The 115,343-nt window shown below is 30.3% G+C and carries 134 protein-coding genes (2 of these 134 running past the window's edge); 12 read left to right on the forward strand and 122 right to left on the reverse strand.

Going from position 1 to position 115,343, the window contains the following annotated elements; genetic code table 11:
- The 11 genes from priA to KPL50_RS01185 all read right to left on the reverse strand — a co-directional run.
- Window positions 1–885, reverse strand: the beginning of a protein-coding gene (gene priA, locus KPL50_RS01135) for a primosomal protein N' (RefSeq protein ID WP_216296587.1). 1,317 nt of this gene lie to the left of the window's left edge; only the first 885 of its 2,202 coding nucleotides appear in the window; its start codon is at window positions 883–885; its stop codon lies off the left edge, out of view.
- 47 nt (window positions 886–932) lie between these two features.
- Window positions 933–2,123, reverse strand: a complete 1,191-nt coding sequence (gene coaBC, locus KPL50_RS01140) for a bifunctional phosphopantothenoylcysteine decarboxylase/phosphopantothenate--cysteine ligase CoaBC (RefSeq protein ID WP_216296588.1) — start codon at window positions 2,121–2,123, stop codon at window positions 933–935.
- A 1-nt stretch (window position 2,124) separates the two neighbouring features.
- Complete coding sequence (gene rpoZ / locus KPL50_RS01145; RefSeq protein ID WP_216296589.1) at window positions 2,125–2,343, reverse strand: DNA-directed RNA polymerase subunit omega; 219 nt, start codon at window positions 2,341–2,343, stop codon at window positions 2,125–2,127.
- On the reverse strand, window positions 2,336–2,947 hold the full coding sequence (gene gmk, locus KPL50_RS01150; protein WP_216296590.1) for a guanylate kinase: 612 nt from the start codon (window positions 2,945–2,947) through the stop codon (window positions 2,336–2,338). Before gmk ends, rpoZ begins: the two co-directional genes overlap by 8 nt.
- Window positions 2,947–3,219: an extracellular matrix/biofilm regulator RemA gene (remA, locus tag KPL50_RS01155; RefSeq protein WP_124998964.1), complete on the reverse strand. Its 273-nt coding sequence runs from the start codon at window positions 3,217–3,219 to the stop codon at window positions 2,947–2,949. The genes gmk and remA overlap by 1 nt, the downstream gene beginning before the upstream one ends.
- Before the next feature lie 13 nt (window positions 3,220–3,232).
- Complete coding sequence (locus KPL50_RS01160) at window positions 3,233–4,111, reverse strand: YicC/YloC family endoribonuclease (RefSeq protein WP_216296591.1); 879 nt, start codon at window positions 4,109–4,111, stop codon at window positions 3,233–3,235.
- Window positions 4,112–4,320: 209 nt separating this feature from the next.
- Entirely contained in the window at window positions 4,321–5,475 is a 1,155-nt protein-coding gene (locus KPL50_RS01165) for an aminotransferase class I/II-fold pyridoxal phosphate-dependent enzyme (RefSeq protein ID WP_216296592.1), read from the reverse strand.
- A 182-nt stretch (window positions 5,476–5,657) separates the two neighbouring features.
- Window positions 5,658–7,019 carry an NCS2 family permease gene (locus KPL50_RS01170; protein WP_216296593.1) on the reverse strand — a complete coding sequence of 454 codons (1,362 nt, stop codon included), beginning with the start codon at window positions 7,017–7,019 and terminating at the stop codon, window positions 5,658–5,660.
- 146 nt (window positions 7,020–7,165) lie between these two features.
- The gene (locus KPL50_RS01175) at window positions 7,166–8,161 is read right to left on the reverse strand and encodes an asparaginase (RefSeq protein WP_216296594.1); all 996 of its coding nucleotides are present in this window, start codon (window positions 8,159–8,161) and stop codon (window positions 7,166–7,168) included.
- Window positions 8,162–8,430: 269 nt separating this feature from the next.
- Window positions 8,431–8,631, reverse strand: a complete 201-nt coding sequence (locus tag KPL50_RS01180) for a hypothetical protein (RefSeq protein WP_216296595.1) — start codon at window positions 8,629–8,631, stop codon at window positions 8,431–8,433.
- Between the two features lie 246 nt (window positions 8,632–8,877).
- Window positions 8,878–9,021, reverse strand: coding sequence for a hypothetical protein (locus KPL50_RS01185; protein ID WP_216296596.1), 144 nt, complete (start codon window positions 9,019–9,021; stop codon window positions 8,878–8,880).
- A 384-nt stretch (window positions 9,022–9,405) separates the two neighbouring features.
- Here KPL50_RS01185 and KPL50_RS01190 point away from each other — a divergent pair, with 384 nt between their 5' ends.
- Window positions 9,406–9,591 (forward strand): hypothetical protein, encoded by a 186-nt coding sequence (locus tag KPL50_RS01190; protein ID WP_216296597.1) that lies wholly within the window; start codon window positions 9,406–9,408, stop codon window positions 9,589–9,591.
- A gap of 111 nt (window positions 9,592–9,702) precedes the next feature.
- Here the strand turns inward: KPL50_RS01190 and KPL50_RS01195 are convergent, their stop codons facing one another.
- Window positions 9,703–10,194, reverse strand: coding sequence for a ferritin family protein (locus KPL50_RS01195; RefSeq protein ID WP_216296598.1), 492 nt, complete (start codon window positions 10,192–10,194; stop codon window positions 9,703–9,705).
- Window positions 10,195–10,485: 291 nt separating this feature from the next.
- Here KPL50_RS01195 and KPL50_RS01200 point away from each other — a divergent pair, with 291 nt between their 5' ends.
- Window positions 10,486–11,031 carry a glutathione peroxidase gene (locus KPL50_RS01200; protein ID WP_216296599.1) on the forward strand — a complete coding sequence of 182 codons (546 nt, stop codon included), beginning with the start codon at window positions 10,486–10,488 and terminating at the stop codon, window positions 11,029–11,031.
- 142 nt (window positions 11,032–11,173) lie between these two features.
- A complete protein-coding gene (locus KPL50_RS01205; protein ID WP_216296600.1) occupies window positions 11,174–11,620 on the forward strand; it encodes a MarR family winged helix-turn-helix transcriptional regulator in 447 nt (148 codons plus the stop codon).
- A gap of 76 nt (window positions 11,621–11,696) precedes the next feature.
- Here the strand turns inward: KPL50_RS01205 and KPL50_RS01210 are convergent, their stop codons facing one another.
- Entirely contained in the window at window positions 11,697–12,119 is a 423-nt protein-coding gene (locus KPL50_RS01210; RefSeq protein WP_216296601.1) for a putative ABC transporter permease, read from the reverse strand.
- Window positions 12,120–12,344: 225 nt separating this feature from the next.
- Here KPL50_RS01210 and KPL50_RS01215 point away from each other — a divergent pair, with 225 nt between their 5' ends.
- The gene (locus KPL50_RS01215) at window positions 12,345–13,109 is read left to right on the forward strand and encodes a YkgJ family cysteine cluster protein (RefSeq protein ID WP_216296602.1); all 765 of its coding nucleotides are present in this window, start codon (window positions 12,345–12,347) and stop codon (window positions 13,107–13,109) included.
- 60 nt (window positions 13,110–13,169) lie between these two features.
- Here KPL50_RS01215 and KPL50_RS01220 read toward each other — a convergent pair whose 3' ends face one another.
- The 8 genes from KPL50_RS01220 to KPL50_RS01255 all read right to left on the reverse strand — a co-directional run bounded on the left by KPL50_RS01220 (window position 13,170) and on the right by KPL50_RS01255 (window position 22,066).
- Entirely contained in the window at window positions 13,170–14,018 is an 849-nt protein-coding gene (locus KPL50_RS01220) for an AraC family transcriptional regulator (protein WP_216296603.1), read from the reverse strand.
- A gap of 97 nt (window positions 14,019–14,115) precedes the next feature.
- The gene (locus tag KPL50_RS01225; RefSeq protein WP_216296604.1) at window positions 14,116–15,144 is read right to left on the reverse strand and encodes a Gfo/Idh/MocA family protein; all 1,029 of its coding nucleotides are present in this window, start codon (window positions 15,142–15,144) and stop codon (window positions 14,116–14,118) included.
- Between the two features lie 21 nt (window positions 15,145–15,165).
- Window positions 15,166–16,089, reverse strand: a complete 924-nt coding sequence (locus KPL50_RS01230) for a sugar phosphate isomerase/epimerase (protein WP_216296605.1) — start codon at window positions 16,087–16,089, stop codon at window positions 15,166–15,168.
- A gap of 13 nt (window positions 16,090–16,102) precedes the next feature.
- Window positions 16,103–16,846 carry a sugar phosphate isomerase/epimerase gene (locus KPL50_RS01235; protein ID WP_216296606.1) on the reverse strand — a complete coding sequence of 248 codons (744 nt, stop codon included), beginning with the start codon at window positions 16,844–16,846 and terminating at the stop codon, window positions 16,103–16,105.
- A 22-nt stretch (window positions 16,847–16,868) separates the two neighbouring features.
- Entirely contained in the window at window positions 16,869–17,969 is a 1,101-nt protein-coding gene (locus tag KPL50_RS01240; protein WP_216296607.1) for a Gfo/Idh/MocA family protein, read from the reverse strand.
- 498 nt (window positions 17,970–18,467) lie between these two features.
- Window positions 18,468–19,676 carry a hypothetical protein gene (locus KPL50_RS01245; RefSeq protein ID WP_216296608.1) on the reverse strand — a complete coding sequence of 403 codons (1,209 nt, stop codon included), beginning with the start codon at window positions 19,674–19,676 and terminating at the stop codon, window positions 18,468–18,470.
- A gap of 156 nt (window positions 19,677–19,832) precedes the next feature.
- Entirely contained in the window at window positions 19,833–21,110 is a 1,278-nt protein-coding gene (locus KPL50_RS01250) for an FAD-dependent oxidoreductase (protein WP_216296609.1), read from the reverse strand.
- A complete protein-coding gene (locus KPL50_RS01255) occupies window positions 21,107–22,066 on the reverse strand; it encodes a sulfide/dihydroorotate dehydrogenase-like FAD/NAD-binding protein (protein WP_309245136.1) in 960 nt (319 codons plus the stop codon). The genes KPL50_RS01250 and KPL50_RS01255 overlap by 4 nt, the downstream gene beginning before the upstream one ends.
- A 156-nt stretch (window positions 22,067–22,222) precedes the next feature.
- Here KPL50_RS01255 and KPL50_RS01260 point away from each other — a divergent pair, with 156 nt between their 5' ends.
- Complete coding sequence (locus tag KPL50_RS01260; protein ID WP_253200398.1) at window positions 22,223–22,882, forward strand: phosphatase PAP2 family protein; 660 nt, start codon at window positions 22,223–22,225, stop codon at window positions 22,880–22,882.
- Between the two features lie 87 nt (window positions 22,883–22,969).
- On the opposite strand, the gene KPL50_RS01265 is transcribed toward KPL50_RS01260, so the two are convergent.
- Both KPL50_RS01265 and KPL50_RS01270 read right to left on the reverse strand, forming a co-directional pair.
- A complete protein-coding gene (locus tag KPL50_RS01265; RefSeq protein WP_216296611.1) occupies window positions 22,970–25,339 on the reverse strand; it encodes an ATP-dependent Clp protease ATP-binding subunit in 2,370 nt (789 codons plus the stop codon).
- A 188-nt stretch (window positions 25,340–25,527) separates the two neighbouring features.
- Complete coding sequence (locus KPL50_RS01270) at window positions 25,528–25,677, reverse strand: hypothetical protein (RefSeq protein ID WP_216296612.1); 150 nt, start codon at window positions 25,675–25,677, stop codon at window positions 25,528–25,530.
- 236 nt (window positions 25,678–25,913) lie between these two features.
- Here KPL50_RS01270 and KPL50_RS01275 point away from each other — a divergent pair, with 236 nt between their 5' ends.
- Complete coding sequence (locus KPL50_RS01275) at window positions 25,914–27,515, forward strand: recombinase family protein (protein WP_216296613.1); 1,602 nt, start codon at window positions 25,914–25,916, stop codon at window positions 27,513–27,515.
- Window positions 27,516–27,759: 244 nt separating this feature from the next.
- Here KPL50_RS01275 and KPL50_RS01280 read toward each other — a convergent pair whose 3' ends face one another.
- On the reverse strand, window positions 27,760–28,890 hold the full coding sequence (locus KPL50_RS01280; RefSeq protein ID WP_216296614.1) for a D-alanyl-D-alanine carboxypeptidase family protein: 1,131 nt from the start codon (window positions 28,888–28,890) through the stop codon (window positions 27,760–27,762).
- Between the two features lie 120 nt (window positions 28,891–29,010).
- On the opposite strand from KPL50_RS01280, the gene KPL50_RS01285 reads away from it, so the two are divergent.
- Both KPL50_RS01285 and ytfJ read left to right on the forward strand, forming a co-directional pair.
- Window positions 29,011–29,595, forward strand: a complete 585-nt coding sequence (locus KPL50_RS01285; RefSeq protein WP_216296615.1) for a DUF2953 domain-containing protein — start codon at window positions 29,011–29,013, stop codon at window positions 29,593–29,595.
- On the forward strand, window positions 29,588–30,013 hold the full coding sequence (gene ytfJ / locus KPL50_RS01290; protein WP_216296616.1) for a GerW family sporulation protein: 426 nt from the start codon (window positions 29,588–29,590) through the stop codon (window positions 30,011–30,013). The genes KPL50_RS01285 and ytfJ overlap by 8 nt, the downstream gene beginning before the upstream one ends.
- 101 nt (window positions 30,014–30,114) lie before the next feature.
- On the opposite strand, the gene scpB is transcribed toward ytfJ, so the two are convergent.
- The 71 genes from scpB to KPL50_RS01640 form a co-directional block, all read right to left on the reverse strand.
- Complete coding sequence (scpB, locus tag KPL50_RS01295; protein ID WP_216296617.1) at window positions 30,115–30,714, reverse strand: SMC-Scp complex subunit ScpB; 600 nt, start codon at window positions 30,712–30,714, stop codon at window positions 30,115–30,117.
- A gap of 1 nt (window position 30,715) precedes the next feature.
- On the reverse strand, window positions 30,716–31,456 hold the full coding sequence (locus tag KPL50_RS01300; RefSeq protein WP_216296618.1) for a segregation/condensation protein A: 741 nt from the start codon (window positions 31,454–31,456) through the stop codon (window positions 30,716–30,718).
- A gap of 217 nt (window positions 31,457–31,673) precedes the next feature.
- The gene (locus KPL50_RS01305; RefSeq protein WP_216296619.1) at window positions 31,674–32,855 is read right to left on the reverse strand and encodes a D-alanyl-D-alanine carboxypeptidase family protein; all 1,182 of its coding nucleotides are present in this window, start codon (window positions 32,853–32,855) and stop codon (window positions 31,674–31,676) included.
- Between the two features lie 251 nt (window positions 32,856–33,106).
- The gene (locus KPL50_RS01310) at window positions 33,107–33,334 is read right to left on the reverse strand and encodes an endonuclease III (protein ID WP_216296620.1); all 228 of its coding nucleotides are present in this window, start codon (window positions 33,332–33,334) and stop codon (window positions 33,107–33,109) included.
- On the reverse strand, window positions 33,331–33,981 hold the full coding sequence (gene spoIIM, locus KPL50_RS01315) for a stage II sporulation protein M (protein WP_216296621.1): 651 nt from the start codon (window positions 33,979–33,981) through the stop codon (window positions 33,331–33,333). Before spoIIM ends, KPL50_RS01310 begins: the two co-directional genes overlap by 4 nt.
- 227 nt (window positions 33,982–34,208) lie before the next feature.
- Window positions 34,209–35,024: a sporulation transcription factor Spo0A gene (spo0A, locus tag KPL50_RS01320; protein ID WP_216296622.1), complete on the reverse strand. Its 816-nt coding sequence runs from the start codon at window positions 35,022–35,024 to the stop codon at window positions 34,209–34,211.
- 202 nt (window positions 35,025–35,226) lie between these two features.
- Window positions 35,227–36,450: a SpoIVB peptidase gene (gene spoIVB, locus KPL50_RS01325; protein WP_216296623.1), complete on the reverse strand. Its 1,224-nt coding sequence runs from the start codon at window positions 36,448–36,450 to the stop codon at window positions 35,227–35,229.
- 333 nt (window positions 36,451–36,783) lie between these two features.
- Window positions 36,784–38,472 (reverse strand): DNA repair protein RecN, encoded by a 1,689-nt coding sequence (gene recN / locus KPL50_RS01330; protein ID WP_216296624.1) that lies wholly within the window; start codon window positions 38,470–38,472, stop codon window positions 36,784–36,786.
- 11 nt (window positions 38,473–38,483) lie between these two features.
- Window positions 38,484–38,936: an arginine repressor gene (locus tag KPL50_RS01335; RefSeq protein WP_216296625.1), complete on the reverse strand. Its 453-nt coding sequence runs from the start codon at window positions 38,934–38,936 to the stop codon at window positions 38,484–38,486.
- A complete protein-coding gene (locus KPL50_RS01340; RefSeq protein ID WP_216296626.1) occupies window positions 38,905–39,786 on the reverse strand; it encodes an NAD(+)/NADH kinase in 882 nt (293 codons plus the stop codon). The genes KPL50_RS01335 and KPL50_RS01340 overlap by 32 nt, the downstream gene beginning before the upstream one ends.
- 60 nt (window positions 39,787–39,846) lie before the next feature.
- Window positions 39,847–40,659, reverse strand: coding sequence for a TlyA family RNA methyltransferase (locus KPL50_RS01345; protein WP_216296627.1), 813 nt, complete (start codon window positions 40,657–40,659; stop codon window positions 39,847–39,849).
- A gap of 35 nt (window positions 40,660–40,694) precedes the next feature.
- Window positions 40,695–42,557 (reverse strand): 1-deoxy-D-xylulose-5-phosphate synthase, encoded by a 1,863-nt coding sequence (gene dxs, locus KPL50_RS01350; protein ID WP_216296628.1) that lies wholly within the window; start codon window positions 42,555–42,557, stop codon window positions 40,695–40,697.
- Window positions 42,558–42,812: 255 nt separating this feature from the next.
- Complete coding sequence (locus KPL50_RS01355; RefSeq protein ID WP_216296629.1) at window positions 42,813–43,682, reverse strand: polyprenyl synthetase family protein; 870 nt, start codon at window positions 43,680–43,682, stop codon at window positions 42,813–42,815.
- Window positions 43,683–43,699: 17 nt separating this feature from the next.
- Window positions 43,700–43,933, reverse strand: a complete 234-nt coding sequence (locus tag KPL50_RS01360; RefSeq protein ID WP_216296630.1) for an exodeoxyribonuclease VII small subunit — start codon at window positions 43,931–43,933, stop codon at window positions 43,700–43,702.
- Window positions 43,933–45,138 carry an exodeoxyribonuclease VII large subunit gene (gene xseA / locus KPL50_RS01365; RefSeq protein ID WP_216296631.1) on the reverse strand — a complete coding sequence of 402 codons (1,206 nt, stop codon included), beginning with the start codon at window positions 45,136–45,138 and terminating at the stop codon, window positions 43,933–43,935. The genes KPL50_RS01360 and xseA overlap by 1 nt, the downstream gene beginning before the upstream one ends.
- Entirely contained in the window at window positions 45,128–45,976 is an 849-nt protein-coding gene (locus KPL50_RS01370; RefSeq protein WP_216296632.1) for a bifunctional 5,10-methylenetetrahydrofolate dehydrogenase/5,10-methenyltetrahydrofolate cyclohydrolase, read from the reverse strand. Before KPL50_RS01370 ends, xseA begins: the two co-directional genes overlap by 11 nt.
- 156 nt (window positions 45,977–46,132) lie before the next feature.
- On the reverse strand, window positions 46,133–46,528 hold the full coding sequence (gene nusB / locus KPL50_RS01375; RefSeq protein WP_216296633.1) for a transcription antitermination factor NusB: 396 nt from the start codon (window positions 46,526–46,528) through the stop codon (window positions 46,133–46,135).
- Window positions 46,529–46,685: 157 nt separating this feature from the next.
- Window positions 46,686–47,075, reverse strand: a complete 390-nt coding sequence (locus KPL50_RS01380; RefSeq protein WP_216296634.1) for an Asp23/Gls24 family envelope stress response protein — start codon at window positions 47,073–47,075, stop codon at window positions 46,686–46,688.
- An 81-nt stretch (window positions 47,076–47,156) separates the two neighbouring features.
- On the reverse strand, window positions 47,157–47,657 hold the full coding sequence (locus KPL50_RS01385; protein ID WP_216296635.1) for a SpoIIIAH-like family protein: 501 nt from the start codon (window positions 47,655–47,657) through the stop codon (window positions 47,157–47,159).
- Between the two features lie 38 nt (window positions 47,658–47,695).
- Window positions 47,696–48,361 carry a stage III sporulation protein AG gene (gene spoIIIAG, locus KPL50_RS01390; protein WP_253200399.1) on the reverse strand — a complete coding sequence of 222 codons (666 nt, stop codon included), beginning with the start codon at window positions 48,359–48,361 and terminating at the stop codon, window positions 47,696–47,698.
- Window positions 48,362–48,481: 120 nt separating this feature from the next.
- Complete coding sequence (gene spoIIIAF, locus KPL50_RS01395; protein WP_216296636.1) at window positions 48,482–49,075, reverse strand: stage III sporulation protein AF; 594 nt, start codon at window positions 49,073–49,075, stop codon at window positions 48,482–48,484.
- Between the two features lie 57 nt (window positions 49,076–49,132).
- Window positions 49,133–50,281 (reverse strand): stage III sporulation protein AE, encoded by a 1,149-nt coding sequence (gene spoIIIAE, locus KPL50_RS01400; RefSeq protein WP_216296637.1) that lies wholly within the window; start codon window positions 50,279–50,281, stop codon window positions 49,133–49,135.
- Between the two features lie 9 nt (window positions 50,282–50,290).
- Window positions 50,291–50,674 (reverse strand): stage III sporulation protein AD, encoded by a 384-nt coding sequence (spoIIIAD, locus tag KPL50_RS01405; protein WP_216296638.1) that lies wholly within the window; start codon window positions 50,672–50,674, stop codon window positions 50,291–50,293.
- 15 nt (window positions 50,675–50,689) lie between these two features.
- Complete coding sequence (gene spoIIIAC, locus KPL50_RS01410) at window positions 50,690–50,887, reverse strand: stage III sporulation protein AC (protein WP_216296639.1); 198 nt, start codon at window positions 50,885–50,887, stop codon at window positions 50,690–50,692.
- Window positions 50,888–50,903: 16 nt separating this feature from the next.
- Window positions 50,904–51,422, reverse strand: coding sequence for a stage III sporulation protein SpoIIIAB (gene spoIIIAB, locus KPL50_RS01415; protein WP_216296640.1), 519 nt, complete (start codon window positions 51,420–51,422; stop codon window positions 50,904–50,906).
- Window positions 51,415–52,350, reverse strand: a complete 936-nt coding sequence (gene spoIIIAA / locus KPL50_RS01420; protein WP_216296892.1) for a stage III sporulation protein AA — start codon at window positions 52,348–52,350, stop codon at window positions 51,415–51,417. The genes spoIIIAB and spoIIIAA overlap by 8 nt, the downstream gene beginning before the upstream one ends.
- A gap of 175 nt (window positions 52,351–52,525) precedes the next feature.
- Window positions 52,526–53,083, reverse strand: a complete 558-nt coding sequence (efp, locus tag KPL50_RS01425) for an elongation factor P (RefSeq protein WP_216296641.1) — start codon at window positions 53,081–53,083, stop codon at window positions 52,526–52,528.
- 337 nt (window positions 53,084–53,420) lie between these two features.
- Complete coding sequence (locus KPL50_RS01430) at window positions 53,421–53,822, reverse strand: hypothetical protein (protein ID WP_216296642.1); 402 nt, start codon at window positions 53,820–53,822, stop codon at window positions 53,421–53,423.
- A 5-nt stretch (window positions 53,823–53,827) separates the two neighbouring features.
- Complete coding sequence (locus tag KPL50_RS01435) at window positions 53,828–54,274, reverse strand: hypothetical protein (RefSeq protein WP_216296643.1); 447 nt, start codon at window positions 54,272–54,274, stop codon at window positions 53,828–53,830.
- A 6-nt stretch (window positions 54,275–54,280) separates the two neighbouring features.
- A complete protein-coding gene (locus tag KPL50_RS01440) occupies window positions 54,281–55,057 on the reverse strand; it encodes a hypothetical protein (protein WP_216296644.1) in 777 nt (258 codons plus the stop codon).
- 79 nt (window positions 55,058–55,136) lie between these two features.
- Window positions 55,137–55,556, reverse strand: coding sequence for a hypothetical protein (locus KPL50_RS01445; RefSeq protein ID WP_216296645.1), 420 nt, complete (start codon window positions 55,554–55,556; stop codon window positions 55,137–55,139).
- Window positions 55,546–56,004: a type II secretion system protein gene (locus KPL50_RS01450; protein WP_216296646.1), complete on the reverse strand. Its 459-nt coding sequence runs from the start codon at window positions 56,002–56,004 to the stop codon at window positions 55,546–55,548. The genes KPL50_RS01445 and KPL50_RS01450 overlap by 11 nt, the downstream gene beginning before the upstream one ends.
- Window positions 56,001–56,447 (reverse strand): prepilin-type N-terminal cleavage/methylation domain-containing protein, encoded by a 447-nt coding sequence (locus tag KPL50_RS01455; protein WP_216296647.1) that lies wholly within the window; start codon window positions 56,445–56,447, stop codon window positions 56,001–56,003. Before KPL50_RS01455 ends, KPL50_RS01450 begins: the two co-directional genes overlap by 4 nt.
- Complete coding sequence (locus KPL50_RS01460) at window positions 56,428–56,871, reverse strand: Tfp pilus assembly protein FimT/FimU (RefSeq protein WP_216296648.1); 444 nt, start codon at window positions 56,869–56,871, stop codon at window positions 56,428–56,430. Before KPL50_RS01460 ends, KPL50_RS01455 begins: the two co-directional genes overlap by 20 nt.
- 17 nt (window positions 56,872–56,888) lie before the next feature.
- Window positions 56,889–58,085, reverse strand: coding sequence for a type II secretion system F family protein (locus tag KPL50_RS01465; protein WP_216296649.1), 1,197 nt, complete (start codon window positions 58,083–58,085; stop codon window positions 56,889–56,891).
- 65 nt (window positions 58,086–58,150) lie between these two features.
- On the reverse strand, window positions 58,151–58,552 hold the full coding sequence (locus KPL50_RS01470) for a hypothetical protein (protein WP_216296650.1): 402 nt from the start codon (window positions 58,550–58,552) through the stop codon (window positions 58,151–58,153).
- A gap of 31 nt (window positions 58,553–58,583) precedes the next feature.
- The gene (locus tag KPL50_RS01475; RefSeq protein ID WP_216296651.1) at window positions 58,584–60,146 is read right to left on the reverse strand and encodes a recombinase family protein; all 1,563 of its coding nucleotides are present in this window, start codon (window positions 60,144–60,146) and stop codon (window positions 58,584–58,586) included.
- 96 nt (window positions 60,147–60,242) lie between these two features.
- A complete protein-coding gene (locus tag KPL50_RS27355; protein ID WP_290443183.1) occupies window positions 60,243–60,377 on the reverse strand; it encodes a hypothetical protein in 135 nt (44 codons plus the stop codon).
- Window positions 60,378–61,014: 637 nt separating this feature from the next.
- The gene (locus KPL50_RS01480; protein WP_216296652.1) at window positions 61,015–61,560 is read right to left on the reverse strand and encodes a type II toxin-antitoxin system PemK/MazF family toxin; all 546 of its coding nucleotides are present in this window, start codon (window positions 61,558–61,560) and stop codon (window positions 61,015–61,017) included.
- Window positions 61,561–61,737: 177 nt separating this feature from the next.
- Window positions 61,738–62,226, reverse strand: coding sequence for a hypothetical protein (locus tag KPL50_RS01485; RefSeq protein ID WP_216296653.1), 489 nt, complete (start codon window positions 62,224–62,226; stop codon window positions 61,738–61,740).
- A 14-nt stretch (window positions 62,227–62,240) separates the two neighbouring features.
- On the reverse strand, window positions 62,241–63,374 hold the full coding sequence (locus tag KPL50_RS01490) for a hypothetical protein (protein ID WP_216296654.1): 1,134 nt from the start codon (window positions 63,372–63,374) through the stop codon (window positions 62,241–62,243).
- Between the two features lie 13 nt (window positions 63,375–63,387).
- Complete coding sequence (locus tag KPL50_RS01495) at window positions 63,388–63,729, reverse strand: head-tail connector protein (RefSeq protein ID WP_216296655.1); 342 nt, start codon at window positions 63,727–63,729, stop codon at window positions 63,388–63,390.
- A 1-nt stretch (window position 63,730) separates the two neighbouring features.
- Complete coding sequence (locus KPL50_RS01500; protein WP_216296656.1) at window positions 63,731–63,973, reverse strand: hypothetical protein; 243 nt, start codon at window positions 63,971–63,973, stop codon at window positions 63,731–63,733.
- A gap of 68 nt (window positions 63,974–64,041) precedes the next feature.
- Window positions 64,042–64,887, reverse strand: coding sequence for a hypothetical protein (locus KPL50_RS01505; RefSeq protein WP_216296657.1), 846 nt, complete (start codon window positions 64,885–64,887; stop codon window positions 64,042–64,044).
- Window positions 64,888–64,987: 100 nt separating this feature from the next.
- A complete protein-coding gene (locus KPL50_RS01510; RefSeq protein ID WP_216296658.1) occupies window positions 64,988–65,632 on the reverse strand; it encodes a DUF4355 domain-containing protein in 645 nt (214 codons plus the stop codon).
- A gap of 76 nt (window positions 65,633–65,708) precedes the next feature.
- Entirely contained in the window at window positions 65,709–66,488 is a 780-nt protein-coding gene (locus KPL50_RS01515; protein WP_216296659.1) for a minor capsid protein, read from the reverse strand.
- Window positions 66,481–67,884, reverse strand: coding sequence for a phage portal protein (locus KPL50_RS01520; RefSeq protein ID WP_216296660.1), 1,404 nt, complete (start codon window positions 67,882–67,884; stop codon window positions 66,481–66,483). Before KPL50_RS01520 ends, KPL50_RS01515 begins: the two co-directional genes overlap by 8 nt.
- 16 nt (window positions 67,885–67,900) lie before the next feature.
- A complete protein-coding gene (locus KPL50_RS01525) occupies window positions 67,901–69,634 on the reverse strand; it encodes a hypothetical protein (RefSeq protein WP_216296661.1) in 1,734 nt (577 codons plus the stop codon).
- Window positions 69,624–69,797 carry a hypothetical protein gene (locus tag KPL50_RS01530; protein WP_216296662.1) on the reverse strand — a complete coding sequence of 58 codons (174 nt, stop codon included), beginning with the start codon at window positions 69,795–69,797 and terminating at the stop codon, window positions 69,624–69,626. Before KPL50_RS01530 ends, KPL50_RS01525 begins: the two co-directional genes overlap by 11 nt.
- Window positions 69,798–69,944: 147 nt before the next feature.
- The gene (locus KPL50_RS01535) at window positions 69,945–70,988 is read right to left on the reverse strand and encodes a tetratricopeptide repeat protein (RefSeq protein WP_216296663.1); all 1,044 of its coding nucleotides are present in this window, start codon (window positions 70,986–70,988) and stop codon (window positions 69,945–69,947) included.
- A 309-nt stretch (window positions 70,989–71,297) separates the two neighbouring features.
- On the reverse strand, window positions 71,298–71,870 hold the full coding sequence (locus KPL50_RS01540) for a tyrosine-type recombinase/integrase (protein ID WP_216296664.1): 573 nt from the start codon (window positions 71,868–71,870) through the stop codon (window positions 71,298–71,300).
- Window positions 71,871–72,094: 224 nt separating this feature from the next.
- Entirely contained in the window at window positions 72,095–72,526 is a 432-nt protein-coding gene (locus KPL50_RS01545) for a helix-turn-helix domain-containing protein (RefSeq protein WP_216296665.1), read from the reverse strand.
- Between the two features lie 28 nt (window positions 72,527–72,554).
- Window positions 72,555–72,788, reverse strand: a complete 234-nt coding sequence (locus KPL50_RS01550; RefSeq protein WP_216296666.1) for a hypothetical protein — start codon at window positions 72,786–72,788, stop codon at window positions 72,555–72,557.
- A gap of 73 nt (window positions 72,789–72,861) precedes the next feature.
- Window positions 72,862–73,143 (reverse strand): hypothetical protein, encoded by a 282-nt coding sequence (locus tag KPL50_RS01555; RefSeq protein WP_216296667.1) that lies wholly within the window; start codon window positions 73,141–73,143, stop codon window positions 72,862–72,864.
- Window positions 73,144–73,166: 23 nt separating this feature from the next.
- Entirely contained in the window at window positions 73,167–77,462 is a 4,296-nt protein-coding gene (locus tag KPL50_RS01560; protein WP_216296668.1) for a phage tail tape measure protein, read from the reverse strand.
- Between the two features lie 164 nt (window positions 77,463–77,626).
- Window positions 77,627–78,049: a hypothetical protein gene (locus KPL50_RS01565; RefSeq protein ID WP_216296669.1), complete on the reverse strand. Its 423-nt coding sequence runs from the start codon at window positions 78,047–78,049 to the stop codon at window positions 77,627–77,629.
- Complete coding sequence (locus KPL50_RS01570) at window positions 78,042–78,491, reverse strand: hypothetical protein (RefSeq protein ID WP_216296670.1); 450 nt, start codon at window positions 78,489–78,491, stop codon at window positions 78,042–78,044. The genes KPL50_RS01565 and KPL50_RS01570 overlap by 8 nt, the downstream gene beginning before the upstream one ends.
- Before the next feature lie 30 nt (window positions 78,492–78,521).
- On the reverse strand, window positions 78,522–78,833 hold the full coding sequence (locus KPL50_RS01575; protein ID WP_216296671.1) for a hypothetical protein: 312 nt from the start codon (window positions 78,831–78,833) through the stop codon (window positions 78,522–78,524).
- Window positions 78,834–79,269: 436 nt separating this feature from the next.
- Window positions 79,270–80,034: a hypothetical protein gene (locus KPL50_RS01580; protein ID WP_216296672.1), complete on the reverse strand. Its 765-nt coding sequence runs from the start codon at window positions 80,032–80,034 to the stop codon at window positions 79,270–79,272.
- 508 nt (window positions 80,035–80,542) lie between these two features.
- Window positions 80,543–81,907, reverse strand: a complete 1,365-nt coding sequence (locus tag KPL50_RS01585) for a carboxypeptidase-like regulatory domain-containing protein (RefSeq protein WP_216296673.1) — start codon at window positions 81,905–81,907, stop codon at window positions 80,543–80,545.
- A gap of 348 nt (window positions 81,908–82,255) precedes the next feature.
- Window positions 82,256–82,462 (reverse strand): hypothetical protein, encoded by a 207-nt coding sequence (locus tag KPL50_RS01590; RefSeq protein WP_216296674.1) that lies wholly within the window; start codon window positions 82,460–82,462, stop codon window positions 82,256–82,258.
- Window positions 82,463–82,786: 324 nt separating this feature from the next.
- Entirely contained in the window at window positions 82,787–85,828 is a 3,042-nt protein-coding gene (locus KPL50_RS01595) for a hypothetical protein (RefSeq protein WP_216296675.1), read from the reverse strand.
- Window positions 85,829–86,211: 383 nt separating this feature from the next.
- Window positions 86,212–87,501: a hypothetical protein gene (locus KPL50_RS01600; RefSeq protein ID WP_216296676.1), complete on the reverse strand. Its 1,290-nt coding sequence runs from the start codon at window positions 87,499–87,501 to the stop codon at window positions 86,212–86,214.
- Window positions 87,502–87,689: 188 nt separating this feature from the next.
- Complete coding sequence (locus tag KPL50_RS01605) at window positions 87,690–87,911, reverse strand: hypothetical protein (RefSeq protein ID WP_216296677.1); 222 nt, start codon at window positions 87,909–87,911, stop codon at window positions 87,690–87,692.
- Window positions 87,912–87,943: 32 nt separating this feature from the next.
- The gene (locus tag KPL50_RS01610; RefSeq protein WP_216296678.1) at window positions 87,944–88,363 is read right to left on the reverse strand and encodes a hypothetical protein; all 420 of its coding nucleotides are present in this window, start codon (window positions 88,361–88,363) and stop codon (window positions 87,944–87,946) included.
- 84 nt (window positions 88,364–88,447) lie between these two features.
- The gene (locus tag KPL50_RS01615) at window positions 88,448–88,969 is read right to left on the reverse strand and encodes a hypothetical protein (RefSeq protein ID WP_216296679.1); all 522 of its coding nucleotides are present in this window, start codon (window positions 88,967–88,969) and stop codon (window positions 88,448–88,450) included.
- A 55-nt stretch (window positions 88,970–89,024) separates the two neighbouring features.
- A complete protein-coding gene (locus tag KPL50_RS01620; protein ID WP_216296680.1) occupies window positions 89,025–89,510 on the reverse strand; it encodes a hypothetical protein in 486 nt (161 codons plus the stop codon).
- Window positions 89,510–90,415, reverse strand: a complete 906-nt coding sequence (locus KPL50_RS01625) for a ParM/StbA family protein (protein WP_216296681.1) — start codon at window positions 90,413–90,415, stop codon at window positions 89,510–89,512. The genes KPL50_RS01620 and KPL50_RS01625 overlap by 1 nt, the downstream gene beginning before the upstream one ends.
- Before the next feature lie 85 nt (window positions 90,416–90,500).
- Window positions 90,501–90,653 (reverse strand): hypothetical protein, encoded by a 153-nt coding sequence (locus KPL50_RS01630; protein WP_216296682.1) that lies wholly within the window; start codon window positions 90,651–90,653, stop codon window positions 90,501–90,503.
- A gap of 56 nt (window positions 90,654–90,709) precedes the next feature.
- The gene (locus KPL50_RS01635; protein ID WP_216296683.1) at window positions 90,710–91,648 is read right to left on the reverse strand and encodes a type II toxin-antitoxin system PemK/MazF family toxin; all 939 of its coding nucleotides are present in this window, start codon (window positions 91,646–91,648) and stop codon (window positions 90,710–90,712) included.
- An 85-nt stretch (window positions 91,649–91,733) separates the two neighbouring features.
- The gene (locus KPL50_RS01640; protein ID WP_216296684.1) at window positions 91,734–91,919 is read right to left on the reverse strand and encodes a hypothetical protein; all 186 of its coding nucleotides are present in this window, start codon (window positions 91,917–91,919) and stop codon (window positions 91,734–91,736) included.
- Window positions 91,920–92,362: 443 nt separating this feature from the next.
- Here KPL50_RS01640 and KPL50_RS01645 point away from each other — a divergent pair, with 443 nt between their 5' ends.
- Window positions 92,363–93,169 (forward strand): helix-turn-helix transcriptional regulator, encoded by an 807-nt coding sequence (locus KPL50_RS01645; RefSeq protein WP_216296685.1) that lies wholly within the window; start codon window positions 92,363–92,365, stop codon window positions 93,167–93,169.
- Between the two features lie 87 nt (window positions 93,170–93,256).
- Here the strand turns inward: KPL50_RS01645 and KPL50_RS01650 are convergent, their stop codons facing one another.
- The 7 genes from KPL50_RS01650 to KPL50_RS01680 all read right to left on the reverse strand — a co-directional run bounded on the left by KPL50_RS01650 (window position 93,257) and on the right by KPL50_RS01680 (window position 95,058).
- Complete coding sequence (locus tag KPL50_RS01650; RefSeq protein ID WP_216296686.1) at window positions 93,257–93,400, reverse strand: hypothetical protein; 144 nt, start codon at window positions 93,398–93,400, stop codon at window positions 93,257–93,259.
- Between the two features lie 95 nt (window positions 93,401–93,495).
- Window positions 93,496–93,705: a hypothetical protein gene (locus KPL50_RS01655; RefSeq protein ID WP_216296687.1), complete on the reverse strand. Its 210-nt coding sequence runs from the start codon at window positions 93,703–93,705 to the stop codon at window positions 93,496–93,498.
- A gap of 23 nt (window positions 93,706–93,728) precedes the next feature.
- Window positions 93,729–94,010: a hypothetical protein gene (locus tag KPL50_RS01660; RefSeq protein WP_216296688.1), complete on the reverse strand. Its 282-nt coding sequence runs from the start codon at window positions 94,008–94,010 to the stop codon at window positions 93,729–93,731.
- Window positions 94,011–94,037: 27 nt separating this feature from the next.
- On the reverse strand, window positions 94,038–94,184 hold the full coding sequence (locus KPL50_RS01665) for a hypothetical protein (protein ID WP_216296689.1): 147 nt from the start codon (window positions 94,182–94,184) through the stop codon (window positions 94,038–94,040).
- A gap of 30 nt (window positions 94,185–94,214) precedes the next feature.
- Window positions 94,215–94,457, reverse strand: coding sequence for a hypothetical protein (locus KPL50_RS01670; RefSeq protein ID WP_216296690.1), 243 nt, complete (start codon window positions 94,455–94,457; stop codon window positions 94,215–94,217).
- Window positions 94,450–94,737, reverse strand: a complete 288-nt coding sequence (locus KPL50_RS01675) for a hypothetical protein (RefSeq protein WP_216296691.1) — start codon at window positions 94,735–94,737, stop codon at window positions 94,450–94,452. The genes KPL50_RS01670 and KPL50_RS01675 overlap by 8 nt, the downstream gene beginning before the upstream one ends.
- A gap of 54 nt (window positions 94,738–94,791) precedes the next feature.
- Entirely contained in the window at window positions 94,792–95,058 is a 267-nt protein-coding gene (locus KPL50_RS01680) for a hypothetical protein (RefSeq protein WP_216296692.1), read from the reverse strand.
- A 341-nt stretch (window positions 95,059–95,399) separates the two neighbouring features.
- Between KPL50_RS01680 and KPL50_RS01685 the strand changes: the two genes are divergently transcribed.
- A complete protein-coding gene (locus KPL50_RS01685; RefSeq protein ID WP_216296693.1) occupies window positions 95,400–95,723 on the forward strand; it encodes a YjcQ family protein in 324 nt (107 codons plus the stop codon).
- Window positions 95,724–95,761: 38 nt separating this feature from the next.
- The gene (locus tag KPL50_RS01690) at window positions 95,762–96,172 is read left to right on the forward strand and encodes a hypothetical protein (RefSeq protein WP_216296694.1); all 411 of its coding nucleotides are present in this window, start codon (window positions 95,762–95,764) and stop codon (window positions 96,170–96,172) included.
- Between the two features lie 273 nt (window positions 96,173–96,445).
- Here KPL50_RS01690 and KPL50_RS01695 read toward each other — a convergent pair whose 3' ends face one another.
- The 3 genes from KPL50_RS01695 to dapF form a co-directional block, all read right to left on the reverse strand.
- Window positions 96,446–97,609 (reverse strand): ComEC/Rec2 family competence protein, encoded by a 1,164-nt coding sequence (locus tag KPL50_RS01695; RefSeq protein WP_253200400.1) that lies wholly within the window; start codon window positions 97,607–97,609, stop codon window positions 96,446–96,448.
- A gap of 332 nt (window positions 97,610–97,941) precedes the next feature.
- Window positions 97,942–99,186, reverse strand: coding sequence for a GspE/PulE family protein (locus KPL50_RS01700; RefSeq protein WP_216296696.1), 1,245 nt, complete (start codon window positions 99,184–99,186; stop codon window positions 97,942–97,944).
- A gap of 183 nt (window positions 99,187–99,369) precedes the next feature.
- The gene (dapF, locus tag KPL50_RS01705) at window positions 99,370–100,191 is read right to left on the reverse strand and encodes a diaminopimelate epimerase (protein ID WP_216296893.1); all 822 of its coding nucleotides are present in this window, start codon (window positions 100,189–100,191) and stop codon (window positions 99,370–99,372) included.
- A gap of 214 nt (window positions 100,192–100,405) precedes the next feature.
- On the opposite strand from dapF, the gene KPL50_RS01710 reads away from it, so the two are divergent.
- Window positions 100,406–102,145, forward strand: coding sequence for an NFACT family protein (locus tag KPL50_RS01710; protein ID WP_216296697.1), 1,740 nt, complete (start codon window positions 100,406–100,408; stop codon window positions 102,143–102,145).
- Between the two features lie 264 nt (window positions 102,146–102,409).
- Here KPL50_RS01710 and KPL50_RS01715 read toward each other — a convergent pair whose 3' ends face one another.
- The 17 genes from KPL50_RS01715 to KPL50_RS01795 all read right to left on the reverse strand — a co-directional run.
- Window positions 102,410–103,264, reverse strand: a complete 855-nt coding sequence (locus tag KPL50_RS01715) for a GNAT family N-acetyltransferase (protein WP_216296698.1) — start codon at window positions 103,262–103,264, stop codon at window positions 102,410–102,412.
- 292 nt (window positions 103,265–103,556) lie between these two features.
- Window positions 103,557–104,696, reverse strand: a complete 1,140-nt coding sequence (locus KPL50_RS01720) for a class I SAM-dependent RNA methyltransferase (RefSeq protein ID WP_216296699.1) — start codon at window positions 104,694–104,696, stop codon at window positions 103,557–103,559.
- A gap of 220 nt (window positions 104,697–104,916) precedes the next feature.
- On the reverse strand, window positions 104,917–106,200 hold the full coding sequence (gene uraA / locus KPL50_RS01725; protein ID WP_216296700.1) for a uracil permease: 1,284 nt from the start codon (window positions 106,198–106,200) through the stop codon (window positions 104,917–104,919).
- 151 nt (window positions 106,201–106,351) lie between these two features.
- Window positions 106,352–106,888: a bifunctional pyr operon transcriptional regulator/uracil phosphoribosyltransferase PyrR gene (gene pyrR / locus KPL50_RS01730; protein WP_216296701.1), complete on the reverse strand. Its 537-nt coding sequence runs from the start codon at window positions 106,886–106,888 to the stop codon at window positions 106,352–106,354.
- A 174-nt stretch (window positions 106,889–107,062) separates the two neighbouring features.
- The gene (locus KPL50_RS01735) at window positions 107,063–107,980 is read right to left on the reverse strand and encodes an RluA family pseudouridine synthase (RefSeq protein ID WP_216296702.1); all 918 of its coding nucleotides are present in this window, start codon (window positions 107,978–107,980) and stop codon (window positions 107,063–107,065) included.
- Window positions 107,981–108,427, reverse strand: coding sequence for a signal peptidase II (lspA, locus tag KPL50_RS01740; RefSeq protein WP_216296703.1), 447 nt, complete (start codon window positions 108,425–108,427; stop codon window positions 107,981–107,983). It abuts the gene before it with no gap.
- Window positions 108,428–108,568: 141 nt separating this feature from the next.
- A complete protein-coding gene (locus tag KPL50_RS01745; protein WP_216296704.1) occupies window positions 108,569–109,174 on the reverse strand; it encodes a TraR/DksA C4-type zinc finger protein in 606 nt (201 codons plus the stop codon).
- A gap of 110 nt (window positions 109,175–109,284) precedes the next feature.
- Entirely contained in the window at window positions 109,285–110,106 is an 822-nt protein-coding gene (gene aroF, locus KPL50_RS01750) for a 3-deoxy-7-phosphoheptulonate synthase (RefSeq protein ID WP_216296705.1), read from the reverse strand.
- Window positions 110,107–110,116: 10 nt separating this feature from the next.
- Window positions 110,117–110,809, reverse strand: a complete 693-nt coding sequence (locus tag KPL50_RS01755) for a 5'-methylthioadenosine/adenosylhomocysteine nucleosidase (RefSeq protein WP_216296706.1) — start codon at window positions 110,807–110,809, stop codon at window positions 110,117–110,119.
- A 123-nt stretch (window positions 110,810–110,932) separates the two neighbouring features.
- Window positions 110,933–111,544, reverse strand: coding sequence for a DivIVA domain-containing protein (locus KPL50_RS01760; RefSeq protein ID WP_216296707.1), 612 nt, complete (start codon window positions 111,542–111,544; stop codon window positions 110,933–110,935).
- A gap of 16 nt (window positions 111,545–111,560) precedes the next feature.
- A complete protein-coding gene (locus tag KPL50_RS01765) occupies window positions 111,561–112,334 on the reverse strand; it encodes an RNA-binding protein (protein ID WP_216296708.1) in 774 nt (257 codons plus the stop codon).
- Window positions 112,335–112,370: 36 nt separating this feature from the next.
- Window positions 112,371–112,625: a YggT family protein gene (locus KPL50_RS01770; protein WP_253200401.1), complete on the reverse strand. Its 255-nt coding sequence runs from the start codon at window positions 112,623–112,625 to the stop codon at window positions 112,371–112,373.
- 27 nt (window positions 112,626–112,652) lie between these two features.
- Window positions 112,653–113,096 (reverse strand): cell division protein SepF, encoded by a 444-nt coding sequence (locus KPL50_RS01775; RefSeq protein WP_216296709.1) that lies wholly within the window; start codon window positions 113,094–113,096, stop codon window positions 112,653–112,655.
- Between the two features lie 2 nt (window positions 113,097–113,098).
- Window positions 113,099–113,770 (reverse strand): YggS family pyridoxal phosphate-dependent enzyme, encoded by a 672-nt coding sequence (locus tag KPL50_RS01780; protein WP_253200402.1) that lies wholly within the window; start codon window positions 113,768–113,770, stop codon window positions 113,099–113,101.
- 144 nt (window positions 113,771–113,914) lie between these two features.
- Window positions 113,915–114,628, reverse strand: a complete 714-nt coding sequence (locus KPL50_RS01785; protein ID WP_216296711.1) for a DUF881 domain-containing protein — start codon at window positions 114,626–114,628, stop codon at window positions 113,915–113,917.
- A 9-nt stretch (window positions 114,629–114,637) separates the two neighbouring features.
- On the reverse strand, window positions 114,638–114,979 hold the full coding sequence (locus KPL50_RS01790; RefSeq protein ID WP_216296712.1) for a small basic family protein: 342 nt from the start codon (window positions 114,977–114,979) through the stop codon (window positions 114,638–114,640).
- Between the two features lie 10 nt (window positions 114,980–114,989).
- Window positions 114,990–115,343, reverse strand: partial view of a DUF881 domain-containing protein gene (locus KPL50_RS01795; RefSeq protein WP_216296713.1) — the 3' portion only. The gene runs 366 nt beyond the window's last position; 354 of the gene's 720 nt are visible here — the last part of the coding sequence; its start codon lies off the right edge, out of view; its stop codon occupies window positions 114,990–114,992.

Genomic DNA, 115,343 nt, shown 5'->3' on the forward strand with positions numbered 1-115,343 from the left:
TACATTCCCAAGCTTTACTCTCATCCATTCATCAAAACGTTCTCCATCTGATAATCTACTATGGAAAACTGCTATATCACGTCCAAAACGACCTTTGAACCGCTCTACCATTTGAGGCGTTAGTGATATTTCTGGTATCAAAATTATAGATTGTTTGTTTTCTTTTAGCATATAACTAACCAAATTCATATATATTTCAGTCTTTCCACTACCTGTAACTCCATGCATTAAAAACTTTTTCTTATCAGAATTTATAATAAGATCCACGGATTTTTGCTGTTTGTCATTTAATATTTTTTCTTCGTATCTAGAATATTTTTTTTCATTATACCTATTAATTATAATCTCCTGTGTGGCTAAGAATCCATATTTAATCATGGTATTTATTGAGGACAGTGATTGATTGAAATTTTTGCTGAATTCATTCTTATTATATTTCATATTATTCAATTCTATTAATTCATAAATGTCTTTATAAGGTTCCTTCAAAAATTTTCCTTCTAGCTCCTTGCATACAGTTAACACTTGCGCGGTCTTGTTTTTTATACCTTTTGTTATGCCTCTTGGAATAATGACTTTTATGCACTCTAAATATGTACACAGATACTTCCTTTTCATAATCTTTACAAGTTTAATATCAGTTATTTTAAGAAGAGGCATTTCATCACAAATACTAGCTATGTCCTTAATTTTATTCACATTATCGCATTGTTCATAGAGTTCTAATACAAAAGCATCTAATGTCTTGTTTCCTCTGCCAAAGGGCACTTTAATTCTATACCCTAAAAGATCTTTACCTATTAAGCTAATAGGTATCTTATATGTGAAGACCTTATCCACTTGAACAGAATCGTTATTCACCACAACTCCAGCATACTGATACACACAATCACCCTTTTAATTTATAATTTTCTATAATATAAAAAAGCGCATTAGCGCTTTTTATTTATTAAACTAAACAATTCCCTAGCGACTTGTTTTTTTGTCATTTTGTCTAATGCTATGGGGCTATCATCTTTACTTAAAATAACTACTTTATTATCATCAGTTCCAAAACCAACATCTGATGCTGATATATCATTGGCAACTATGTAATCTAAGTTTTTCTTCAAAAGTTTTGCTTTTGCATTTTGGAGTAAATCATTACTTTCAGCTGCAAAACCTATTAATATTTGCTTTTTCTTATGTAATCCTAACTCTTCTAAGATATCATTATCACGTACAAATTCTAGGTTTAATCCATTTTCACTTTTCTTTATTTTGCTACTACTATAAACTTTAGGCTTATAGTCAGCTACAGCTGCTGCGCTAATAACTATTTCACTATCTTCATAATTATTTAAACAAGCAACCCGCATCTCTTCATTAGTATTTATACTTATGAAAGTAACTCCAAAGGGAATTCTTTCATGGCATGGACCTGATATTAAAGTTACAATTGCTCCCCTATCTATAGCTTCTCTAGCAATTGCATACCCCATTTTGCCTGTTGATCTATTTGTTATAAATCTTACAGGGTCAATAGGTGCAATTGTAGGCCCAGCTGTAACTAAAACTCTAGTGCCCAGCATATCTTTTATTGGATACAAATTACTCATAATTATTTCAAAAATATCTTCAGTTTGTGCTAATTTTCCTTGTCCTATGTCACCACAAGCCAGTCTTCCTGAGGTTGGCATTATAAAATCATACCCAAAAGTCACAAGTTTTTGAATATTACTTTGTACTACTTTATTATTATACATATTTACATTCATTGCAGGAGCAAAAATCACTGGTGCCACAGTTGCCATAATAGTAGTGGTAAGCATATCGTCTGCAATTCCATTTGCAACTTTACCAATTATATTGGCAGTTGCTGGAACTACAACCAGCAAATCAGCTTTTTTAGCGAGAGATATATGTTGTATCTCCCATGCTTTAGGCTCTTCGAACATATCATGAATCACAATGTTTTGGCTTAGCGCTTGAAAACTTATGGGATTTACAAATTCTATAGCTGCTTTAGTCATGATAACATGTATCTCAACATTTTCTTTTCTTAATCTACTAATGACATCCAAAGCCTTATATGCGGCTATCCCTCCTGTTACACCTATAACTACTGTCTTTTTATTTTCCATACTATTTTATTCCTTCTTTAGTTGTAATAGCCACAATAGCTCCTTCATAGATTTCATGTATAGCTATAGTAACAGGCTTAGTTGAATCCACATGCACAAGTGGACTTTGACCCTCTATTATTTGTCTCGCTCTTTTTGATGTTGCCACAACTAGTGAATACCTGTTGTCAACTTTTTCTAATAAACTTAATATTGATGGGTTAATCATTGAATTATTCATTAATAATTTCCTCCTTTAGAAAATCTCCATTCATTCTATCTACTCTACATCTTTCTGCAATTATAATGCTCTGAATTTTCTCACAAGCACAATCTACAGTGTCATTTACAACTGCATAATCATATTTTGATACAAAACTAATTTCTTTATGAGCTGATGTAAATCTTGTGATTAATGACTCTGGAGTTTCACTACCTCTATTTGTAATTCTATTTTTTAATTCCTCCATTGATGGAGGAAGAATAAAAATAAATAAACCATTTGGATAAGCTGTTTTCACCTTAAGAGCACCTTGAATATCTATTTCAAGTATTACATCTCGGCCGCTATCTAATACTTTTAAAACCTCAGATTTAGGTGTTCCATAATAATTCCCATATACTTCTGCATATTCAAGAAAATCCTCTGACTCAATTCTTTCTAAAAACTTCTCTTTACTTATGAAATAATAGCTTACTCCGTCTATTTCATCATTTCTTGGGCTTCTTGTTGTAGCAGATACTGATATCCAAAAATTATTTTTTTCTATAATGGACTTGCATACAGTTCCTTTACCAGCACCAGAAGGTCCTGAAATAACAATGAGTTGCCCTTTACTCATCATTATTCCTCAACCTCATCTATATGTTCCTCATCTTTAACAGATAACCGATGTGCAACAGTCTCAGGTTGCACCGCTGACAAGATAACATGATCGCTATCAGTTATAATAACCGCTCTGGTTCTTCTTCCATAAGTAGCATCAATTAGCATACCTCTATCTCTTGCTTCTTGAATTATTCTTTTAATTGGTGCTGATTCAGGGCTGACTATAGCTACTAATCTATTAGCTGAGACAATGTTCCCAAAACCTATGTTTATCAATTTTATACTCATCGCGTGCCTCCTGTTATTCTATGTTTTGTATTTGTTCTCTAATCTTTTCTATTTCGCTTTTCATATTAATTACTGTATTTAAAATTTCTAAATCATTTGCTTTTGATGCTATAGTATTAGTTTCTCTGTTCATTTCTTGAATAATAAAATCAAGTTTTCTTCCTATGGGTTCGTCTATTACTAGAGTTTCTCTCATTTGTTGTATATGACTATTAAGTCTTACAATTTCTTCATCAATTCCAGCTTTATCTGCAAAAATTGCGACTTCCATGGCAACTCTATTCTCATCAAATTCAACTTCCTTATGCAGAGCATTTAGCCTTTGAGTAAGCTTGCCTTTATACTCTTCAAAAACAAAGGGTGATCTTTCCTTAACCTTTTGAACTAAGCCACTTATAAAATCACATTTAATTATAACATCCTCTAGTAATTTTTCGCCTTCCCTTTCTCTCATAAAAAGAAGAGCTTCAAGGGCTTCATTTAGTGATTCCTCAATCTGCTCAAAGGTTTCTGAGATATCTTCTTCCTTTTGTTTAAGAGTTATTACCTCAGGTAATCTAGCTATTTGAGAGACTGATATATCGCCTTCTAGATTATATTTATCTTTTAAAACTTGGAAGCACTTTATATAACTTTCAGCTAATTTTTCATTCAAATTAGCATAAGCATCTTCCTTATCATAATTACCTTGAGTTACAAATACATCAAGTTTGCCTCTTTTTACTTTTTCGCCAATTATTTTCCGGATTTTATCCTCAAAAGATATTAATACTCTAGGCATTCTTATATTAGTTTCGAAATATCTATGATTAACACTTTTAATCTCAATGGTAAAACTTTTACCATCTTTTTCGCAGTTTCCTCTCCCAAAACCAGTCATACTCCTAATCATAACAACGCATCCTTCCAATGTTCATTGTGAACCCTTATAATTATACATAAACTATCACTATAATTTCAAGCTAAAATTATAAGTTGTCACTTTTACCAGGATTTTTACTTAAAAAAACACTGTGGCACTGTAATTTAATGTATTTTAAAAATAGTTCTCACTTATACTAAAATATTTCCTATATAACTTATATTATACCAATAATAATATTAATCACCACATTTATTTAGAGATTTTAAAGCTTCTTCAATAATAACCACATCTTTTGTAAGTGCTATACGGAAATAATCATATCCAAGTTTTCCAAATGCATTTCCTGGCGTAACCACAATCCCATTATTAGTAAGCAGTTTTTCACAAAACTCATTAGTTGTATAGTTCTCGGGTGTTTTGCACCACAAATAAAAAGCCCCTTCTGCATCAAAAAAAACAATGTTTTTTTGTAATAGAATACTTTTAGCAGCTTCTCGCCTTTCATCATATATTTTACGTGTATTGTAAATATAATCCCGTTCTAGGTTAAGAGCAGCAACGGCAGCCTTTTGCACTGGAATAAATTGCCCAGAATCACAATTGCTTTTCACTTTTAAAAGAGCATTTATTACTTTAGCATTACCTACAGCATATCCTATTCTATATCCTGTCATATTGTATGTTTTAGATAGTGTTCCAAACTCCACACATTGCCTCTTTATATCAAATTGCATAAGACTAATAGCTTTCTTATCTGCCTTAATTATCTCATTATATGCCGAATCATTGCATAAAACAATATTATTATCATAAGAAAACTTTATAATACGCTTATAGAACTCTGAGCTCGCTACAGCACCAGTTGGATTATTTGGATAATTTATAAAAATAAGTTTACTTTTAGAAATTATCTCTTCGGGAATAGTAGTAAAGTCCAACATATATCCATTGATTTGATTTAAAGGTACCGTATAAGGTATACAGCCCCATAGTTTCGAACAAATACTATAAACAGGGTATGCAGGCTCTGGTACTATTACAACATCTCCTACATCACATACTGCGGGAATGATGTTGCTTATACCTTCCTTTGAGCCTATAAGAATTATTACTTCATCCAAATCTAGACTTACAGAATAAACCTGTTTATAGTATTTAATAACAGCTTTTTTAAGTTCTATTAAGCCATCATAAGGAGGGTAATTATTATACCTATAATCTTTTAATCCATCTATTAGGGCATCAGTAATTTTTGAATGGACCTCTAAATCTGGATCTCCAATACTCAAGTCAATAATTTTTTTCCCAGTGAGAAGTGCCTTATTTTTCATATCTTCAATTTTTTTAAAATGATATTCATTAATATTGGATAGTCTATTATTTATTTTCATAATATCACCCTTTATACAATTTTGTATTATGTTATTCGGGTGCTACTAACTTTGTTACATCACTTTATTTATAATAGAAAAAAGAGAAGTACATATTAATACAAATATGCTTCCCTTTGCTAAGTAATTCTAAAACTAATTTTTTTCGACTGTGGCCTGTATATATAGTGACATCACTATTATTACTTTATTCCAGTGAAATACAATTTAGCAATAAATAATACTGCCAAAATATAAATTACAATTGAAACCTTCTTCCTCTTAGTAGCATCTTTAGTAAATATATTGTTTATTAAGTTTATCACTGCATAAGAAAGAATTCCAATTGTTAATCCGTCTCCGATACTATAAGTCAAAGGCATTAATGCAATCGTTAAGAAAGCAGGAACTCCCTCTGTAAAATCGCTAAAATCTATTTTAACTATATTCTCCATCATAAAATATCCTACGACTATAAGCGCAGGTGCAGTTGCACAGGCTGGTATTGCAACAAATAGTGGTGAAAAGAACATTGCTATTAAGAATAATATCCCTGTTATAACAGAAGCAAGTCCAGTCCTAGCACCTTCTGCAAATCCCGCTGAACTCTCTACAAAAGTTGTTATAGTTGAAGTTCCAAGGAAAGCTCCTGCTGTAGTACCAATTGCATCTACCAGTAGAGCTCGTCCAGCATTTTTCACGTTACCATTTTTGTCAACTAGTCCAACCTTAGATGCAACTCCTACTAAAGTTCCTACAGTATCGAAAAAGTCAACAAATAAAAATGTTAATACAATTATAGAAAATTCTAATATTTTAGTTGAATCAGTTAAGTATGAAAAATCTAGTTTACCAGCTATTGGTGCTATTGATTCAAATTTAAATATACCTTGTGGTGTACCTATTCTATGGGCTGCTGCAGCTTCAGGTGATACTATTGCAAATATCCAAGCCAGTAGAGTACTTGCAGCTATTCCCCATAATATAGATCCTTTAACATTTTTCTTTGATAACACTACAATTATAATTACTCCTATTACAGTTATTAATACTGTTGGACTTGTAAAGTTGCCAAGGGCTACCTTTGTTGCATCGTTGCTAACTACAATACCCGCATCTACGAATCCTATAAATGCAATAAAAAGTCCAATTCCTGCGGTAACCGCCAATTTTAATGTTGTGGGTATAGCATTAACAACTGCTTCACGAACACTAGTTAATGATAATATGATAAAAATAACACCTTCTACAAACACAGCTGCCAGAGCTACTTGCCAAGGAACTTTCATCCCTATTACTACTGTATACGCAAAAAATGCATTTAATCCCATTCCAGGTGCTAGTGCAAAAGGAAGATTAGCATATAACCCCATCAAAATCGTCGTAAGTCCAGCTGTTAAACAAGTTACTGTTACTATAGCTGCAGCTGGCATTCCTACACCAGGGTCCCCTAATATATTTGCATTAACTGCAATAATATATGCCATGGTTAAAAATGTAGTTATCCCTCCAATAATTTCCTTTCTGACGTCGCTACCATTTTCTTCTAACTTAAAAAATTCCATTTAGTTACCTCCATATGTTTGCAATACAAAATAAAACCACTAAGGCTTCTTAAAAACCATAGTGGATATTTTCTTTTCACAAACATAATATCAAAAATAGACATGTACGTCAATATCATCACGAATATTAAAATTTAATTTTCTCATTATATTCGGCTTTTATATCGTCCACTTTCAAACATACCTTCAATTTCTTCTAAATTTTTGGTGCTAGCAAGTGCAAGCATAAGTTTAATTCTAGCCTTTTGTCCTGGAAGGCTATCTCCAAAAATCACACCAGCGTTTCTAAGCTCTTTTCCACCACCAGGATACCCATAAGAATCTAATACTCTTCCCTTGAAGCATCTAGATACCATAACTACTGCCACGCCTTTTTTTATAGCTTTTTTTACTCCGTCTGCCATTTCAGGTGGAATATTTCCTCTTCCCATAGCTTCAATAACAAGCCCTTTTGCACCTTCCTTAACACAAAAATCAATTAATTTTGAATCCATTCCAGCACAAGCTTTTATTAAGTCTACTCTAGTTTCTATTTTTTCTGTTAATATATGTTCTTTTTTCAAACTATCTCTATAGAATATTACTTCATTATTGTCTATAATTCCTATAGGGCCAAATTCAGGGCTTTGAAAAGTGTTTAGATGCATTGAATGTGATTTGGTAACTTCGCCAGCGCAATTAAGTTCGTCATTTAAGCATACTAATACTCCCCTATTACGTGCTTCCTCCGAAATAGCAGTGCAAATAGACGCTGATAAATTTGCTGGTCCATCATACCCAAGTTCTGAACTATTCCTCATTGAACCTGTAACAATTACTGGCTTTGGATTATCTATAGTTAGGTGTAATAGATACGCTGTTTCCTCAAGTGAATCTGTACCATGTGTCACTACAACCCCACATATATCCTCTCGAAGTAAGAAACTTTGTATATATTTAGATAATTCCATCATGAGTTCTGGTGTCACATGAGGTCCTGGCAAGCTTGAAAAAGTATATGATTCTATTTGTGCATAATTTTCAATTCCCGTAACCATAGCCATTATTTCTTCACCACTTAAACTTGGAATTGCAGCCTTTATTCTTGGATCAACCGTCATAGCTATTGTACCGCCATTAAATATAACCGCAACTTTTTTCATTTGAAATCCCTCCTAATATTTAGTCTTAAAGTTAAATAATATATTCTGTTTGTTCATCTGTAACAAACAAATTCTATTTTACAATATATTTATAACAATTACATCTCTTATTTTTAAATTTTGTATGTGGTAATTAAATAAAATAAGATATACTCCTTGTTGCAAGTATACCTTATTTATATCTTTGCCCTTATAATTATTAATTACTACTAATATACTATATTTTAATATATCGTTTATTCAAAAGTATGACTGCTTAGTTATTTAAACTATTTGTTTTTTAAATATTCAAATAAATTTCTTTCTATTTCATCTGCACCATTATCATCTGTAGTTATATATTCCCTATGGCCATCTAACGCCTTAAGTTCAATCTTTCCAATCTCCTCACCATTAATATTATCAATATCTCGTTGGAACTTCATTATCTTATATCCTTCATTTATAAAACTTTCTATTTTTTTTACCATGAAATCACTCTCCTTTTATGCAGATGTTTAATTTATAGTTTAAATAAAATTTACCATCATCCAAAAAATTTTTTTAACTTCTTCTTTCCTTTTTCTGCTCCTTTTGCTTATCACTAGAATCTGTTCTTTTAGTCCCAATATTAACTTCTTGACTATTTAACTGGTTTTTTTTGCCCTTTTGCATATCATTTCACTTCCTTTTAATGCATTGTTTAAACCTAAGATATTAAGCGCGTACTTTAATATCTACTCAAGGGTTTCTCCTTTGAAATTCTCATAAAGTGGTGGTGATTTTTTATCTCCTTTACTCTTCTTAGGTTTACTAATATCATCACGTTTAACATTAATATTACTATTTTTGCTACCTCCAATATGTTGATGGTCAGGCATAGTTAAAACTCCTCTCAAATTAAATTGTGTTCTTTTTTATTTTCTCTCTTTGTAATAATTATTATACCTAGCAACTCTACTTATAATTTGTTTTTATATAAGTCCATAATAAAGTATTAATTTATTTTGTAAATACTGTAAAATGCAGTAACCTTTTTATATTATTTCCATAATATATATTAAAGTAACTTTAGTTATAAAATTTTTCATATTAATAATTACTTACTTATTTATTTGTTTGTTTCTATCCCCCCCATAAAAAAGCCACCACTCTATTAATAGATTGGTGGTTTTATCATTATTGTCGAAATATTTCTTTATATTTGGAATATTAATTTACTTCTAGATAATATATATAAGTAAGTAATATATGAGGTGTATTAAATGGACAATGATTTAAAAGAAATAATACCTGCAAAAATCAATGAACCCATTAATAACATTGTTGATGTTATCACTACAAACCCAAAAAAAAAGGATTACAAACTGATGACCCTTTGGGTTATAGTAGGTATTCTAGCTGTATTATTACTATACTATGCTTATAAGATGATATACCTTTACTTTTAGTGGATTTTTGCTATAAAAAAAATAAGGTATCTATAATTAATAATTATAGATACCTTATTTTCATAACTAGAACACATAGTTGTAATTAGTTAATATTCATATAAGACTTATTTAGAAAGGTGCATAACCTTGCTTTGACCACCATTCTTCTTTTAGCTCCTCATACTGAGATGCAAATTTGTCTAGATGGATTTTTTCCCATTTAACTAAGATATTAAATAGTTCCTTTGCTTCTTTAATTTCCGTCTCTTTAGCAGCCTTTTCATAGTACTCTATTGATGCTTTTTCCATCTGTATACCAATGCCAAATGCTGATACTGCAATACCAGCATCCTTTCTATCAATATTCTCCCATTTGAAAATTGCCGGAGAAGTTGGTTCTGGGATTAGTGCCAATTGAAAGTCTAAAATATTATCATCTTTAACCTTATTAAATAAGTCCTTTAGCCAAACTACATGTCGCATTTCTTCCTCTGCAAGTTCTAAAAAAGCATTTTTAACCTCTGTGGAATTAGAATTACTAGAAGCCATATTATAAAATTCATAACCTTCAATTTCGTTAATAATTGCTTGTTTTATAATCATCAGTTCTTGATTCTTCACTATTATCTCCTCCTCAATATACTATTACAAATTTGATTTCTAACTTATATTGGTTATTCACTAATAATAAATATCTTTTTTTGTAGTTTATCATATTTAGAAAAATAATACAACAATTATGTCTTATTACTTTTATATAAATCAAAAATAAGTTCTTGACAATTTATTATTAAGATGCTATATTTAAATTATAAATCAATTGCATGCAATTTAGTTTTATATATTTTAATTGAACTAAATTAACATATTGTTATATAAGAAAAAATTTATATAGAGGAGGAATATTAAATCATGAATATTTATGACTTTAAATTTAAAACTATCGATGGAGAGGACAAATCATTAGAGGAATTCAAAGGCAAGGTAGTATTAATTGTGAATACTGCAAGTAAATGTGGCTTTACACCTCAATATAAAGATTTACAAAAACTATATGAGAAGTATAATTCTAAAGGTTTTGAAATACTTGGTTTCCCATCTAATCAGTTTGCAGACCAAGAACCTGCAAATAATGATGAGGTAAAAAGCTTTTGTGAGCTTAATTTTGGAGTGACTTTTCCACTTTCTGAAAAAGTTGAAGTTAGAGGTAAAGACGCAGACCCACTATTTAAATATTTAACTGACCAATCAGCCTTTAAAGGCTTTGATGTAAGCAACCCAAGTGGTAAAATGTTACATTCGTTTTTGCAAGAAAAGTTTCCTGACTATTTGTTAGGTGATTCAATTAAATGGAATTTCACTAAATTTTTAGTAAATAGACAAGGAAACGTTATAGACAGATTTGAATCACCTATAGAGCCAATGGATATTGAAGATATCATTAAAAACCTACTATAAAACTACATTAAAGTTAACCCATTGTGCTAATTTTAATAGTGTGGACACAAAACATATTTTTCAGGTTATAATATATGTTTTATGTTCATACTTTTTTTATTTTGTATGTCTGAAATGAAAAACCATAAAGGAAGTGATATAAGTGAAATATGAAGCTCTTAAATTAGATAACCAATTATGCTTTGCTCTATATGCTTGTTCCCGTGAAATAACAAAATTGTATAAGCCAGTTTTAGATAAACTCGGTATAACTTATACTCAATATATTTCTCTTTTAGTATTGTGGGAAAAAGATAATATAACAGTAAAAGACATGGGAAGGAAATTACATCTTGATTCTGGTACATTGACTCCACTACTTAAAAAATTAGAGTGTATGGAGCTAGTAACAAGAACGCGAGATACTGTAGATGAACGAAAAGTATATGTTAACTTAACTGACAAGGGTATTGAATTAAAAAAAACGGCTATGGAAATACCAAATAAAATTCTTTGCTCCACAGGGCTTACTCTTCAAAATGCAGAACTTTTAAAGGAAAACATTACTTCTCTACTCCTGAGCTTAACTCCTGGCTATAATAGCAAATAAAAGAATATACAGTGGGGTTAATGTAATAAATACATTAACCCCACTGCATATTTTTTTACATTCCTAAAAATTTTGCTTATTTAGCCTTATAATTGATACTGTTTTCAATGCGTATTATAACATCCTGGGTTTTTTCAAAGAAAATTCCAAGCACAAACCATACTGGTGCATATTCCAATGTAATAATTCCGCTTATTGATAATGTTTTATTTACATAGTTCCAAGGGCACATACCTAAAACCGACCTAAGCAGTAGTCCGCAAACTAATTCTACTGCAAATATAAGAAACATATATATACCTCCCCGAGCTATAAGCGGAAGATGTTTTATCCTATAATGCACCGGTTCAAGAAATACAGCAAGCCCATATATAGGGAACATCCAAATACAGGTAGTACCTCTAAGTAAAACATCACCCATAAGCATTGCGCCAAAACCATTCCACAAAACCTCTGCGCAGAGGCCTAAAAGTCCATATATAATAAATCTTTTCCACATAAATGTATTGTTTGTATTCCCTTGCATAATATACTTCTAACTTTATTAATTAGTGAAAAAAACAAAAATACTCTTACACTTCAAAAGGAGATATTGTGATAAATTTACTTTTGCTTGTACATTCAACATATTTATTGTAATATAATATAAATAATATAATGAGTAAGTACAAATTATACACAGGATTTTATTTGACTGTACCTATCACAAGGGGGAAAGATTAAAATGCAAATCAATGCTGGCGTAGCTGTAATACCCAAAAATCAATTATGCATATGTGGAAGTGGCAAAGAGTTTTCTGACTGTTGTATGAAAAAAAATCACCTTTATGAAGTAATAGTGTTACCTGAAACTGGGAAGCAAATTGTTTACGATCAAACTGAAATTATTGTAGCCGTCCAAAATTTAAATAGTTTTATTGAATCTAGAATTGATTCAATAAATTCAGGATTATCTCAGGAGGAGGCAACGCGTAAACTCAGGCGCCTTTACGAAAAACTTAATAATACGCTAAAACCAATAGAGAAAGTAACTTCTTGCAAGCAGGGCTGTACCCATTGCTGCTTCTTACCAATACTATCGAGTAAACTTGAAAATGAATTAATAAAAGTTTATATGAGTGAGCATTATTCTACTGATAAACTGGCTGAGTTTAATGATAAAATCAAGCAAAACAAAGATATTCTATCACAACTTGTACATATTAACGGTAGATTTTTAAATGAAAACTATAAATTATACGCCACTGCTAATATTCCTTGTGCTTTTTTAGATAAAAATAACAATTGCAGTATTTATTCAGTAAGACCTTTTATATGCAGAAAATATTTAGTTTTTAATGAGCCAAAAATTTGTGAAAACACTTTAAATAAAACTGATCAGTATTATTCCCCTTACTTAACTAAGGTAAAAGACTCAATAGTAAAACTTAATAAACTAACCTATGGTGAAGATTTTCAGTACAAACATATATTATCTTGGTTTGTTTAGAATTAACATAAATTAAGGTACTAATTTTCATAAAATAGCGTTGATATTAACATATCAACGCTATTTTATATTTTTTTTGTACTCCATAGGCGCCGAGCCCTTTAAATTTTTAAAGACTCTATTAAAAGTTTTGACACTATTAAATCCAGATTTATATGCGACTTCTGTAATAGAATTTGTATCATACATAAGATACCACTCTGCTTTTGTTATTTTAAAATTGTTTAAATACTCTAAGAATGTCATGCCAGTATTTTCTTTGAAAAACCTAGTGAAATGGTATTTGCTAAATCCTGCAACCTTTGAAATCTCATCTAACCCTATATGATTTTGGTAATTTTTCTCTACATGTGCAAATACCTTGTCAAGCTTCTTAAGCTTCTCCATTTGTCTGCTCTCATCCTCTGATGAATAAACTGTTTTAGGCATATACCTAAGTAGTATAACTGCCAAATCATAGAGTCTTGCTTTTAAAATAAGTTTATATCCTTCCTTGGTTTTACTGTACTCCTCAATAACCTCCTGTATCTGTTTTTCCATTAAAGCGTGTACTTCACTTCCATAAGTCAGTAGACTCGAGTGAATAAACATTGGTTTAATAGTTCTATTATCATTTGTTCCCGAAAGAAAGTTATCGTATATTGACATTCTAAATTGTATCACTGCTCTTTTGCTAAATTCCTTCTGCTTGAAAAAACAATGAATTTCTCCTGATCCTATAATAAGTATGTCCCCAACTATCAAGTTATAGGTATTCTTATTTACTACTACCTTAAGATTTCCTTCCACAAGATATATGATTTCAATATCTTCATGAAAATGATGAGGTGTACTGTTATTACCATCATTAAAAAACAATCTAAAGGGAAAATCTTGTTCCAATATTGTTTTTTCTAAGCTAACTTGCATAATATCCTCCGAAAGTTTCAATAATTCAGACAACGCTTGTATATTAAAATAGGCATACAAATTATTAACCTTGTATGCCTATTTATTATTCTGCCTGTTACAGCTTTATTTTAACTCTTTTTTTACCAGATTCATAGATGCTACATATAATTCTTTGTGTTTTTATTGCTTGTTCCCCATTAATATCAGGCTGGATGCCTAAACTTAAAGCATGGTAATAGTTCTTTATTTGTTTTGAATGGCTTATTCCCCAATATCCCTTTGCTCCATTTCCATAGTCGAAAGTTTCATGCGGGTTATTATCTGCGATTAATTCCCTGCCATCATTAAACGCAACATGAGCTCTATCCCCTACCATAGTTACAATCCCGTTTTCACAGTGAAGTTCTATTTCTACCGGAGCATCATAAGAATAATAATTAATAGCGTGAAAAGCTGTAACTACTCCATTCTTATACTTTATAATTCCTTCAGCGCAGTCCTCTACCTGTATTATTTCATGAGCCCTATTACTAATGCTCGCATCTATATAATCTATATCACTGTTTACAAACCAATTCATTAGATCCATAGTATGAATGGCTTGATCTATAATAACTCCTCCACCTTCCTTTTCCCAGGTGCCTTTCCAATCACTATGACTGTAATATTCATCCGAACGGTTCCAAGTAACCTCAAGCTTACCTGATAGTATTTTACCAAGTTCACCGGAATCAAGGGTGTTTTTTATAAGCTTTGAACCAGGATTATATCTATTTTGAAATATAACTCCCAAAGTAACCTTATTATCCTTTGCAGCTACAATCATATCTTCTGCATCTGTGAGCTTTATCGACATAGGCTTTTCAGTAAGCACATGTTTTCCATGTTTTGCAGCGTATATAGCAACCTCTGCATGAAGATAGTGTGGAAGACATATATGAACTACATCTATCTCTTCTTTTAAAATCATCTCTTTGTAGTCTGTATAGTAGGCACAATCATGTTGCTCTGCTTTTGCTTTTGCCCTATCTTCCTTTATGTCACATACTGAAACTACCTTTGCATTCTCTAGTGCATTTATAGATTGAGCGTGCATGGGAAATATGTTACCACATCCAATAATCCCTACTTTAAATTTCTTCATTTCTACATCTCCTAAATAGTTCTATATTAATTTTTGAAGATAATCTATTCCAATTTGCAATCCTTCCTTTACCTTTTCTGCGCTACCTTCATAAAGGGGATCTTCATGTTCAATACTAACTACTCCTGCATAGCCTACTTCCGTTAACTCCACTAAAAGACCTCTCCAGTCCACCTGTCCAAGTCCGGGCATTCTATACCTCCAATATCCAAAGTCCTCGGGGCTTATATTTAGTTGCTTATTAAACACGCCATATGTCTTTAAATTTTCCTTAAATACCTCTGTATCCTTTGCATGTACATGGAATATTCTATCCTTAAATTCCTTCACCGGAGTAATATAATCCATGAGTAGTGCATGCATATGAGAAGGATCATAATTTAACCCAAAGTTTTTATTAGGAACTCTTTTGAACATCTCTCTCCAAAGCTCCGGAGTATACGAAATAGTTCCTGGCATTCCCGCTATCTGCCAACCAATCATTGGGCAGTTTTCGATAATAACTTTAATACCTTTATCTTCTGCATACTTCACTAAATCTCCAAAAACCACCTCAAACTCTTCAAAGTTCTCCTCCAGGGACTTATCTATATTTCTCCCTACAAAAGTTCCTACTGAGGTAACCCCTAGAAGTACTGCAGCATCAACACATTTTTTGAAGTGATTGTTTATATTTGACCTCGTAGTAAGGTCTCTATCTAAATTATTATCATAATAAGCAATTGAAGATATAGTAAGTCCATACGCATTAAAATATGCCTTGATTTCCTCCGCTTCACCTGCTGTAAAGTTAGCTACATCTATTTCACTTCCTGAATAATCGCGACTATTAGTTCTTGGCCAACAAGCAAGCTCTAAAGACTTAAACCCATGCTCGCTCGCCCACTTTGCTTTTTCTTTAAGTGGAATACCACCAAGACATCCTGTTAAAAATCCTATATACATAATAACACCCTTTCTAAACTAATTTTTTCAAGTTTTCATAACATATCTTTACGCTTTCGAGAGTCGGCCTGTTGAAATGTTCTTGCTCAACTATAAGCCATTTTGCTCCTTGTTTTTCTGCTTCATATATTATGGGTTTAAAATCCATGATTCCATTACCCACCTCTGTCGACTGTTTTTCTTCACCTATTACTTTCATATCTTTTATATGAATAAGATCACAACGACCTGCATGCTTTTTTATATAGTCTGCAGGATCGAGTCCTGCATACTGGAGCCAATAAGTATCTATTTCCGCTTTTACGAGATTCTTATCTGTTTTTTTGTATAAAGAATCTAATCCGTATTCTCCATCAAATTTTTGTAATTCATTACTGTGATTATGATATCCAAATAATAAACCATTCGCTTTGATTCTTTTTCCAATATCATTTAGCTTAAGTGCCATATCTTCAAAATCCTGTCTGCTACTATATGTGGCATAGGGACATATTATATATTTATTCCCAATCTCTAGATTATAATCAATTACCCCCTGAATATTTTCAGTAAGCTCTTGTAAACTAACATGACTCCCACAAACTACAAGTCCCAATTCATCTAATAATGACTTAATTTCTGAACTTTCCAAACCACCATACCCTGCAAATTCCACTCCACTATAACCTATTTTCGCAACCTCTTTTAAGGCAGCTTTAAAATTCTTCTCTGTTTCATCTTTAATACTATACAATTGAAGTCCAATAGGTAAGCTCATGATACCACCCTTCCTTATTCTATTAATTATTTAAATAGACAGGTTTTCCTGTTTTAGAAGACTCATATATTGCTTCAAGTATTTCAGTAACTACTAAGGCTTGTTCTGGTTTTACTACAGGCTCACTATCATTCAATATACAGTCAATCCACGCTCTTGCCTCCATATCTGCTGGGTCCTCTGATTCTCCTTCATAAAAAGCAACACCACCAGAATTAAAGTCTACTTTAGTTTCATACAATCTACTTAAATCTTCTCCATTTATCCGAAGTCCATCCTTCATATCTGCTCCGCCTTCTGTTCCACAAAGAGTAGTTTGTGCTTCACCTACATCAAGGCTATTTAATGCCCAGCTTGACTCTAAAATAATAGTTGCTCCATTTTCCATTGTAATAAATCCAAAGGCTGAATCCTCCACAGTGAATTTTTTGGGGTCCCATGGTCCCCAAGCATTAGCTGCATTTTCTTTACCGCTAAGCTTATGATATACATTTCCAACTACATATTTAGGTTTATAATTATTTAACATCCATAAGGTTAAGTCAAGTGCATGCGTCCCTATGTCTATTAGTGGTCCTCCACCTTGCTCAAATTCATTGAGAAAAACCCCCCAGGTAGGAACTGCACGTCTTCTTATCGCATGTGCTTTTGCAAAATATATTTCTCCCAAATTACCACCTTCACAAATTTCATGAAGATACCTTGAGTCACCTCTAAAGCGATTTTGATAACCTATTGTAAGCTTTTTGCCTGTACGTTCGCAGGCCGCAAGCATTCTTCTTGCCTCCACAGAGGTTTTAGCCATTGGCTTTTCACACATTACATGCTTGCCAGCCTCTAGTGCGTCCACAGTAATGGTGCTATGTGATCTATTAGGTGTACATACATGAATAACATCAATATTTTTATCTTTCAAAAGTTCCTTGTAATCTTCATAAACCACTGCACCTTCAGTTCCAAATTTAATTGCAGCATCTTCAGCTTTCTCCTTTGAAATATCGCAAAATGCTACCATTTCCACCTGTGATATTTTAGCTAAACTTGGCATATGTTTATTATTTGCAATGCCACCACAACCTATTATTCCAACTTTCAACTTCTTCTCATTGCATGTATTCTCCATAATATTTACTGATTTTCAAATTACAACATAGTTATAATTTGGAAATCAGGTTTTTCACTTCCTTTCTTAATATAATTATTGAAAATCTGCTTGCCTACAGATCTTTGTTACAGAAAAGCAGTTTCTCTAAGTAATTCCTATTTTACAATAGAATAAATTTTATTACTCGCCATGAATTGCGGAGTTGTTCTCAAATATTGCTTTTTACATAAAAATAGCCTTTCATCCCACACTTGAAATAGTGGGGGTGAGAGGCTAAAATTATTAATTATATTATTTTCACATGAAGTTTGCTTTATGGTTTCCTCTCTTTTTTTATTGGAAATTTCAATAGTATCATTTAATAGTTCCATAATATACCTCATAGAACTTTTACTTATATATGCCTTTAGGATATTTATTAGTTTGCAGGTGCGACCCCATTGTAAAATATGGAAGTGTATCCGGACAAGTTTTACTTGCTCCCTGTCCTACATCAATGGATAATTTGATAAATACTTACTGATTATCAATAAATGAAGCTGGGTCTTTCATAAACCTATCAAAACCTTCAGCTGTTTCCTTGAAGGTTTTCTTAATATCATTTAGCCTGTTCTCAACTTCAATATAATGTTTATCCAAATTTTGAAGTTGTTTATTATGTTGCTTTGTTAAATTTTCTACTGGATTAGATTTGTCCATATTTTGATTCATTGCTGCATTTAACAAATATAATTTATACATTTCATGTTGAAGTTTTGCCATTTCCTTGACATAATCTTCAATCATCTTTTCACGTTGTTTTTTTAACTCCTCTAACCGCAGTTCATTCTCTGATCTATCTTTTAAAAGGCTTTCAAGTTGTTTTTCATAGGAAACTCTTATTTCAACATAAGTTTCCATCCTTTTATTTGAGTTATTATTTTGCTCTACAGCTTTGTTAAATGCATTTGTTATTATAGAAGAAGCTCCATCTTTCTTTAGACTTTCTAGGGCATTATTCATTACTTCCCATTGTCTTTTAGTGCGTCCGGAAAATGACACATCAGCTGGTATCTCTTTATGATCATTAACAATAACTATTGCTTTTTGCAAGGATTTAAAATCATTATAGCTTAACATTTCAATACTTTCAGTCTTAGAGAATTTATCTTGTAGAAATCTCTCAAACTGATCTTCTGTTCCATTTAAATTGTTTTTATAAAAAATTTTTGCACTTAAAAGCATATTTGTAACGTTTTTTGCAGCAGCCTCTTCATTAAATAGCTTATCGCCTTTCATTCCCATATTAGTGCCCTGCTTATCATATATTTCTTTTATGTTGTATGCCTTATTAAAGAAATTTGATATGTTACCACCAAGTTCCTTAACTTTTTTTTCTGTGAAATTGTCAAAAGAACTATCTAAGGCTTTCGTTAACTGAAGTTTTGTATTATCATCAAATTTAGAATTAGTTTTTATGCTTTTTAGTATTTTTCCATATTCGTCAGTACAATCTACAATTGATACATTGCTAGACATATAGTCAGTACTATCAAAAGATTTTTTAATATTACCTAAAATAGTTGAAGCTTCATCATTAGTATAATCTATACTAAAATCAATATAGTCATTGGTTTTTAGTAACTCTATGGAATGCATTTCATCTGTTTTAACTTGAGGTGGATTATTAGGTACACTATAATTTGATATTATTGTACCTATAGAATTTATAGAATTTAAAGTCATACTTATTCCTCCTAGATTATAATCAGGTATATTAATGTAAATATAAAGCTATATTTGTAATATCGTATTAAAAGACTTATACTTTACGAAGAATATTGTTATTACGAAAAATGGAAAGGCCCGCTCCACTTTAAGCTGACCTTTCCAAATCTTTCTCTATATAAGTTTTTCATCAAATATATGGGTTAGATTTAATTTTTCCACTTTTCCTGCAACTTTATCTATATCCAAAGTATAAAGTCCGAGTTCCTGCATTCTATTAAAATACTCTGCTCCTGCGAAGGTATATCTATTTGTTCTTCCTTCTTTAGAATTAATTTTTTCATTTGCATAGGCAATTATGTCTCCAACCGCCAGAGATCTTGGTAATATAAGTAGCGGCATACCTAAATAGTTTCTTATTGCATTGTGCCCTGCTAAAGCACCCGTTATTATAGCCTCTGTGTGACCTACAAATAATCCAGCCTTCTCACCTGCACAAAACAAGTTATCTAGGCCTATAACCTTCATACTGTTTGTTCTTGGCGCTACAGATAGGTATCGTATTGAGTTCCCCTTCCCCCCTGCATATGGATCTATATATTTTGCATACTCTAGCCCTTTAATTTTTCTTAATTTATCTAATGGGTAATATGAAGTCATAAGCTTTGCATGACCTGTATCTAAAAGAATTATATTTTCTGCAAACTCTTTAAGAGCATACTGCTGACATACCTTGAATTTAAGTTTTTCTAAATTAACATCCTCTTCTGGAACCTTTAAAATAACTAATCCTGTTTCATCCAGTTGTTTTATAACATCATCCGCTAAGGAATCCTTAGCTAGTTTGCAAGAACCACTAATAGCTCCATATACATCTTCTTCTCTTTCACCCTTTAAGTCTTCAATGCCTGCTCTATAGCTTATGCTTACTCTTGGCCCAAAAGCTGGACATCGAAGCACACACATTGAACATCCATTCCCATATTTTAAACAGTTACCCATTGGCCCTGTTGAGCCTGTAGTTTCTATAAATACATCAGCCTGAACATATTCACCATCTGATAAGTATATTCCCTTTATTCTATTGTCTTCTTTTTCAATATCTACTACTCTTGTTACCATGTTTATCTCTATATCCATAGCTTTTAAATATTTTAGAACTGTTGGCTCAATCTTGTTTACATCATAAAGCCAGGCATGTTTATGTCCTGGAAAATCAATATTTTTATGTCTACTATTTTCATCAGTTAAATGTATTAAATCTCCTGCTCCTAGTGCTATCATTTCTTCTGAGGCAGTGTATCTCCCATTATTTCTCATTATACCACCTACATTGCCAAGTCCTAAAAGCATATCTGTTTTTTCATAAAGTACAACATTAGCTCCAGCTTTCTTTGCTGTGATTGCCGCACTACAACCAGACCAACCACCACCAATTACGATAACCTTCAAAATATTCTCCTCCCCTCTAATACATATTTAGGTTCTGTCTGCATTTTGCAGAGCCTTCTTAGTTTACGGTCATTATTTTTTCTTGTGCAGCAGCCGCAAATGCCTTCTCCACAGCACATCTTTGCATTATTGCAACAGGAATATTTAATATTTTTATCTATATTTTCTACTGCCTTCATCAATTCGTAATTTAAAACATCTGCAGCATCACAATGCACTAATTTAATTTCATTATTATGGAGTAAATCCTTCAATATATTATTAAATTCATCTGTGATTCTGCCACGGACTATAGTATTTACCGAGATAACTTTTGAAGCGTATTTATCTAGATACCCACTCACAAAGCTATTTTTATAGGGAGAATTGTCTAGCACAACTGTAATTTCATTATTATTAGCATGCAAATGCTTAAGTGGCGGTATCATAGGTGCCTGCCCTATACCTCTTGCTACAATTAAGCATTTACTATTCACAATTGTATTTATGTTTTTCAGTCCCAAGATGCCATTCCAAAATGGTGCTTTTATAAGCATATCTTCCCCTTGCTTTAATAAATCTAATGCTTTGGTTTTAGATCCTTTTAATTCTATAGCAATAGTTATCGTATTATTTCTCGTATCAGTATCCATTATTGATATTGGCGTATCAAACCTGGTATCTGTATCTGGACGTCTAACAAATACATAACTTCCCGCCTGAACCAACTCACTTACCAATTTATCACTTGCTTCTAATGTGAATACGATAATATTATCCTCAAATTTATTTTTCTCTACTATTTTACAATAATAATATTTCCTACTTTCTTTAGCTTTGTAGTTGTTTGAAGCATAGTCTTGATATATGCATACTCCATTCCAATTACTACAGTCGCAGAAATTTTTACCTGCTAGCTGCGAACATAATATACAGTCTCCTGTTTCTGCCAGATGGCAAGGACATACTCGAGACACCAAACAGCGATGATTCCTTAAGAAATTTCACTCTCCGGTCATACAAATGTTTAATTTTTATACTAATGACACAATATTCATAAAGAATTTTCGCGAAAATCATTGAAACTATTTTGATTTTCCGTTAAAATAGTCTTTGAAGAGAGGACTGATTACTTGAAAAAACTTTTTAAAAATTTATTACCACTAATGCTTATTGGTTCTATCCCTTTTTCTAATTTGTTTTATTGGTCACTAAATAATACTCAAAGAGGAGTTTATGACCTAACTACTGATTTAGATAGATTTTTACCACTTATAAAAATCTTCATAATACCTTATATGACTTTATGGTTTTTCTTAGCCTTTTGTTTTGTTTATTTGTGCTTTAAAAACAGAAAAGTTTATTATAAGATTATGCTTACACTAGTCCTATGTTATGTTATTGCTTTTATAACCTTTTACTTTTTTCAAACCACTGTAGCAAGGCCTATTGTCACGGGGGATGATTTATTCTCCAAAATGATTTTATTTACCTATAAGTCTGATGAACCCTTTAATTGTTTTCCAAGCATACATGTAATTACTGCATACCTGGCTATGAAAGGAATCAATCTCACAGATGCTAGAAAACGGATTAAACTTCCAGTTAATGTGGTAGGTATTCTAATTATTATATCCACTCAATTCGTTAAACAACACGTTATAATGGATATATTTTTCGCAATCTTTTTATGTGACATGTTTTTCAATTTGATTACTTATACCGAAGAAGAATACAAATTATACAATTCAAAAAGAGCTTATGATTTACTAGAAAAAGATCTTGAACAATAAAATATAAAAGCTGCTGAATAATCTTCAGCAGCTTTTATACTTGATTGTATACATTAAAATAATTAGGCTATCCTACAGGGCTTTTATTTATTGAAGCCTAATGGCAATTTTACCTTCTTTTAATTCTATGGCTATTTTTGACCCTTCTCTAAATTCATTTTGGAGATACTGCTCTGCAATCTCATCCTCAATATATTTTTGAATAGTCCGTCTAAGTGGCCTTGCTCCATACTTTTCATCGTATCCTTTTTCTAATACAAAGTCCTTTACCTCTTCTGTTATGTCGACTGTAATTTTCTTTTCGCGTACCTCATCCACAACTTCCATAATCATTAAATCTACTATTTTGCGAAGTTCTTCCTTGTTTAGAGGAGTAAATACAATAGTTTCATCTACTCTATTTAAAAATTCTGGTCTAAAGGTTTCTTTTAAGGCATCCTTTACACGAGCTTCTAAAATATCATAATTGTCTTGAACAAAACCAATACTACTCCCTTTAAATTTAGTACCTGCATTAGATGTCATTATTATTACAGTGTTGTCAAAAAAAACAGTTCTGCCTTGGCTATCTGTTAATCTTCCGTCTTCAAGAATTTGTAATAGCATGTTAAATACATCTGGATGAGCTTTCTCAATTTCGTCTAAAAGAATAACGCAGTAAGGCTTTCTTCTGACTTTTTCAGTTAATTGACCAGCTTGATCATAACCTACATAACCTGGTGGTGCACCAATCAACTTTGAAACCGTGTGTTTTTCCATGTATTCAGACATATCTATACGAATTAATGCTTCCTCGCTTCCAAAGAGTTCACAGGCCAATGCTTTAACTAATTCTGTTTTCCCAACCCCAGTTGGTCCAACAAAAATAAAAGAGGACGGCCTTTTCCTTTTTCTAAACCCCGAACGGTTCCGCCTAATGGCTCTAGATAAACTTGTAATAGCCTGATTTTGGCCTATAACTCGTTTATGTAGTCTGTTTTCTAAGTCCAATAGTTTTTTCGCTTCTTTTTCTGTAATCTTTTGAATTGGAATTTTAGTCCATGACTCAATAACAAAAGCAATATCCTCTACAGTAATTTGCACCTCACTGCATTCTTTCTCAATTTCAACAATAGTTTCTTTTATTTTGCATAGACCCATTCTATATTCTGCAGCTTTTTCAAAATTTCCAGTTTCTTCTGCATCATCCTTTAAGCTTTGTACTTTTTCTAATTGTTCTTTTAATCCTGCAAGTTCCACAAGTCCACGGTTCTTTAAATTAGCTCTAGAACCCGCTTCATCAATAACATCTATAGCTTTATCTGGAAGAAATCTATCAGTTATATATCTTTCAGATAAGCTTACAACTTCTTCAATTATTTCATCAGATATTTTAACCTTGTGATATTCTTCATAATAGCCTCGTATTCCTTTTAAAATTTCTATTGTCTCAGCTATGCTTGGTTCTTCAACTAAGACTGGTTGGAATCTTCTCTCAAGTGCTGCATCTTTCTCAATATATTTTCTATATTCCTCAAGGGTTGTCACTCCAACAACTTGTATTTCGCCTTTAGATAGTGCTGGTTTTAGAATATTTGCTGCATTCATTGACCCACCTTGAACTTCACCAGCGCCCATAATATTGTGCACCTCGTCAATAACCAATATTATATTTCCACTTTCCTTAGCTTCTTCAATAATAGACTTCATCCGACTTTCAAATTGTCCTCTAAATTGTGTACCTGCGACAACAGCAGTAAGGTCAAGCAGATAAACTTCCGCATTAAATAATTTCTCTGGAACTTGTTTTTCTGCAATTCTCACAGCTAAGCCCTCTGCAATAGCCGTCTTACCAACGCCCGCTTCACCAATTAATATGGGATTATTTTTAGTTCGTCTATTTAAAATCTGAACCACGCGATCAATTTCTTTATTCCTCCCAACAACCCTGTCTACAGCCTTTTGATTTGCTTTATTTGTTAGGTTTATTCCATATGTGTCTAAGTGCTTTCTCTTCTTTTTAAACCAGTTCTTTTTTGATTTATCTTCAGGTGCATCCTTAACCTTTGAGGAAGTTTCAATTTCCTCTTCTATAAAATCTTTATTTTCGTCTTTATGTGAAAATAAGCCATTAAAAATATTACCGATAAGTTTTTTCCCATCACCATTCTCATTGCTCATATCTTCTAAATTCATATTTTCTAAATTCATATCCTCTAAATTCATATCCTCTAAATTCATGTCCTCTAAATTCATGTCTTTTAAATTCATATCTTTAAAAATATTACCCATTTGCTGATTTAAATTTTCAATATCCTCTGAAGATACCCCAGCTTGTTGCATCAATTGATCCATAACTGGAACGCCTTTCTTTTTAGCACATTCTATACATAAAGCTACAGTTTCAGTTTTTCCACTTTCAATTTTTGATGTTAATATCATTGCTATATTTTTTTTACATACATCGCATAACTTCATATAAATTCATCTCCATATTTTCATGTTGTATTAATATTATAATAGTATATCATTATTTAATAGACTTTGTTTAGTAAATTCAGTATTGTTTGTTTTTTATTAATAAATTCTACTGATCACTACTTTTAAAGCTCTCCCTTTTCTATTTATTCTACGCTTGTAACCATATTCCTCTTTAGAGACTAGCGTTACTTTTCGCTAAGCTTCTCTATTAATTCATTTATTTCGTTTAATGAAAGCTCTGGCGCTAATATTTTCAAAGCAGCTCTTGTATATAGTTCATTTAAAAGTTCTGTTTCACTCTTATTTAATTCTATAATGGTAGAGTTAACCTTCATTTATGCTCCCCCAAATACACTATTATATTATAGTATGCTCCTTTAATAACAATGTTACAAAGATGTATATATCAAAATATATTTAGTTATATACGGCACTTGTGCATATTATATATTAAAATACATATCTTTATTTTGTAAAGCTATTATAGTCCATATATGTAATGCAATTACACTTTTTATATTCATTTTAACCTTCTAGTAAACTTTAAATCAATTAATAAGGAGTAAGTGAATTGAAAATTGCCGCTATCTACTCAAGAAAATCACTAATTACAACAAAAGGCGAATCAATGCTTAACCAAATTGAACTATGTAAGCATGAAGGCAATCATTTAGGCATTGATAAATTTATAATATACGAAGATGAAGGTTTTTCAGGAAAAGATATTAAAAGACCTCAGTTTCAGAAAATGCTATGTGCTGCAAAGGAAAAAGAATTTAATGTACTTATTTGTTATAGACTAGATAGAATTAGTAGAAATATATCCGATTTTTCTACTCTTATAAATGAATTAGATAGTCTGCATATTAGCTTTATAAGTGTTAATGAGCAATTTGATACTTCCACTCCCATGGGACGTGCCATGATGTATATTGCCTCTGTTTTTGCACAGCTGGAACGTGAAACTATTGGTGAGCGTGTAAGAGACAATATGCTGGAGCTAGCTAAAAGTGGAAGATGGCTAGGTGGCCAAACACCTTTAGGCTATGAAAGCAAAAAAATGACCTATTTAGATTCTCAGTTCAAAGAAAAAACTATGTACACCCTATCCCCTATAAAAGAAGAGTTAGCTGTTGTAAATTTTATATACGACAAATATTTACAGTATAAATCTATTAACCAAGTTTTTATCTGCGTTTTCCAACAAAATATCAAGACAAAAAATGGAGCTGACTTTAACAAGAAAAGAATTCAGCTTATATTAAGAAATCCCCTCTATGTTAGAGCAAATGAAGCTGTTATGAAACATCTTGAATTTATTGGAATAAATGTTATGGGAAAAGCTGATGATAACCATGGCATTTTAACTTATAACAAAAGTAAAGGTACTAGAATTAAAAGGGATATACGGGAATGGATAGCTGCTATTTCTACACATGAAGGGATTATTGATGCCCCTATTTGGCTTATGATTCAAGAAATATTAGATGGAAATAAAAACAAAGCCCCACGCCTTGGAACCTCCGCAGCTGCTTTGCTTACTGGAATTTTAAAGTGTTCTAAATGCGGTAAAAGTATGATCGTTAAGCATGGACATATTAGTGCACAAACCAATAAGAAAATTCAATACTATGTTTGTAGTACTAAAGATTATTCAAGAGGCCTACGATGTAACAATCCCAATATCCGCGTAGATGAACTTGAATCACTAGTTATTGATAATTTAAAAAATGTGGCAATGGACAAAAATGTTCTATTAGAAGAGTTAAATAAAATTAAATCTGCTATGTCAAATAATAATTTTATGCAATGTGAAATGGATAATCTACCAGCACAAATAAAAATAAAGCAATCTCAAATAGATATTCTAATTAGCCAGTTATCTTTTGATAATGAAATATCAAAATATATAAGGCCACAAATTTTGAAATTGGGAGATGAATTAGAAAACCTCAAAGATAAATATGAAAACTTAAAAGCTACTTCCTATAAATATAAAGACTGTAAATGGGACGCAAATAAATTTCTATATTCCTTAAGTAACTTTTCTTCCCTGGTAACTGTGTTGGATTTCAATAATAAACGCCTATTAATCAATAGTGTTATTGATTCAATATATTGGGATGGTAATAAAGGTGTCATTAAAATAAATCCATTATCTTTAAAACCATAAGTTAATTGTCGCAGTTTAGTGTGTCAAGGACAAAATTCACTTCCTACATCAATACAATCGTAGGGTTCATAACTCATAAATATAACCTCCTAAGCACTATACTATTAAAATATTTATAACTCTAAAAATTGTTACAAGTAAATAATAATAGTTAACGATATTAGAAGAGTATCTAGTCACTTTCTAAATAATTACTTTTAAATTTCTTAATAATTAAATAAATAAAAGAGTCTTTTGGGCTCTTTTATTTATTAGGGATAATAAAATTCACAATTTTATCAAATTTTTGTCTAAAGATATTTTTCTTTGCCACAGAGTTTTTAGTTATTAGAGCTTCTGTAAATAGGAGTTTACTATTTGAATATACATCTACCCTACCAATTTTTTCGCCCAACTTTACTGGAGCCATTATCTCATATAGGGGCTTTTTAATTTTAATCTCAATTTTTCCATCCTTCTTTACTGGAATTATAATATCTCTTTTACTTACTAATTGGATCTTAGATGCTCCATTCTTTATATTAATAGAATCCAAAATATCATCTTTACTAATTAGTTTCTTATATTCATAATTTTTTTCTACATATTTACTTATTCTTTCAGTTTCTTTCCATCTAGGGGTACAATTTAAAGTAATTATAATAACTTCTCTATTTTGAATTTTAACAGAAGTAACTAAACATTTACCTGCCTTTCCAGTAAAACCTGTTTTTACTCCTGTAGCATTTGGTAAAAGATATAGAATTTTATTTATATTATGGTAACTTCTATTAAACCCATATTCTTTAGCATCAATATCTTTCGAACTTACTATATCATTAAATAGTTTTATTTCTTTAGCCTTTGCAGTAATTAGAGCTAAATCATAGGCCGTAGAGTAATGATTAGTACTATCTAATCCATGAGGAGATTCAAAATTGCTATTTAATAATCCAATTTCTAATGCGTACTCATTCATAAGCTTTAAAAACTCATCAACGCTCCCACTTATTCCCTCTGCGATGGTGATTGCTGCATCATTTCCTGACCTTAACATAAGTCCATATAATAATTCTTTTAATGTTACTTCTTCTCCACTTTTTAACCCTATTTCTGAACCACGTATAGATGCTGCCTTTTCTGAGACAATCATCTTTTTCTCTAAATTCCCACATTTAATTGCAACAAGCGCAGTTATTATCTTTGTAGTGCTTGCAATTTCAATGGGAGTGTATGCATTTTTTTCATATAAAACAATTTTTGTATCAGCGTCTATCGCTATAGCACTTATAGCGTTAACATATATATCCTCACCATACACATTTTGAATTAATGATGTGAATATAAGAACTAAACATAAAGTAAATGATAAAAATATTTTAAATTTCTTCTTCATAATTTCACCTCTTTCTATATTAGTAGATAATTTTCAGCACCTATAAATAATAATGAATAACTGATTTTTTTATAGATTTCTGGGCATAATACCAATTAATAGGCATACTGGGAGGTTAACATGTTTAAATGTATAATATTGTTTCTTTTAACCTTAACAATTATATTATTTCCAATCCCTTTGAAAATAACTCTTAAATATAGGAACAAAGTTTTGGAAATTTATATATATAATAAAAAAATAAAGGCGAAAAGCCCTTCGAAAGATAAAGTAAATTCTAAAATAAAAACTATCGAAAAAGGAATCGCAAAGATCGATTTTTTTAAATCATTAACTTATAACGATATAAAATTAATTATTTACAAAATTGTGAATTTAAAATTCAAGCCAACAATGATTTTAAATACTCATTTAGAATATGGATCTGATGATGCCGCATTTGTAGCTATTTTATACGGCCTAATTCATACTTCCTATAGTTTTATGTATTTGCTATTGCAAAATTTTGTTAAAGTAAAAAAAATAGATCTTAAAGCTACCCCTCATTTCGAAGAAAGTGATTTTAATTTAGAAATTTCGAGTATAATTTATACCAATTTAGGAAAAATTATTTATATGTCATTTATAATGATAAGTTGCCTTATAAATATTAAGCATAAAAAAGCAAATTTGATAAAATATAAAGGAGGGAATGTACATGGATAATCATCCAATTGAAAATTTAATGAGAACCACTATGGAAAGTATAAAAGATATGATAGATGTGAACACCATTGTAGGAGATCCTGTAGAATCTATAGATGGTACTACAATTATCCCTATTTCAAGAGTATGTGTTGGTTTTGCATCTGGAGGTAGTGAATTTAACAATAATATTAAACCTAGTGTTTCAAGCGATAAATACCCTTTCGGCGGTGGTTCTGGGGCCGGAGTTACAGTTAGGCCTGTTGCCTTTTTAGTTGTTAAAAACGATTCAGTAAGACTGCTATCTGTAGATCAACAAAATACATATGATAGAATCGTTGATACTGTACCACAAGTTATTGATATTATTAAAAGTATGTTTAAAGATAAAGTTGATAAGCATGCAGAAAATGAAGACAGTGAAAAGTGCGATGAATAACTTACTATAAAAATCTCTAAAACCCCACCATAATAAGGTTTATATTAAATGCTTTATTATGGTGGGGTTTAATTTTACATTTGTATACCTTTTAAAAATAGTTATTCTGCTTCATTACTTTCATTATTTGTTTGTAAATTCTCACTGCTAAAATCCTCTAAAGATGGCATTTCAGACAGACTATAAAAACTAAAATGTTTAAGAAACTCATCTGTAGTTACATAAATAATTGGCCTTCCAGGAACATTTTTTCTTCCACTTTCTTCAATTAGCTTTTTTTCAGATAAGGTATAGATCGCTCTATCACTCTTAACACCCCTTATATCCTCGATTTCCACTCTGGTTATAGGTTGTTTATATGCAATTATTGCTAGAGTTTCAAGTGAAGCCTGAGATAATGATTGTCTAATATTCGTCTTTAATAGTTTTTGAACGTATGCACTATTACAAGGTTTTGTAACAAATTGATATTGATCATTAGTTATTATAATTTTAATTCCTCTGTCCTCTTCTTCATATTTTACTATCAATTCATTTATTAGTTCTCTTGTAAAATCATTGCTGCATTCTAATATATTTGCTATTTCCGTTAGTTTCAATGAATCTCCAGCAACAAACAACAAGGATTCGATAATAGAAAAATATATTTTTTTAGTAGAAACCTCTTCAATGTCTAATTGTTTAATATTAAATTCCTTCATGTTAATTTATCCTTTCTAAATATATATCTTTAAATGTACTTTCTTGAATTACTCTAACGCTTCTAATTTTTATTAGTTCAAGCAATGCTAAAAATGTAACAATAACTTCTATTTTTGATGAATATCCAATTATTAGCTTTGAAAAGTAGACTTTTCCAAATAAATCAAGTGCTTCTTTCAATTCTTCCATTTTATCTTCTATTTTGTATTCATCCACTAATATTTTTTTATTTATAATATTATCAACGTTCATTTTATTTATATATTGTTGCATTAAATTGTTGTACAAATTATATAAATCAAGCATTGTAACATTTTTCAGAAAATCTATTTCTTTAATATTTTTATTATCTTCTTCGATTATTTCAGGTTTCTTACTAAACATTATACCTGCTCCCTGCTCTAGTCTCTTTAGATTTTCAGCTATCCCTTTGTATTTCCTATATTCTATTAGCTTACTTAGCAATTCCGCTTCTACATCAATTTCTTCTTCTTTACTATTTTCCTCTTTATTTTTCGGTAGCAATCGTTTGGATTTAATTTGGATTAAAGTTGCAGCTATAACAACGAACTCTGAAGTTACCTCTAAATCCATTTCACTCATAGTTTTAAGATATTCCAGATACTGATTTGTGATTTCATAAATATTAATATCATATATATTCATCTCATTTTTCTTAATAAGATGCAATAGCAAGTCAAAAGGACCCTCAAAATTAGTTACTTTTATACTTAATGGCATGTACACTCGCTCCTAAATAAAATTTAATTATAAAGAAATATGGCCTTTTTAAAATTTCTTTATATCAAGTTATTTTAAGTATAGTGCATCTTTTAAAAAATAACTAGTAAGTATAAAATTTATTAGCGAAAATCTTTTGTTTTATAAAAAAATAGCTTTTATGCAAAGAAATTTTTGCATAGAAGCTATAGTTTTATATATTACTAAATGTACTAACTTAAATTGCTCTATCGAAAAGGTCAGTAAAATTGTTTTTAATATTATTCCATACTCTAGATTTTTTAATATCTCTATCACTATAGATAACAATCTTACCGCATAATTCTTTATCAACATATATTTCACAAAATCCAATTGCTACATCTTTTTTATACTCTTTTAGACCTTCCTCTATAACAATTTTTTTGGTGATTTCATTTTTCTTACCTCTCTCAAGAGTTATAAGAAAATTTTCTTGTGCTTTAGCTATTAGAAACTTATCACCTTTTTTATTTAGTGGTATTTTTTCTAACTCTTCATCTTTTGATATCACTTTTTTAGTTTCAAATTTAGAGAATCCATAGTTCATTAACATGCTGGCATCACTATTTCTTATTTTATAAGTTGGAGCTCCCATTATTATTGCTAGCATTCTTACATTGTTTCTTACTGCGGTGGCAGATATACAGTATTTTGCCTCGCTTGTGAACCCGGTTTTAAGTCCATCGCAGCCATCAAAAAATCTAACAAGCTTATTGTGATTAACAAGACCTATGGGAGACTTTCTACCCTCAGTAATAGTTTCCATATAAGTTCCTGAATATTTCAATATTTTAGGATGTTTTAATAGTTCTCTAGACATAATTGAAATATCATAGGCAGAGGTAAAATGTCCATCTGCACTGAGTCCTGTACAGTTTTTAAAAGCCGTATCTTTCATATTAAGACTTTTCGCTTTTTCATTCATCATAGTTACAAATGCACCTTCACTGCCCCCTAAATACTCAGCCATTGCCACTGCTGCATCATTTCCAGACGCAATAGCAATCCCTTTTAATATTTCTTCCACAGTTCTAATTTCACCAGTATCAAGTATCATACTACTTCCACCCATTTTTTTTGAATTTTCACTTATCGTTATTTTATCTTGTAATTTAATCTTACCTGCCTCTATAGCCTCCATAGCGAGTAACATTGTCATTATTTTTGTTACCGAGGCCGGAGCAAATTTTTCATGAGAATTTTTTTCATATATTATCTTTCCACTAGACGGCTCCATTAGTAGTGCTGACTTTGCTTCTACTAGAATTCCACTTTCAATCTTTTTATCTCCTTCTGCTTTTGCTGATATTGTAAAAACCTGTGATGTGAAAATTAAGGATAACATTAAACATAATAAATTTTTAATACTTCTTTTCATATGGATCCTCCTTATGTTTCTTTACGCTAGACAACAATTAGTACGTGCTGTCTACCTTGCTTAAAATTTATATCATTATTTTTACCAAGTTACCACAATATTATCACTATTTATTTAAATAAATTTTAAAAAATTATTATACTCATAAAACAAAAAAAACCTTCCTTCATATTTGAAAGTAGGTTTTTATTTTACTAATTTCTATTTGTTTTATTTCCATTATAATCTAGGTTGAGTCAATGAATCACATTTTATCCTTTAAAAAACAGATAAAATGTAAGAATATAGTTATAAACTAATTTATAATTTTTATCAACTAATTTGTAAACAAATATAGAATTTTTGTAAATTTTTGTATTGTTAATTAAACATTGAAGTAAGTAATCAACAGCTTTTGGCAAGAAAATCCCAATTACCATTAAAACAACAAAACATTTTATTGTTAGCATTACAAAACGCAATAACTCCTTATCCTTCATTTACTCACGCTTCCCAAATTATTAATAAGATTCTTTATAAAATATGGTGCAATATACGATTCTATAATTATCCCTATAAACAAGAACATTATTATTATAATAAATATTACGCTGTAATATATTATTCTGCTAGATATACTACTTGTCCATTGTTTATTAAACTTATCTTTAAGTAACATTATAGAAAATTCCATCGATACTACAGATGCAAAAATAATGCATGGAATATATATTAAATTTTGAGGCAGAACCCCTAGTACTGCAATTCCAATTCCGTTTTTCCCAAGTCCACTAATCATAAAACTAAATGTAAATCCAACTGTAAATCCTTTTAATAAATCAATTATTATAATTATTGGTATTCCCACAATGGTTAAACCTAAAAACCAAAGAAAAATAATCACAGGAAGATTATTTTTAAGTGATTGGAAAAATATTAATTTATAACTAATCCCATTTGTACTCGAAGGATCAATAAAATTCATCAAGTAATTTACTAAATCATTCTGTTCAATTTCCCCCATGTATTTCACGCTATAGATTCCTAAAATTATACCTGTAAATACACAAAGAATACTTATAATATATAACCAAAAATTTTCTTGTATATGTTTATTTATGTTACTTATTAATGTATTAGATGACATAAATTTCTCCCCCTTTGTTAATCATTTTTCATATTTAATGTGCTCATAATATATTGTAAAATTTGATGTAAATAACTATAAAATGAATATTATAACTTATTTCATATTTATGATTACAAAGAGGATTATATGCATATTTAGTTTAATTTTTTAAGTATGAGATTGCTGCTGAAATATTTCTAAAAAAATACAACCTATATGTATAGTTCACATAGGTTGTATTTTTATTAACTTACTCTATTTTGTAATCTTAATTTATCGGCTACCATAGCTATAAACTCACTATTTGTTGGTTTACCTTTAGCATTGTGTATAGTGTATCCAAATATCTTATTTATAGTTTCAACTTGACCACGACCCCATGCTACTTCTATAGCATGTCTTATTGCTCTCTCTACTCTACTAGCAGTTGTATTGAATTTTTTAGCAATAGATGGATATAACTCTTTTGTTACCGCAGATAAGAGTTCAATGTCATTCACTACCATAGTGATCGCTTCTCTTAGATACATATATCCTTTAATATGAGCTGGAACACCAATTTCATGAATTATACCCGTGATTTCAGCTTCTAAGTCCATTGGCTCATTACGATTAGTTTTTCGAGGTTCAGTTGTGTCAATGAAAGAAATTGATTTCTTACTATTATCACTAGAAATTGTATTATTAAACATTTGTCTTATTCTCTTTGTAAAAACGTCCATGTCGAAAGGTTTCACTACATAGTAATCTGCTCCCAAAGTAATTGCTCTTTGTGTTATTTTATCTTGACCTACCGCTGATAAAACTATTATTTTAGGTATTGGATCAAGATCCATGCTGCCTAGTCTCTCTAATACACCTAGACCATCTAAATGAGGCATTATTATGTCTAGTACTACTAAATCAGGTTTTCTCTCTTTTATTAACTTAAGAGCCTCTATCCCATCTTTTGCTATGCCCGTAACCACAATATCCCTTTGGCTTAACAAATAATCATTTAATATATTACAGAATTCTTTATTATCATCTGCAATAAGCACACTAATTCTAGTTTCTTCCATATTATAACTCCCCCTTACAAATAAATTCCTATTTCCATAACTTAACAAATTATAAATTCGACAAAAGAATTTTAATTCCTTCTAATATTGAAAAAAATTACAAATAAATAAATATTTATTATTATTTATAAAATAAAAGATAGCTTCTGCTATCCTTTACCTGTTAATTTCTATTTTACCTCTTTTTTTTTAAAATTACTAGCTATTTTGATAATATGCCCGCATCTTTAAGCATCCACTCTATATATATCCCATATCCCATATCAGGTTTATTAATTAAAACATGAGTAACTGCTCCAATAATTTTATTGTTCTGGATTATTGGACTACCACTCATACCTTGAACTATACCCCCAGTTTTTTCCAGAAGCTTAGGATCTGTTATTTTAATAATCATACTTTTAGATCCAGATGTATTTTGAGGTAATAGTTTCTGAATTTCTATTTGGAACAATTCAGGTTCACTACCGTTTATTGTAGTTAGAATTTCGGCTTTGCCCTCTTTAATTTCATCTCTTAGACCAATTTTCATAGGCTTATTAAACTTACTATTTATAAGGCTTTGAGTTCCATTTCCAAATATTCCACATTCTGTATTTTTTATTATTTGCCCTTTTATTTTATTTTCATCTATAAAAAGCCCCCTTAGTTCTCCTGGATTTCCTCTTGTTCCCTTTTTTATAGATACAATATTAGATGATACTATTATACCATTACTAACACTTAATATTGTTCCAGTATCCGCATCCGTGATAGGGTGACCCAGCGCAGCAAATTTTTTAGTTTTATCATCATACAAAGTTAATGTTCCTACGCCAGCTGTTGAATCTCTTACCCATAATCCGATTTTCCGTTTTCCATCTTTAGAATCCACTACGGGTTTAACCTTTATATCAAAGGTATCTAAATTATTTTTTCTTTGTATTTTAAGAGTAATATCAGAATTATTTTCTCTGTTAACAAATCTCGCTACATCCTCCGCTTGACTTATTTCAACATCATTTATTTTTAATATACTATCTCCAATCTGCACTCCTGAAGTTGCCGCCGGACTTGCTATTTTCCCTTGAGTGCTATCAATATCAGATAAAGCTACTACTAACACACCTTTAATATTCAATTTGACACCAATCGGTTGCCCTCCTGGGTAAACCATGATCTCTGTATTGCCTCTTGCAAAAGAGGATTTTACTTCTATACTCTCTGCGGGATTTACAGATATAATTTTATTTATTTGGGTTACATTTGAACTAGTAATGATTTCTTCTTTACTTTGATTTGCTTTTGAAGTTTGGCTATAAAATAAGCCTTCCGTTAGGCCATCAAATATAGCAACAGCGTTATTTTGAGTTTTAATGTATACACTTAAAGCAATAATTACTAGAGGTGTCATAATCCAAAATACTAAATTTAATCTTTTCTTCATGTGCTTTACCTCCTTTTCTGATATACTTATAACTTTAAGTTACCCTCGAATTCTTTACATTATGCTATGACATTAATTCAATAATAGTCAAAGACATAGATTGAAAACTAATTTATCATAAATTAAAAAAATTATTCTTCACTTGAATTATTTTCTCATTTTATTATAAATTTCATAGTTGCAATTTTTTTATTATCTATACCAACAAGATCTCTATACTAACTATATTTATATATATTGTTTTTGAACTAATAAAAAAAAATAAAGCCTTTAATGACTTTATTTTTTCCTATAAAACATATTTTTATTACTATATTCTTTTAAAAATAAAAACTAAATGGGTTTTTTATTTCTGGCCATATTTATCATTTCTTTAGAATTTTCTAAAGTTAATTTTGTAACCTCAGTTCCACCAATCATTCTGGCTATTTCCTGTTGTTTTTCATCATCGTTCATTTTTATAATACTTGTGTAAGTTTTATCATTTATAACATTTTTAGATATTAAATAATTTGTATCCGCCATACTAGCTATTTGTGGCAAATGAGTCACACAAAATATTTGATGATTTTTAGATATTAAATACATTTTTTCTGCAACACATTGTGCAATTCTTCCACTAATACCTGTATCTATTTCATCAAATATAACCGTAGGTATTTCATCCTTATCAACGAATACAGTTTTCAGTGCAAGCATTATACGTGATAATTCTCCTCCAGACACAATATCTTCTAGTGGGCTCAGTGGCTCTCCAGGGTTTGTAGATATACAAAATTGAACCTTATCACAGCCATTTTCAAAAAAATCATTTTCTAATTTTACTTCTATGTAGAATTTACTTTTTTCAAGTCCAATATAATTTAATTCATCTTTTATTTTAGCTTGGAGATCTTTTGAAATATCACATCTAATTTCATGTATTTCTTCCCCTATAATTCTCATTTCACGTTCTAAAACTATTTTTTCACTTTTAAGGCTGGCAATTATTTCACTACTATTAGTTAATTCTTCATACTCAGTTTCAATTTTTTCTTTATATTCATAAATTTCTTCAATGGTAGATCCATATTTCCTTTTACAAATGTTAATTTGGTTTATTCTGCTATTCAAATATTCCAATTCACTTTCATCATAGTAGATTGTTTCTTTTAAGTCTCTAAGTTCCGTAATACTTTCTTCTATATTATAGTAGCTTTCTTCTATAGAGTCGGTAATTGTTTTTATTTTTTCCATGTGTTTTTCTATGGTTCGGAGTTCCTTAATAGCAATAGCTAAATTATAGAAAACAGAAGTATTCTCCTCATCGCTGATATATAACAATCCATAACCTTTTGCTAGGTGTTTCTCCAATTTTTCTGCATTACTGATAATTGCATACTTTTCTAAAAGTTCTTCATCTTCACCCGTTTTGATATTAACATTTTTTATTTCTTCTATCTGGTAGTTTAAAAAATCAATTCGCTTCGCGCGTTCTCCTTCATTTCCTTCAAGTTTGTGAATCTTATTTTTAATCTCAGTAAGTCTTGCATATTTCTCATTATACCCAGCAAGAACCACATTAATTTTATTAAGGCCAAAGGAATCGACATAAAATATATGATTACCACTATCTAATAAATTATGATTATCATGTTGACCGTGAATATCTAGTAAGGTCTTACTAATATATTTAATCTTTGAAAGCAGCAATGATTTACCATTAACTTTAGCAATACTTTTTCCAGATTGAAAAGTTTCGCGACTTATAATTACCATATCTTCATAATCAATATCCATGTCATCTAATGCATTTTTGCTATTTTTATTATCGATGGTAAATATGGCTTCAACATAAGTTTTGTCTTCCCCTGTCCTTATCGTGTTTTTATTGAATTTCCCACCTAACACATAATTTATAGCATCAATCAAAATTGATTTTCCTGCTCCTGTTTCACCTGAGAACACGTTAAATCCTCCATCAAAATTAATACTTAAATTTTCAATTAAAGCAAAGTTTATTATATTCAATTGTAGGAGCATACTGATTCCTCCTATCCATTAATCATTTTTTTAATTTTTTGAACTATTTCTTTTGTATCTTCTTCTTGTCTTGCTAAAATAAAAACAGTATTATCCCCAGCTATAGTTCCTACAATACCATTGAATTTCAAGGAATCTAAAGCCTCAGCAGCAGCAGGTGCAGCTCCTGCGATAGTTTTCAACACTATAAATTTATCTACATGGTCAACATATAGCACGGTTTGACAAAAAATATTAACCAATTTATTTGATAAGAAAGTATCCTCTGGAGATATAGTAGCATATTTGTGAGTCCCATGTGAATTCATAACCTTAATTAATTTTAATTCTTTTATGTCTCTAGATACGGTTGCTTGAGTAATATCAAAACCTTTACTTTTCAATTCTGTTGCTAACTGCTCTTGAGTTTCAACTTCTTTAGATTGAATGATTTCAATTATTTTCGCATGACGTGCAATCTTCATTTTTTTCTCCTTCGCAATCTGTGGTTCTTGATATTATTTTTTTCCTTAAGATCTCAAAATAATTATAGTCATTAAATTTAACCAATCTACATTTTTTCTCTGAAACACTTACTAATATTTTTTCATAGTTATTTAGTTTTATTGCCCGTTGTCCATCCAGCGTCAAAAATATGCTTTCATGTTCACTTTTTATGCTTATAGATATTTCACTTTTACCATCCAGCACTATAGTTCTCATAGATAATGATAATGGGCAAATAGGCGTTACAGCTATAACATCTAGATTAGGATAAATTATAGGACCACCTGCAGATAGTGAATATGCTGTAGATCCTGTTGGGGTAGCTATTATAAGTCCATCCCCCGTAAAATCGATATAGAACTTATTATCTATGTGAAGTTCATATTTAACAACTCTCGCTAGAGTTCCCTTGGATACAACTATATCGTTTAGGGCAGTATAGTCTTCAGAATCAGTTCTATGTGGTAATGTACACTTAAGAATCATTCTATCTTCTACATAATAATCATCTTCAATAAATCTTTTCATAGCATTTTCAAATCCTCTTAGCTCCACACTAGAAAGAAAACCTAAATTACCAATATTCACTCCGAGTATTGGGATACTCGCGTTATATAGATTTCGTGACGTTAATAAAATAGTTCCATCTCCACCTAATGCAATTATAATATCTAAATCCTTATATTTTATATCTTCAAGACCAATTGAATCTTTAAACATAAATATATTAGTATCATCAATATATTTGCTAATAATATTTTTTACATATTTAATTATCTTGCCATCTTTGTCCTTTGTGGTATTTATATTAATGCCGATGCTTTTCATAGTTCCTCCTTGCCCTTCTCTATAGCAAATATCAACTATTAATTTTTGTCCTTCTTTGCCCTAACCTAAATTTTCATGGGCCTGACTAACTAATAGCTCTATATTTTCCACCTTATAATTTACAAAGTTATCTTTAGATTTTGTAAAATAAATTAGATATTCAATATTACCATTGGGTCCTTTTATTGATGAGTAGTCAATATTGATAACATTTACATTGAGACATTCCAAAAGTTTTAAAACTCTAATTATTACCTCTATATGACGGCTTTCTTTTTTAACCACGCCTTTTTTATTAACGACACCTACGCCTACTTCAAATTGTGGCTTTAATAATGCTACAATACTAGCATTATCTTTTAATAGTTTCAGTAAATTTGGGATAACTTTTTCCAGTGAAATAAAGGACACATCAATACTTGCAAAGTCTGCAAGTTCACCTATCCTATCTAAGGTTAGATATCTAATGTTTGTATTTTCTAATGAAACAACTCTCACATCGTCTCTCAGACTACTATCTAACTGATTTGTTCCAACATCTATAGAATATACTCTGCATGCTCCGTGCTGAAGCATGCAATCTGTAAAACCACCTGTAGATGCTCCTATGTCCAAGCATACTTTTTCTTTAAGTTCGATACCAAAACGATTTATAGCCTTTTGGAGCTTTAATCCACCGCGGCTTACATAAGGAATATCTTCTCCAATAAATTCAATATTTGATGATATATCTATTTTTTTTCCATATTTGCAAGTCATAACGCCATCCACAAATATATTACCAGCAATAATATTTTCCTTTGCTCTTTCTCTAGAAAATAGAATTCCCCTTTGGACTACAAGAACATCTAATCTTTCTTTATTTTCTACCATGAAAAACTCCTTATAAGTCCACTAAGCTGGGATATTTAGACTAATTTTATAATGCTTTGAAAAATTCCATCTACATCTAACTTATATAATTTATATAATATATCAGCTGTTCCATGAGGAATAAATTCATCTTTAAATCCTAAATTAATGACCTTTGTTTTCTCCGCACATGTGTTTACATATTCTAGTACTGAGGAACCTAATCCTCCATGTATAAGATTATCTTCAATAGTTACTATTGAATATTTTTTATGGACTAGCTCTGAAATTAGTGCTTCATCAATGGGCTTAATAAAGCAAGCACTAATTACTGTAGCTTCTACTCCCATGTCTTTCAATTTTTCTCTAACTAAAACAGCATTTTGAACCATTTTACCTGTAGCTATTAATGCTATTTTACCACCTTGAAAAAGAATCTCCCATTTCCCCCTCTTAAAATCTTGAATAGCAGACATGCTGATATTGGGATTATCTCCGCCTCTAGGATATCTTATCGCAATTGGGTAATTTTGTTTAACCGCAAAAGTTAACATAGCTTTCAATTCACTTATACATTTAGGAGCCATAATTGTCATGTTAGGAATATGAGATAAGTAGGATAAATCAAATATGCCTTGGTGTGTTTCTCCATCTTGACCAACTATTCCAGCTCTATCAATGGCAAAAATAACAGGTAGTTTCTGAATACATACATCATGTACAATTTGGTCATAAGCCCTCTGAAGAAACGTAGAGTAAACTGCAAAAATAGGTTTCAACCCTTGTGATGCCATGCCTGCCGCCATAGTAACTGCATGTTGCTCTGCAATTCCCACATCAAAAAATCTACTAGGAAACTCTTTTAAGAACACTTCTAGCCCAGTACCCTCAGGCATGGCTGCTGTTATTGCTACTATATTTTTGTTCTCCTTTGCAAGGCTCACAATCTGCTCCCCGAATGCATCAGAATAGCTCTCCTTAGAACTACCACATGAATCTCCAGTTAAGGGGTTAAATGTACCTACTGAATGGTATTTACGGGGCTGATTTTCAGCAAATTTATAGCCCTTTCCCTTTTTAGTTATAACATGAATAATTACTGGCCCATCAATATTTTTAGCAAGCTTTAGAACCTTACTTACTGCTTTAATATCATGTCCATCTATAGGTCCTAAATATTTTATACCCATATGTTCAAATAACATTCCTGGGACTATAACCTGCTTAATTCCAGCCTTAATTTTATGAATCGAATTAACCATACCATTGCCTACACTAGGAATTTTTCTGAGGGTAGAATTTATTTCTTTTTTTATTCTATTATAAGTTGGATCAATTCTAAACTCGCTTAGGTACTTTGACATTCCTCCAACATTTTTAGAAATAGACATTTGATTATCATTGAGCACAATAATCATTTTTGTTTTCCTGAATCCTATATCATTTAAAGCTTCAAAAGCCATTCCGCCCGTAAGTGCACCATCACCTATTACTGAAATAATATCATAATCTCCGCCTTGTAAATCTCTAGCTCTTGCCATTCCTATCCCAGCGGAAATAGAAGTACTGCTGTGTCCTGATTCAAAGCTATCATATTTACTCTCTTCTCTTTTAGGAAACCCACTGAGTCCTCCAAAATTTCTAAGCGTATCAAATTTATCTTTTCTTCCTGTAAGAATTTTATGCACGTAGGATTGATGGCCTACATCCCATATTATTTTATCACTATCTAAATCAAAGACATTGAATAAACTTAGGGTTAATTCTACTATACCTAGGTTAGAAGCTAAATGCCCTCCAGTTTTAGAAACTTTTTCAACGAGAAAATTTCTAATTTCCACCGCAAAAATATTCAATTCTTCTATAGACATTTTTTTCACTGCATTTATATCATTAAAATCATTTAAAATTCTGCTCATATTTCTCTACCTTCTTTATTAATTATAATATTTTAATATCCCCAAAAATAATATCACACAATCTTTTTATAAAAAACTTATAAAAATCTATTAACAGCAATATATCAAAACTACTAAGGCATTAATTTTATTTCGCCCACATTTATGGGGACATTATATCATATAATAAAATTTAATTCAAAATCTATTTCCACTTAAATCAACATTAGTGTGGTTTTAGACTGTTATAATTAATTGAAATATATTAGTGTATTTTTAAAATTCTCTTTTCAATAAAAATTCTGTTATTTCTTCTAAATATTTTGTATTTACCTGGAGCTTTTTTAATATTTGAAAACATTCCAAGGTTAAATCATTACACTTTGACCTGCATTTTTCTAAGCCATACATGGTTATAAAAGTTGTTTTATTATTATATTCATCACTCTTTACATTTTTACCTAGAATATCAACATCACCAGTTACATCTAATATATCATCTTTTATTTGAAAGGCGAGGCCTAATTTTTCACCATACTCACTTAAATCCTCTAAATCTTTGGCTTTGGCATTTGCAAGGATTGCGCCACTCACTATTGCCACTTTAATTAATTGCCCTGTCTTATTTCTATGCATATAAAGAAGTTCTTCCTCAGATATGGTTTTACCTTCACTTAAAATATCACAAATTTGACCAGCTATCATTCCTTGAGAACCAGAAGCACTTGCAATGGCACTACTTGCTTTAATCTTGTCTAAATTTCCATCTAAACATTGATTTAGCATTATTATCATGGCCTCATTTAATAATCCATCTCCTGCAAGGATAGCTATTGCTTCACCATAAATCTTATGGTTTGTAGGTTTTCCTCTACGCAAATCGTCATTGTCCATACTTGGCAGATCATCATGGATAAGGGAATATGTATGAATCATCTCAAGAGCCGCTGCAAAAGGCATTATATCTCTATACTCACTCTTATACATAGCATATGTAAGGAGCATCAAAATTGGTCTGACTCTTTTCCCCCCAACTTTTATACTATAAATCATTGCTTCGAAATTCCTATTATCAATTTCAGGCTTATCATCAAAATAATCACTTATCCATTGTTCTAATGCATCTTTCATAGGTTTTATATTCATTTTATCCCTTCTTTTCTTTATGAATTCTTAACTTCAGGTATTGCCACAAAATCTTTTTCACCTTCAGCCGTTAGTATTTTTATTTTACCTTCTGTATCATTTAAAATTTTATATAAACTGTTGCAGATTTTTATACCCTCTTCATAAATAGTCATGGTTTGTTCTAGTGTAACTTCATTTCCATCCATGACATCTACAATTTCTTCAAGTCTTCCCATCATGTTTTCATAAGACTCTTTTTTCTTTGCCATTAAAATTCCTCCAAATTGCTTATTTTAAATTCAGCACTACCATCTTTTAATGTAATTTTCACCTGTTTTATATTTTTCATCTTGCTAATTTCACTAATAACGACCTTTTCATTATCTTGCAATAATGCATATCCCTTATTTAATACGTTCAAAGGGTTATGTGCCTGCAAAAGAGCATTGAACTTGGAAAGTTTCTGCTTTTCTAATGTAAGTACAAAATTAACTTTATTGCTTAGACTTTCTTTTAAATTATCTATATGAATATATTGATTAACTATATAATTTAGTGGATTATTTATTTTTAGAGATTTATTTAGTAAATTAACCTTATTATATTCCTTTGTTACCTTAAATTCCACAGATCTTAGTAGTAGTTCTCTAAGTGATTTAATTTCATTGTTTAGCTCTTTTAAATTTTTCACAGCGATTTCCGCTGCAGCTGAGGGAGTTGGGGCTCTATAATCACTTGCGAAATCTGCTATAGTGAAGTCTGTTTCATGACCTATTCCAGTAATTATAGGTATTTTTGAATTGTATATTTCAATAGCTAAATTCTCTTCATTGAATGCCCATAATTCTTCTATAGAACCTCCGCCTCTTGCAATAATAATTAAATCAACATCTTTTGTACTATTAAAATATTTTATACCGCGGGAAATTTCTGCGCTTGCATTTACCCCTTGAACTAGAGCTGGGTATATTAACATGTTAATTTTTGCGTTGCGCCTTGTGGCCACATTAATAATATCCTTAATTGCAGCTCCTGTTTCCGAAGTAATCACCCCAATTTTAGAAGGAAATGAGGGTATATTTTTCTTGTGCGCGCTATCAAATAATCCTTGTTTTTCTAATTTTTCTTTAAGATTTTGGAAAGCTAAATATAGCTGACCTTCTCCATCTGATTCTATAGAGTCACAATAAATCTGATATGCTCCATCCCGCTCATAAACAGAAACCTTGCCACGAACAATAACATTCATGCCATCTCGAGGAGTAATTTTTAGTTTATGAGTTTGGGACTTAAACATTACACAATTTATCTTACCATATGCGTCTTTTAATGAAAAATATATGTGCCCACTAGAATGTATTTTTACATTAGATAGTTCACCTTTAACACTCGCATTGTTTAATATAAAGTCACTATCTACTATTTTTTTAATATATCCATTAAGGGCAGTTACTGTTATTACTTTAATAAACATTATTCCTCCATGCTTCGCAAGCATTTTTAATAAGCATTGTTGTAGTCATTAGTCCCGTTCCACCTGGTACAGGTGTAACATAGCTTGCATGATCAATAACATCGTAAAAATTTACATCCCCAGTAATTTTATTATCTACCATAGTAGTCCCAACATCTATAACAACTGCTCCTTCTTTAATAAACTCACCTGTAACAAACCCAGGCTTACCTATTGCCGCAACTATTATATCCGCTGTTTTACAAATCTCTTTCAAATTTAGTGTTTTAGAGTGACATATAGTTACTGTTGCATCTTCATTAAGAAGTAATTGAGCTGCTGGCTTTCCTACAATATTGCTTCTGCCTATAACAACAGCATGTTTACCTTTAATAACACATCCAGTATTTTTAATCATCTCAACGACCCCTAAAGCGGTACAAGGCATAAAACACTTCTCTCCCTTATAAAATCTGCCCATATTCTTATCTGTTAATCCATCAATATCCTTTTTATATGATATTTTAGAAGTAATTTCTTTCTCATTAAATTTTTTAGGTAACGGCAACTGAAGGATTATACCATCTACACTATTATCTTCATTGAATTTTTCTATAAGATCAGTAATATCCTCTTCATCAACGTCTTTATCTAAATGAATACAACTATATGAAACTCCTAATTTATCACAGAGATTATTCTGACTTTTTACATATGACAGTGAACCTCCATCCTCACCTACTAAAATAGTTTTAATTGAAGGCACCCTGAGGCCCCTCGTAACTCCTTCGTTTATAACTGCCTTAATTTCATTTCTGTAGTTTTCAACTATTATTTTGCCATTAACCTTAATCCCCATATTATCCTCTCCCTTTTTTTAAAATATTAATTATATATTAGAATTCAAACATAATCCTAAAATTCCTCTTTTATAGTAATAAAATAGACTAGCATATTTACTAGTCTATTTTAAATATGCCTTCAATATATATATATATTGAAAGGCTCTAACATTTTAGATCATTTTTGCTAAGATACCATTTATAAAAGCTGGTGAATTATCTTCACCATATTTTTTAGCAAGTTCAATTCCCTCGTTTACAGAAACTACCCCCGGTATATCTTCCTCAAATAGTATTTCATATGTACAAATTCTTAAAATAGCTAAATTCATTTTTGATAGTCTATCCAATTTCCACTTAATTAGATACTTTTCAATGTTTTTATCAATTCCAACCCCATTTTCAAGAATTCCCGCCAGGACCTTTGTAATATATGCCATATCAATATCATTTAAATCAACATCTGTATACTCTTTGAAGTTTTCAATTATATCCTCATAGCTCTCTTTATTTATTGACATTTCAAAAAGTAATTTCATTGCTACTTCTCTTGACTTTCTTCTGTTCATTAGTAATCCTCCTAGTTTTTCTATCTTATATCATAATAACCACCATAAAAATATAGAATTTAGTTTAATTAAATTATTATGGAGTTAATTTTAATTATGTCCAAATCCACATATTTTTAACGTGGAAACACCCTCTGATTAGAGAGGGTGTTTATTACTATGATTCTATTTCCTCTAGCTTTTCTGTTTTAGGTAGTACAACATTTTGTACATACACATTTACTGCTGATACTGCAAGTCCAGTCATGAGCTCTACAGATCTTTTTACATTTATTTGTGCTTTCTCAGTTACTTCTGGAATTTTAACTCCATATTCAACTACAACGTGTAAATCAATTACTGCACTATTTTCTCCTACATTGACTTTAACGCCTTTAGATAAATTTTTCTTACCACTTAATATTTGAGTTATTCCACCAACGAGACTAGCACTCATTCCAACAATTCCCTGTATTTCAGCAACAGCGAGTCCCGCTATAACACTAACTACATCCTCAGATATTTTAACAATGCCCATTTCCGTTTCATTTAAAATTTTATCTTCCATATTAGTACCCCCTTGTTTAGCTTAGGTAAAACATGATAATGCTACATTTATTATAGCAGATAAATATTTGATTTACAATTATTATTCTTTGATCTTAACATCGATATTTTCTAATTTTGTTTTACTCATAACAACATCTTGAATACCGCGAAGTTCTTCCTTTGAAAGTTCTTTCTTTACGCTTTTAATAAATATTTCCACTTTGTCATCCACTATACTACAAAGTGCTTCCTCAAAGCCTTTAGCTTTTAGTGCAAGTTCCACGTCTGATTCATACTTAGTAGCCATTGATACAGCTAAGTATTCTTCAGCAGCAGTTTGCTTTTGCTCTTTTGGAGTATTAGCGTCATCCATTAACGTTTTAATGTTTTGAAGAGTTTTTGCACTTTCTTGATCTCTTGATAATTTTGCTTCTACAAAGAAGGTTGAAGAACTTTTGTTTTCTTTTAAAGATATTGCGGTCTTCTCGCCAAAATCAGCATCATTTACATATAATGGACCATTCACCCTTGTTGCAAGATACCCTGCAAAAACTATAAGTACTACCAAAGTCACAATTATACCTGATTGTTTTTTATTCATAATATTTCCCCCCATCTACCTTTCTAAGAAATTATATGCTAATTATTCATAGGATATACATTAACTTTATTTTCAGGTAAATTAAATAAATTAATTACTGCCTGTCTAATCCTAAGTTCAGTGATTTTTTCATTTGAACCTTCCGCCACTACGCAAACTCCAGTAATAATAGGCTTGTATTTTTTTACAATTAGCGGTTCATTTGTATTCCCATTATTAGACATAACAACAGTTCTTCCGTCATTTTTTTGAGTGATGTTTCTTTTTCCTCCTCCAGTATCATTTTCTACTGTAAGACTTTCAGAATCATTTATATTTACTGCAGGAACGCTCTCTTCCCCACTCTCAAAATATATCATCAGCTGTACCTTTCCAACACCGTTAATTTGTTCAAGTGTTGATTTAAGTTTGTTTTCTAATTGTGACTCATAATCTGTTAATCCTGAAATGTTTGTTTCTGCTACAACTTTATCCTTTTCAGTTTCTGCTAAGGCAGCTGAAGTTGAATTGCTATTTTTAAAAAAACTACTGCCGAGTACTATTACAACTGCTACCAAGACCATTAATACCAAGTTTCCTAATAGCTTGTCAGATTTTTTACCATTACCAACTTTCTTTTTGTCATCACCACCATTTAATTTTGTTTTAATATACTCAGTAAATTTACTAAGTATATCATCATTCTTCATAGACCCATTGTTCATAAAAATCCCCCTCTTTTCTTATTTTTAATCTTATGCACATTTAAATAAATAAATAAATAATCAGTACACTATTCTAAATTAATAAACCATATGGAATATACTAATTATTAATCCTATGTTTTATGAATTTAACTTATAAACAGTAATAATTTTGCCAGATATTTTAAATTTACTGCTTAAGAGTCTCTTTATTTTATCTCCTTGTTCACCCTTCAAAATATCTCCATTAGATGCATTCACACTTTTAGTATTAATTTCTATTTTCTTAATACTTTTAACCCCTTTGTCTACAATTCCAATTTCAATTCTATTAATATTGAATATTGCTTTCTTATCGTCATAAGTAATATCTATATCAGCATTATACTGATTTTCTGGATAAGCCTCTTCTAGATTTGTAATACATTGTTTTTCTAAATTCACTTTAAAGTTTTCAGTTGTATTTAGTATGTTAATATCTTTATACTTTTTCATATCTGTGACTACAGTACTTGACTCCATATAACTTGTTGCTTTATTTGAATAAGAATAAAAATCAAATTCCTTATTAAAAATCTTTATTATAGGGCTTATAACTACTACAATTAATATCAGCCCTAATACAAACTTTGCATATTTTTTCATATTATTATCTGGTAAAATCATCTCCACTGCAGTAATAAAAAATATAGCAATAGTGATGTTGATTACCCAGACTTTTAATCCCTCAATCAAATTTGCACCACCCCCTTTATAATAGTTTTACAATGGGCAATCAAGCTTTAGTTTACTTTAACCCATTATTATTCCTTTCCCAGTAGCAGCTACTATTGCCACCATTATAAAAAACATTACGCTTACAGATATTACACAGGACACTAAAAGAATAATAGAATCCCCTACTGAACTTATAACATCTACTGTTCGACTATCACTTATTGGTTCAATTAGTGCAGCGGTGGCTTTATATAAAAAAGCCATAATTAACAGTTTTATAATTGGCAATAAAACAATTATTAAAATAATAATTAGTCCTAACCCACTTATAGCATTTTTTAGAAGAAGTGAGTATCCGGCTACTGTAGAAATTGCATCAGATAAACATTTCCCAACTACAGGTATGAAATTATCTACTGCAAATTTTGCTGTTTTTATAGTAACTTGATCTATAGTTTTTGCTGCTATACTTCTTAACGTAATTACCCCAATAAAGACAGTCATTACTATTCCCTGTACCCAAATAGCAACTTGTTTTAAAAGCTTTGTTAAATTATTTATCTTAAAATCACTAGATATATTGTTAACAAATTGTAGTACGAAGCTCATGAAAATTATAGGGATGAGAACATCTACATAAACTCTAGAACTCACCGTAGCAAAACCCATTATTACAGGGTCGAGTAGTGTGGCTTCCGTAAATCCTCCTACACTGGCCAGCAGCATCATTAATACTGGCATAAGTGCTGCCATAAAATCTGTCATATTAAGAATAGTATTTTTAGCAAGCTCTACTGATATATAAAAACTTTTAGTTATTAGAATGATCATTACACCATAACAGGCAAAATAAGCAATATTGGATAAACTTTCACTATTAAAAGCACTTTGGAGATTATTAAGCAGTGCGCAAATAATAGCAATAATCAAAAGACTCCCAATTAACGCCATAGATGCATAAATTTCTTTAAATGTGTATTTAATAAGGTAATTAGATACTTTTTTAAAACTAAACCCATTTTCACCAGTTTTCAAAAATTGCTCTACAAAAGCTTTTGGCTCCATGTCGTTAAATATCTCATACTTTGTCTTTATGTCAGTAATATAATCATATAAATTGCTTATTTCCGCTTGCTGTTTTTCTCCGATTTTACCTATTTCGGTAGCATGTACACTAATTGGTAAACATATTAAAAGCAATAAAATCATTATTATTTTTTTCATATTATACCTCTACATTATTTTTAGAATAGATTGCATTACTGCCATTAAGATAGGTATCGCCAAAACTAATATTAATATTTTACCAGCAAATTCAACTTTGCCTGCAATGCTACTCTCACCAGCATCCCTACAAATTTCGCTGCAAAAGGATGCTAAATATGCAATGCCCAGTATCTTAAAAACTGTGTTTAAGTATACAACATCAATGTTGGCCTTGTTTGCTAGGGTTTGCAAAAAACTCATTATTATTGTAAGTTTGTTTATCATAAATAAAAAAATCAATATTCCTGCTGCAATACTAACTTGAATAGCTAAATCATCCCTTCTGTCTTTAAATATAAGCACTATAAATAGAGCCATGAAAGCAAATGCAACAACTTTAATTATTTCCATAATGCCCCTCCTGTGCTAAAACTGAAACAAAGTTTTTACTGAAGTAAATAGTTTGCTTACTAGATTTATCACCATCATAAGAATTAATATTACTCCGGCTAAATTTGCAACTACTGCAATATCTTCCTTTCCCCCGCTTTTCAAAACCTTGTCAATTATAATTATAAGAATACCCGTTGCCCCTATTTTGAACAGCAAACTAACATCTAACACTAAAAAAACCTCCTCCCTATATTAATGCTATTACAATCATTGCACCAAAAGAAAAACCTAAATATCTGTACATTCTTATATTTTTATTCATATAATCTTCTGATATTTTAATTTGTTTTTTTAAATTTGTAAGGGTTAGTGAAAATATATTGACTTGCCCTTCAATATCAGACTCTCCTAAGGTTTTAGATAAATCCAAAATAACATTTATATCATCAGCGTTTAGATATATTCTGTTTTTTATTAAATTCATGGCACTATTCATTGCCTCATAGACATTTTCATAGCTATTGCCTGATAGTAATTCACTAGTTCTATTAAAAAGCTCCCGTATAGGCTCTTCGCTCTTTTGAGCTACGCTTTTAAAAGCATCCGGAAGTAGAGCATGTACATAAGTTATTTCATTCTGCAGTTGATATATTGCTCTTTGAACTTCATTTAGCTGAAAAACTCTATACTTTAACCGTTCACTATATATAAAACCAGCTAGAGTTGACGCACCTAAAATCACAGCACATGCAATTATTTTAATCATTTAATGACCTCCATATATCTGCACCTTTAGTAAAATCATAAATAGATTCTATTGTTCCAATGCCCCTTTTGTTAGAAAGCACTATGCCTCTTGAAAATACGTAATTTTCCATAATATCTTTAAAAACTAATCTTTTATACAGATCTTCAATTCCAAAGCCATGAATAGTTGTAATTAAACTAATACCAGAATTTAATGCCATTAAAATACTTTCCATATCATTCTGGGTGCCGATTTCATCACATACAATGACGTCAGGTGACATGCTTCTAATAGCCATCATAATCCCTTGGCTCTTGGGGCAATTATCTAGTACATCTGTTCGAATGCCTACCTCCATTTGTGGTATGCCTTTAAACGAACCTGCTATTTCGGACCTTTCATCAATTATAGAAACATTTTTACCATTAAAATTTTTATTTTTATCCCCCTGGGATATAATTCGCGAAATATCTCTTAGTAGAGTTGTTTTTCCACATTTAGGAGGAGATATAATAATTGTATTATGGACTGAATTATTGAGAGTAATATAAGGCATTACTTTATCAGCGCAACCAATAATCTCTTTGCATGCTCGTATGTTTATAGATGATATATCTTTAATAGTTTTTATGCTATTGTTCTCAATAACACAAATCCCGCATAGTCCAACCCTATGTCCACCTTTTATAGTTATATACCCTTGTCTAATTTCGTCTTCAAAAGCATATATTGAGTAATTGCTTATTCTCTGCATTATATATTTAATATCTTCTGTCGTCGCAATATAATCCCAAATCTCTTCTTTATTACCAATGTGAATAAATATAGGCTTGTTTACTTTTATTCTAAGTTCTTCAAGTTCTTGTATTCGATTAACCTGTTCCAATTTACTTCTAATAGTCTTTGGTAATATTTCAAATAAATCATTTGTAACTAAAATTTTTATCACCCTCTCATATATAATTTCTATTATGGGTTACTGTAAAATATTCCATATAATTCTAAATATTATTAGCTTAAATGGATTCATTTTACATAATATATGTTATAACGCTCCAAAAAAGAATAAAAAAAAAGAACCAAATTGGCTCTTTTTAAATATATAATCTATAACTTATTGTTTATACTCTTAGCATGTAGTCGCCATTTCGGGTATCTATCCTTATAGTTTCGCCTTCATTAACGAACATTGGAACTTGAATTATTGCTCCTGTTTCTACAGTAGCTGGTTTTGTTACACTTGAAGACGTATTACCGCGAACACCTGGTTCAGTAGCTGTTATAACGAGTTCTACAAAATTTGGAGCTTCCACTGAAAAAGCCTCATTCTTATAAAATTTTATTACAGCAAACATATTTTCTTTTAAGTATTTTATAGCATCTTCAACTTTTTCGTAGTTAAGTGGTATTTGTTCATATGTTTCTTGATCCATGAAGTAGTATAATCCATCTGCTGCATATAAGTACTGCATTTCTTTTCTTTCTATAACTGCTTCTTGTAATTTTGTTGTTGGATTAAAGGTTTTTTCTGTAACCCCTTGGTTAATAACATTTCTTAATTTAGTTCTAACAAAAGCAGCCCCCTTACCAGGTTTTACATGTAAAAATTCTATTACTGTGTAAACTTGTCCACCTTCATCAAAAGTAGTTCCTTTTCTTATATCTCCTGCTGAAATCATTAAGTATCCCTCCAAAATTCATTGTTAATTCAATTAACCCATTATATTATAACCTTATTAGATATATTAATACCAATTTCTACAGTTATATTGTAGAAATCTTTTATCCCAGTAAATTTAAATTTGACCCGTTTATAATTGAAATTTTCCTATGTAGTGATTGCTTTAAAATTTTTCTTATAATCACAGTAAATGTAAACATTACAGTGGAACAATGTTATTTTATCAAAACTGAATGATATTTGCAAATATAATTATGCAATATTTAAATAATCTTTATGTTTTTCATAAATATACTACTTAAAATACCTATATCTTCATTACATAGTGAATATATTTACTTGTTTTTTTTAAAATCAATATTTATAGTTGTAGTTTTAGCCTCTTTATTAATATTAATACCGTTTATTTTTAAGAGACTTTTGCTTTCATTTAAAGAGTTTAAAGCAGTATACAATAATTTTATATCTCCGGTATAATCTACGATCATATTACATTTCTCTTGTTCTATCATATTAATAGTTTTCACTTCAAAATCACTGGTTAGAATATCCATAATATCACTGTATCCATATTTTTCTACCTTCTGGAGATTTTTATCCACTGTAATATTAGTTGCACCTTTGTTTTTAATTCTATTGCTTTTATCCACTACAAAAATAAGTTTAAAAGACAAAATTCCCATTATCATTAGTAAAATTGTTAGCATCCTTTTTAATTTTCTATTTTTATGCATCATTACACCTATAATATAACTTTGAAGTTAAAATTCCCTTCATTTTTAATGTATGGAGTTAATTTTTTAATTGAATAGTGCTCTTCTATTCGTCTTATCACTTTAATATATTCCTCATAGTTATTAACTTCAATATCTATTTCCAAATTATCTTTAGTTATGTTAATATTCCTGTAGCTGAAATTATTATCCTCAAAAAACTTGCTCAGTTCTTTATATTTTTCAATAATTATTGCATCTTCATCTTTATTAACGGTTTCTATAACATTAATAGTTTTGTTTTCTTCATCTATCTCTCCCTCTACACTACCTATCTCATTAGAAATATTTAATACGAGGATTATCAAAATAATGTTTACTATTAAAGCTATTTTAATATACACTTTAACTTTTTTATTACCTATCTCACTTTTTCTATCTTCGTACCAATTTGGAATGAATGTTTTTTTCACCATAGATATCTACCCTTTTATTATTATATATTTTATCAATTCTGGACCTTTTAAGTTTTCTAATATTACCACAGGCAATGTAAGATATTTGAATTCTTCTATATATAACCCTTCTACATTTGCATAATAATTTTTTTTGCACTGTTTAGCATAGTTATTGTACTTATCTAAAAATTCATTCATTGCATAAGGGAATTTAAATAAAAGCAAATCCACAACCTTTACGTTTGTATTAGCTACAATTTCATCATTATGGCATATTAAAAAATATAAAATACAATTGTAATAAAAAACCAATATATAGTCTTTTTCATTTATTTTATTACAATAATAATTTTTAAAACAAAACTGAATTAAGTTTACTTTTTTTAAATTAATATTATTATCAATGCAGTTCTCTAATATGTCCAAGTTATTTCCACTAAGACAAAAAACTAATATTTCCATTTTAAATTCATCCTTATTAATCAACTTATAGGTAAAGGAAATATGATCTATGTCATTATAATAATATCTTAGTTCATTTTTAATCAGATCACTAATTAGATGTTTTTTAACCAGGGGAAGTGTGACCATTTTAATATAAATCGTCTCACCTTCAACAAGAACATATAAGTTTTTGTTCTTTATATCCATTACAAAATCTTTTATATTGGGGGTGTCCTTGTGATATATATTTCCGTAAGATATATTGTAAACTTTATTTAATATTATATTTTTAGAAAATTCTATACTTGAAATTCTTTCTGCACAAAATTCTAAAAGCATATTTCTTCTAATTTTCATCTTTCATCACCGCCATTTACTAATATAATCAGTCGTTTTAAATATTTTTGCCACTTGCCACTTGCCACGTGGATGGCACTTATTTGTAATCTGTTTTTATAAATACCATCTCAAAGCTTTCACCAATAGCTTCTAATTCAAAATAATCATTTCTATTTACTCCAGACTTGTAAGGTGTTGTAAAAATGAATTCATTACTTTTATTAGAATAACTCACATTAGATTTTTCATACTTTACTATGTAGCTTTTAGAAAAAAAGAACTCATTTATTCCTACTTTTTTTATTGCTTCACTATTTTCATTAACATAAGTAAAAAATAAAGTCATTAGATACTCCCTGTATCTTTGATAATCATCCTCTTTAAGTAGATATTCTTTAGTGCTTGTAGAATACTTTACTTCTGCTATTTGAATATCAAATATATACATCATTATAATTAAGCAAATAAATCCTGCTAAAATGGTATAAACCATTATAAATCCCTTTTTAGTTTGCATTTTTTATTGCTAAACACCTCTCTATTGTTTGACCATTGCACCAAATCACTTTAATATAAAGTGTTCTTCCGGTTCTTGTAGCCACAAATTCTTTCACCTCATCTATAATTACACTTTTATTGGAACTATCTACAGGTATACTATATTTTGTACCATACAAGATATAAAGATTGCCTTTGATACATTTTATGTGATTTATGGTGGTTCCATTGGAATAATTTATTTTAATAATATTTTCCTCAGTTTTTACTATATTAGCATCCTCATTCACTTCTTTTTCTATTATTGCTATAGCTTCATTTAAATAATTAAACCCCTTATTTTCTAATACATTATTTTTATAATTTTTCAAATAAGAGATAAGCATACTATCTACCACCCCCACCATCAAAGATACCAGCGCCATAACTATTACTATTTCTATAAGTGTAACTCCACTTTTTTTCATTTATGGTCACCTTTATAGAATTTACACTGTAATTCAGTAATATCCTCTGTGGTGCCAGGATGTATTGATAATCTTAGTGTGTATACCTTAAATTCACATTTTAAAAAGCTTAATTCTATAAATGAGTCCGTTATGATTGCCTCCTCTGAAAACACATCCATTACGCCTATTTGGATTTTATTCAAAGTCATATTTTCCTTGTTTACGAAAACTCTGTTATTTTTTTGCAACTGTTCTAATTCCTCAAAGGTCATAGAATATATAATATTGTTTTTCAGGCACTCCATAATGGCTACATTTTTATTTATAGTTTTTATATCCTTTTTTATATTAAGAGAAGTTACGCCAAAGGACATCATACAAAGGAAAATGGTGGAAAATATTCCTAAACTACATAACACCTCCAGCATTGTAAATCCTTTTTTATTTATTAATTTTGACATATGACGTACCTACTCTCATTGTAATTTCGTGGTCTATTGAATTATTATCCCTTAATATTATAGTGCATGCATCATTACTAAACCCATACCTATCAATTTCAATGGCTTTGTTTATTCTCCTACCTTGGACTTTATATAAGGTTATCTTTTTTGAGAATGCTAGTGTATTTACCGTATTAAGGCCCTTTTCTAAATTTATTTCATTTCTCTCTATATCAAAAGTTATTGTAGCGCTACAAGAATTTCCTCTACAATACATCTTTGAATTATTAATAAAACCTACTGTTGCATTACAATAATAATCTGCATCCACTTTATTTTTTACTGATTTATAGAACCTCACAGAAATAACGCTACAACCCAGCATTATGCTCATAATAGCTATAACCACTATCATTTCAATTAGTGTAAATCCCCTACGCATAAAGTTTCCTTCCTATATTAAATTTTGCCCACAGAGTCCATAACGTTGAGCATTGGTAGCATAACCGCTAATATAATTATGCCTATCATAATTCCTAAAAATATTATTAGAATTGGCTCTATTAGCGCAGTGGCTTTTTCCACATTTTCCTCTGCATCTTCATAGAATATATCTGCAGCTATTAAAAACATCCCATCTAAATTACCTGTTTCTTCTCCTATTTTTATCATAGCCACAAAAAATTGTGGAAATAGATTCATTGAATTTAAGGAGCTTGATAAATCCCCCCCTTTTTTAATATCATTAAAAACTGTTTTTAGCTTTAGCTTAAAATATCTGTTGCCAATAACATCATGAATTATTTCAAAAGAACTTACAAGTCCCACCCCACTAGTTAGTAATATATTAAGACCTCTTGTAAATCTTGTGTAAATAAGACGTTTATATACTGGACCTAATATTGGGCAAATAAATTTAAATTTGTCAAAAGCCATCTTTCCACTTTCTGTTTTAAAATATTCTACAAAAATAAAAATCAAAGTTAAATTTATCATTAAAATCCATAAAAAATTTGTTCCAAAAAAGTTACTCATCCCTAAAACAAGTCTGGTTATCAATGGAATTGACCCATGGAAAGAATTTAAATTTGTAATAAATACTGGAATTACTTTTATAAACAAAAAAAATGATACTATTGTTAATGTAACAAATACTGTGCAAGGATAAATCATTGAATTAGTAAATTTTTTTAAAAGCTTATGTTCTTTTTCATAATAACCTGCCAATTCATCTAGAATTATATCTAGCTTCCCGCTCTCCTCACCTAAATAAATCATATTTATCATAAACTCTGGGTATACATTTATAGTGTTTTTCATACTTGAATGCAGTGAATTACCCTTTTGTACATTTTCTCTAATGCTGTGGAGACTATTTTTTACAGATTTATGTAGCATTTGCTGACAAAGCAAATTAAGAGTGTCACAAATGGGAATTCCTGATTTAATACATATTGAGAATTGTCTGCAAAATATAGATATAGTTTTCAAATTAGGTTTCGTAGAAATTTCAGTTATTTTTTTTATAATCCTACACTTTATTAAAAATAATTCTTGTGCGCGAAGTCCTAATGCTAATTCTTCTATACTATCACTTTCAGTAATACCTTTTATTGTTATTCCATTGAATGTTTTAGCCATGTATTTAAATCTCATTTTATATTTCACCTATCACTAATCATCTAAAAAATGCTAGTAATTATACCATTTTTTTAGATGCCCTATTTAAAATTATAGCTATAAGTAGCATTTACAAATTCTTCTATTGATGTAACTCCATTGTGCACTGAGGCGCTACAACTCTCCATAAATGAATCTGATTTCACTTCATTACAATATTTCCAAAGCTCATCACTTATGCCACTTCTTGCTATAATGGATTTATGAACACTATCTAGTTTTAGTAATTCATATACAACAGTTCTACCCTTATATCCAGTTTCATTACATTTATTACAGCCTGCTCCTTTATATATTTTCTCCCCACTATTAAATCCTAAATGCTGATATTCTTCATTTACAATCTCGTATTCCATTTTACAAAAGGAGCATAATTTTCTTATTAATCTCTGAGCGAGTATTACAACTAATGAATCAGCAACTAGATAAGATGGAATACCCATATCTATTAGCCTAGATATGGACGTAGCAGCATCATTTGTATGAAGCGTTGTCTACTAACACCGAAAAATTATCTTTATTAATATTTACAATATATTTAACATCTGTATTTAAATATATATCAACTTGATTATTATTTTTTACAACAATTTTATTTAATAAGTATTTTATTATATCGTCACTTATAATTTTATTATCATCTTTCTTCGCATTTAATATTTTATTTAAATTATCAAGTCTTTCTTGTTTGCTTGTTATATTATTATATTCAAAAGAACTCTCATCTAATTCCTCATCTATTTTTTGCATTATATTTTCATATTCTAATTTTTTATTTATATATTCATCCTTACTAATTAACTCTTCTGAAAGTAAATCTATTAAACTATTTTTCATATTATTGTATTTATCTTTTTTATTCGTTAAGTCTTTTATTTTTGCGTCTATGCCATTATTGTTCATGGATAGTTCCAGTGCTCTAATAACATTCTTTATAGCCTCATCTTTGTTCTTCCAAAAATCATTAATCACATATCTCATGAGATTATCTAAAACGTCACATCTCAGGCTAACTTCATTTTTACAAGGTTGTCTTTTAGTCCTATAATTGTGACATTGCCAAATATCACTTTTACATTTCTTTCTTAACTCATGCCAGTATACTGCACCGCATTCACCACAAATTATTTTACCAGTATATATATAGGTGTTTGTTTTATGTCCAGCAATTTTCTTCATATTATTTGCATCTATATATGGCTGCCTTCTTGTCTCAAGTACCTTATTAGCTTTTTCCCATTTTTCTTTATCTATAATTTGTGGAATTACATCTTCTTTTATAATCCAGTTTTCTGGTGGTACATCATATATTTTTTTAGTTTCAAAATCGTAGTGTTTTTTATTACTAACTAGCAAACCCTTGTATTTTTCGTTTACTATTATTCTTTTTAAAGAAGTAGCATCATATTTATTTCCTTTAGCATTTTTTATGCCCAATTCATCTAGTTTCTTTGCTATTGTAGGAAATCCTATGTCTTCGATGTACAAATCATAAATCATTTTAACTATTTCAGATTGCTCTGCATTAATAATTAATCCTCCATTAAACAAATCATATCCTAGTATAGTGCTATTAGTACATACCTTACCATTTTTTTGTCTATGTTTATGAGCATTGTTTATTTTATTTGACAGATCTTTAGAGTATTGCTCAGCCATTAATGCCTTTATTCCTATTAAAAATTTATCTTCTGCTTTATAGTATTTATTCTCCATATAGAAGAATAATTTTTTATCATTTCTTATTAAAATATCAATAAATTTATACCATTCAAATACATTCCTATTTAATCTAGTTTCATCTTTTATAACTATCGTATCAAATTTATCTTCTTCTATATCCTGAATTAACCTATTATATTCTTTTCTATATTTAGTGGTAGTACCACTCTTACCCTCATCAACATATTGATCCACTAATCTCCAACTTTCATGTTCCTCAATAAATCCTATCATCTCTTTTATTTGATCTTGTAAAGCATTTAATTGTTGTTCCTCCACTGTTGATACTCTAGCATAATATACAACTCTATCCAAATACATCCATCACCTTTCGTTTTTAGTTGTTAGCTATCGTTAGTAATATATATTTAACATTATAAACTCTTTTAATATATATACAATAAAAATATTTTAAGCAATTTTTTTATTGTATATTTTATTATGTAATACTTCTATAGCTTTCTTTAATTCTGTTTTTGTAATTAATCCTTCTCTCTCTAGATCTCTTAAAATTATTTCTTCTAAGATATTAAACCCCTCCTCCAAAAAATAAAAAAGCAGTCAATTAAATCAACTACTTTTTAAAATTTCCTACATTATATATAACACTTAATTTACGACAAAATAATACGGACACATGTACTCATATTCTCACTCATTCTCAATTGATAATGTTAATCGGTGGATATAAAGAATCGTGCTGGTGTAAACCATGCCCTACTCTTTTAATACATGCTAACACTAATCCAAACGTAAATATACCGGCCTTCTTATATCAGCTTAACGAAAAAAGGGGACTAAACGAAATTAATCGCTCAGTCCCTTTTAAAAAATAATAATGAATAAGTGCTATAAATCTTATTTTTAGTCATAATAAAAACCCCCGAAATTAATCAGAGGTCTAAGTACGATAAAATGTGAAAAGCTCTGAATTATATATCAGAGCTTTCTAAGTTAAATATCGCAGAGAACTATTTAATTCACAAATGTGTTAAATAATTTTAATCTCTACGTGAACATGTAATATAATTACATGATTAAGTTGTATTTAATTAGTATTTACTTATAATAATATATTATTCTTTATGACTATATTTATTCTTTACGTTAATATATTATTCTTTATGTTATAAATTATTCTTTATGCTTATATATTATGCCGTAAAGTTGAATTTGTCAACACTTATTTTAGACCCAAAGAAATTTTTAACTTTTCATCAACTTCATTCATCTTTTCCTCACCGATGAAACAAATTTGTTCTTTAAGTCTATTTTTACTTATATTATTTATATGTTCAGTCTTAATTATTGATTTCTTTTTTAATTGTGAATTATCAATTTCAACATGGGTTCCAAACGTCCTTTTAGGTTTACCATTTTTATCCAAAGCATCCGTTAATGGAATGATAGTGACTGTATTACTAGTGCTGTTTCCCTGGCTACTTTGGACAATCAAAACTGGTCTAAAACCATTTTGCTCACTACCTATATTTTTTCCTAATTTTGCGTAATATACCCATCCTTTCTTTACATATCTTGGTTTATTTGAAGCTCCCTTTGTTACTTTGCATTGCTCAATTCTGATACTCTCTTCATGATTTAATTCAATTTTATCTAAAGTCCACTGTAAGATAGGCAACGCTACTCTAGCATTATTTTTGCTTATACACTTTTTAATATCATCTATCGCTTTGTCAATTTGTTTTTCTAAAGATAAATATGCGCTCATGCTTCAATTCCCCCTATAAGTTCCTTGCCCTATTGTACCATAAAATGTATTAATAAGAAAGATTTTGGAGAAAGTGAAGAGAGAGTGAAATTATAAATAAGTGAATGTATTTCAAATAACTCCAAACCTATTATTATCAAGGATTCACATACTTTAAAATTAATCCTCTATACCCTTTTATGTATTACTAAAAGTGCTATAAGTTAAAGTATAGCCATTATAATCCTTACTTGCCCAGGTATGTTGAGCTCCTTCATCTCTAAGTCCTTTCATCTTAACCGTGCTATTTTTATTATGTACGAAATTAAACATATCATCTAATTCGCTCATTATACCTACAACCCTTAAATCACCTTCATTTAACACATATAAAGAGGAATGTACTAATATTGTAAAAACGATGTTATAACCTCTTATATAAGGATTTATACCATCGTTTGAAATGTTTGTCATAACAATACTTAATATACTTATAGCTTCATCATCAGGTACCGAATTACAAAAGAGTATTTTCTTATTAATCAATCTCTCAGCTGCATCTTCTAAATCTGGCATAGCTAAAGCATCTGGAGTATCATAATGTAATAATTTACAGATTGTCTGATTAGCACATATCATCTTAGAAATTTCTTTGATAAATGTATTCATCTCTTTATATTTACTCATTCAATGTTTCTCCTTTACTTGTCCATTATTCCTTTTATTCTTAATAATTTCTTTATGATTATATCCCCACAAGTTGCAACTAGATAAAAATATCCCTTAACCTTTGTATTAACTGTTAAACGACAACTTGTATTTGTAATATTATCTATCAACGTTATTAATACGCTAGTATCCACATCATTCTTTTCAATAGCTTTTTCTAATGTAAATACAAATACTTTTGTAGGCTCCGCATTCGTGTTATTGTCTATAACCTTAAAAGTACGTTTTGCCTCAAGATTTATTGTTTCAATTGATGGAGCTTCTCCAGCTGCAATAATAGAATAAGGTGTTAAAACTGCTGGTGGAGTTTCTTCTGGGATGTCTGTATTATAAGTTTTATTAAATGCTATTTCTAAAGCCTTGTTATCCTCTGTGACGAACTGCCCTTTCTTGCAATATAAATGGATTAACCCTTGAACTTCTCTTGTATACCCCTCAATTTCCCAAGAAATACCCATAAGGATTAAACGATTATTATAAGTAATCTTTCTATGGGCCGCAATGTCCCTTATAAATAATTCTATTTTCCCATCTATAGTTGATATAATTTTACCTTCATTAATAGATTGGCTTGAAATTTCTACTATGGTAGGAGTCTCAAAGATTTTCTCACCTTTTACATAAAATTTTAAGATATGATGTGCTTTCCTAACTGCAGCTTTGTATATAGTATTAGTTTTAGATACTTCACCAATAACTAACCAGTTAGCTCCTTGATATTGAATTAGATCCCCGGTGTTAATAACAAAGTTTGATATGATAGTTTTATAATCAATTACTTTATCTGCATCCTCTTGAATTAAAGCTTTTTTATCTATATCATTAACTTTTATATCTTTTAAATCCATAAAATACAAATACACTTCCATGTGGTCTGAACATTTATCCACCTTAATTATTTTATAAATTACATTATCAATATTAAGATAAAAATTCTCATACATGAGTGGCTCTATATAATCTACAAATAACAATTTTGTGCATTTATAGTCGTAGTCTTCTTTATTTATGGTGCTTATGTGATCTTGAAAATCACATTCAATAGACTTAATAAGTGTATTTGTATAGGAGCTACCTAGTATTTTTACAATTGTATCATCAAACATTTTTGCACCCTCCTTAAAACATTACTATGCTTGGATATGGCAACATTGCTTTTATTTCTCCTGGGATTGTATCAATAGTATCTCTATAGGTTACACTTCTTTTACTCTCTGTATATTGCTTAACCCCTACGGCTTTCTGGTTATTATAATCATATTTTGCTAGGGCTACTATTGCATTAAAGTATTTGAGTTCAAATTCTCTATTAGCTTCAACATTTGTAAAGTCTATTTTTAGCCTTAAGTAATTATCAATTTTAACTTTAGCATTTTGAAGCATATAATTTAGAATTGCATCCTTTGACACATCTGTTAACTCTATGTTTAATAAAGTTTTTAGCATCTCTAAAGCAGTCAATTTATTCACCCTCTTTTAGGGATTCTAGTAAATCTTCTTTCTTTATCCCAGTATGTTTCAATCCTTTTTCTTTTGCAATTGCTTGAAGTTCTTTATATTCTAAAGTATCTAAATTCAAATTTGAATTCTGCTCATCTGGGATAGCTTGAACTACTTCATAATCCGAATCATTTTTAAGTCTATTTTGATGCTCCTCATTATTAATTTCCCATTTTACACCTGTGTTCTTATTTAAAAACAACATGTTTTTTACAACTCCTTTTCATAAAAAAATAGGGCACTTGAATTAACAAGCACCCTTGATGATATATCCTATTTATAAGCTATTTCAAATAATACTGCATACTTAGCCATAACAAGTTTAGCACCTGATATTACTTGTCCCATAGCTATAGATTTAAAGCCACTAGTGATTACAGAACTGTCGACAACTTTGTCTTCGTTAAATCCATTAACATGAGCAAAAGTTTTACCTGCAACAAATGCTAAACATTCAAAAGAATCTTTAACAGATGCTACTTCCTTTATAGCTACGTTGTTAGACTTCACGATTGTTAAGTTACCAACTTTTGTTACATAACCTAAAGGCATGTCCTGCTCTTTAGCTGTTCTTATAATAACATCCTTAGCAAGTAGTCCTGCAATTCTTGGAGGAAGCACAACGATTCTTCCTACCTGTGGTATTTCTAATTCGTCCATTTTAACATCAAGATCAATTAGATAATCATATATGTTAGTTTTATCAACTGAAGTTTTTGGGATTATGTTAGCTGCTAAAACTTCTGTATATTTAGATAATACTAATTTGTCAGCCTCTAAAGCAATCTGCAACCCCATGTCTGTTAGTGTCTCTGCAAACATACCTGTAGGCATACCCTCAGCTATATCTTTATGATTAATTTCAAATTTATAGTTCTTGTCTTGTTCTAGTTTAACCATTACAAAACTAGTGTCCAGTCCGTCTGCATCTCTTGATACTGGATTAGTTGCTGTGTCTTTTAGAGTAGCAGGGATAAGTATATTGACCTTAACGCTAGTACCCTTTCCTTGGATGTCTCCCTCATATTGTGTTGCGCAAAATTGTCTTATTACACTTGCATTCCTTTGTGCTACTAAAATCTCTCTTGATACTGTTTCTTGTACAAAATTATTTGCCATAATGTATTGTTCCTCCTCTTTAAGTCCAGTGGACTATTGTGGTGTAATTTTATTCTTTAAAGTCTGTAAAACCCTAAAAAAGACATAATAAAAGGACTAATTATTTAATTAATCTTTGCTTAGCTGATTCTCGTATTCGTTCTCTGTTTTTTTCATACCAATCCATGTCATTTTTATTTTTATCCCATTCACCTTGAGATATTAATGTAGGTGGTGTGTTAGATGCATTTGCAGGTATATGCACATTGTTACCAAACTTAGCCTTGATAGCTTCCTCAATATATGATTTCATGCTATCCTCAAATAAACTAATATTTGCATTTGTAACTGTTTCATCATCATTAATTAAGAAGTCCACCATATTACTAGGTATTTTCTTTTGCTGAAGAACGTCTTTATATTTAGACATTTGCTCAGCTTTTGTTTTCGACTTCTCCATATCAGCAAATTTTTGTTTTAAGTTTTGCATTTCTAATTGGTCAGGAGTTAATGAGGGATTCTTTTTTAACATTTCAGCATCGATTAACTTTTGTAAGTTGTTAGTTTTAAAAGTTTCTATACCCTTAGTAACTTTAGAATCTGAATAAGAGCTCAAATATCCTTTGCCTTCATCGTTAGTCTCTAAAAAGGACTTTACTCCTGTTAAATCCATCTTATTCAATCCACCAACGTAACTTTTAACCTCATCATTCTCCTTGTTTGTGTTCATGTATTCTATTACCTCATTAAAATTTTCAATTGCCATTTATTATCATCCTTTCGTGTACTCTATAGTCTCTAGTCCTAAAGAGTCATTATTTTTTTATTTAAATTTATTATTCTTATTGATCTGCTGGCACTAAGATACAATGGCAATTTACATGTGTAGAAATTATTGGTATAGGTGCATCTTCTATGTCAAATATTTCTCCATCTAATTCACCACATTGCCCGCATGTATTTCCTTCAAGTTGTGAGACCCATTGTACTTTTTTAACTCCCTTTTGATTGTATAATACCTCTGCTGTAGCATTATAAACCCTTGCTATTTCATTATTAGTAAGTCTCATAGCAACTTTCATTTCACTTTCAAATCTACTTTCTATATTGTCTTTCAAGTCTTCTATAGGCTTAGATTCTTTTAGTGATTTTTTTATATCATTCTTTAACTTACCATTGAAGATAGTTTTATCATCTTTAATCCTCTGTAAGTTTGTTTTCCCATTAATTTTAAATCCTGTTGTGATCATGTCTATTTCTTCCTTACTAATATTTTTTAAGTCCTTAGAGTCCTTAAATAAAATATTATAAGTCTTACCATAAACCTTATTAAAAACAAGATATAGAATTATAGGAAGTGCGGTTTTTTCTTTTTCATACAGTCCTTTACTTATTTTAAGTATCAAAGGTTTTATATTACCTAATTCCCTATTCATATCATTTTGATTGATACGTAATTGACCATTCTTTGTATATTTCTTATATATTTTATTGATCTCATTAAGCAGCTCATTTTTATATACCTTATACTTGACTAATGAAGTAGCAAATTTACTATTATATTTCATAACAAAAACAAAAAGAGCTAGTAGTTGTTCTTCTAACTCCTTTTGATTATCCATTGTTCTTATCTATGGGAATATTATCGTCAAGATTTATATTCGCATCCAATATCCCTCCAGAATCAAGGTTATTTAACATTCTTCTTTCCTCAAGATACTTTTCCCATTCTAGTTGAGGGTTATCTATGAAAGGACATAAGCTATATAGAGTCTTATAACTCATAGATTCTTTATTCTTAGATATAAAGTCACCCAGAACCGCAATATCTACTGGTACGTTTATAGTAGTTTTGCTAATAACATCTAAATTACTGTAACTAGTTCCATTAGCTAAACTATCAAAATTATATATAAGTCTTATTTCGTTCATGATTGAGTCAGTTAGTGCATTCGATACTTCCGCACAACGTTGCTCTAAACCCACCATACGACCTCTTAAATTGGAACCGCTTGTATTAGAGGTATTCTTTTCATTATTATTGAGATGGTTAGATTGTTGGTATATTTGATCTATACAAGTCTCAATTAATGTGATAGCAAATTCTGAATTAATATCTCTACTAATCCATTTAACATCACCGTCAGACGGAACATATATAACTCCACTTTCATTGATACTCTTTTTATCCTCTTCCTTAATCTCTGCTCCCTTAATTGCCATATATGAAGTTCTAAAATCATTTGATATATTAATATTATTTGATAGAGATATATTAAGATTATCATTCAATCTTTTAATCTTATCGAATATAGTTTTACCTATATTACATATACTTACTGGCACTTCTTTAAATAGGTTTTCCTTAGTTTCTACTAATTCAAAATCTTTTAAATTATATTCAACCGGATTAATAGTTTTTGTATCTTTCTCAAGAACTTTATATGTTGAAATAGATTCCTTGGTATATACATCTACATATTTACTATCATCAAAAAAGGTTTTAGTATATACATAGAAAAAATACTCTATTTCGTCAAAATCATTTTTAATAATAAATGAATTCATGGGATTATATATTTTAGATTTTAATGTAAAGCCTCCAGTAAAGACATCTGGAACATAATAAAGTAGTTTATAAGCTTGTCCATAAATACCTACTTGTTTTAGTAAGTCAAGGTAACAATTTTTACTGAACCCTTTTATGTACCTATATAAAGTATCTATATGTGAAGTTTCTTTCGTAGTTGAGGTAAAACATATAGGATTGGATGCGACATAAGATGCTTCCTCGTCAACAAATTTTCCAATATAATTACTTACTATTATTTCATTAGAACGTGCTGAGCCTTTTAAAACATTATAATCTGTTAATATATCATGCTTGCCATTATAATATTTTTGCTTTTTAGAATACTCAAAGTCTGGTGCATTTTGAAGCTTGTTAAATGTATCAAACATTTTGTTTAACATTATACTATCTAATGGTATAGTATTTGTTATTATAGTTTCTGCCATTTCGTATTACTCCTTTCTATAAGAAAAATTTTGTATCAAATTTTATATATTGAGTTGTTTTAATTTCATCTATCATCTTGCATGCCTGGGCTACACTATCAACAAAATCATCATGAATTGTATATCTAGTTCCTGCAAATTCTCTTAGTTGCTCAATTGCTTCTGAATCTTCTTCATTGAATACAACTTGTCCTAAGTTTACTGCTGGAACTATGGTATTTATTCGATCATCTTTTGACTTATTATCTCCGTGCATTTCAAACTTAATATTTCTGTGGTTTAAGTCAACATCTTCTTTAATTAGTTCTTGTAATCTTAAAATATCTGCTCCACCATAAGTTAGTTTCTCTGCACTCACAAAATTAACGTCTTTAAATAATCTCAATAAACCTAAAGTATGTTTTAAATAATCCTCAAATTCTAAGTCTTTTCTAAATTTATGAATCTCACCTTTACGGATATATTTTATTTTATTATCTCCTAAACTACATATTGCAAACGCAAAATAATCTTTCTTATTTCCACTTGTTTTAGTTCTAGTTTTAGCAGGATCAATAACTAATATACTTTTCAAAAACTTATGCAGTTCAATCTCTTTAGGCGACTCAGTAACGGTTGTTTTAAATCTCTTCTCGCCAATATTATTCACGTCGTTTTGATACTCTTGTTTAAATGATACTGGGGACTCAAAATATTTAATTGCAATATCAAGACAATTCCAGAACTCATTCCATAACATAGGATATTGCATTTCAGGCTCATGTAAATAGTAAAAATCTTTAGCATTAAGTAAACTGTTTTCATCTTTACTGTTTACATATATTTTATAGAATTCTTCCCATAAACCAGTGTTAAAATATTCATCTATATCATCAAGTAATATACATTTTTTTAACGTACTTTTCCATGACCTAGTATTTAGTATTCTTGAATAAAAACATTCCTTATGTTGGATTGTACCGACTGAGAGCATAATAGACGTGTTGGCCTGAGTGGCATTTTTCAAACTATCATTATATAGTTTCCATTTCTTTTCTCGTGATTCATCTGTTGATACTTCATCATCCTTTTGGAAATCATCCATTATTAATAAATCTATTCTAGTAAAGTTATCATTTTTACCTCTTGATGCTGAGGACGCTGAAACGGATTCTATTTTTACTGTATTAGTTAATTCTATAACACTACTATTAAAAGTAAGTTTCTTTTTATCTGTTAGTTTTCCAAAGGCCTTTTCTATTAATTTATTATTAGTTAATGCATTTCCTATATTTTTTAAGAACGATGCAGCGGTATCTTCTACAGCTGAAGCTATAACTATGTAATCTTTAAATTTATAGCAAGCGCACCAAATGGCTAAAGGTGTTGATATACATGAGGTCTTACCAAACGACCTTGGGCATATGTAATTTCTCTGATTATAGTCTTTTTTAATAACCATATCTTCAAGTTCATGCCATATTTCTATATGTATTTTGCTTAATTTCGCCTTGCTTTTTTTTATAATTTCTTCTTCTGTTGGAACATATATATTAGATAGAAAATATAAGCAGAAATATTCTAAGTCCTGTGAAGCAACGAGCCATGCAAGTCCTTTAAATCCAAAAATATTTTGTTCTGAGTCTATTGTTTTCTGTGCTATTTTCAAGGCCTCTTTATGTGATAATCCCTCTTTCTCATACATTTTAGTGAGGTGTTTTTCTAGTAGTTGTAGGTCTTTTAATTGTTGTGATAATTGACTATCTGCCATACATGACACCATCTTTTGCAGAAATTATTGAGTATTTAGCAGATAGGTCTTCTAGTTCTATTAAAAATCTATTGAGTGCTGCATGATTTATATTTTTGTTGTCTAATTTTATAGTTATTAGTGTTGAGGTACTTGGATCGTTATTTATTATTGTGTTGTCCATTATATATTTTTATCCTTTCTTTTTATATTTAGTTGTTTTTAAAAGACGACGCAAAAATACCGTAAAATCCATTTCTGAATAATACGGTATTCTAAGAAATCATATATACTCATAAATTAATATTCTTCTTTAATTTATGAAAATAAATCAATACATTTTGGAACTTAATAAGCCTGGATCATTATATACATATTTCTTTTTAATTTCATCAATTTCGATTTTATACTTTTTCACTACATTTTCAATTTTAATTTCATTAATTAGATTAAAAAACGCCTCTGCCTCTTCTCCTGCATCTTTACCTCTTAAATTCTTTAATAGTGAAAAAGCCCTATCAATATCTCCTTCCCTATTACACCTATCAAATGCTTCTATTAGAAGTTTTTGATTGGAAATATTAACTTCATTTATGTCAATTGATTTTTCTAATAATTCAATTGCTTTTTTATAACATTTACTATTTAGCTTAATTAAACCTAAATTACCATATGAATAAGCTTTAAAAGTGTCATCCTTATCACAATATTTTATTGCTTTATTATAGTATTCCTCTGCTTCTACTATATCTTCCCGCGTAACTAGCATAGCATAATTATGATAAAGTTTTGACTTTCTTTTTTCTTCAATTATTCCAGGCTCTTTATCAATAATATAAAATATTTCTTTATATGCTTTCATAGCATCACTATCATTCCACCAGGTTTTTTTAGTCTTTTCTGATTCTGCTTTCATCTCCAACAAATCTATCCTATTTAAGTTTGAAATATTTAATGCTTCCTTTTTTACTTTTTCTAAAATCAAGTTCATTTCTTTGATTTTTTCTCCAACTTCATTATCAAGGCTTGTCTTATCTTTTTCTATCATATTTTTCAATGCGACAATATCTTGTTGTAAGTCTTTTTTTATACTTTCAATCTCTTTTGACTTAATATACTGAAATAAGGAGAATGTAGTTATAATAACTGTGATATATACAGTGGTAATAACAATAATATTATATATTTTATTCATAGCATTATCAGTAGCATTCATAACACTTGTTATTGCATCTATTGTAATATTCTTGCTATTCACACCTATAATATTATTAACATCACTCTTAAAGTTCAACAATAAAAATATTACTACTGTTACAAACACAAACAAAATAACTATAAAAAAGTTTTCCGATTTCCATTTAAAAGGTTTCATATCTTTGCCCCCTGAAATTAATATTATTGTCATAATTACACCCACATTTATATCTAAATTATAGCATGTTTTGTTCAATGAAATGGTATTATATTCATATTATTCATTAATACCATTCTTCTTTTATTCAAAGTCTTATTTTTCGATAAAAAATTCTGTGGAGGTTACTGAACTAAAATTTCTGTTTTATCAATTAGAAGTACCCCTACCCTGTCTATATATGTCGAACGTTATAATCAAATATCTAAATAAACCCCTTGTATTTACACACATATTTAACTAGAATAAAAAAAGAAGATAGTTTATTTACTACCTTCTAAAATTCTTTAGTGCATCTTCATATTCATCATCAACTATGTGAGTATATATCATTGTAGTGGACAAATCACTGTGGCCTAGTGCCTTCTGTACTAATCTAATGTTCTTTGTGTCCCTTAATAAATCTGTGGCAAAACTATGTCTTAGTGTGTGTGGACTTATCTTCTTTGTAATACCGGCTTTACTAGCATAGTTCACAACCATTTCCCTTATGTCTCTATCTTTTAGCTGTGCTTTATCTCTATTAGTGAATACATGTTGACACTTACCCAGTTTGTCGGTCTGTTTTTCTTTCCATACTCTTAATTCTTCTAACATTGCATCACTAAGCCATAACATCCTATCCTTAGAGCCTTTACCTTGTACTACCTTCAATTGACCACTCATTAGGTTTATACTACTCCATTTCAGGTCTATCATCTCAGCTAGTCTTAGGCCTGTTGATAGGAATAGTTTAATCATCATCTTGTTTCTATGTGAATTAAAGTATCTTACATTAAATACATTTAATAATAACTGCTGCTCTTCTGTTGTTAGAAACTCTGGGATCTTCTTATTACTCATAATATTAACCACCTTTATAATAATTGTAACTTTCCACCCATTCTACATATTATCGGTGGTTATTCACTACAACTATTATTGTACACTTATATTTTATACAAGTCAAGTGTAATAGGTGGCTATTCACATAGAACTCCATTGTCTTAATACAATACGCATAAAGTACACCCCTAACCGGGGTACTCTATTAAGATAGTAGACAACCTAATATCTCCATCTTAATGCTATTCTTCTATATCCTCTGTAGTATCTGATCCTGTGGTACGATACTTCTTCAATAAGTCCTTAGCATTATCAATGTTATCAGTAGTTTCACTAACAGTAACATCAACGTTTGCAGTAGGAGAACCTATAAGATAGGCAAGTAATACCTCGTTTGCCTTAAGTTTACTACGAATATCAGTGCTTTTATTAGCTATATCTTTGAGATTATTGACGTAATTTGTCGCATCACGCATCAACATAGCCCTAGTCTGGGTTTTCATATATGTTGCTTCATCCTGCAATCGCTTCACTACATCCACACGTTTCAAATTATTATATACTGTCCTAATAGGAATCCCTGTTTGCTTACTTATTTCAGTAACTCCCACACCTTGTATATATAACACTAATATATCTTCTATTTCTTCCTGAGATGTTGGCACACCTTTCATCTTATCACTCCCTTTCTGTATTTACTTTCTAAATTGTTTTATATCCCGTATTTTTCTTTTTACTGGCTATACGTTTAAATTTACTTATAGCCAATCTAGTACATTCATTTGAGGATATGAATTCAGTTTTTACTTTCCCATTTTGTTTGCATTCCTTTTTCCAGTGTTCTATTATCTCTTCAAAAGTTCCTACAAATTGTTTCGGCTTACTCCAAACCCAAGGATTACTATGTCCATTATATTTATATCTATCTATATACACTATTAATAAAACCTCCCAATAATATAAGGAGTACAGTTTCCCATACTCCTTATTTTTTAATCTCTCTCTTATTTTAATAAGGTCTTAAACACTTAATATATTTAAATGAAAAATCATTATTTACAACCTCAATTAAAACAACGTCACCAACAAAATATTGAGATGTTGGCATGCTTGTACCATTGATACTACTATTAAATCCATTTATCTTTACTGTATATTGATTATCTCCAAGTACTTCCGTTATAAAACCTTCTCTTGTATAATTATACTTAACATTTTTAATCTTTCTATCAAAAAAACAAACAAGAGATCTGTACATTGCATCTTGTATATCTACATATGTTCTACTCATATTAATTCTCTCCCTTCAATATTTTATGAGGATTTTTGCCAAATGGCACTTTGTAAGTTTGTAAGAGCACTAATTATATCCTCAGTGGAATTAGCATTTGGAAAATTAACATCTTTTATATTATAATTATGATGTACCTCTCCTTGCTTCGTATTATTATTAACACTACTAAGATTTATCTTGTCCATAACATCACTCATATTCATTAGTCCTTTTGGTATATAAGTCATAAGTTGTCCATAATCAGGCATTACATCTCTTGCACTGAGCTTAGGTGCCTCTATTCTTTCCATAGAACCTAAAGTCCTTGGTAGCTCCTGAACTAACTGATTAAAACCTGTTGTCTGAGTAGAGGACAATACTCGTTCCTTTGTATCCACCATAGCAAGTTTACTGCTACTCCCACTCCATGAACCAACTTCTCCACCACTAGCAAATCTAGGTACAACTCCTTGGCTGGATAATATTTTCTCATTTAAAGCATATGTTGCATCCCTATTAATCCCTGTAGCCCCGTCTCCGCTAGACACTATGATATTAACTCCACTACCATACTTTGCCTGTAACATTGCCTTATCTACCTCTGTATTTACGGTAATTGAAGCCGAATTACCAACTCCTGTAGTACCTTTTACAGTAGAGCCTAATGTACCACTTGCTTGAGATAACGCTAAAGAATTTTGTAGGGCTTGTGCAGTAGCTACATCTAAAGTGAGTTGTTTTATTATCTCAACCCAATTATTTCCATATGTCTTTCTTAATATTTTTAATTTCTCGTCTGCAAGAAGATTCATGTCGTTATAATGAAGAGTCATTAGATTAGTTTCTATAGTTTGATGGGCTTCAAGAATGGATAATTGTTCATTATAATCCTTATCCTTTGCAGTTTTTTGGTCTGCTAGTGATTGCTTTAATTTATTTAATGTTTCCGTTTGATGCTTTAATGCTGTAGATTTTTCCCAGTCATTATTGCTTTTAATTTGGTCATTTACTGATTTCTGAGCACTTTCCACTGCTTGAGCATCTGCCACATAACCAAATTGAAAACTTCCATCAGCTTGTTTTGTAAGAGTTTGAACGTTTTTATTATTCTGTGCATTTTGTAAAGCAGTTTGTTTTTCTGTCAAGTCATTCTGATTCTTTAGACGAGTTTCAATTTCCTCTTGGATGTCATTTACTTCATTTAAACTATCTATTTGTTTTTGAATTGCATCTTGTTGTCTTAGATTTTCTTCATCATATGCTTTTATATTTTGGTCAGAGGTTCCTGATCCACCGTAGATGCTAGATGATAATTTATTTATTTCATTCTGTTGTTGTTGTTTTAATTCAATTTCTGCGCTTACCTTTTGCTTTTCAAGAAGTGAGTTAATTTGTTCTAAAGTTGATTCTTTAATAGCTTTTGTAACCTTAGAAATTTCAATAGCTAAGTCTTGGTATCCTGCTTTGGTTTTAGGAATTTCTGTGTTCTGTAATGTAAAAAATCTTGTCAACGATGTGTTAAAGTTATCATATTCTTTTTTTAGGCTATTATATAATGTTTTATCCTTATCATTCCTGTGTGCATTTACGGCATTTAACTTTTGTTGTAACACAGCGTCGGAATTTGTTGGATCTAATCCATTAAATTTAATTCCTTTAGAAGATAGAATTTTTGTAATTTCGGAGCGTTCTTTTGCTTGCTCGCTTTCTATATTCTTTTGTGCTATTTGTTTTTTCTTGAGTAATTCTATTTCTTCCTTTTGGAGGGATATTGCCTCTTTAATATTGTCATTTGCTTGTGCGTTAGATTGCAGGGATGCATTTATGTCGAGAAGGTTTTGAGTTTTTAGAAGTTCTTGGTTTAGGGAGTAGTAACGATCTTTAAGTAGGAGAGCTTCGTTTACCGATTTTTCTGCTGAGTTTGAACCTGTATCCTTTTTTGCTTTCTTTGGTTCCTCTTGGGGTTTATATCCACTCCCACCAGTGCTTGCAGAAACCGTAGGTAATTTCATATTAAATATACTTTTAAGACTTTCAATTCTATTTACACTATCTTGTAATCCTTTTTCACCTATTTTATTAGCCGATATAATTGTATCAAAGTAACCGTTTTTCCCCGTAGATGTATTGCTTAAAGCACTGTTTAAACTCTGGTAACTTAAAATTTTTGATTTCATATCATCCAATGATTGCATTGTACCTGCATGAATTGCGGATGCACTATTTATTGCCATCGAAATTTCTGTATTTCCTGTCAGTACACTTTGTTGTTTGACTAAATCGAGAGCAGTAATCTGATTATTTAAGTATCCAATATTAGATACAACTGCATTGCCGTGAGAATCAGTACTTACAACAAGACCGTCCACACGACCTACTAATTCCGTAGTTAAGTTGCTTAATATTTTTTTCTTATCGGCTGATAGATTTTCCTCTTTGCTTAAACTCATATAAGAACCTATTAAACCCTGTGTTTCGGTAGCTTCTTCAATAGTAGCGTTAGTTTTATTTTGTATAGCTTTAATGGAATCTGAGGTAGCAATGTTGCTCTCTGCTGCACCTAATTCAATTATCTTATTCTTTGTCTTATCTACGGAGAAACCTGCCTCTTCTAAGGTTTTGATAAACTTATTTAATTTTTCTTTGTCTCCATTTGTTGCATACCCTAATCCCAAATCAACGTCATAAGATTCTGATGCTTTTTTAGCCAACTCGTCTAATACCTTTTGTTGTTCTTTCAATTTATCTGTGTTGCTTTTAATTTCATCACCATTCATTTCAGATATGGACTTATTTAACAATTCATAAGAAGATTTCAACTCTTTAACTTGTTTAGAGTGCTGATACTGGCTATATGTAACGGTGGCAACAACTGCAGCTAAAGCAGCGAACCCTAGAACAATTGGGTTAAATGATAATAATGTAAGTGCTTCCAGCCCAAATGCATGGAGGTATTTAAATGCTGTTACGCATCCCATTATCCCAACTTCTATAAGCTTAAAATTCTTAACGGCTATTAACATTCCTATCCAAACTTTCGTTAAGTCCTTCCCATCTGTTACAAGAAACTCCACAACATGAACTATTTTTGTCAAATCATTTAGTACACTTTTAAGTACATCTCCATTAACCAATTGCGTGTATAAGTGTTCTAAAGTCGCCTTGAGTTCCCCTAAAGAACCTTTAGCGGAAATGAGGTGTTCTTCATATGCCTTATCAACGCTTCCGCCTGCTAGTTTAATGTTATTTAAATTTCTTAACGTTTCTGCTTGATTTTGCATAAGAATATTAAAAGTATTAATATTTTCCTTTTGTGCTAGGGAAGCTCCTAATTCTGCTTGTTGTACTTCAGTAAGTGTTGACCACTTCTCAGCTAAATCATCTAAAACCTGATTAGCACTTTTAAATGTATCTTTTGTTGAACGCATAGTTATATTTATTTTATTGAGTTGATCTTCGGCTTTATTTAATCCTATTTGGTCTTCTCCGTTGGTCATTTTTGTCATATTTAAAAAAATATTTCGGAAATTCTTACCCACGGACTCTGCCGTTTGCTTTGACTTACTTTGTACTGTTGTTAGCCCTGCAACTAAATAATCTATGGGAACTTTTGCTTGTTTAGCGGTAGAACTTGTGACCAATAAACTTCTCAATAATCTATCAGTACCGGTAGCACTTGTATTATCCATTTTAACAACACTATCTAAAACATTTTTTAAACCATCTCCAGTTAAACCATAGGCATTCTTTAGTGCAATAGCTTGACTTGTAGTGTCCTTTATTTTACTTCCTGCAATTTCACTTGTCTTTATGGTCATTTTTGATAGTTCAGTTATTTCAGACAAGGTTGCTCCGGATCTCAACCACTCTTCATTGCTTTCGGAAACTATACTTGTTGATTGCTTTAATTCTAAAGCTAAAGCATTCCAATCCTTAGTATATCCTTGAACCTCTGAACGTGACTCTCCTGAAATCATACTTACATTTCTAACGCGCTCATCTTGTTCAAAAGCAAAACTTACGGCTTTACGTGTCTCCATTAACGCTAAATTAACTAATGAACTAACACTCAACCATCTCATATAAAATCCTGTTAAACTCCCCAAGCTTGATCCTAAATTTTTAAAACTGCTTGAAGTATTATTAGCAGAACTCCCTAAAGTGTTCATGCTGTTGTTAATACTATTAATTTGGCTTGTAGTATTACTAATTTGAATTTTAATTACTGATTTGTTTGCTTGATTCTGTAAATCACTCAGTAATTTTGCAAACTCTTGCTTGGTTTTATTAACACTGGATATATCAAGCCCCGTTTTTACTCCTATAATTTTAACCATCTCCTTATTATTTAATATTAATTACAATTCTCAATAAAAAATAATATAAGAGTATATTTTTAATTTCCACTTTATTACTTTTTACTAAGAACAAACCTTATAAATTTTTACAATTATTCTTACTAAAAAATAATAAAATAAGGTATGGTTAAATTAGCCACACCCTACTTATTATTTAGTATTTCACACACAATTCCACCGTATCTTAAATTAATCTCATTAACAGTATCCTCAAGGAAATGTCTAGCTGGGTAATCATGGTACATTCCATTACCTCCATCACTATGGCCATTATTAAGCCAATCGCCAACAAATGGACTAACATCTCTACTTGAATCTACTGCACTAAAATAATTAAGCTTAGAAGGATCTAAAAACACAACACCATCATGAAAATTTACAATAGAATCTATACTTGAAATAAGTGAATTTGTGCGCTCATATTGAACTGGACTATAACTATTATATACATTTTGTTGGATATACTTAGCTAAAGTCCGTTTAATATCTAATACAATTATCAATAATTCCTTCTGAAATTCTATTTCAATTTCTCTTTCAAGTTCTTGTAATTCATCACTAGTCAACTTTCTCAGCTTCTACCGCGTCTATTTCTTTAGCTTTCTGAATCAATTCTTGAATATTTACCTCTTTCCCTAGTTCCTTCTTAATGAATGCTTCTGATTTATTACTCATTTCTATCATTTTCTTTGCATTTAAAAACGTATTTTTATAATGTTCTAATAACTGCTCTACATATAAACTAAATTGTAAGCTTGGGCACAGACACATTTGCTTGAATTCTTCACTTGTAACGTCTGTTTCCACATTTGAGATTACACCAGCTAAACTATAAAGGAACCCATAATCATCACCATTCTTGCCCTGAATTTTATTGATACTTTCTAAGTCTACATTATAAAATTCTAACTCCTTACCTTGAAGCTTGTCCTCAACTTTACTAAATAAATTATCTACAAACTTAAACTTACTAACACCTTTAAACCAGCTTATTTTTATATTTTCCATTTTAATATTCCTCCTAATTTCTATTATTTACTATTCCTCAATTAAATTTAATCGTTTTGTTATTTCCAACATTTTTTGAATTGTTTTCTCACTTTGATTATTAATTAATTCTGCATATAGCCCTTTAAGTAAACCTTCATCAACTTCCGGCATATTAAATATACCCTTCAAGAAGACTAATAAATTTCTTTCACCATCACTATACCCAAGTATATTTAATAATCCATGTTCCTTTAATCTCAGATATGCATTATACCAGCCTATTTTTAGATATTTCATTCTCACTGATTTGATTTCATAGTTTTTTCCACCAATCATAATTTCATTTATATTTGTTTCCATTTTAATATCTACCCCTTCTCTTTTATATTTTTAAATTTTATTTTGAAATAACAGTTAGTTATTGTCCAACTGTAAAAAGACTATGCAAATTCGGTATCCCTATGTTGCATCATAGGCAATAAGGGCTGTACCCCGTACCTAAGTTTTCTTTACAAGTTTTGGAGGAGACGAGGAACTACCTCGTTATAAGAAAACCTTAAAGAACTTATCAGCTATGAACTAGATTATAAAGAAGTCAAGGAATCCAAGCTAAGAATCCTTGGAAAAACATCCTATATAATAGATGCTTAACAAAGATTCTAAATCTAGAATAATCTATATTTTTTATACTCTTCTTCAATATCTGATTCATATAGCTTCTTGTTCATTTTTTTATGTCCTCCTATTTTTCTATTTCTTTTAGGGCAAATTTAAAAGACACCCATACGAGTGTCTTCTAAATATCCTTACTTAAATATTTATTTACTTGTTCTTCTTTCCATCTTTCCGTCGCTGACATAACTTTGCCTTCAGATACCTTTTTTATAATAATATCCATAACTTCTACAATTAAAAGATTCATTATGCCTACAGTTCCGTAATAATGGCAGAATGTTTCGGCTATAAATTCGTCTATGTTTGTTTGCCCATATTCTGATGTAAGTAATTCTATTCTTTCCTTATCTGAATTAAATATTAAATTTATATCAGCATCTTCATTTAAACCATATTGAGATGCTACCGCATGTCCAAATTCGTGACAAACAAGGTCATTAGCTATATATAGACTCTCATGGTTAACCCTTCTATGATTAAAACTTATACATTTATTAGATGAACTATATTTTGCGGAGGCGGTCATATTATCATACTTTTCATCGTCAACATTTACCTCGTTGCGTTCCATATCTTTAACAAGCTTTCTGAAGTATTCTTCAAATTCCTTTAATTTTTCTGGTTCATTTATATAAACTTCATGCTTTGCATATGAATGTGTTTCGTAAATTTCTTTGTTAAATATTATATCATTCTCCCTACTTACTTTGTCGAATGAATAATAATCACCTATCTCTTCAATTACTACATCTGGATATATTTTATGTAATTGATCAAATGTATTTGTGATTTCATTTAGTTCTTCTATTGTTAAAGAATCTAAATCCCAACATGGTTTAATACCTAATTCTATATAGTATTCATTAATTTCATCAATATTTAACAATTCCTCACCATCCTTCTTTATATTTATTCTATAAAAAGATGTAGTAATCCTTTATTTGTAAAACATTTTTAATACTTCTCTTGACATTTCAATATTTTAGCCTTATGATATTATTGAAATAATTATAATTTCTTGACAATAAAAAATAAAAGAGTAGCAATCAACTACCCTATTATTATTTGTTTTATGTCGCTGGCATATTGCAGAAGACCCCTATAGCCAAATATATTTTTTTAAAGGTTACGACGTAATTACTCCGCCCCACCTTCTATGTTCATTTATAACAGTATTGTTTAATTGTTATTCCCTCATAAACTCCAAATTATCTTGAAAATTCCTTATGTTCTGTTTATCTGTATTAAGTAAATTTATATATGGTAAAAGTCTGATTTTTAGGTTTTAGAAAATATTCAACATTTTTTGTTCCATATTACTTATTAGCAAAAACCTAAACTATAAGAAATTAATAGGTTTTTGCTAACAATTATTAATTTAAATATCTAGATTACTAATAAGGTGCAACATAAAAGCTTGCTGGTTGAGCTGATTTAATATCAAATCCCCATAACTTGTAGTCTATATAGAATATAAACGCTCCTGAAACATTTTCGTCAAGTGTTCCATTCCAAACATATGCTGTAATATTATGTGATCCTGCTCCTAAAAATTGCCCTGGGCAATCTGGAAAATTATAATATCCATTAGCATCTGTATATCTATTATCAATATATCTAGTGCCTTCCATCATAAAAACATTTTTTCCGCTCACTGGATTTCCTGCTGCGTCTGTTACATACCCCCTTAATGCAACTTCTCCATTTACCGTAATTCTGCTGCTTGAAGGAGTTATAGTAACCGAAGATGGTGGGAGGATTACTTTTGCTATATTTAATTTATATGAATTATCAGTATCAAATCCAGATATGGAAATCGTTCTTATATAGTATACTCCCTTTGTAATTGAAAACCTTGTAGCATTATTTGCTCCTTGCTGTAAAGTTGCTAATACATTAAGATTTCCATCTACTATTTGTGTTGCATAAGTCCCTATAGTTGAAGGATTTTCAAGTGAAAATAAATAAGTAGCATTTGTATTTATTTGAAGCCTAGCCCAATCCTCATCAAAATAATTGTCTATGGTATCTATCATAGAAAGTGAGTCAGTATACGGTTTTGCTTGAAAAATACTATCATCCGGTTCATTAGCACCATATTTAGCAGAATAATTTACTATAAGTTTAAAACTATTTATATTATCAAATCCCATAGCAGAATTTACAGCTATAAAATATATAGCATTACTACTACCTATGGTGCTTAGTTGTTCATTTATACCAGGGTTATATGTTGATGAAACGACTGGATCTAACCCGTTGGTTTGCTCATTATATTTAAATAAATAAAGATCATAGTCTATATTTACATTAGCCAGTGCTTGCATATATGCTGTTAATTTACCACTTGATGTATTCTCGAAAGCATACCATCTCTGGTCTCCTTCTTTTTGCATAACCCCTTCATAAACAGTACCTATAGCTATTGGTAGCGCTTGTTCCGGAGTATCGTTAATAATTATACCTGGCCCTGTTGTTGTAGTTATGGTTGTAGTTGCAGCTAATGGAGTAGATTTAGCTTGGACACTTTTAAACGTTTCTTGTATGTCTTTTTTGCTCATCTTTAACTTAAATTCATTTAGTTTTAATTTACTCTTTAAAAAATCAGTATTTAAGTTTGTAGAAGTTAGAATATCAGACTTGTTCTCTAATTTAACATGTTCTAAAGGTTTAATTGTTGTAAAATCCTTTGCAAAAACGGGACTAAATGTAATTAACATACTAATTCCAATAATAGTTGATAAAAGCACTTTTTTCATAAAAACATCCCCTTTGTATTAATTTGTATATAATAGAATTTCCCTACTACAATTCTATTATATACAAATTGTTATTATTATCAAGTATAAATTTAAAATTAAATTAAATTAAATTAAACTTATTCTTAATTTTTTGATGTTAACCTTCACGTTCCATACCACAATTAGAATATAGTGGCGCAAGTTCTTTATTTGTAGCATCTTATAAACTCAAGGTGATCTCCAATATCTCTATAGTCGCTAAGAAGGAGCTACTTTGATACTTTCACAAAAAATTTTGATAATGTCAAAGCTCACATTAAACCCGTGATTTTATAACAGTATTGTTTAATTGTTATGTAAAAAATATTATATCTCCATCCCTATGACTGTTCGAATAAGTTCTACTTTTGCCCTGTTTCCTATTGGTCGTGTTCCAGATAAAAACAAACAAATACTTGGTGTGCTTATATCAGTCTGCTGACTAATTTTTTTTTGCATAATACCTTTATCATTTAGGTAATTCTGTAATCCAATTCTTGTTATTTCTTCGTACGGACTGAAACCCTCTTTCATTTTCCCTCATCTCCTTCAATTTTTTATGTAACCTCAATTTAAATTTCTAAAAAATAAATATATTTTGTTAAGCTCTATTGTCTTTTATATTTGTGTATGATATAATTATGAGTTTAACACCAATATCGTAAAAATAGATATAGACACTCTACATAAGAGAATGTCTATATCTTTTTCAACCAATTCTCGTATTTAAACTCAAATCAATCTAGGATAGTGTTATTGCAAATGCCACCCATGTTAGAAAGAGAAATTTCCATTCTCTTCCCTTGGGCACGGTACGGGATTAGCCTATATCAACTCCTACAGAGGTTTTTCTACAATTTAAATTGCGTTTTTTAACTTAGTTGTCTGCTTGTCCACACTTTTTATAATTAAATCAGATATATTTGTTATTTTGGCATTAGTGTTTAATACATTTAGTTCTCTATTGCTGCTAATTACAAAGTGCTTAATGCCATATAATTCAATAATATCAGTGTCTTTATATTCTAATTCTTCTACGTCTTTTACTGTGTCTAACCTTACAAGATACTTTATATCCTCTATTTCTGTTGTGGTTTTAAATATTCCTTTAAACTTGCTTTTATGAGTTAGAAATAACATGTTAATTAGTTTCCTTTTTACAGAATCATATTCTGTTGTGTGGCCTTCTTCTAATATTATTGCTTCTATAGTTTTTTCATTTAAGCAATTCATGTGTTGTTTAATAAATTCTTCATTTAGCGCATTCATCTTTTCATACTTTTCATCTTGGGTAATTTTTGTAAAATCTTCATTTTCTCTCTTAGTTTGCTTTTTAAATATCTTCTTGCAAGCTTCACTTAATTCTTTTAAGTCTGATACAAATTTATCTTTTTTAACTTTGTCCAGTCTGCCTTCTATATTACTAGTATCTAGCAATTGATAGAGTTGAGACATTTTACCATTACCTTTTCCTCTAACACTATCTTTTATGATATTAGAAATATTGTCCATGGTGCTGTTATATTTCCTCCACCTCCTGGAGTCCACTTTGTCAGTCTTTATCCATCTGAAAAAATTAGGGATGTAAGAAGACTTTTTACTAATTGTTTCTTCATCTTTTGTAATTTCATAATCAAATTTATCTGACCAGTTCTTTCTAATTTTAATTAATTCTTTTATTAAATCAACTGAAAATGTTTTTTTGGAACCATCTATGGCTAACCCTGACATTATAGCTAGGCTACATATTTGTTTATAAAGAGGTTCTTGAGACTTTATGCTCTTACCTTCATTAATATTGTGAAACATAAGAGAATTTAAGTTAGCACTAAGGTTCACTATTTGACCAATCAACTTTTGAGAATTACTAGCTATAGAATCCATTGTAGCCATGTCCTTTAAACAATAAGTATATTTGCTTTTCTCACCCTCTATTTCTGTACAAGGTACTAAAAACGAACCTTTGTTTCTTTCTATTGATGATAAAATTTCTTTCGATGTTGTAGTTAAGCAAGTATCGGAATCCCAATCACAACCATTTAATATTTGTTGAATATTATTGTCGATTGATGATACCAAAACTATATTAGGACTTAAATTCATGTATTCAGTTATTAATTTATTTTCTACCACTTTAGAAGTTAACAGATTCCCCGAACAAATATGAGGTGATCTTACCATAGCAACTTCATCACCTATATTAAAATTAGTACACACTACATCTCCAGGGTTTATTACATCTGGCATACCTTCTTTCCATTCTCCTATAGCGTATTTAAGCATAAGGATCGGACAGCTTACCATTGTTGCATATGTGCCTTTAACCATCACACGTCCTGTTTTTGCTTCTGTTTTAAGATTCCCAATAACTTCTATTTTAAAATCCTTAAATATCTCCGTTTCGGTAAATTTATTTGACTTAGCTAACATATTTAGAATCATTTCATCATTGGAAGTGATCTCTTCCTCTTCAATATTGTTTCCAATTCTCATTTTTAAATGATTCCTAAACGCTATGTTATTATCATTTTTTAATTCCTTAATGTAGTCTACTGTAGGCTTTAAAAAACTTTCAAGTTCTTCAGTATTCATATTAACCGTTTGGCATAATTGGTATGAAGTTTTTACATAATCACCATTCCAAAATTTCGTAGGCTTTTCATATTTCACGATATAAAATTTGTTATCTAATTTCTTTAAATACTTTTTAGTATCCATAATCAATGGGAACTTGGCCATTTTAAAACTAGATCTTGTGGTTATCATTTTAATCTGATTAATCTCTTTTGCTAGAGTAACCATACTAGGACACAACTTTCTTAGCTGCTCTATTGTATATATTTTATTCTCTTCAAACCATGCTTGTATTCGAGTGTTAAAACATGCACTCTTACACCAATCGTTACGAACTAGCAAAAATCCTTTAGTTTTATACTTTTCACCAAACACAGATTCATCCAGCAACGACATTCCATCCCACAAATTGTTCTTTACCTCGAATTGCTTATTTATATCTGTGTGCAGCTCACTAACATCTTTACCCTCAGAATCCTTTACAATATTCCCATTAATAAACGTAGGAATTATTTTCGTTTCCATTACTTCCCTAGTAAATATAGAATACTGGTCATCTACCACCATTATTGAATTATTAGGAATCTGAATCGAATCTATTGCACTAGACATAGGTAGCGAAATATAACTCTCATACCCTGGGAGGTCAAACGGAATTTTTCTTTCTGCATATACCTTAGTTACTTTATTAATATCGACTCCCATATTTGTAGCTAACATAGCTTTATCATATAGATCTTCCCATATAAAAATACAAGCTCCTTGCCTTGCTGAACCGGTACTTCTCTTATACTTTTTATATTTTCTAGTAACTCCATTTATTTCAGCTGTAAAACCTTTTATATAAAGATCCTCTCTCAACTCTTTAATCTTTAAATCTGTAACCAGAATTTCTTCTCCGTATTCATCTATTATCTCCTCGCCAGTTACACTTAATTTCTTCTTAGTGCTTGTGGTACTGAAATTTAAATTTATAATTAAACCTGTTCTCTTATTCCCTTTAGCATCAGGGTAAAACATAGACTTTTCTTCACCACTCTTAAGTTTGCTATATATTTTATTTAATGTCTGCATTTCTTTGGAGTTATCAAAGCTGCCTTCATACTTTTTAGTTTTCTTAATAATAATATTATTATTACCATTCTCTTTGTGTATTGTAGACGCTTCAAGATTTAAAATGTTGCAATTTGCATAATTAAATTTTGCTTTCTTTTTTTTCTCCAATTCCTTTTTGGTTAGCTTAACAACCTTAACCGGATTACCTTCACCTTTGATTAATTTCCCATCTATATTTAATATAACTATTTTTTCTTTGTTATCCACCATTCAATAATTCCTCCCTCATAATTGTTATTGCATAGTCTTAAATTAGGAGGTATAATCAGTATGTTAATTAAAAATTATTGATTATACCTTATATCTCAAAGGGACTATCTTCTGTAAAAGATGGAACCCTTCATTTAAGTTTTGATTGTTTAATCAAAGCTTATTTGTTATTCTATTAAACAATACATCTATCATAGTGTTTTTGCCCTCCTATAACGTCCTGTGAGACACTGTAGCCTCATGGACATATATTTTCTTTGCATATAGTTGTAAATGCCTGTAATCCTTCCATAAATACTCATATAGTGCTCCGTTTGTGTAGCGCAGCGGAACTAACGGTATGACAACCTGTTCTTTAGGTTGGCATTTGCCCCTGTCGGAGACTACCTATCGGATGAAGCTTCTTCCATCTTAGTTAAAAAGTCTTGAAAATCAACAACATTACTAGTTTTTTCACTTACTGAGGAAATAGGATCTTTGTCTAAAAAGTCATAATCTTCAGCTGCTATTGGTTCATTGTTATCTTGTTGATTTTCTGTAGGAATAGGTATTGTTTCTATATGCTTTGTTGCAGTAATGAAATTCATTTCATAGCTTTCATTTATTTCATTAGCCATATTCTCATTCGCCTCATTTTCTTTGTCAATTTTATCCACAACCCTTAACATAAAGGTATTAAACTTGTGAAGCGTCTCCTTAGAATCATCACTTAGTATTTTTTCCATGTAGGTTTCTTCCTCCAGGACACTATCGTAAATATCTCTATAAGAATATTTAGCTTTTAATTTACCCAACTTACCTATGATCTGCTTATCTATTCCTTCAAAATTACTAGTTAATTCTTCTAATAGTTCATCATAGGAATCACCCTTAGATACGGTAGCAATCTTTTCTATATTCTCAGGACTTACCTCTTTCGGCTTAGTTTTGCCGACAAAGACTTTACTTCTGAATGATTTATCTTCCATTTCTATTTTAATAAGCTTGTCTATATCTGCTTTACTGGAATTTTGCAATTTTTCTAATACAGCTTTATCATCCAAGAAATGATATTGATTATTCCTCTTTATACATTTCTCTTTTTCTTTATTTCTAATCCATCCAGGCCTTTCAATTTTGTATATTTTGAGACATTCCATCTTATCAATAATTTTCATTAAGGTAGCAGAAGAGTATCCGGTTTTTGTAATAAGTCCATCATAAGATATAATACTGTAACCATATTCTGAGAAGTAGAATCTATTGATTAAACAATATACATAGACTCCTTTAAATCCAAAATGCTTATATATAACATCAAACCAATCATATGGAATAAGCTTAAAATGTTTTTTTGGTTTATATGGCATTGTTATTTCCAGTATGTCTTTAAAGTTAATTAGTGAATTCTTTTTTAGTGTATCTAAGTATTCATATAATAATTTTCTGTTCTCTTGTTGTAACCTCATATTCATTATTTTAAGCATACAATTTTCAGTTTCAAAAGTAAGTACACTACTTTTTAATTTGTCTTTTTCCCTAACCAGAAAACAGTATAGATAAAACTCTTTTTCATTTAAATCTATTATAGGGAGATTATCTTTTTTACTTACCTTCAGACTAAATATATTGTCTGGTATGAGTAATTCCGTAAATACTGTATTCTGCTTTACCTTTTTATTTTCTATAATCACATTTAACAATTCCTTTCTGCCATATTTACTATAATCAAATTAACAAGGGGAGGAGGCTTTTATTTCTCTCTTCTTTTAATTGATTTATCTCTTCTCTTTAACCTTTCAATTTATGTACGATTTAATACAAAAACTAAAATCAACTCGATTTCAATTTATGTACGATTTAATACAAAAACTAAAATCAATTATGTGCATAAATTGAAATCAACTTTATTGTAATATTTTGTATTTTGTTGTAATTTACTCCATTGAGTTAATGCAATATCTAACTCTTTAGTTTTAATAAATATCCATGCTGTTCTTCCTGTGTTTGGATTATCAGCCTTACTTATTGGATATACAAAATTAGCCTTGATAAATCTCAACATATTAATGGAATAACAATTATAATATTGAACCTTATTCATTTGATAACAACCCTCCTCAAATTTTATATATGTTAAAGTAATATTTTCAAAACATTATCATAGTTATCTACTAAAATAACCTTCTTCCCTGTTTTTGTATTCTCTATTGCCTCAACCATTTCCAACGGTATAATATCTTCTGATAACCACCAGGACTTAAAAACATTATCAACCTCTAAAGCTTTTGCCCACTGTTGTTTTTCTGATTTATTGCTACCCTTGGTATACTTTTTCTTATAATCGCACCATTTTAGTGCCTTAATATCTTTTAAAATAAACCTTATCTCGGACTTATCAACACAACTACCCTCTTGCCATGCTTGTACCGGAACTTTTGAGGTAGTTAGCCATACTGCTGCATCATCTAAAATCCCTTGAGACACATTTAGATAACCACTTTTTAATATTTTTAGTAAATGGAATGTTGATGTATAGTGACTTAAATCCTTCATTAATATTTCCTCCTCTTAATCTTTTATAATTGTTGTTGCCATAGCCTCAAATATAATATCTTTTGAGGCTATGTGTAGAATCATTTAGTTTACATATGCTGGTTTTAAATTACTTGAAGTAGTATTATCTATTTTCCCAATTGCTTCTGCTGCAATTTTCATGGCCTTATTTGTGCTTGTTTGTTGTTCTTTAAATAAAGTTTGGCTAGTTAATAAAGCTTCTTTCTGTAAGGTAATCAGTTCTTGCTGAGCTGGTACTAGTGGTTCTATATAAGTCAATCTTTCTATAGGATCAAAGAAATAAAATATATCAAACAATGCTTGGGATTTTTCAAATGCTTCATTTATTCTCTGTGCTTGTCCATCCGTTAAACTTCCCAATTTAGTAATCAATAATTGTATTGCTGCTTTTTCTTGAAGGTTAACTTCGTTACTCAAGCCATCCTCTTCCTCATCTAAAAATGATTCTAAATCACCTATCAAACTACATCTGCTTCCATAACCCAATCTACCCATAAAAGTGTATACTTTTTCTAATACTGCGAACTCTTCCATACTCATGTTAAATGATTTTTTCTTATCTAAAAAAACTTCCATAGCTACCATAATAATTTATCTCCTTTGCAACCTTAATCCCCTTTCGGTGGATGGTCATTTATATTTACATAAACTTACTTAATTCTTGAAGCTCATTTCGCTTTATTTGTTCTAATTCTGCACCGTTACTGCTAGGTTTAGCTTCCACTAGTTCATCCTTAAAATTACTTAAATTGAGTTCAAAATCTTCACTACCACTATTAGTAATTACTTTTGAGGTATTACCATTATCTTTGACAATCTTTAAATCACTGTCACTATTAGTGAGTAACTTATTATCACTTTTACTATCTTTAACTACCTTTGCTTTACTTCTAGTAGTTCTAAGTGACTTTGGTTCTACGTTATTACCTTTGATTGATTTCTTCTCACTTTTAGTTTCATTTACTCTCTTTACTCCACTTTGATTAACTATATATTCATATAGAATTCTTTTAATTTCCTGTGTTTCATTGAAAGAATTGGCAAGGTAATCCAAGACTACCCTCTCCTTCTCTTTGTCTTCATTGAACGTAAGTTGTATCCTCTTACTATTATTGCTTATAGACATTAAGCCACTTCCCACGCTAACTTACTTGCTTCTAATGCACCATTAACATTACTATTTAATGCATCCTCATGTATTTTAAATGATGGCAACGGCAACTTACTTATATATTCTTGAAGCATTAAAGAAGTTCCACCAGTAAATATACATTTATAAGTTTTTAAATTAACATAACTTTTTATAGAATTTAATATTTCATTTAAGAATTCAGCATATTGCTTTTGATATATTTTTATAACACTTTCATCTATTAACCTCTGGATATCTTCCTCTATAAAATCTTCACCCTTTGCATTCTCTATGTTTTTAATTTTGCTATAAAAATCATAACTTCCCAGTTTTACGGTATTAAGTTTTTCCACTTTTCCATTGTGCAAAACTGCTAAATTTACAGTCCTTGATCCGATATCTATTATAGCTATTGAACCCGTTCTATCTTCATCAGATAAACTAAAATATGAAATATACCCCTCTGGGAGTATCATTACATCCAGGATTTTTACGACCCTATCCTTGCCATTATATTTGAAGCTAAATTCTTTATTTTTTAGTTTTTCAATTAGCTTTGGTTTATTTTGCATCTGTATTGTTGGAAGTAATAGGCTCAAGTTAGTTTCTATTATTTCTTCTTTGTTGTTGCCTCTGCATATTGAATATAAAAGCTGAGGTATAAAATCTTTTTCACATTTGTTATATTCCTTTTGCAGTTCTCCTATCTCAAAATAACTAATTCTTCCATCAATTTCTATTCTCTGAAATCCTTCCTCATAGGCCTGATAATCATTTGAAATTCTACTACTGAAACTTCCTCTCGAATCCGTTCCTATATATTTTACTGCCATGTTTCCCCAGTCAACTACCGTTAATCTTGTGCCTGTTGCTGCTAATACATTTTCATTGTTCTCCATAATACATTACCCCTTCCGTTTTATATTTTTTAGAGGTGCCAGGGTGAGTGTTAATCACCCCAAGACTTCTATTTGCTGCTAATGATTACTTTGACACTGTTGGTTGTTTAATTGACCATACAATAGGTGAATCTGTAGCTAGTACAGTTACCGTGGGCACCACCATTGTTAATGTCAGTGCCATTGCTCCTCCTGCAATTACTTTTTTTAAGTTCCTTTTTGCTTTCTTGTTCATCATATCTGATAAACCTCCTAAAATTTTATATTTAAAATATCTGTTATTATACAGACATCTTATTGCATTTTTAATAAATCTTTCCTCATGTCTTCTAGTAAAGTTTCTTTTGTTTTGTTGGTATCTCTTTCATTGAATTCCATTGTTTGCACTAGTTTTATTAAGTATTTCATTTTTGGTATATTATTTTTTAATCTAGCGACGTTAAACAACATTTCAATTCGCATTGATGCTTTACCGACCCTTTTATAGTAAATACTTAGATTTTTATATGTTCGAATTGCTCCATCTATATCACCTATATTTTCATCACAATTCGATATTCTCCACATACTGTAACTATATCGGTTGTTTAAAACATTTCTAAGACTCCCAATATATTTTAAACTCTCTCTTGCGTCCTCTAGGGCGATTTCATTATTTCCAAGTTTACTAAACATTAGTGAACGATGATAAGTGCTGTGCCATAAAAAATCATTTCTATTTTCAAGATTAGAAACTGAAGCTGTTTGTATTGATTCGTTACACAAAATTATAGCTTCCTCATACCTATTTTCTACTGCTAAGTTGCATATATTATTTCGTAAATTTACTAAAATACTGTTATCACTCATTTGTAGAACTCCTTCCTCAAGAAAATTCTCTATTTGTAAAATGTCTGTATTTATAAAATCATTACTAAGTTGGAGTTGAATTTCTAAGCATTTTTCTATTTCCAATTGAGTAAAAATATCTTTTATGTCTGTTAATTTATATAGTAATTCTGTTTTGTTTAATGTAAGAATAGTTTCACAAGCTATTTGTGACGGTTTAAGTAGATTTATGTTAACCCTACTTTTAAGATTATTTAATTGGGAAGTTATCAAGCAACAATGGATACTTTTACTTTTATGGTTCATTTTAAAATTACCTACTATAACCACAAAATGATTTTCCATCTTGTATTTTGAACAATCTGCCATGTAAATCTCCCACCGATAATAGCTTGTTTTACTCATTCTTAACATTCTCCTCTTAGTATCTAGCGTTGCTAGGTTAATAATTTCTTGATATTAAACTACTGCGTTGCAGATAGCTTTTGTTTTAAACCACTATTTTTAGATTTTCTAACTCTATTTTTAACTCTATAAGTCTTCTTTTATGGAATTCTCTTTTCTTTATGTCCTGTTCTCTCTTTATTGCCTCTTTGTGATAGACAAGGTTCCCCAAGATGTTCATTCCCTTAAAATCCTTAACCGCTGGTGCTCTTTTTAATCCTTTTATACTCATTTTGTTATCCCCCTATTTTTTTATTATTTTTTCAAAGTGTCTTTGATGCCTTTTAAGGCTTGTACTACCATGTTTCTTACTAGATATAATAATCTGTGAGCAACTATATCCTTTAAGTAGACATAATTATAGTCTGAAATTTAAATCGCTTGTAAGAGGTTTTAGATAAGCTAGTTTATTACCTCCAGAATTTAGATTTATATAGTTTTAGGCCTGTTGGTGTCGGATTTATATTGTCTAATTTACAGTAAAAAATATAGTCCTGTAAAATGTATATGGACATTTGTTTACCTCCTCGTTATCCATTTTGTATAATGTACTCCCGATACAATGAATTATATATTATCCATAATGGATAGTCAAGAGTTTTTTTAAATAATTTTATATTTTTTTATTGTTTTACTATTCATTATGATTTATAATTTAAATAGAGGTGATTCATAATGAATTGGAAACTGTTTTCAAGTGAGTTAAAACAACAAATGAACAGTGTAGGTATTTCTGGAAGGACTTTATCAGAAAAGATTAACAAAAGCCCTAGTTATATTAATCAAATTTTAAATGGAAGAGTTAGAAAGGTGGAGTGGGAGACCTCAAGGAAAATTTATGAGCAATTAAATTTGATAGATATTAAACTACTTGATTATTATTTATACCTCATGGGCGTTGAATTGCCGGATGATATAAATAATAATGTAATAAACTCCAACATGATTAAAAATGTCTTTACTCTTGAACAATGCTACAAGGCCGCTTGGGTGACTCAGACAAAAGAAGATTCTAATAATGCTGACATTCCAAGTGCATCAGATTTTTATACTGAAGAGGAATTAGAAGAAAATGAAGTCTTAAGAAGCTTTGTTTCAAATAAAGAAATGGATTATAATTCAGATTACTCTTTTAATAAGAAAAAAGAAATGGAGGATACTATTAATCAGATAAGCGAAAAACTTACTTCTCTTTTGGAGGAATCTTTTGATACTGAGGATTATAGTAAAAACCATTCAGCTGAGGAGGTATTAACGACTCTTAGAGGTCTATTCAATATAGATAATAATAACCCTACTATATATAGGTTCTTTTTAAGGCTACTATCCATACCGCTCCATACTGTTACTAATGTGAATTTACAAAAGGAAATAATATATTCTCTTGAAAAATTATGTCAATCTAAATATGAGTTCAATAAGCTTTCAGATATTGATAATGATCCAGTTAACACTAATTATTTAAGTGTAGAACCAAAATAATATAAAAACCACCCTGGATAATCTAAATAATTATCTTAGGGTGGATTTTATTATGTGCCTGCTATTTTTACCATTTCTTTAAATATTTCAGACCTGATTTTCGTGGTCAGTGTATAATATTTCATATAATTTTTCAAGCAAATTTTCATTAGCTCGTTTTTTTTGCTCAGGTGTTAAATCAGGGTAATTGTTAGTAATAGTAAAACCATGTCTATAATCAACTGTTTGCATAGCATCCTCCTTTATAGTTTTACACCTTTATTAAGAATAAGCTGATTTTTTAATGTTTCCTTTATCGTCTGAATACCGCAATATCCTTTCAAATACTATAATTTATATTTTTCAATGTCATCTTTGTACTTTCGCATTCTAGTCCTGGTCATTCTAACAGGATTAAACTGTTGTGCCTTGTCGCTCATGTATTGTCTAATTTCCATATCTCCCCAGCCCGGCATACTGTCAAGTTTGTTGAGCATAGTTAATTTTAGATTATCGCATAGTTTTTCGATAAATTCTTTTTGCTGCTCTTTGTTCATAGTAATATTATACCTCCCAATTGTTATTTATCCACCCCATTAAGGTTTGCTAATTCTAGTATCTCTTTAAAACAATCTACGAATGGCCTATCTCCATACCTAGCTACTATCTTATGTGTCTTATTCTTTCTCTCTTTTAATAAATCAATGCTCATATCCTTATCATTATAAATAGTCTTGTATTCTCTTACTGCCATATTCTTAATTATGTCTTCAAGTTCTGCTTGCGTTATGTCTATTAAATCAGTAATTTTCTGGCCTTTCTTATACTCTGCCACATTAAGACTCCTAAATAAATTTTCCATACTCGTTTACCCTCTTTCAACAAACATTCACTCCTGTTTAGTATCCCTTTTGGAAAACAGTTTATATAAATCTGATAATATTTTCTCATGTGCTTTTATAGCTTCCTCTGGAGAATAATCATTATATCTATTAATTATTTTGCAACCATCTTCATATTCAACTACTACTGCCATTAATATCACCCTTTCGTATTATTTATAAAATTAATTTGGATATGCTATTTTAACCATTTCTTTAAAAATTTCAGTAAATGGTTTATCTCCGTACCAAAATACTATTCTATGAATTTTATTACGTCTTTCTTTTAATATACAAATTCGTATATCCTCATCACTATATATAGTTTTGATTTCTCCTATTGATATGTTAGCTTCTATTACACTAAGTTCTTCTTGAGTTATATCAATTAAGTCAGTAATCTTTTGATTTTGTTTATACTCAATCATGCTGATTCTCCTCCAGCACCCTTGCATTTGCTTTTATTAATTTTTGTATGGCATCATCTAATATCTTATCAATAAAAATTCGTGGATCTTCTTTGCCAGATTCGAATATAGTTACTCTATACTTTTTTAACAGATAAGTATCAAAAATACTTTTTATTTCACTATCTGTTTTCACATTTTTAACAGTGTCTGTTCTTACGTCTAAATCAATCTGTTTAGTGCCATGATTTATAATAAACCGTAAGACACTAGAATTTTTTACTTTTACAACCTCTTCCATAAGCCTACCCTCCAATATTTAAAGTGATTAATCACCAAAAAGTAAAATGCAAAACTAAACTCTTGCATTAGCTTTTATTAATTTTTGTATACCGTCTTCTAGTATTTTGTCAAATAATATTCGGGGATCTTCTGTTCCAGATTCGAATATAATTATTTTATACTTTTTCAATAGGTATTTATCAAAAATATTCATTATTTCGGTATCTGCTTTTACATTTTTAGAGGTATTCGTTTTTACAATTAATCGAAGTTTTTTAATATCATGGTGTATAATAAATCGTAACACGTTAGGATTATTTACAGTTATAATTTCTTCCATTAACACTAACCTCCAATATAAAAATTATATAGTTAGTATTAGTTAAATATATCAAAATATGTACATTATTGTTTAATTGTCAATATTTATTTTATGGTAATTTTGTGCTTTGTAACCATAAGAGTATTACGTTATTACAGCACCCTTTTACCTTGTCTGTGGGCTCCTAGGAGTGTTCTTATGTGTCTTATAATATAATTGTATACCTTTGAAATTATATGCTTATATGGATATGATTTCATTGACTTTCATCATCGTGAAGTATGAAATTTACGAGATAAAAAAAGAAAAGGAAAACATGGTATAATATAACTATAATATCTTAATAGGAGGATTTAAAAATGGATAACTTTAAAACAATTTATAAAATTCTAAAGAAACTAGAAGATGCTATGGATGAAGAGAGTTTTGATTTTGATACTATCAATCACGAATCAATGGGGATATCTGAGATGCGATTGAGTCGTATTATAAAAATGATGGTAGATAACGGGTTAATTGATGGAGTGGAATTTTTCCAATGTATTGGACAATCATTTCCAGAGTTTAAACCATGCGATCCTCATATTACTCTCGAAGGACTGCATTACCTAGAAGAAAATTCAGCTATGACCAAAATTGCAAAAGCACTTAAAGGAGTTAAAGAAATAATACCAATGATGTAATAACGGTAGTTTTTATGGAAAAGGAGTAGTGAAAAAATATGTTTTGGTATAGTGTAAGTCAAATTATATATAGACAAGCTAAAAAAGATTTAAAAATATCATTATCTAAGAATAAAAAGTTATCTGATATAAAAATCAATGTTGTAAAAGAGTTAAGAAAAATGTCCAAAAATGATTTAATTAATGAAAAATATGAATTAGAAATGGCTATTCTTCATATAGAACTACATAGTATAGATAATTTTGTTTCAATAAGATTTCCATATTATACTTTGGTTCTGGCTATTGTAGTATTAATAAAAGGAATAGATATTAATCAATATATGAGAGAAATATTAGCGGGACTGACATTAATGTTAATATCTTTTAGGTTTACTTCTGATACTCAAAAAGACCGGATAATGTACTACAAATTTAAATTAAGCTGCATAGAAAAAATATTAGGTTAGATTATTATTTCTATGCAGTTAATATAAAAATTTTGTTTGTTGAAAAGGAAGATATATATTTATGCTTAAAATAAAAGATGATAAAGGGAATGTATTTATGGTCTATGGTTAAACATTATATATACATATTGTTTTTGCTTGTCTACCACCTGTTTATAGCCACTTTAGCCTACACTTTATATAATTATATACCCTCTAATTACAATGGCTTAAATCAACTCAAAAAAGGCTCAGTATATTTCTATACTAAGCCTTTTATTCTATGGAGCTATATTATTGAGGTGGATGACATTTACTACATGGCGTAAATCCCTTTGCTTTGGCATCTTTAAGACTGATTGAAATTTTACTTTTACTTAAACTACTACAATTTCCTAAATGATATTTTTTACCTGATTTAGTTACAAATACTGATTGACTAGTTGTTTTTGTAGTAGGTGTAACTTTCTTAATAATTGGTTTCTTAACAACTGGTGCAACTTTCTTAGGTATAGTTTTCTTAGGTATAATAATTGGTTTCTTAATTGGAGTAATTACTTTTAACCCAGTAGGTTTCTTTATTATAGAGCCTATATTATAACTGCCTACCTTTTTATCAAATGTAATTGTTTTTCCGTCTGAAGTGGCTACAATAGTCCCTGCTTCATCAGTTCTATAGACCGGTATATTTTTAGATTTTAATAAACTCATAGTAGATTGTTGAGGATGACCATATGAGTTCCCTTTTCCACATGAAATAACTGCATATTTAGGATTAACTTCTTCTAAGAATTTTTGGCCTGTTGAAGTTTTGCTTCCATGATGTCCTATTTTTATTACATCTGCTGAAATATCTAATTGCTTTTGAAGTATTTGTCCCTCGCTTATTTCTTCAGCATCACCCATGAATATGAAACTTGTATTACCATACTTCAACTTAGTAACAATTGAGTAATTATTAGAATTATCATAAGCTTCTGCATTTGGTGCTAAAATTGTACATTCTGAAGTTCCTATTTTGAATGTTTCTCCTACCTTTGGCACAGATACTTTCATATTTTTAGACTTAATTGCTAATACAACATCTTTAAACGTATCTGTCGTTTTAGTAACTTTTGGCATATAAATTTTACCTATGTTAAATGTCTTTATAACTGTGTCAAGTCCTCCTATATGGTCTTCATCTAAATGAGTACCTATCAGCACATCAATCTTTTTAACACCTTGTTTTTTCAGATAATCTACTACTAATTTATCATCTGCGTTGTTTCCTGCATCTATTAACATATTTTCATTACCTTGCTGAATCAAGATTGAATCAGCTTGACCAACATCTATATAGTGTACTTTTAGATTGGTATTTGCTGCTTGGACTGGAATACTAAATTGTATTGTAGTTGTTAGAAATAAAAGTAATACAAATAATGATAATAGTTTATTGTTTTTTAGTTTTTTCAATTTCATCATCTCCCTATATTTTATAGTATAAGGTAAATGTTGTAATTACACAATAATTGTTATATATGTTTTTGCCTTCCTGCTAACCGTAGAGGGACTCAATGAGGACAAAGGTATATTTTGCTTACTAGAAATTTAGTTAGCTTAAATCAATACTTTTAAACATAAAAAAAGATACAAGTTATTTTGTTCTTATATCTTTATATCCTTTTTCATATTTAAATTTTTACATTGTTTCTAATAATATTAAAATACTAAATATACATTAGCTGTATAATTATAATAATGTTTGGCATGGTTTGCCGATGGCATATTGAATGGTATCTTAGCGGTTAGTATTCTATTGTATGAAGCGTTGTTAATACTAAGTGTCCTGTTATTGATGCCCTCACGGCAATCTGTGCCGTTTCTTCATCTCTTATTTCTCCAAGCATTATTACATCTGGATCTTGCCGCAATATGCTTCGGAGTCCAGTTGAAAAGGTAAGACCTGCTTTATTATTTACATTTACTTGATTAATTCTAGGCATATTATATTCTATTGGATCTTCTATTGTTATGATATTTTTACATTTACTATTAATTTCATTTAGTAATGCATATAGTGTTGTTGATTTTCCACTTCCCGTGGGTCCTGCGACCACAATCATTCCATGAGAAAGTTTTAATATATCCTTTAGAATCATAACTTTATCGCAGCTAAAGCCTAATGAGTCTAAATTAATAAATCTCTCTAACTTGTATAAAACCCTTATAACTAGCTTTTCTCCATACATCGTCGGCAGAGAGGATACCCTAAAATCGTAGTCTATTCCATCTATATTTTCAGTCATTTTTCCATCTTGTGGAATTAATTTAGTGGCTATATCCATGTTTGCCATTATTTTTATTCTCGTGCATAGGGATTTATATACATTACTTGGAATTTGGTTTATTTCGTTTAGAATGCCATCTACTCTCATACGAAGTATGGCAAATTCCTTAAAAGGTTCTAGATGAATGTCACTAGCCTCTGTATTTACAGCCTGCTTTAATAAGGAATTTGTTATTCTTATAACTGGGGCATTTTCAGTGGAATGCGCCTCTTCATTTTTTTCTTTAACCTCTAGCATATATTCCTTTCTCATTTCCTCTACTGCCACATCCACAATTTGTTTTCCATAGCAGTTTCCAATAGCCTCTGAGATATTACTAGCTAGTGCAAAGAATATCTTGATTTTTTTGTTTGTTATAAATTTCAGTTCATCAATAACTTTTATTTCAAAGGGATTTGAAAAAGCCACATGTACTTCGTTACTATTATCATAAAAAGGTATTAAACCATATTTATTAGCTACCTCTTTTGAGATTAGTTTAAATGCTTGATTCTTTTTACTATTAGATTCCAGCTCTGTATAGGATATGTTAAAATCATTTTCCAATATTAAAATAAGCTGATTTAAATCTATTTTTAAGTCCTTTAGAATTATTTGTTCTTCACTACAATAACTTTTAAATGAGTTCTCTTTTATCTGTATATATTCTTCTTGTGTAATTAGATTTCTGTCTAATAATAATTGGAGTAAATTTTTTTTCATGCTCTTCTACCTTTTCTAATATTTAATTTTCCTAGGATATCCTTTTGTAATTTTTGTCCCTTTTTAGAATTTTATTCACATTTTATGGAAGAAATTTTCGACAAATTAAAAATTATATGGAAGAAAATTTCGACAAAATAAAAAACAACTATACTATTGTTAAATAGTATAGTTGCTTTAAATTTAATTTAGAAAAAAACGTCCATCAAAGGTTATTTCTGCTGGCCCTTCCATTAGGACCTCATCATTAACAATCTCTATAGTAAGTACTCCACCAGGAACCTGTACCTCCACCTTTTCATCAATATACCCAAGTCTGTTTGCCGCTACTACAGCAGCACAACTACCAGTACCACAGGCTAAAGTTGGTCCTGCACCTCTTTCCCAAGTTTTGACCCTTATCTTGTCTCTTTCTATTATTTCACAAAAATTCACATTTGTTTTTTCAGGAAATAGACTGTGTCGTTCAATAAATTTTCCTTCCTCAACCTGATAATCTTCCTGTTTACCAAAAACAATAGTATGTGGCACTCCCATAAACATTGAGGTAATGCAATACTCTTTATGGTTAGCCTCTATATTTTTATTTATTATTTCTGAGCTAGCTAAAGCCGGAATACTATCAGGATTAAAATTATATTTACCCATATTTATAGTTACGCTTTCAGCTTTTCCAGCTTTAATGCTTATATTGGCCAGCTTCACGCCATCACCGGTTTCTATTTTTATATTTTCCCCTTGCACATATTTTTTTTCAAAAACATATTTAGCAAAGCACCTAATGCCATTCCCGCACATGGATGCATAGGAACCATCAGCATTAATAATTATCATCTGAATATCTGATATATTACTTTTTGTAACTATTAAAATCCCATCTGCACCTATTCCAAAATGCCTATCACAAAGTTTTATAGCCAGTCCCTCTAAATTAGCATATTTACCCTCGAAATCTTCAATAACAATAAAATCATTTCCAGTTCCCTGCATTTTCGTAAAACTTATAATTTCCAAATAGTTCCTCCTCCTTGCAACCCATCTTGTATGACTTTTCAATAATTTTCTTTAATGGTATAATATAAATGTAGCTTAACTTATTAATATTATATTATATAATGTATTATTTACAAAGCATAAGTGTGTAAATTTATAAAGTTGTTACTAATGTAGCACCGCAGGTGATAATTTAACGATATTTCAGAAGGAAAGGGTGGTATGTATGGCATTAGATGGAATTTATTTATCTAGCCTTATTGAGGAAATAAAAGATATTATTATAGATTGCAGAGTTGATAAAGTAACCCAACCAGAAAAAGATGAAATCATATTAAGTTTTAAAAAAAATAGAAAAATATATAAGTTATTAATAAGTTCAAGTTCCAATTATCCTAGAATTCATTTTACAGAATTTAATAAGGATAATCCAGCGCAAGCACCTATATTTTGTATGGTTTTAAGAAAATATTTAAATACTGCCACAGTTTTAGATGTAAGACAACTAAGCTCAGATAGATTGCTAGTTATTGACTTTAAAAGTAGCGATGAATTAGGCTTTGATAGTGTATACTCACTTATAATTGAAATAATGGGTAGGCACAGTAATATTAGCTTAGTCCGTACCCGTGATAATTTAGTTATGGATAGCATCAAGCATGTTACAGCAGACATCAATACTTTTAGAGTCTTATTTACCGGTGTAGAATATGCATACCCTCCTATTTCTACAAAACTAGATCCTTTTAATTTTACTTATGAGGACTTTTGTGAGTATATAACCACCAAAGAAATACAGTTCTCCGAAAAATTTTTTACAGGTACTTTCACAGGAATAAGTTCTAAACTTTCCTCTGAGCTCCTCTATAGGTATTCTTTGGAAAATAGTAATTTTGATTTAGAACATGCTAAGCACATTTATGATTTTACTGAAAATATTTTTAAATCACTGCATCAAAATACTTTTTTAGCTTCCTATACTATGAATGGTAAATTAGAAGATTTTCATTGTGTTAAGCTTACCTCTTTAAAAGATTGTGAATACGCCCAATATGATTCACCCTCTAAATTAATAGAGAATTTTTACTTTCAAAAGGATAACCACGATAGATTAAATTCTAAAAGTTCAGGCCTTCAAAAGATAGTTAATAATAATATTAATCGTTGTGATAAAAAAATAAAAATACTTAAAGAAACCTTAAAAGAATGTGATACCAAGGGCTCTTATAAATTAAATGGTGAACTTTTAACTGCAAATATATACTCCCTTAAAAAGGGTGACAAGTTTGCCAGTGTTGTTAATTATTATAGTGAAAATGGGGAGTACGTTAAAATCAAACTTGATGAAAATAAAACGCCCTCACAAAATGTTCAATACTACTTCAAGAAATATAATAAATTTAAGATAGCAGAAGAAATGGCTATAATACAAATGGACCTTACTGAAAATGAATTGAAATATCTTCACTCTGTACTCACTAACATAATAAATGTAGAAAACTATAATGGAATTGAAGATATTAAAAATGAATTAATAGAAACTGACTATATTACATTTAAGAAACATAATAAAGGTAAAAACAAAAAGGCAAAGCCAACCAAACCTATGCATTTTGTTTCCAGTGATGGTATTGATATATATGTAGGTAGAAATAATATTCAAAATGACTTTTTAACCTTAAAGCTTGCCAATAAAAATGATATGTGGCTTCACACAAAGGAAATACCTGGTTCTCACGTTATTATTAAAAATTTTGGTGATATACCTGAAACCACACTACTAGAAGCTGGAAACTTATCAGCATTTTATAGTAAATCTAAGAGTTCTTCTAGTGTGCCAGTTGATTATACTCAGGTGAAAAATGTAAAGAAGCCTTCAGGTGCAAAACCTGGAATGGTTATTTACTCTACAAATAAAACTATGTATATAACGCCTAGTGAAAGTACTTTAGAAAGAGTTGAATAAAAAATTGGAACGTGACCTACGGAAGGTCACTCCCGGAGAAATCCCATACTAATGATGTATCTACATCATCCAAGGAAAAGTTCTTGCGCTTCGGTGAAACGATATCAACAGGTTTATTTTGGGTTGCAAAAAGTAAAATAACGTATTAATTATCATATAATTAATACGTTATTTTTCGTTGTTAAAACTATATATAATAATGAATTCAGTATACCTAATCACATATAACATTTTATAGATTATGAGTACATTTTTATAAAGAATTTATAATTTTAAAACCATTTCATATTGACCAACAACATATTCAAATCCTAATACCATTAAGAAATCTTTCGTGGATTTAGATTGATCGTCTACATTAAGAACACCAACCTTATATGATTCTGTATTTTTTAGCAGATCCGTAACGATGCTTCTTGCAATCCCTTTACGCCTATAATTCTTATTTACTGCTATTTGTGGAATATCTCCTGTTTTCTTATCAATAATTCCATATCCAACAATGATATCGTCAAAACGTACAATAGAATATATGAATGTATCTGGTGCAGCATTGATTGAATCAATAGAATTCTGCCAGGATGGTTTGAAATCCCAAAATTCCATAAATTGTTTCCAATTAGTTGAATCAATTTTACCAACATGTTCAACTTTGCAGGTTGTCATAGGGTTGTATTCATTTTTATCTAACTGAAAGCATGCTAAATTTCTTATAATCTGAAAACCTTGTTTTTTGTAAAGTTGAACTGCTGATGTATTGGTTTGAATTACTTCAAGTAAATATTGCGCTGCTTCTTTTTCTTTAAGCACCTCTCTGATATTTAAAAGCATATTACTTGTTATACCTTGTTTCCTATACTCTCCTAGAACACCTGTCCCTGTGTCATACACAGTTAGTTTCCCATTCCAGTTTCGAAATCCATTTAAAACAAATCCCACTAACACCTGATTTTTAAATGCACCTATGGAAATTTCTGAAACATAGCCTCTTCTTTGAAGCATTTGTTGAAACTTCCAAAAGGGCAAGTCCATTTTAACTTGATAATCAGAAAATGCACTTAAGAATGCTTCATGTAGTATTTCAATATTTGTATCTTCAAGTGTTTTATAATTAAACATATTTATCTCCCCCTATGTCATTTACATTGAAATATTTTACGATTATTACGTTGCATAAAAATTAAACTTATTCATTTACTAAAAAACGTTGAACATTTTTTCATAAATATTGGAGATTTGATTTTTTTAAAATATCTAATTAGCTTTCTAATTCATTCAGCGAAAGATAAGACAAAGAATATATGTGTAATATATCCCTTGTCTTATCTTCATTTAGAAATTCTCATAACCCTCCCAACGTCGGACATCGGTGTAGCGAATTCCTCTTCCCCATCACTTGACCTATACACTCTTACTCTTCTTTTTTCTTCCTAGGAATTTCTTTTATATATTGGTAATAGTAACATAAAAGTCTTCCATTATATAATTTTCTGTTTTTATCTGCTTTCTTTCCAAAGTCCTTCTGAAAGTCACCATTGGCGGTTATTACAAAGCAAGACCATTCATTTAAGTTTGAATACATCTCTCCAAGATCGATATGAAGTTTTTTTACTCCTGCTGCCTCTCCTAATCTTTCCCCATAAGGTGGATTCGTTATAATAACTCCATATTTCTGCCTTGAGGTAAAACTTTGCATTGGTATTTTTTGAAATTTTATAAACTCCTTAACTCCTGCTTTTTCAGCATTAGCTATGGCTGTTCTAAGTAGATCTCCATCAATATCTGAGGCAAGGATTTCAATTTCATCATTATTCACAGTTTTTCTTGCACCGTCTCTCACTTGCTCCCACATTTCAGCCTCCATTGATGGCCAAGTTTCGCTTGCAAATTTTCTGTTTATGCCTGGTGCAATATTTTTCGCTATAAGAGCTGCTTCTATGGCTATAGTCCCAGAACCACAAAGTGGGTCAGCTAAAACTCTTGAGCTATCCCATTTACTTATTAGCACAAGGGCTGCAGCTAATGTTTCTTTAAGTGGTGCCTCGCCAGCGTATTCTCTATATCCTCTCTTATGTAGTCCCACTCCTGAAGTATCTACTGATAATGTTACGATATCTCTTAAAATTGCAACCTCTATCTTATACTCAGGACCTTGTTCTGAAAACCACTCGCTATTATATTTTTTCTTCATAGACTCTACTACTGCTTTTTTTACTATACTTTGGCAATCTGGAACACTGTGAAGTTGTGATTTTACAGATTTGCCTACGATATGCATATTGCCATCTTCTGGTATTAAATTACCCCAATCTACTGCCAGCGTTCCTTGAAATAATTCTTCAAAAGACAAGGCCTTAAATTCAGCCATCTTTATAAAAAGTCTTTCTGCGGTTCTAAGCCAAGTATTGCATATAGCAATATCCATTTCATCCCCTTCAAAAGTTACTCTTCCATTTTCAACCTTTAAATCTTCATATCCTAGTGCTTTTAGTTCTTTTGCTGTTACTGCTTCTATTCCAAAAGTAGTAGTGGCAATTAAAGTATACATCATATATTATCTCTCCTATTTCTTCTTTTCATTAGTCATCTTAAAAATAACTAGTAAATATGCTAGTTACTCATTTAAGATACTTTATTGATAGTATCACTCATATTATAATATCTCTATTTGTTATTATTGTCTAGAATTTTTATATTAGGATGGAGTAAAAATAAAAGTGCCAGAAATATCACTGGCACTTTTACTTTATATATTATATCTGAAAATCCTATTAATTATCTCCTGATTTACTCTTTTCAGGTAGTGCTAAGTTCAATATTATACCCACCAGAGTTGCAAGAGCAACTCCTGCAATCTCAACCTGTGCCCCTAGGAATGGAAACTTTATACCGCCTCCACCAATACCTAAAACTATTATCACGGAAGCAATTATAAGATTTCTCTTTTTACTAAAATCAACTTTATCTTCCACAAAAATTCTAAAACCAGAGGAAGCAATTATTCCAAATAACATCACACTAACTCCTCCGATTACAGGAAGTGGAATATTACCTATTACTGCAGAAACTGGACCTATAAAAGATAATACAATTGCGATTATTGCAGCTCCTCCAATTACCCAAACACTGTAAACCTTTGTTATTGCCATAACTCCTATATTCTCACCGTAAGTGGTATTAGGTGGCCCTCCCACAAAGCCTGCAAACATTGTGGCGATTCCATCACCTAGTATTGATCTATGTAGCCCAGGATCTTTTGTGAAGTCACGGCCTACAACATTACTTGTAACATATACATGACCAATATGTTCGGCCAGGGTTACAAAAGCCACTGGAGCCATAAGCATAATAGCATTTATATTAAAGGTCGGCAAAACAAAACTCGGCATTGTAAAAAATTTTGCTTGCCCTATTTCTTGTAGAACTTCCTTTGGAATTAATCCGAGCAATATACAAAGTGCATATCCAATTACCATGGCAATCAAAATAGGTACTACTCCGAAGAACCCTTTAAAATACATAGTACCCATTATAGCAATTCCAAGGGTTGCCATTGATACAAATACCCATGCACCCCTAGATACACCCTCAAGTGCTGGTGTTGTAAAGGATGAATTTAACCCTGCCCAATTTATTGCAACGCCTGCGAGACTTAGTCCTATTACAATTACAACAGAACCTACCACCACTGGAGATAACATTCTATCTAACCATTTTGTTCCCGCGACTTTAATAATTAGTGCTACAATTACATATACAAGCCCTGCAGCAATAATTCCTGATAACATAGAACTTTGGCCATATGCCTTTGTGGCTACACCCATAGGTCCAATAAACGCAAAGGATGAGCCTACATAAGCAGGAAGCTTAGCCTTTGTACATAGTATATACAATAAGGTTCCCACTCCACTACAAAACAGAGCAATTGATGGACTAAGACCTGTAAGCATTGGTACAAGTATAGTTGCACCCACCATAGCAAATAAGTGCTGGAAGCTTAGGGGAAGGGTCTTAAGGATTGGTAATTTTTCATTAACATCTACAATATTATTCATTTGTTCCTCCTTTTAGTCTCTCGGACTATTTTAAAAGATTATTTATCTTCTTCGAAGCTATTTATCTTCTTCGAAGCTATTTATCTTCTTCGAAGCTATTTATCTTCTTCGAAGCTATTTATCTTCTTCGAAGCTATTTATCTTCTTCAGGCTATAATTCATAAATACTTACTGAATCTTTTTCGTCAATTTCTAAAAGCTCTACAGAAATCATTTCTTTTCCTGAAGTAGGTATGTTTTTCCCTACATAATCTGCTCTAATAGGTAATTCTCTATGCCCTCTATCTACTAAAACGGCGAGTTGTATCATTTGAGGTCTACCGCTGGCTATTATGGCATCAATTGCAGCTCTCGCAGTTCTTCCGGTATATAATACATCATCAACTAAAATTATTTTTTTGCCTCTCACGTCTATACCTAAATCTGCATTATTTAAAACTGGCTGCTCGTTTATAGAGGTAAGATCATCTCTATATAAAGTAATATCAACACTGCTTACGGGAACTTTAGTTCCTTCAATCTGTTCTATTAAGAGAGCAATTCTTTTTGCAATTGGTACCCCTCTTCTTTTTATACCTATAAGGATAATATCCTGAATTCCCTTGTTTTTTTCAATAATTTCATGAGCTACTCTTGTCAATGTTCTCTTTATAGCTTTTTCATCTAATAGCACTGATTTAAATTCCATAACCTAACCCCCTAATAAATAATATTATTCATTTTCATAATAAAAAAAGCCTTTACCATAAAGGTAAAGGCATACTATACGTGTAATAGTACTACTAGCTTTATCCTTATGATCTCTCTGGAACATTTAAAGGCATAAATATTTAATTAACAACATATTATCACATATTATGTTCTATTTCAACTCATTTCTTAACTTGATTATGATTTTTTCAAAATAATCTGGAAGAGGTGAAATAAATTCCATGTATTCATTAGTACTTGGATGTATAAATCCAAGCATTTTTGCATGAAGAACCTGACCTTTTAAATTAAACCTTTGTTTTTTAAAACCATATACCAAATCCCCTACTAAAGGATGTCCTATCTTTGCCATATGTACTCTAATTTGATGAGTTCGACCTGTTTCTAAGTTACATTCTACTAAGGTATGGTTATAAAACCTTTCTATTACTTTATAGTGGGTAATAGCCTTCTTGCCACTTTCTACTACAGCCATTTTTATCCTATCTTTAGGATGCCTTCCAATAGGTTCATCTACTGAGCCTTCATCTTGCTTAATTATACCTTCTACAAGAGCTAAATAACTTCTTGTCATTGAATGATCTTTAAGCTGCTCCGCTAAGGAGTTATGTGCATTATCATTTTTAGCTACTACTAGCGCTCCAGATGTATCCTTATCTATTCTATGAACTATTCCTGGCCTTAGTACACCATTGATGCCTGATAAGTCCTTACAATGGAATAGCAACGCATTAACTAAGGTTCCATTATAACTTCCTGGTGCTGGGTGAACCACCATATCCTGCGGTTTATTAATTACAATTACATCGCTATCTTCATATATAACGTCCAAGGGTATATTTTCTGCCTCAACGTCTAACCCTACAGGCTCTGGAATTGACAAGATAATTATTTCATCTACTTTTAATTTGTAATTACTTTTTCTACATTTGCCATTTACAAAAGCGGCTCCACCTTCAATTATTCCTTGAATGTAAGACCTAGATTTATTTTCAAAATTATTAGAAATAAATACATCTAACCTTGTACCAACTGAATCTTCCTCAACTTTATACTCATAATTTCCCATTTATACCTCATCCTTTACTATAGAAATTGCCAAAATCAAAGTACCTACAACTACTAACATATCTGCTATGTTAAATGTTGGAAAATAATATGTATCTTTATAATGAACTAAAATGAAGTCTACTACATATTTATAAAATAGTCTATCATATAAATTTCCCAGCGCCCCACTTATAATCAGTGCAAGACTTATTCTTATGAATTTTGATTTTGGCTTATATTTAATAAGATAATATATCATTCCTGATATAACCAGTAGAGTAACTATGGCTAGCAATATGGTTTTGTTTTGCATAATGCCAAAAGCCGCTCCTCTATTTTCTAAATATTCTAGTCCAAAAAAGTCTTTAATTAATATAATTCCATCATTATCTTTAAGTGAACCCAGGGCCCAAACTTTAGCTAATCTGTCCAATACTAAGCCTAAAAAAATAATTAATAGTTCCATACCTTTCCCCCTATTTATTATGAACAAATAGCATATATTGCAGGAATATGTTTTTAAACTAAAGACCTCTAAACTAATTCAATGCAATATATGCTTTTTTTTATTCTGCCTAATTTAAAATATTGCTTAAATTTAACTTTTTTAATCTGGCAACTGATTTTTATATTGCTCATTACTTATTTTTTCTATAGCTTCAACGTAGCCACCTTCGTCGTCATCATCGTAATACTCAATAATATCATCTAATTCATTAAAACGGTCTACTACCATATAAGTATCTTCAGCACCTATACCTACTTCACCGCCATTACTACTGTATCTAAATGTTGTACCCAGTAGATCTTCTTCCACTGGTCTATCATTCTGCTCTGCTGGTTTTTTATCAGCTAGGTCATTTTCACATGCCACACAGTTCTCTGCGTAAGGTATAAATTCTAATCTTTCCTCAATTATATCATTGCCGCAGCTTTTACATTTCCCATAGGTGTGATTTTCTATGCTCTTTAACGCACTTTGAATCTTTTTAATAATTGACATCTCATTGGCCCTAAGTGCTAGCCCTTTTTCCATATCAAAAAGTTCGGTAGCAGTATCTGAGGGGTGATTGTCATAAAATGATATTTCAGATGCCATTTCACTATTAGAATTTATAACCCCATTTTGCTTAAGTTGATTAATAAGACTTCGAACCCGCGCCTTCTCATTTATTAATCTTTGCTTAAAATATTGTAATCTTTCATCTTCCATGATAACAACTCCTCTAGTTATTAATATAGTAGTAATATCAAACTGATAAAATTCCTATAGGTTTATGTTTTCTCATGGAGTGAATTTTATTACACTTATTTAAAATAATTTTAATAATTTAACATGTTAGTCTCTAAACACGAACTCAATTTTTTTACATTTTTCACAATTTGATCTACGGTGTCTAATGACACTGTCTGCTTTGCGTCAGACATAGCCTTGTCCGGAGTAATATGACTTTCAATCATTAATCCATCCGCACCTGCAGCTATTGAAGCCAGTGACATCCGTGCTACGAGTTCTCTTCTACCTGTTCCATGGCTTGGGTCAACAATTATTGGAATACGATAATTGTGTTTAATTGCGGCAACACTACCTAAATCTAAGGTGTTTCTTGTGTATGTTTCAAATGTTCTAATACCTCGCTCACAGAGTACAACATTTTCATTACCATTTGACATAATATATTCTGCTGCATAAAGCCACTCTGAAAGTGTTGCGCTCATGCCTCTTTTTAGCAAAATAGGTGTTTTTAGTTTTCCAACCTCTTTTAATAAACTGTAATTGTACATATTTCTAGACCCTATTTGTAACATATCAGCATAAGTAAGTACTAAATCTATATCCTTAGAATCCATAACTTCTGTTACTATCGGCATATTAAATTCATTGCCAACACTTTTAAGTATTTTCAGTCCTTCTTCTTTGAATCCTTGAAAGTCATAGGGTGAAGTTCTTGGTTTAAAGGCTCCTCCCCTTAATATATGTACACCAGTCTTTTTCAAACCACTTGCTATGGCATGCATATTGTCATAACCTTCAACTGAACAAGGTCCTGATATTATTACTTTTTCTTCTCCACCAATAACTACATTTTGAACCCTCACCAATATATCTAACCCACTATTTTTATTAACTAATAATTTTTTCATAACAAGACTCCTAAATTAGTTTTAACATATTGTTTAAAATTTTTGTGGAATGCTCTACAGCAATATCTTTAAATTTTTCATAATCCATATGGGCTCCATTATTTGCATTATCTGATATTGATCTAATAACAATAAATGGAATTTGATTTAAATAGCATACTTGAGCTATGCTAGCTCCTTCCATTTCACATGCCAAACAATCAAACTCAGAATTAAGCCACCTTATTTTATCAATGCTTCCAATAAATTGATCCCCTGACACAATTCTTCCCACAAAATAATTATGACCACTTATATCCTCGCATGCTACTATTGCATGCTCTATTAGTTTTTTATCACATTTAAAATCAAAAGTATCGAGTCTCGGAATTTGTCCTATCCTATCACCAAATACAGAAGTATCCATATCATGTTGTACTAAATTTTCCGCTATTACAATATCTCCAGGATATATATTATCGACGGTTCCACCTGCAATTCCAACATTTATAACATAATCCACATTAAAATCATCTATTAAAATTTGCGTGCAAACTGCAGCATTAACTTTTCCAATGCCACTAGTAACTATGACTACATTTTTATTATGTATAATGCCAAGACTAAATTTCATATTAGCCTTTATCTCACTTCTTTCAAAATCCATATCTTTAAGTAAAAATTCAACTTCTTCACTCATTGCTCCAATAATACCTATATTCATTATTTATTCCTCCTTACGTTTGCTCTACGATACAAATAACATTTGCTAATTTGAAAGTTCCTAATATATTATATCACATTTGCTACATAAAAAATCTCACCCATTGAGTGAGATTCTATGTTTTTACTCCTTTGCAAAAAAACTTTTTATTTCTTCCATGTCGTGGTCATGAAAATCTTTTTCATCAATATTTTTTAATGTTAAATTAAAAACCTCTGATTCAACAATATTTTTTGTGTCTATTTTTTTATCCACAATTTCATTACCTACATTGTAGCTCTTAAAATAGTCACTTTCTAATCCTTCAAACATCTCAACTTGACAGTTCATAAAATTCCTGAATTTAGTTCTAAACATTGCAAATTCTTGTTTAATTCTATCATATTCATCATTTATCTTAAGTACATCCTCATGAGCTTTATCTACCATTCTTTGAGAAGAATCATTTGCACTTCTGATAATTAATTCAGCTTCCTTTTGAGCAGATGATTTTGCTTGTTCTGCAGCATTTTGAGCCAGCACTAAGGTATTTTGAATTGTAGATTCTATTTTAACATGGTGATCTAATTTTTCTTCTAAAAAGGTGTTCTTTTCTCTTAAGTTCGAATTTTCTTTGTACATGATTTCATATTCTTCAGCTACTTTATCTAAAAATTCATCAACTTCATCAACACTGTATCCTCTTAATCCTTTTTTAAACTCTTTATTATTAATATCCATGGATGTCATTCTCATGCCTGTTCCCCCTTAACTATATATATTGCACTATTTCAACTTTTAAACGATCCTTTTGAGTAGTTCCCATAATCTCTTTAACCACGAACTTACCATATCCTCTAATGGTTAAGGTATCATTGCACTTTATAATTTTATCTTTTTTTAAACACTGAAAATAATTCACTAATATTTTACCGGTGGATATAAGCCCCACTGAATTATTTCTTGAAACGTTACACACAGCTGATACCATGCCATCAAGGCGAAGTGAGGTGGATATAACAATTTTTTCTTGAAATTTACGTTCTGGAAGATCCTGTGACGTATAAGAGTATTCACGTGCGCTACAATGAGAATTACCAATATCATTTAAATTATTAATTATATAACTACTAATGTCGCTACACACTGGTACATAGCACGATGCATCTCTAATTATTAAGTCACCTAATTTTTCTCTTTTAATTCCGAGTGACATTATTGCACCTAAATAATCCTTATGAAGAAGGGTACTAAATTTCGAGTTATTACTTATTTTCAATAAGTTTATGGGATATATTGAAGGTTCTCCATAGGATGAAAATGACAACATTCTCCTATCGGAATCTTTAAATATCCCATTTGTAAATGATTTTATTTTATAATTTTCACATAAGACTGAAATTTGATTCCATACAACTGGCGATAAAAAATCATTAGTAAATATGACTTTATTTGTTTTTTGCGCTATTTGCATTTTATTAAATATATTAGAAATCAAATTTTTATCTTCGTGATTTATACTATTTAAAAAATAGTTCTTATCCATTTAGCTCATTCCTTAATCTAATATTTCATTAACCTATTATCTCAATAAACCAAACACAATTGATCTTACAAGCATTAACATAACAAGTGCGATTATTGGTGAAAAATCTATCATTGTATTTGAAAAATATTTTTCTTGAATTTTCCTACCAGGTAATAAAAGCGGTCCGGAAACTTTATGCAATAATTCTATATATTGATTTGATCCCCTTGGATAAACCCAAGACAAAACCACTTCAGCAAATATTGTAAACTCTAGAACATTAAAAACCATATCTAACAATTTAATCAAAATTTATACCCTCCTGCATTTTACTAATTATTTGCTCCAATTAAAAATCCCTTTTGAACTTAGTTCACTTTTTAATTCGTTATTAACTTCGATATTAGAAGGAGATAATATATATACTCCTTTTTCTACTTGCTGAAGGTCTCCACCTAAAGAGTAACAAGCCCCACCAATAAAATCTAATAATCTTTGACCAGTCTTAGCTTCTAGTCCTGTAGTGTTAACTACTACTATTTTTCTAGACTTCAAGTTATCACAAATTGTAGTTGCTTCATCAAAATCTTCTGGTTTAATAATAACCACTTTTGTAGATGCGGTGGTATGAATATTCACTACTTTGCTTTGTTTTTTGTTTGCAGTCATCAGTGATTCAATCTCCATGTTATCATCCTCTGTTTCCATTTCCTCGATTTCATCCGATGCATCCTCTGCCATACCTAAAAAACCCATAACCTTGTTTATTACTTTACTCATTGTTATCCCTCCAGTTTATTGTAATCTCTTTTCCCAAATACTTTTTCCCCAAGTCTTATCATATTAGATCCAGATTTCAGTGCAATTTCAAAATCTCCACTCATACCTAAAGATAAAAATTCCATGGAAATATTTTTATATTTAAAAGTTTTTAGATTATCATACATACTCTTCATCTGGTCAAAGTACATCCTACACTCTTCCACATTACCAACTGGAATTGTAGCCATTAGACCTTTAACTTTTATGTTATTACATTTCTCTGAGGCTTGTATTAATGAATCAACTTCTTCAATAGCGATACCAGTCTTACTATTTTCTTCCCCTATATTAACTTGAATTAAAACGCTAGCAATTTCATCTTTAGCACCATATTGTTTTTCAATTTCCTTTAATAAGCGTATGCTATCTAAGGAGTGAATAAGATGAACTTTTCCAACTAAGAGTTTCACCTTATTCCTCTGCAAATGCCCTATAAAGTGCCATCTAATGTCTTTCTCTAGGCTGTCATATTTTTCCATTAATTCTTGTACTTTATTCTCCCCAAAATCTCTAGCGCCAGATGTATATGCTTCTTTTATTTCATGAATTTGTCTAGTCTTAGAAACGCATATTAATGTTACATCCTCTGAAATTTCATTTTTCAAGTCCTTATAAGTTTCACTAATCCCCAACCGTCTATGCCTCCTTGCCGTTCTCCTTGTACAATTGCTATGTACCATTTCCACTTTAATTCTTAGTTCTTTAGTTCTTTAATTCTTCATTGAAGTGAAAAATTCCTTCAATTTCATCTTATTATTATTCCATTTTTAATTATATTAATCTTTTTTATTTGTGACACCCATGTAATTAAACTTATAATTCCCTGTATATGCTAATATTTTTATATCATCTGCCTTAACAATGCTAATTTTAACTTGTCTGAGCTTTAGTGATTTTATCTCTGTAGCCTCTAGTGTTAAATAATTATACAGTACATCTTCATTACCTATGGCATCAATGTAGAATGTAGGTACAATCTTCACCCCATTTAAATAAATAAAGGAGCCCCAACATAATCCATAATTATCATAAATAATTCTTTGACCATTAACAGAAACTGCTTCTGCTCCTGCATTTCGGAGATCATTTAGCACTTGAACAATATCAGAGTCATGAATTAACTGAGCACTACTAAAGTCATCAATACTATTGTTACCATCATCTAATATGATTCTGACACCTTTGCCTTGAACATCAGTCTTTCCTAATATAATATTATTTTCATTAACTTCCTTTTGAATCTCTTCTAAAACCTTATATTTTTTCACATCACCACTATCATATTTTTGGAGCTTTGTAGTGGCATTATAATACTGTTGCTTTAAATTGTTTAGTTCAGAATACAATTTACTTCTCTCATTATAGGCTACATCATACTGTTTTACATCCAAAAAATTACTTTTACCTTCAAATCCGATATTCATAGCTATAAGAAGTCCTATTATTATTGATGCAATAAAAACAAATATAGTAGCTTCATTATTTTTCATTTAATCACCTCATGAGTGGGATTTGGTTTTGTCTATTAAAAGTCGTCTAATGATTGCAAAGTTATCAAATATCCTTCCTCCAAATACAATAACTGCAGCCAAATAAATTGGAATTCCCAATTTATCACCTAGATAAACCATGGCTACTGCCAGCGCTGCATTCCCGAAAAATCCTGACACGAAAATATCTGCTCTAAAATTACGGGAAATCGACCCTCTGAGCGCTCCAAAAACAGAATCTAAACATGCAAATATTGCTACAGAAATATATGGAGAAAACTTAACTGGAATATCTATATTCCATACTATTCCTAATATTACACCTATTAATAACCCTACAAAAGCTACCATTTCCTCACCTCTATTTCTTTTCTATTGGTTTAGCATACTCAAATTTATATGCTTTATTATATTTAGGAATTATAATTTCATCTGATTTTTCCACTATTATATCGCAGATCTTATTAAGTTCTAGTGGAATTGCTTCTGGAAAACTAATAGCACTTTCTAATAGTCGCTTCTCGCCAATGGCTTTAATTGTAACTCTTTTACTATTGGGAATTCTTTCATCATTTATAATAATTGCATTTCCTGCATTTCTTATACCACTACGAGAAGTTAGCCTAATATCATTGATGGAAATCGCTTCAGCACCTGCTGCATTTAATTCATTTTGTATATGAAGTAAATCTGAATCGTTTATACGCTGATCGTC

It is taken from the genome of Clostridium sp. CF012 (genome assembly GCF_018861755.1).
Lineage (GTDB): Bacteria > Bacillota > Clostridia > Clostridiales > Clostridiaceae > Clostridium_AD.

Excerpts from the sequence above, each read along its gene's own strand:
- KPL50_RS01215 (WP_216296602.1), top strand. The coding sequence starts at position 12,345 with ATGCAAATCAATGCTGGCGTAGCTGTAATACCCAAAAATCAATTATGC.
- KPL50_RS01220 (WP_216296603.1), bottom strand. The coding sequence starts at position 14,018 with ATGCAAGTTAGCTTAGAAAAAACAATATTGGAACAAGATTTTCCCTTT.
- KPL50_RS01385 (WP_216296635.1), bottom strand. The coding sequence starts at position 47,657 with ATGAATAAAAAACAATCAGGTATAATTGTGACTTTGGTAGTACTTATA.
- KPL50_RS01280 (WP_216296614.1), bottom strand. The coding sequence starts at position 28,890 with ATGAAGAAGAAATTTAAAATATTTTTATCATTTACTTTATGTTTAGTT.
- KPL50_RS01370 (WP_216296632.1), bottom strand. The coding sequence starts at position 45,976 with ATGGGGATTAAGGTTAATGGCAAAATAATAGTTGAAAACTACAGAAAT.
- KPL50_RS01235 (WP_216296606.1), bottom strand. The coding sequence starts at position 16,846 with ATGAGCTTACCTATTGGACTTCAATTGTATAGTATTAAAGATGAAACA.
- KPL50_RS01525 (WP_216296661.1), bottom strand. The coding sequence starts at position 69,634 with ATGGCAGATAGTCAATTATCACAACAATTAAAAGACCTACAACTACTA.
- KPL50_RS01765 (WP_216296708.1), bottom strand. The coding sequence starts at position 112,334 with ATGGATAAGAACTATTTTTTAAATAGTATAAATCACGAAGATAAAAAT.
- KPL50_RS01360 (WP_216296630.1), bottom strand. The coding sequence starts at position 43,933 with ATGGCAAAGAAAAAAGAGTCTTATGAAAACATGATGGGAAGACTTGAA.
- KPL50_RS01180 (WP_216296595.1), bottom strand. The coding sequence starts at position 8,631 with ATGGTAAAAAAAATAGAAAGTTTTATAAATGAAGGATATAAGATAATG.
- spo0A (WP_216296622.1), bottom strand. The coding sequence starts at position 35,024 with ATGGAAGAAACTAGAATTAGTGTGCTTATTGCAGATGATAATAAAGAA.
- KPL50_RS01625 (WP_216296681.1), bottom strand. The coding sequence starts at position 90,415 with ATGGAGAACAATGAAAATGTATTAGCAGCAACAGGCACAAGATTAACG.
- KPL50_RS01200 (WP_216296599.1), top strand. The coding sequence starts at position 10,486 with ATGAATATTTATGACTTTAAATTTAAAACTATCGATGGAGAGGACAAA.
- lspA (WP_216296703.1), bottom strand. The coding sequence starts at position 108,427 with ATGGAACTATTAATTATTTTTTTAGGCTTAGTATTGGACAGATTAGCT.
- KPL50_RS01635 (WP_216296683.1), bottom strand. The coding sequence starts at position 91,648 with ATGAGTAAAACAAGCTATTATCGGTGGGAGATTTACATGGCAGATTGT.
- KPL50_RS01715 (WP_216296698.1), bottom strand. The coding sequence starts at position 103,264 with ATGTTTAATTATAAAACACTTGAAGATACAAATATTGAAATACTACAT.
- KPL50_RS01535 (WP_216296663.1), bottom strand. The coding sequence starts at position 70,988 with ATGAAACCTTTTAAATGGAAATCGGAAAACTTTTTTATAGTTATTTTG.
- KPL50_RS01190 (WP_216296597.1), top strand. The coding sequence starts at position 9,406 with ATGGACAATGATTTAAAAGAAATAATACCTGCAAAAATCAATGAACCC.
- KPL50_RS01790 (WP_216296712.1), bottom strand. The coding sequence starts at position 114,979 with ATGGTAGCTTTTGTAGGGTTATTAATAGGTGTAATATTAGGAATAGTA.
- KPL50_RS01540 (WP_216296664.1), bottom strand. The coding sequence starts at position 71,870 with ATGAGTAATAAGAAGATCCCAGAGTTTCTAACAACAGAAGAGCAGCAG.
- KPL50_RS01305 (WP_216296619.1), bottom strand. The coding sequence starts at position 32,855 with ATGAAAAGAAGTATTAAAAATTTATTATGTTTAATGTTATCCTTAATT.
- dxs (WP_216296628.1), bottom strand. The coding sequence starts at position 42,557 with ATGAGCAGAATTTTAAATGATTTTAATGATATAAATGCAGTGAAAAAA.
- KPL50_RS01680 (WP_216296692.1), bottom strand. The coding sequence starts at position 95,058 with ATGGAAGAAATTATAACTGTAAATAATCCTAACGTGTTACGATTTATT.
- KPL50_RS01170 (WP_216296593.1), bottom strand. The coding sequence starts at position 7,019 with ATGGAATTTTTTAAGTTAGAAGAAAATGGTAGCGACGTCAGAAAGGAA.
- KPL50_RS01745 (WP_216296704.1), bottom strand. The coding sequence starts at position 109,174 with ATGGAAGATGAAAGATTACAATATTTTAAGCAAAGATTAATAAATGAG.
- KPL50_RS01660 (WP_216296688.1), bottom strand. The coding sequence starts at position 94,010 with ATGGAAAATTTATTTAGGAGTCTTAATGTGGCAGAGTATAAGAAAGGC.
- KPL50_RS01285 (WP_216296615.1), top strand. The coding sequence starts at position 29,011 with ATGTTTAAATGTATAATATTGTTTCTTTTAACCTTAACAATTATATTA.
- KPL50_RS01785 (WP_216296711.1), bottom strand. The coding sequence starts at position 114,628 with ATGAAAAATAATGAAGCTACTATATTTGTTTTTATTGCATCAATAATA.
- KPL50_RS01470 (WP_216296650.1), bottom strand. The coding sequence starts at position 58,552 with ATGGGTATTCCATCTTATCTAGTTGCTGATTCATTAGTTGTAATACTC.
- KPL50_RS01670 (WP_216296690.1), bottom strand. The coding sequence starts at position 94,457 with ATGATTGAGTATAAACAAAATCAAAAGATTACTGACTTAATTGATATA.
- KPL50_RS01460 (WP_216296648.1), bottom strand. The coding sequence starts at position 56,871 with ATGCGTAGGGGATTTACACTAATTGAAATGATAGTGGTTATAGCTATT.
- KPL50_RS01675 (WP_216296691.1), bottom strand. The coding sequence starts at position 94,737 with ATGGAAGAGGTTGTAAAAGTAAAAAATTCTAGTGTCTTACGGTTTATT.
- KPL50_RS01685 (WP_216296693.1), top strand. The coding sequence starts at position 95,400 with ATGGATAACTTTAAAACAATTTATAAAATTCTAAAGAAACTAGAAGAT.
- coaBC (WP_216296588.1), bottom strand. The coding sequence starts at position 2,123 with ATGGAAAATAAAAAGACAGTAGTTATAGGTGTAACAGGAGGGATAGCC.
- KPL50_RS01240 (WP_216296607.1), bottom strand. The coding sequence starts at position 17,969 with ATGGAGAATACATGCAATGAGAAGAAGTTGAAAGTTGGAATAATAGGT.
- KPL50_RS01465 (WP_216296649.1), bottom strand. The coding sequence starts at position 58,085 with ATGAGATTTAAATACATGGCTAAAACATTCAATGGAATAACAATAAAA.
- efp (WP_216296641.1), bottom strand. The coding sequence starts at position 53,083 with ATGATTTCAGCAGGAGATATAAGAAAAGGAACTACTTTTGATGAAGGT.
- KPL50_RS01210 (WP_216296601.1), bottom strand. The coding sequence starts at position 12,119 with ATGTGGAAAAGATTTATTATATATGGACTTTTAGGCCTCTGCGCAGAG.
- KPL50_RS01620 (WP_216296680.1), bottom strand. The coding sequence starts at position 89,510 with ATGTCTATAAGCAATAATAGTAAGAGGATACAACTTACGTTCAATGAA.
- KPL50_RS01575 (WP_216296671.1), bottom strand. The coding sequence starts at position 78,833 with ATGGAAACAAATATAAATGAAATTATGATTGGTGGAAAAAACTATGAA.
- KPL50_RS01450 (WP_216296646.1), bottom strand. The coding sequence starts at position 56,004 with ATGAAAAAAAGTGGAGTTACACTTATAGAAATAGTAATAGTTATGGCG.
- KPL50_RS01480 (WP_216296652.1), bottom strand. The coding sequence starts at position 61,560 with ATGAGCGCATATTTATCTTTAGAAAAACAAATTGACAAAGCGATAGAT.
- KPL50_RS01185 (WP_216296596.1), bottom strand. The coding sequence starts at position 9,021 with ATGCCTGACCATCAACATATTGGAGGTAGCAAAAATAGTAATATTAAT.
- KPL50_RS01435 (WP_216296643.1), bottom strand. The coding sequence starts at position 54,274 with ATGGTGAAAAAAACATTCATTCCAAATTGGTACGAAGATAGAAAAAGT.
- KPL50_RS01510 (WP_216296658.1), bottom strand. The coding sequence starts at position 65,632 with ATGGCAATTGAAAATTTTAATGAGGTAATAGAATACATGAACACAAAC.
- KPL50_RS01265 (WP_216296611.1), bottom strand. The coding sequence starts at position 25,339 with ATGAAGTTATGCGATGTATGTAAAAAAAATATAGCAATGATATTAACA.
- KPL50_RS01165 (WP_216296592.1), bottom strand. The coding sequence starts at position 5,475 with ATGAAAATAAATAATAGACTATCCAATATTAATGAATATCATTTTAAA.
- KPL50_RS01645 (WP_216296685.1), top strand. The coding sequence starts at position 92,363 with ATGAATTGGAAACTGTTTTCAAGTGAGTTAAAACAACAAATGAACAGT.
- KPL50_RS01160 (WP_216296591.1), bottom strand. The coding sequence starts at position 4,111 with ATGATTAGGAGTATGACTGGTTTTGGGAGAGGAAACTGCGAAAAAGAT.
- KPL50_RS01690 (WP_216296694.1), top strand. The coding sequence starts at position 95,762 with ATGTTTTGGTATAGTGTAAGTCAAATTATATATAGACAAGCTAAAAAA.
- spoIIM (WP_216296621.1), bottom strand. The coding sequence starts at position 33,981 with ATGTCATCTAATACATTAATAAGTAACATAAATAAACATATACAAGAA.
- KPL50_RS01760 (WP_216296707.1), bottom strand. The coding sequence starts at position 111,544 with ATGAGAATGACATCCATGGATATTAATAATAAAGAGTTTAAAAAAGGA.
- KPL50_RS01440 (WP_216296644.1), bottom strand. The coding sequence starts at position 55,057 with ATGAAAATTAGAAGAAATATGCTTTTAGAATTTTGTGCAGAAAGAATT.
- KPL50_RS01445 (WP_216296645.1), bottom strand. The coding sequence starts at position 55,556 with ATGCAAACTAAAAAGGGATTTATAATGGTTTATACCATTTTAGCAGGA.
- KPL50_RS01595 (WP_216296675.1), bottom strand. The coding sequence starts at position 85,828 with ATGGTGGATAACAAAGAAAAAATAGTTATATTAAATATAGATGGGAAA.
- pyrR (WP_216296701.1), bottom strand. The coding sequence starts at position 106,888 with ATGGAATTTAAATCAGTGCTATTAGATGAAAAAGCTATAAAGAGAACA.
- gmk (WP_216296590.1), bottom strand. The coding sequence starts at position 2,947 with ATGATGAGTAAAGGGCAACTCATTGTTATTTCAGGACCTTCTGGTGCT.
- spoIIIAB (WP_216296640.1), bottom strand. The coding sequence starts at position 51,422 with ATGATTAAAATAATTGCATGTGCTGTGATTTTAGGTGCGTCAACTCTA.
- KPL50_RS01340 (WP_216296626.1), bottom strand. The coding sequence starts at position 39,786 with ATGAAAAGCATCGGCATTAATATAAATACCACAAAGGACAAAGATGGC.
- KPL50_RS01545 (WP_216296665.1), bottom strand. The coding sequence starts at position 72,526 with ATGAAAGGTGTGCCAACATCTCAGGAAGAAATAGAAGATATATTAGTG.
- KPL50_RS01345 (WP_216296627.1), bottom strand. The coding sequence starts at position 40,659 with ATGGTAGAAAATAAAGAAAGATTAGATGTTCTTGTAGTCCAAAGGGGA.
- spoIVB (WP_216296623.1), bottom strand. The coding sequence starts at position 36,450 with ATGAAGAAAAGATTAAATTTAGTATTTTGGATTATGACACCTCTAGTA.
- KPL50_RS01585 (WP_216296673.1), bottom strand. The coding sequence starts at position 81,907 with ATGAAAAAAGTGCTTTTATCAACTATTATTGGAATTAGTATGTTAATT.
- xseA (WP_216296631.1), bottom strand. The coding sequence starts at position 45,138 with ATGTTTATTAAAGTAATAACAGTAACTGCCCTTAATGGATATATTAAA.
- KPL50_RS01230 (WP_216296605.1), bottom strand. The coding sequence starts at position 16,089 with ATGTATATAGGATTTTTAACAGGATGTCTTGGTGGTATTCCACTTAAA.
- KPL50_RS01225 (WP_216296604.1), bottom strand. The coding sequence starts at position 15,144 with ATGAAGAAATTTAAAGTAGGGATTATTGGATGTGGTAACATATTTCCC.
- rpoZ (WP_216296589.1), bottom strand. The coding sequence starts at position 2,343 with ATGAATAATTCAATGATTAACCCATCAATATTAAGTTTATTAGAAAAA.
- KPL50_RS01655 (WP_216296687.1), bottom strand. The coding sequence starts at position 93,705 with ATGAACAAAGAGCAGCAAAAAGAATTTATCGAAAAACTATGCGATAAT.
- KPL50_RS01700 (WP_216296696.1), bottom strand. The coding sequence starts at position 99,186 with ATGAAAAAAAATTTACTCCAATTATTATTAGACAGAAATCTAATTACA.
- spoIIIAE (WP_216296637.1), bottom strand. The coding sequence starts at position 50,281 with ATGAAAAAAATAATAATGATTTTATTGCTTTTAATATGTTTACCAATT.
- KPL50_RS01665 (WP_216296689.1), bottom strand. The coding sequence starts at position 94,184 with ATGGCAGTAGTAGTTGAATATGAAGATGGTTGCAAAATAATTAATAGA.
- KPL50_RS01720 (WP_216296699.1), bottom strand. The coding sequence starts at position 104,696 with ATGATGTATACTTTAATTGCCACTACTACTTTTGGAATAGAAGCAGTA.
- KPL50_RS01485 (WP_216296653.1), bottom strand. The coding sequence starts at position 62,226 with ATGAGTAAATATAAAGAGATGAATACATTTATCAAAGAAATTTCTAAG.
- spoIIIAG (WP_253200399.1), bottom strand. The coding sequence starts at position 48,361 with ATGAACAATGGGTCTATGAAGAATGATGATATACTTAGTAAATTTACT.
- KPL50_RS01505 (WP_216296657.1), bottom strand. The coding sequence starts at position 64,887 with ATGGCAAATAATTTTGTACAAGAAACAGTATCAAGAGAGATTTTAGTA.
- KPL50_RS01710 (WP_216296697.1), top strand. The coding sequence starts at position 100,406 with ATGGCATTAGATGGAATTTATTTATCTAGCCTTATTGAGGAAATAAAA.
- KPL50_RS01520 (WP_216296660.1), bottom strand. The coding sequence starts at position 67,884 with ATGGCAGAAACTATAATAACAAATACTATACCATTAGATAGTATAATG.
- spoIIIAD (WP_216296638.1), bottom strand. The coding sequence starts at position 50,674 with ATGGAAATAATTAAAGTTGTTGCATTTGCTTTCATGGCTCTATTTATA.
- remA (WP_124998964.1), bottom strand. The coding sequence starts at position 3,219 with ATGAGTATAAAATTGATAAACATAGGTTTTGGGAACATTGTCTCAGCT.
- KPL50_RS01555 (WP_216296667.1), bottom strand. The coding sequence starts at position 73,143 with ATGAGTAGAACATATGTAGATATACAAGATGCAATGTACAGATCTCTT.
- aroF (WP_216296705.1), bottom strand. The coding sequence starts at position 110,106 with ATGAAAAAATTATTAGTTAATAAAAATAGTGGGTTAGATATATTGGTG.
- KPL50_RS01615 (WP_216296679.1), bottom strand. The coding sequence starts at position 88,969 with ATGGTAGCTATGGAAGTTTTTTTAGATAAGAAAAAATCATTTAACATG.
- KPL50_RS01455 (WP_216296647.1), bottom strand. The coding sequence starts at position 56,447 with ATGTCAAAATTAATAAATAAAAAAGGATTTACAATGCTGGAGGTGTTA.
- KPL50_RS01245 (WP_216296608.1), bottom strand. The coding sequence starts at position 19,676 with ATGACTTTAAATTCTATAAATTCTATAGGTACAATAATATCAAATTAT.
- KPL50_RS01530 (WP_216296662.1), bottom strand. The coding sequence starts at position 69,797 with ATGGACAACACAATAATAAATAACGATCCAAGTACCTCAACACTAATA.
- KPL50_RS01560 (WP_216296668.1), bottom strand. The coding sequence starts at position 77,462 with ATGGTTAAAATTATAGGAGTAAAAACGGGGCTTGATATATCCAGTGTT.
- KPL50_RS01335 (WP_216296625.1), bottom strand. The coding sequence starts at position 38,936 with ATGAAGATTGCACGTCATGCGAAAATAATTGAAATCATTCAATCTAAA.
- KPL50_RS01515 (WP_216296659.1), bottom strand. The coding sequence starts at position 66,488 with ATGGATAATCAAAAGGAGTTAGAAGAACAACTACTAGCTCTTTTTGTT.
- KPL50_RS01755 (WP_216296706.1), bottom strand. The coding sequence starts at position 110,809 with ATGAATATAGGTATTATTGGAGCAATGAGTGAAGAAGTTGAATTTTTA.
- KPL50_RS01610 (WP_216296678.1), bottom strand. The coding sequence starts at position 88,363 with ATGAAGGATTTAAGTCACTATACATCAACATTCCATTTACTAAAAATA.
- KPL50_RS01490 (WP_216296654.1), bottom strand. The coding sequence starts at position 63,374 with ATGTTTGATGATACAATTGTAAAAATACTAGGTAGCTCCTATACAAAT.
- KPL50_RS01355 (WP_216296629.1), bottom strand. The coding sequence starts at position 43,682 with ATGAATATAAAACCTATGAAAGATGCATTAGAACAATGGATAAGTGAT.
- KPL50_RS01630 (WP_216296682.1), bottom strand. The coding sequence starts at position 90,653 with ATGATGAACAAGAAAGCAAAAAGGAACTTAAAAAAAGTAATTGCAGGA.
- KPL50_RS01640 (WP_216296684.1), bottom strand. The coding sequence starts at position 91,919 with ATGAGTATAAAAGGATTAAAAAGAGCACCAGCGGTTAAGGATTTTAAG.
- KPL50_RS01775 (WP_216296709.1), bottom strand. The coding sequence starts at position 113,096 with ATGAGTAAAGTAATAAACAAGGTTATGGGTTTTTTAGGTATGGCAGAG.
- KPL50_RS01590 (WP_216296674.1), bottom strand. The coding sequence starts at position 82,462 with ATGAAAGAGGGTTTCAGTCCGTACGAAGAAATAACAAGAATTGGATTA.
- KPL50_RS01735 (WP_216296702.1), bottom strand. The coding sequence starts at position 107,980 with ATGGGAAATTATGAGTATAAAGTTGAGGAAGATTCAGTTGGTACAAGG.
- ytfJ (WP_216296616.1), top strand. The coding sequence starts at position 29,588 with ATGGATAATCATCCAATTGAAAATTTAATGAGAACCACTATGGAAAGT.
- KPL50_RS01270 (WP_216296612.1), bottom strand. The coding sequence starts at position 25,677 with ATGAAGGTTAACTCTACCATTATAGAATTAAATAAGAGTGAAACAGAA.
- nusB (WP_216296633.1), bottom strand. The coding sequence starts at position 46,528 with ATGAACAGAAGAAAGTCAAGAGAAGTAGCAATGAAATTACTTTTTGAA.
- KPL50_RS01430 (WP_216296642.1), bottom strand. The coding sequence starts at position 53,822 with ATGATGCATAAAAATAGAAAATTAAAAAGGATGCTAACAATTTTACTA.
- KPL50_RS01605 (WP_216296677.1), bottom strand. The coding sequence starts at position 87,911 with ATGAATAAGGTTCAATATTATAATTGTTATTCCATTAATATGTTGAGA.
- KPL50_RS01500 (WP_216296656.1), bottom strand. The coding sequence starts at position 63,973 with ATGTTGTTTTTAAATAAGAACACAGGTGTAAAATGGGAAATTAATAAT.
- KPL50_RS01570 (WP_216296670.1), bottom strand. The coding sequence starts at position 78,491 with ATGGAAAATATAAAAATAAGCTGGTTTAAAGGTGTTAGTAAGTTTAAG.
- KPL50_RS01175 (WP_216296594.1), bottom strand. The coding sequence starts at position 8,161 with ATGAAAAAAGTTGCGGTTATATTTAATGGCGGTACAATAGCTATGACG.
- KPL50_RS01310 (WP_216296620.1), bottom strand. The coding sequence starts at position 33,334 with ATGAAGGATAAGGAGTTATTGCGTTTTGTAATGCTAACAATAAAATGT.
- recN (WP_216296624.1), bottom strand. The coding sequence starts at position 38,472 with ATGCTCCTACAATTGAATATAATAAACTTTGCTTTAATTGAAAATTTA.
- KPL50_RS01650 (WP_216296686.1), bottom strand. The coding sequence starts at position 93,400 with ATGCAAACAGTTGATTATAGACATGGTTTTACTATTACTAACAATTAC.
- uraA (WP_216296700.1), bottom strand. The coding sequence starts at position 106,200 with ATGAATAATATTGTAGATGTTAATGAAAAATTACCAATCCTTAAGACC.
- scpB (WP_216296617.1), bottom strand. The coding sequence starts at position 30,714 with ATGAAGGAATTTAATATTAAACAATTAGACATTGAAGAGGTTTCTACT.
- KPL50_RS01300 (WP_216296618.1), bottom strand. The coding sequence starts at position 31,456 with ATGCCATTAAGTATAAAAGTAACTAATTTTGAGGGTCCTTTTGACTTG.
- KPL50_RS01380 (WP_216296634.1), bottom strand. The coding sequence starts at position 47,075 with ATGGAAGATAAAATTTTAAATGAAACGGAAATGGGCATTGTTAAAATA.